106 protein-coding genes and 5 pseudogenes (1 of these 111 only partly in view) are annotated in these 112,617 nt (G+C 72.1%); 62 read left to right on the plus strand and 49 right to left on the minus strand.

Annotation, left to right across the window (positions count from 1 at the left end; genetic code table 11):
• The first annotated feature begins 411 nt into the window (after nt 1–411).
• Together sucC and sucD are read left to right on the plus strand one after the other, a co-directional pair.
• Nucleotides 412–1,590 carry an ADP-forming succinate--CoA ligase subunit beta gene (gene sucC / locus ACIA6T_RS26300; protein WP_399448943.1) on the plus strand — a complete coding sequence of 393 codons (1,179 nt, stop codon included), beginning with the start codon at nt 412–414 and terminating at the stop codon, nt 1,588–1,590.
• Between the two features lie 22 nt (nt 1,591–1,612).
• Nucleotides 1,613–2,497, plus strand: a complete 885-nt coding sequence (sucD, locus tag ACIA6T_RS26305; protein ID WP_030829714.1) for a succinate--CoA ligase subunit alpha — start codon at nt 1,613–1,615, stop codon at nt 2,495–2,497.
• 91 nt (nt 2,498–2,588) lie between these two features.
• Here sucD and ACIA6T_RS26310 read toward each other — a convergent pair whose 3' ends face one another.
• A complete protein-coding gene (locus ACIA6T_RS26310) occupies nt 2,589–3,761 on the minus strand; it encodes a sigma factor-like helix-turn-helix DNA-binding protein (RefSeq protein WP_399448944.1) in 1,173 nt (390 codons plus the stop codon).
• Between the two features lie 96 nt (nt 3,762–3,857).
• On the opposite strand from ACIA6T_RS26310, the gene ACIA6T_RS26315 reads away from it, so the two are divergent.
• On the plus strand, nt 3,858–5,759 hold the full coding sequence (locus ACIA6T_RS26315) for a DUF6350 family protein (protein ID WP_399448945.1): 1,902 nt from the start codon (nt 3,858–3,860) through the stop codon (nt 5,757–5,759).
• 9 nt (nt 5,760–5,768) lie between these two features.
• Here the strand turns inward: ACIA6T_RS26315 and ACIA6T_RS26320 are convergent, their stop codons facing one another.
• Complete coding sequence (locus ACIA6T_RS26320) at nt 5,769–6,545, minus strand: hypothetical protein (RefSeq protein WP_399448946.1); 777 nt, start codon at nt 6,543–6,545, stop codon at nt 5,769–5,771.
• Between the two features lie 374 nt (nt 6,546–6,919).
• Between ACIA6T_RS26320 and purN the strand changes: the two genes are divergently transcribed.
• Together purN and purH are read left to right on the plus strand one after the other, a co-directional pair.
• Nucleotides 6,920–7,558 (plus strand): phosphoribosylglycinamide formyltransferase, encoded by a 639-nt coding sequence (gene purN, locus ACIA6T_RS26325; RefSeq protein ID WP_384706668.1) that lies wholly within the window; start codon nt 6,920–6,922, stop codon nt 7,556–7,558.
• Nucleotides 7,555–9,117, plus strand: a complete 1,563-nt coding sequence (gene purH, locus ACIA6T_RS26330) for a bifunctional phosphoribosylaminoimidazolecarboxamide formyltransferase/IMP cyclohydrolase (RefSeq protein WP_399448947.1) — start codon at nt 7,555–7,557, stop codon at nt 9,115–9,117. The genes purN and purH overlap by 4 nt, the downstream gene beginning before the upstream one ends.
• 42 nt (nt 9,118–9,159) lie before the next feature.
• Here the strand turns inward: purH and ACIA6T_RS26335 are convergent, their stop codons facing one another.
• The 4 genes from ACIA6T_RS26335 to ACIA6T_RS26350 form a co-directional block, all read right to left on the minus strand.
• Nucleotides 9,160–9,909 (minus strand): ALF repeat-containing protein, encoded by a 750-nt coding sequence (locus ACIA6T_RS26335; RefSeq protein ID WP_399448948.1) that lies wholly within the window; start codon nt 9,907–9,909, stop codon nt 9,160–9,162.
• Nucleotides 9,910–10,179: 270 nt separating this feature from the next.
• Nucleotides 10,180–10,731, minus strand: coding sequence for a peptidoglycan-binding protein (locus ACIA6T_RS26340; protein ID WP_399448949.1), 552 nt, complete (start codon nt 10,729–10,731; stop codon nt 10,180–10,182).
• A 101-nt stretch (nt 10,732–10,832) separates the two neighbouring features.
• Nucleotides 10,833–11,240, minus strand: coding sequence for an ATP-binding protein (locus tag ACIA6T_RS26345; protein WP_399448950.1), 408 nt, complete (start codon nt 11,238–11,240; stop codon nt 10,833–10,835).
• Nucleotides 11,237–11,443 (minus strand): hypothetical protein, encoded by a 207-nt coding sequence (locus ACIA6T_RS26350; RefSeq protein WP_399448951.1) that lies wholly within the window; start codon nt 11,441–11,443, stop codon nt 11,237–11,239. Before ACIA6T_RS26350 ends, ACIA6T_RS26345 begins: the two co-directional genes overlap by 4 nt.
• 289 nt (nt 11,444–11,732) lie before the next feature.
• Here ACIA6T_RS26350 and ACIA6T_RS26355 point away from each other — a divergent pair, with 289 nt between their 5' ends.
• Nucleotides 11,733–12,422, plus strand: a complete 690-nt coding sequence (locus ACIA6T_RS26355; protein ID WP_399448952.1) for a DUF5753 domain-containing protein — start codon at nt 11,733–11,735, stop codon at nt 12,420–12,422.
• Nucleotides 12,400–12,603 carry a DUF397 domain-containing protein gene (locus ACIA6T_RS26360; protein ID WP_399448953.1) on the plus strand — a complete coding sequence of 68 codons (204 nt, stop codon included), beginning with the start codon at nt 12,400–12,402 and terminating at the stop codon, nt 12,601–12,603. The genes ACIA6T_RS26355 and ACIA6T_RS26360 overlap by 23 nt, the downstream gene beginning before the upstream one ends.
• Nucleotides 12,604–12,644: 41 nt before the next feature.
• Here ACIA6T_RS26360 and ACIA6T_RS26365 read toward each other — a convergent pair.
• Together ACIA6T_RS26365 and ACIA6T_RS26370 are read right to left on the minus strand one after the other, a co-directional pair.
• A pseudogene (locus tag ACIA6T_RS26365) lies at nt 12,645–13,595 on the minus strand (protein kinase); the annotation flags it as partial.
• Nucleotides 13,592–14,332, minus strand: coding sequence for an FHA domain-containing protein (locus ACIA6T_RS26370; protein ID WP_399448954.1), 741 nt, complete (start codon nt 14,330–14,332; stop codon nt 13,592–13,594). The pseudogene ACIA6T_RS26365 and the gene ACIA6T_RS26370, both read right to left, overlap by 4 nt.
• Nucleotides 14,333–14,791: 459 nt before the next feature.
• On the opposite strand from ACIA6T_RS26370, the gene ACIA6T_RS26375 reads away from it, so the two are divergent.
• Nucleotides 14,792–15,817, plus strand: coding sequence for an ArsR family transcriptional regulator (locus tag ACIA6T_RS26375; protein ID WP_399448955.1), 1,026 nt, complete (start codon nt 14,792–14,794; stop codon nt 15,815–15,817).
• Between the two features lie 103 nt (nt 15,818–15,920).
• On the opposite strand, the gene ACIA6T_RS26380 is transcribed toward ACIA6T_RS26375, so the two are convergent.
• A complete protein-coding gene (locus ACIA6T_RS26380; protein ID WP_399448956.1) occupies nt 15,921–16,496 on the minus strand; it encodes a hypothetical protein in 576 nt (191 codons plus the stop codon).
• A 282-nt stretch (nt 16,497–16,778) separates the two neighbouring features.
• On the opposite strand from ACIA6T_RS26380, the gene ACIA6T_RS26385 reads away from it, so the two are divergent.
• From ACIA6T_RS26385 to ACIA6T_RS26405, 5 genes and pseudogenes are all read left to right on the plus strand, one after another.
• Nucleotides 16,779–17,633: a bifunctional methylenetetrahydrofolate dehydrogenase/methenyltetrahydrofolate cyclohydrolase gene (locus ACIA6T_RS26385; RefSeq protein ID WP_385058804.1), complete on the plus strand. Its 855-nt coding sequence runs from the start codon at nt 16,779–16,781 to the stop codon at nt 17,631–17,633.
• A 100-nt stretch (nt 17,634–17,733) separates the two neighbouring features.
• The gene (locus ACIA6T_RS26390) at nt 17,734–18,174 is read left to right on the plus strand and encodes a DUF3017 domain-containing protein (protein ID WP_399449055.1); all 441 of its coding nucleotides are present in this window, start codon (nt 17,734–17,736) and stop codon (nt 18,172–18,174) included.
• A gap of 636 nt (nt 18,175–18,810) precedes the next feature.
• Nucleotides 18,811–19,974: a DUF2690 domain-containing protein gene (locus ACIA6T_RS26395; RefSeq protein WP_399448957.1), complete on the plus strand. Its 1,164-nt coding sequence runs from the start codon at nt 18,811–18,813 to the stop codon at nt 19,972–19,974.
• 443 nt (nt 19,975–20,417) lie between these two features.
• On the plus strand, nt 20,418–21,407 hold the full coding sequence (locus ACIA6T_RS26400; RefSeq protein WP_385058801.1) for a malate dehydrogenase: 990 nt from the start codon (nt 20,418–20,420) through the stop codon (nt 21,405–21,407).
• A 306-nt stretch (nt 21,408–21,713) separates the two neighbouring features.
• A pseudogene (locus ACIA6T_RS26405) lies at nt 21,714–22,010 on the plus strand (glycine betaine ABC transporter substrate-binding protein); the annotation flags it as partial.
• Nucleotides 22,011–22,019: 9 nt separating this feature from the next.
• On the opposite strand, the gene ACIA6T_RS26410 reads toward ACIA6T_RS26405, so the two are convergent.
• Nucleotides 22,020–22,472 (minus strand): carboxymuconolactone decarboxylase family protein, encoded by a 453-nt coding sequence (locus tag ACIA6T_RS26410; protein WP_399448958.1) that lies wholly within the window; start codon nt 22,470–22,472, stop codon nt 22,020–22,022.
• Nucleotides 22,469–22,969 carry a carboxymuconolactone decarboxylase family protein gene (locus ACIA6T_RS26415; RefSeq protein ID WP_399448959.1) on the minus strand — a complete coding sequence of 167 codons (501 nt, stop codon included), beginning with the start codon at nt 22,967–22,969 and terminating at the stop codon, nt 22,469–22,471. The genes ACIA6T_RS26410 and ACIA6T_RS26415 overlap by 4 nt, the downstream gene beginning before the upstream one ends.
• A gap of 46 nt (nt 22,970–23,015) precedes the next feature.
• Here ACIA6T_RS26415 and ACIA6T_RS26420 point away from each other — a divergent pair, with 46 nt between their 5' ends.
• The 4 genes from ACIA6T_RS26420 to ACIA6T_RS26435 all read left to right on the plus strand — a co-directional run bounded on the left by ACIA6T_RS26420 (nt 23,016) and on the right by ACIA6T_RS26435 (nt 27,828).
• Nucleotides 23,016–24,401 (plus strand): PLP-dependent aminotransferase family protein, encoded by a 1,386-nt coding sequence (locus ACIA6T_RS26420; protein ID WP_399448960.1) that lies wholly within the window; start codon nt 23,016–23,018, stop codon nt 24,399–24,401.
• 157 nt (nt 24,402–24,558) lie between these two features.
• Nucleotides 24,559–24,897 (plus strand): hypothetical protein, encoded by a 339-nt coding sequence (locus ACIA6T_RS26425; RefSeq protein WP_399448961.1) that lies wholly within the window; start codon nt 24,559–24,561, stop codon nt 24,895–24,897.
• Between the two features lie 6 nt (nt 24,898–24,903).
• Entirely contained in the window at nt 24,904–26,088 is a 1,185-nt protein-coding gene (locus tag ACIA6T_RS26430; RefSeq protein WP_399448962.1) for a glutathionylspermidine synthase family protein, read from the plus strand.
• A 294-nt stretch (nt 26,089–26,382) separates the two neighbouring features.
• Nucleotides 26,383–27,828, plus strand: a complete 1,446-nt coding sequence (locus tag ACIA6T_RS26435; RefSeq protein WP_399448963.1) for a glycine hydroxymethyltransferase — start codon at nt 26,383–26,385, stop codon at nt 27,826–27,828.
• 69 nt (nt 27,829–27,897) lie between these two features.
• Here ACIA6T_RS26435 and ACIA6T_RS26440 read toward each other — a convergent pair whose 3' ends face one another.
• The 3 genes from ACIA6T_RS26440 to ACIA6T_RS26450 all read right to left on the minus strand — a co-directional run bounded on the left by ACIA6T_RS26440 (nt 27,898) and on the right by ACIA6T_RS26450 (nt 30,167).
• A complete protein-coding gene (locus ACIA6T_RS26440; protein ID WP_399448964.1) occupies nt 27,898–28,620 on the minus strand; it encodes a hypothetical protein in 723 nt (240 codons plus the stop codon).
• Between the two features lie 135 nt (nt 28,621–28,755).
• Nucleotides 28,756–29,613, minus strand: a complete 858-nt coding sequence (locus ACIA6T_RS26445) for a hypothetical protein (protein WP_399448965.1) — start codon at nt 29,611–29,613, stop codon at nt 28,756–28,758.
• A 5-nt stretch (nt 29,614–29,618) separates the two neighbouring features.
• Nucleotides 29,619–30,167 (minus strand): RNA polymerase sigma factor, encoded by a 549-nt coding sequence (locus ACIA6T_RS26450; RefSeq protein ID WP_399448966.1) that lies wholly within the window; start codon nt 30,165–30,167, stop codon nt 29,619–29,621.
• Between the two features lie 131 nt (nt 30,168–30,298).
• Between ACIA6T_RS26450 and trpS the strand changes: the two genes are divergently transcribed.
• Nucleotides 30,299–31,312 carry a tryptophan--tRNA ligase gene (gene trpS, locus ACIA6T_RS26455; protein WP_385056535.1) on the plus strand — a complete coding sequence of 338 codons (1,014 nt, stop codon included), beginning with the start codon at nt 30,299–30,301 and terminating at the stop codon, nt 31,310–31,312.
• Nucleotides 31,313–31,525: 213 nt separating this feature from the next.
• On the plus strand, nt 31,526–32,104 hold the full coding sequence (locus ACIA6T_RS26460; protein ID WP_399448967.1) for a 2'-5' RNA ligase family protein: 579 nt from the start codon (nt 31,526–31,528) through the stop codon (nt 32,102–32,104).
• A gap of 17 nt (nt 32,105–32,121) precedes the next feature.
• On the opposite strand, the gene ACIA6T_RS26465 is transcribed toward ACIA6T_RS26460, so the two are convergent.
• Together ACIA6T_RS26465 and ACIA6T_RS26470 are read right to left on the minus strand one after the other, a co-directional pair.
• Nucleotides 32,122–32,877, minus strand: coding sequence for a decaprenylphospho-beta-D-erythro-pentofuranosid-2-ulose 2-reductase (locus tag ACIA6T_RS26465; RefSeq protein WP_399448968.1), 756 nt, complete (start codon nt 32,875–32,877; stop codon nt 32,122–32,124).
• Nucleotides 32,878–32,885: 8 nt separating this feature from the next.
• The gene (locus ACIA6T_RS26470; RefSeq protein WP_399448969.1) at nt 32,886–34,256 is read right to left on the minus strand and encodes an FAD-binding protein; all 1,371 of its coding nucleotides are present in this window, start codon (nt 34,254–34,256) and stop codon (nt 32,886–32,888) included.
• Nucleotides 34,257–34,390: 134 nt separating this feature from the next.
• Between ACIA6T_RS26470 and ACIA6T_RS26475 the strand changes: the two genes are divergently transcribed.
• The 3 genes from ACIA6T_RS26475 (at nt 34,391) to ACIA6T_RS26485 (ending at nt 36,908) form a co-directional block, all read left to right on the plus strand.
• Nucleotides 34,391–34,942: a phosphatase PAP2 family protein gene (locus ACIA6T_RS26475; RefSeq protein ID WP_399448970.1), complete on the plus strand. Its 552-nt coding sequence runs from the start codon at nt 34,391–34,393 to the stop codon at nt 34,940–34,942.
• The gene (locus ACIA6T_RS26480) at nt 34,939–35,874 is read left to right on the plus strand and encodes a decaprenyl-phosphate phosphoribosyltransferase (RefSeq protein ID WP_399448971.1); all 936 of its coding nucleotides are present in this window, start codon (nt 34,939–34,941) and stop codon (nt 35,872–35,874) included. The genes ACIA6T_RS26475 and ACIA6T_RS26480 overlap by 4 nt, the downstream gene beginning before the upstream one ends.
• Before the next feature lie 116 nt (nt 35,875–35,990).
• Nucleotides 35,991–36,908, plus strand: coding sequence for a YihY/virulence factor BrkB family protein (locus ACIA6T_RS26485; protein ID WP_399448972.1), 918 nt, complete (start codon nt 35,991–35,993; stop codon nt 36,906–36,908).
• Here the strand turns inward: ACIA6T_RS26485 and ACIA6T_RS26490 are convergent.
• Complete coding sequence (locus ACIA6T_RS26490; protein WP_399448973.1) at nt 36,856–38,145, minus strand: D-alanyl-D-alanine carboxypeptidase family protein; 1,290 nt, start codon at nt 38,143–38,145, stop codon at nt 36,856–36,858. The genes ACIA6T_RS26485 and ACIA6T_RS26490 overlap by 53 nt on opposite strands.
• 91 nt (nt 38,146–38,236) lie before the next feature.
• On the opposite strand from ACIA6T_RS26490, the gene ACIA6T_RS26495 reads away from it, so the two are divergent.
• From ACIA6T_RS26495 to ACIA6T_RS26505, 3 genes and pseudogenes are all read left to right on the plus strand, one after another.
• Entirely contained in the window at nt 38,237–38,485 is a 249-nt protein-coding gene (locus ACIA6T_RS26495) for an SCO4848 family membrane protein (protein WP_030829790.1), read from the plus strand.
• Nucleotides 38,486–38,509: 24 nt separating this feature from the next.
• A complete protein-coding gene (locus tag ACIA6T_RS26500) occupies nt 38,510–39,823 on the plus strand; it encodes a metallophosphoesterase (protein WP_399448974.1) in 1,314 nt (437 codons plus the stop codon).
• Nucleotides 39,824–39,995: 172 nt separating this feature from the next.
• A pseudogene (locus tag ACIA6T_RS26505) lies at nt 39,996–40,199 on the plus strand (isochorismatase family protein); the annotation flags it as partial.
• A gap of 7 nt (nt 40,200–40,206) precedes the next feature.
• On the opposite strand, the gene ACIA6T_RS26510 reads toward ACIA6T_RS26505, so the two are convergent.
• Nucleotides 40,207–41,631, minus strand: coding sequence for a sensor histidine kinase (locus tag ACIA6T_RS26510; protein WP_399448975.1), 1,425 nt, complete (start codon nt 41,629–41,631; stop codon nt 40,207–40,209).
• Nucleotides 41,632–41,702: 71 nt separating this feature from the next.
• Nucleotides 41,703–42,392, minus strand: coding sequence for a response regulator transcription factor (locus ACIA6T_RS26515; protein WP_399448976.1), 690 nt, complete (start codon nt 42,390–42,392; stop codon nt 41,703–41,705).
• A gap of 163 nt (nt 42,393–42,555) precedes the next feature.
• Between ACIA6T_RS26515 and ACIA6T_RS26520 the strand changes: the two are divergent.
• A pseudogene (locus tag ACIA6T_RS26520) lies at nt 42,556–44,972 on the plus strand (MMPL family transporter).
• On the opposite strand, the gene ACIA6T_RS26525 reads toward ACIA6T_RS26520, so the two are convergent.
• The 8 genes from ACIA6T_RS26525 to ACIA6T_RS26560 form a co-directional block, all read right to left on the minus strand.
• Entirely contained in the window at nt 44,965–45,738 is a 774-nt protein-coding gene (locus ACIA6T_RS26525; RefSeq protein ID WP_399448977.1) for a TetR/AcrR family transcriptional regulator, read from the minus strand. The pseudogene ACIA6T_RS26520 and the gene ACIA6T_RS26525 overlap by 8 nt on opposite strands.
• A gap of 31 nt (nt 45,739–45,769) precedes the next feature.
• The gene (locus ACIA6T_RS26530) at nt 45,770–46,273 is read right to left on the minus strand and encodes a thiol-disulfide oxidoreductase DCC family protein (RefSeq protein ID WP_399448979.1); all 504 of its coding nucleotides are present in this window, start codon (nt 46,271–46,273) and stop codon (nt 45,770–45,772) included.
• Nucleotides 46,270–46,677 carry a hypothetical protein gene (locus ACIA6T_RS26535; RefSeq protein WP_399448980.1) on the minus strand — a complete coding sequence of 136 codons (408 nt, stop codon included), beginning with the start codon at nt 46,675–46,677 and terminating at the stop codon, nt 46,270–46,272. Before ACIA6T_RS26535 ends, ACIA6T_RS26530 begins: the two co-directional genes overlap by 4 nt.
• A gap of 164 nt (nt 46,678–46,841) precedes the next feature.
• Nucleotides 46,842–47,621 (minus strand): succinate dehydrogenase iron-sulfur subunit, encoded by a 780-nt coding sequence (locus ACIA6T_RS26540; RefSeq protein WP_361737335.1) that lies wholly within the window; start codon nt 47,619–47,621, stop codon nt 46,842–46,844.
• Nucleotides 47,621–49,375 (minus strand): succinate dehydrogenase flavoprotein subunit, encoded by a 1,755-nt coding sequence (gene sdhA / locus ACIA6T_RS26545; protein WP_399448981.1) that lies wholly within the window; start codon nt 49,373–49,375, stop codon nt 47,621–47,623. The genes ACIA6T_RS26540 and sdhA overlap by 1 nt, the downstream gene beginning before the upstream one ends.
• A 19-nt stretch (nt 49,376–49,394) precedes the next feature.
• Nucleotides 49,395–49,877: a succinate dehydrogenase hydrophobic membrane anchor subunit gene (locus ACIA6T_RS26550; RefSeq protein ID WP_399448982.1), complete on the minus strand. Its 483-nt coding sequence runs from the start codon at nt 49,875–49,877 to the stop codon at nt 49,395–49,397.
• A 5-nt stretch (nt 49,878–49,882) separates the two neighbouring features.
• The gene (sdhC, locus tag ACIA6T_RS26555; protein WP_399448983.1) at nt 49,883–50,263 is read right to left on the minus strand and encodes a succinate dehydrogenase, cytochrome b556 subunit; all 381 of its coding nucleotides are present in this window, start codon (nt 50,261–50,263) and stop codon (nt 49,883–49,885) included.
• A gap of 158 nt (nt 50,264–50,421) precedes the next feature.
• The gene (locus tag ACIA6T_RS26560; protein WP_399449056.1) at nt 50,422–51,057 is read right to left on the minus strand and encodes a 2-oxo-4-hydroxy-4-carboxy-5-ureidoimidazoline decarboxylase; all 636 of its coding nucleotides are present in this window, start codon (nt 51,055–51,057) and stop codon (nt 50,422–50,424) included.
• A gap of 233 nt (nt 51,058–51,290) precedes the next feature.
• Here ACIA6T_RS26560 and ACIA6T_RS26565 point away from each other — a divergent pair, with 233 nt between their 5' ends.
• From ACIA6T_RS26565 to ACIA6T_RS26585, 5 genes are all read left to right on the plus strand, one after another.
• On the plus strand, nt 51,291–52,907 hold the full coding sequence (locus tag ACIA6T_RS26565; protein ID WP_399449057.1) for a glycoside hydrolase family 20 protein: 1,617 nt from the start codon (nt 51,291–51,293) through the stop codon (nt 52,905–52,907).
• A 105-nt stretch (nt 52,908–53,012) separates the two neighbouring features.
• Nucleotides 53,013–53,519, plus strand: coding sequence for a hypothetical protein (locus tag ACIA6T_RS26570; RefSeq protein WP_399448984.1), 507 nt, complete (start codon nt 53,013–53,015; stop codon nt 53,517–53,519).
• Between the two features lie 105 nt (nt 53,520–53,624).
• Nucleotides 53,625–54,182, plus strand: coding sequence for a hypothetical protein (locus tag ACIA6T_RS26575; protein WP_399448985.1), 558 nt, complete (start codon nt 53,625–53,627; stop codon nt 54,180–54,182).
• A 74-nt stretch (nt 54,183–54,256) separates the two neighbouring features.
• Nucleotides 54,257–54,652: a hypothetical protein gene (locus ACIA6T_RS26580; protein WP_399448986.1), complete on the plus strand. Its 396-nt coding sequence runs from the start codon at nt 54,257–54,259 to the stop codon at nt 54,650–54,652.
• Between the two features lie 99 nt (nt 54,653–54,751).
• Nucleotides 54,752–54,883, plus strand: a complete 132-nt coding sequence (locus ACIA6T_RS26585) for a hypothetical protein (protein WP_399448987.1) — start codon at nt 54,752–54,754, stop codon at nt 54,881–54,883.
• 75 nt (nt 54,884–54,958) lie between these two features.
• On the opposite strand, the gene ACIA6T_RS26590 is transcribed toward ACIA6T_RS26585, so the two are convergent.
• Nucleotides 54,959–57,559 (minus strand): FG-GAP-like repeat-containing protein, encoded by a 2,601-nt coding sequence (locus tag ACIA6T_RS26590; protein WP_399449058.1) that lies wholly within the window; start codon nt 57,557–57,559, stop codon nt 54,959–54,961.
• 395 nt (nt 57,560–57,954) lie between these two features.
• On the opposite strand from ACIA6T_RS26590, the gene ACIA6T_RS26595 reads away from it, so the two are divergent.
• From ACIA6T_RS26595 to ACIA6T_RS26615, 5 genes are all read left to right on the plus strand, one after another.
• Nucleotides 57,955–58,386 (plus strand): hypothetical protein, encoded by a 432-nt coding sequence (locus ACIA6T_RS26595; RefSeq protein WP_399448988.1) that lies wholly within the window; start codon nt 57,955–57,957, stop codon nt 58,384–58,386.
• Between the two features lie 364 nt (nt 58,387–58,750).
• On the plus strand, nt 58,751–59,368 hold the full coding sequence (locus ACIA6T_RS26600) for an RNA polymerase sigma factor (RefSeq protein ID WP_399448989.1): 618 nt from the start codon (nt 58,751–58,753) through the stop codon (nt 59,366–59,368).
• Nucleotides 59,369–59,590: 222 nt separating this feature from the next.
• The gene (locus tag ACIA6T_RS26605; RefSeq protein WP_399448990.1) at nt 59,591–60,472 is read left to right on the plus strand and encodes a hypothetical protein; all 882 of its coding nucleotides are present in this window, start codon (nt 59,591–59,593) and stop codon (nt 60,470–60,472) included.
• Between the two features lie 400 nt (nt 60,473–60,872).
• Nucleotides 60,873–61,547 carry an RNA polymerase sigma factor gene (locus ACIA6T_RS26610; protein ID WP_385058532.1) on the plus strand — a complete coding sequence of 225 codons (675 nt, stop codon included), beginning with the start codon at nt 60,873–60,875 and terminating at the stop codon, nt 61,545–61,547.
• Entirely contained in the window at nt 61,547–62,590 is a 1,044-nt protein-coding gene (locus tag ACIA6T_RS26615; protein WP_399448991.1) for a hypothetical protein, read from the plus strand. The genes ACIA6T_RS26610 and ACIA6T_RS26615 overlap by 1 nt, the downstream gene beginning before the upstream one ends.
• A gap of 198 nt (nt 62,591–62,788) precedes the next feature.
• Here ACIA6T_RS26615 and ACIA6T_RS26620 read toward each other — a convergent pair whose 3' ends face one another.
• On the minus strand, nt 62,789–63,640 hold the full coding sequence (locus ACIA6T_RS26620; protein WP_399448992.1) for a L,D-transpeptidase family protein: 852 nt from the start codon (nt 63,638–63,640) through the stop codon (nt 62,789–62,791).
• A gap of 307 nt (nt 63,641–63,947) precedes the next feature.
• Between ACIA6T_RS26620 and ACIA6T_RS26625 the strand changes: the two genes are divergently transcribed.
• Nucleotides 63,948–65,546, plus strand: coding sequence for a methylmalonyl-CoA mutase (locus tag ACIA6T_RS26625; protein WP_399448993.1), 1,599 nt, complete (start codon nt 63,948–63,950; stop codon nt 65,544–65,546).
• Between the two features lie 64 nt (nt 65,547–65,610).
• Nucleotides 65,611–66,264, plus strand: a complete 654-nt coding sequence (gene leuE / locus ACIA6T_RS26630; protein ID WP_399448994.1) for a leucine efflux protein LeuE — start codon at nt 65,611–65,613, stop codon at nt 66,262–66,264.
• 3 nt (nt 66,265–66,267) lie between these two features.
• On the opposite strand, the gene ACIA6T_RS26635 is transcribed toward leuE, so the two are convergent.
• Entirely contained in the window at nt 66,268–67,671 is a 1,404-nt protein-coding gene (locus ACIA6T_RS26635; RefSeq protein ID WP_399448995.1) for an FAD-dependent oxidoreductase, read from the minus strand.
• Nucleotides 67,672–67,743: 72 nt separating this feature from the next.
• Here ACIA6T_RS26635 and ACIA6T_RS26640 point away from each other — a divergent pair, with 72 nt between their 5' ends.
• Complete coding sequence (locus ACIA6T_RS26640; RefSeq protein WP_399448997.1) at nt 67,744–68,394, plus strand: TetR/AcrR family transcriptional regulator C-terminal domain-containing protein; 651 nt, start codon at nt 67,744–67,746, stop codon at nt 68,392–68,394.
• A gap of 2 nt (nt 68,395–68,396) precedes the next feature.
• Here ACIA6T_RS26640 and ACIA6T_RS26645 read toward each other — a convergent pair whose 3' ends face one another.
• The 8 genes from ACIA6T_RS26645 to ACIA6T_RS26680 form a co-directional block, all read right to left on the minus strand.
• A complete protein-coding gene (locus ACIA6T_RS26645; RefSeq protein ID WP_399448999.1) occupies nt 68,397–69,323 on the minus strand; it encodes a class I SAM-dependent methyltransferase in 927 nt (308 codons plus the stop codon).
• A gap of 162 nt (nt 69,324–69,485) precedes the next feature.
• Nucleotides 69,486–70,574 (minus strand): acyltransferase, encoded by a 1,089-nt coding sequence (locus ACIA6T_RS26650; RefSeq protein ID WP_399449000.1) that lies wholly within the window; start codon nt 70,572–70,574, stop codon nt 69,486–69,488.
• Between the two features lie 178 nt (nt 70,575–70,752).
• Nucleotides 70,753–72,108 carry a polysialyltransferase family glycosyltransferase gene (locus ACIA6T_RS26655; RefSeq protein WP_399449001.1) on the minus strand — a complete coding sequence of 452 codons (1,356 nt, stop codon included), beginning with the start codon at nt 72,106–72,108 and terminating at the stop codon, nt 70,753–70,755.
• Between the two features lie 3 nt (nt 72,109–72,111).
• A complete protein-coding gene (locus ACIA6T_RS26660; RefSeq protein WP_399449002.1) occupies nt 72,112–73,077 on the minus strand; it encodes a glycosyltransferase family 2 protein in 966 nt (321 codons plus the stop codon).
• Between the two features lie 44 nt (nt 73,078–73,121).
• Entirely contained in the window at nt 73,122–75,326 is a 2,205-nt protein-coding gene (locus tag ACIA6T_RS26665) for a polysaccharide pyruvyl transferase family protein (RefSeq protein WP_399449003.1), read from the minus strand.
• Entirely contained in the window at nt 75,323–76,579 is a 1,257-nt protein-coding gene (locus ACIA6T_RS26670) for a tetratricopeptide repeat protein (protein WP_399449004.1), read from the minus strand. Before ACIA6T_RS26670 ends, ACIA6T_RS26665 begins: the two co-directional genes overlap by 4 nt.
• Before the next feature lie 121 nt (nt 76,580–76,700).
• Nucleotides 76,701–78,029: a polysialyltransferase family glycosyltransferase gene (locus ACIA6T_RS26675; protein ID WP_399449005.1), complete on the minus strand. Its 1,329-nt coding sequence runs from the start codon at nt 78,027–78,029 to the stop codon at nt 76,701–76,703.
• Nucleotides 78,029–79,015, minus strand: coding sequence for a glycosyltransferase family 2 protein (locus ACIA6T_RS26680; protein ID WP_399449006.1), 987 nt, complete (start codon nt 79,013–79,015; stop codon nt 78,029–78,031). Before ACIA6T_RS26680 ends, ACIA6T_RS26675 begins: the two co-directional genes overlap by 1 nt.
• 199 nt (nt 79,016–79,214) lie before the next feature.
• Here ACIA6T_RS26680 and ACIA6T_RS26685 point away from each other — a divergent pair, with 199 nt between their 5' ends.
• The 14 genes from ACIA6T_RS26685 to ACIA6T_RS26750 all read left to right on the plus strand — a co-directional run bounded on the left by ACIA6T_RS26685 (nt 79,215) and on the right by ACIA6T_RS26750 (nt 95,236).
• A complete protein-coding gene (locus ACIA6T_RS26685) occupies nt 79,215–80,546 on the plus strand; it encodes a DUF6716 putative glycosyltransferase (protein ID WP_399449007.1) in 1,332 nt (443 codons plus the stop codon).
• A gap of 32 nt (nt 80,547–80,578) precedes the next feature.
• Nucleotides 80,579–81,823, plus strand: a complete 1,245-nt coding sequence (locus ACIA6T_RS26690; protein WP_399449008.1) for a cytidylyltransferase domain-containing protein — start codon at nt 80,579–80,581, stop codon at nt 81,821–81,823.
• A gap of 14 nt (nt 81,824–81,837) precedes the next feature.
• Nucleotides 81,838–82,776 (plus strand): N-acetylneuraminate synthase family protein, encoded by a 939-nt coding sequence (locus ACIA6T_RS26695; protein WP_399449009.1) that lies wholly within the window; start codon nt 81,838–81,840, stop codon nt 82,774–82,776.
• Between the two features lie 49 nt (nt 82,777–82,825).
• Nucleotides 82,826–83,890, plus strand: a complete 1,065-nt coding sequence (locus tag ACIA6T_RS26700; protein ID WP_399449010.1) for a hypothetical protein — start codon at nt 82,826–82,828, stop codon at nt 83,888–83,890.
• Nucleotides 83,891–83,948: 58 nt separating this feature from the next.
• A complete protein-coding gene (locus tag ACIA6T_RS26705) occupies nt 83,949–84,212 on the plus strand; it encodes a hypothetical protein (RefSeq protein ID WP_399449011.1) in 264 nt (87 codons plus the stop codon).
• Between the two features lie 99 nt (nt 84,213–84,311).
• Complete coding sequence (locus ACIA6T_RS26710; RefSeq protein ID WP_399449012.1) at nt 84,312–84,716, plus strand: type II toxin-antitoxin system VapC family toxin; 405 nt, start codon at nt 84,312–84,314, stop codon at nt 84,714–84,716.
• A gap of 290 nt (nt 84,717–85,006) precedes the next feature.
• Complete coding sequence (locus ACIA6T_RS26715) at nt 85,007–86,236, plus strand: M20 family metallopeptidase (protein WP_385057302.1); 1,230 nt, start codon at nt 85,007–85,009, stop codon at nt 86,234–86,236.
• Between the two features lie 611 nt (nt 86,237–86,847).
• Nucleotides 86,848–87,897, plus strand: coding sequence for a BMP family protein (locus ACIA6T_RS26720; RefSeq protein ID WP_399449013.1), 1,050 nt, complete (start codon nt 86,848–86,850; stop codon nt 87,895–87,897).
• A 345-nt stretch (nt 87,898–88,242) separates the two neighbouring features.
• Complete coding sequence (locus tag ACIA6T_RS26725) at nt 88,243–89,292, plus strand: BMP family protein (protein ID WP_399449014.1); 1,050 nt, start codon at nt 88,243–88,245, stop codon at nt 89,290–89,292.
• Between the two features lie 201 nt (nt 89,293–89,493).
• Nucleotides 89,494–91,053, plus strand: a complete 1,560-nt coding sequence (locus tag ACIA6T_RS26730; protein WP_399449015.1) for an ABC transporter ATP-binding protein — start codon at nt 89,494–89,496, stop codon at nt 91,051–91,053.
• A complete protein-coding gene (locus ACIA6T_RS26735; protein WP_030871457.1) occupies nt 91,053–92,177 on the plus strand; it encodes an ABC transporter permease in 1,125 nt (374 codons plus the stop codon). Before ACIA6T_RS26730 ends, ACIA6T_RS26735 begins: the two co-directional genes overlap by 1 nt.
• A complete protein-coding gene (locus ACIA6T_RS26740) occupies nt 92,174–93,448 on the plus strand; it encodes an ABC transporter permease (RefSeq protein WP_399449017.1) in 1,275 nt (424 codons plus the stop codon). Before ACIA6T_RS26735 ends, ACIA6T_RS26740 begins: the two co-directional genes overlap by 4 nt.
• On the plus strand, nt 93,445–93,858 hold the full coding sequence (locus tag ACIA6T_RS26745; RefSeq protein ID WP_399449018.1) for a cytidine deaminase: 414 nt from the start codon (nt 93,445–93,447) through the stop codon (nt 93,856–93,858). Before ACIA6T_RS26740 ends, ACIA6T_RS26745 begins: the two co-directional genes overlap by 4 nt.
• A gap of 100 nt (nt 93,859–93,958) precedes the next feature.
• Nucleotides 93,959–95,236: a thymidine phosphorylase gene (locus ACIA6T_RS26750; RefSeq protein ID WP_399449059.1), complete on the plus strand. Its 1,278-nt coding sequence runs from the start codon at nt 93,959–93,961 to the stop codon at nt 95,234–95,236.
• 60 nt (nt 95,237–95,296) lie between these two features.
• Here ACIA6T_RS26750 and ACIA6T_RS26755 read toward each other — a convergent pair whose 3' ends face one another.
• Entirely contained in the window at nt 95,297–96,217 is a 921-nt protein-coding gene (locus ACIA6T_RS26755; protein WP_385057318.1) for an AEC family transporter, read from the minus strand.
• A gap of 126 nt (nt 96,218–96,343) precedes the next feature.
• On the opposite strand from ACIA6T_RS26755, the gene ACIA6T_RS26760 reads away from it, so the two are divergent.
• On the plus strand, nt 96,344–96,742 hold the full coding sequence (locus ACIA6T_RS26760; protein WP_399449019.1) for an STAS domain-containing protein: 399 nt from the start codon (nt 96,344–96,346) through the stop codon (nt 96,740–96,742).
• On the opposite strand, the gene ACIA6T_RS26765 is transcribed toward ACIA6T_RS26760, so the two are convergent.
• Nucleotides 96,626–97,642: a sigma-70 family RNA polymerase sigma factor gene (locus ACIA6T_RS26765; RefSeq protein WP_399449020.1), complete on the minus strand. Its 1,017-nt coding sequence runs from the start codon at nt 97,640–97,642 to the stop codon at nt 96,626–96,628. The two genes, ACIA6T_RS26760 and ACIA6T_RS26765, sit on opposite strands and share 117 nt — an antisense overlap.
• A 295-nt stretch (nt 97,643–97,937) precedes the next feature.
• Entirely contained in the window at nt 97,938–99,230 is a 1,293-nt protein-coding gene (locus ACIA6T_RS26770; RefSeq protein WP_399449021.1) for an MFS transporter, read from the minus strand.
• 63 nt (nt 99,231–99,293) lie between these two features.
• On the opposite strand from ACIA6T_RS26770, the gene ACIA6T_RS26775 reads away from it, so the two are divergent.
• Together ACIA6T_RS26775 and ACIA6T_RS26780 are read left to right on the plus strand one after the other, a co-directional pair.
• Nucleotides 99,294–100,256 (plus strand): LysR substrate-binding domain-containing protein, encoded by a 963-nt coding sequence (locus ACIA6T_RS26775; protein ID WP_399449022.1) that lies wholly within the window; start codon nt 99,294–99,296, stop codon nt 100,254–100,256.
• 114 nt (nt 100,257–100,370) lie between these two features.
• Nucleotides 100,371–100,973 carry a TetR/AcrR family transcriptional regulator gene (locus tag ACIA6T_RS26780; RefSeq protein ID WP_399449023.1) on the plus strand — a complete coding sequence of 201 codons (603 nt, stop codon included), beginning with the start codon at nt 100,371–100,373 and terminating at the stop codon, nt 100,971–100,973.
• 195 nt (nt 100,974–101,168) lie between these two features.
• Here the strand turns inward: ACIA6T_RS26780 and ACIA6T_RS26785 are convergent, their stop codons facing one another.
• Nucleotides 101,169–101,741, minus strand: a complete 573-nt coding sequence (locus ACIA6T_RS26785) for a nuclear transport factor 2 family protein (RefSeq protein WP_399449024.1) — start codon at nt 101,739–101,741, stop codon at nt 101,169–101,171.
• Nucleotides 101,742–101,994: 253 nt separating this feature from the next.
• Here ACIA6T_RS26785 and ACIA6T_RS26790 point away from each other — a divergent pair.
• Nucleotides 101,995–102,315: pseudogene (locus tag ACIA6T_RS26790) on the plus strand (IS5/IS1182 family transposase); the annotation flags it as partial.
• A gap of 559 nt (nt 102,316–102,874) precedes the next feature.
• Here the strand turns inward: ACIA6T_RS26790 and ACIA6T_RS26795 are convergent.
• A complete protein-coding gene (locus ACIA6T_RS26795; RefSeq protein WP_399449025.1) occupies nt 102,875–103,636 on the minus strand; it encodes an alpha/beta hydrolase in 762 nt (253 codons plus the stop codon).
• A gap of 113 nt (nt 103,637–103,749) precedes the next feature.
• On the opposite strand from ACIA6T_RS26795, the gene ACIA6T_RS26800 reads away from it, so the two are divergent.
• Nucleotides 103,750–104,907: an adenosine deaminase gene (locus ACIA6T_RS26800; protein ID WP_399449026.1), complete on the plus strand. Its 1,158-nt coding sequence runs from the start codon at nt 103,750–103,752 to the stop codon at nt 104,905–104,907.
• Nucleotides 104,908–105,045: 138 nt separating this feature from the next.
• Nucleotides 105,046–105,390 carry an ATP-binding protein gene (locus ACIA6T_RS26805; protein ID WP_399449027.1) on the plus strand — a complete coding sequence of 115 codons (345 nt, stop codon included), beginning with the start codon at nt 105,046–105,048 and terminating at the stop codon, nt 105,388–105,390.
• Between the two features lie 88 nt (nt 105,391–105,478).
• Here the strand turns inward: ACIA6T_RS26805 and ACIA6T_RS26810 are convergent, their stop codons facing one another.
• The 5 genes from ACIA6T_RS26810 to afsQ1 all read right to left on the minus strand — a co-directional run bounded on the left by ACIA6T_RS26810 (nt 105,479) and on the right by afsQ1 (nt 109,296).
• Nucleotides 105,479–105,679 (minus strand): PspC domain-containing protein, encoded by a 201-nt coding sequence (locus ACIA6T_RS26810; RefSeq protein WP_399449028.1) that lies wholly within the window; start codon nt 105,677–105,679, stop codon nt 105,479–105,481.
• Nucleotides 105,680–105,738: 59 nt separating this feature from the next.
• Nucleotides 105,739–106,320: a VanZ family protein gene (locus ACIA6T_RS26815; RefSeq protein WP_399449029.1), complete on the minus strand. Its 582-nt coding sequence runs from the start codon at nt 106,318–106,320 to the stop codon at nt 105,739–105,741.
• Between the two features lie 83 nt (nt 106,321–106,403).
• On the minus strand, nt 106,404–107,024 hold the full coding sequence (locus ACIA6T_RS26820; protein WP_399449030.1) for a hypothetical protein: 621 nt from the start codon (nt 107,022–107,024) through the stop codon (nt 106,404–106,406).
• Nucleotides 107,024–108,622, minus strand: a complete 1,599-nt coding sequence (locus ACIA6T_RS26825) for an ATP-binding protein (RefSeq protein WP_399449031.1) — start codon at nt 108,620–108,622, stop codon at nt 107,024–107,026. Before ACIA6T_RS26825 ends, ACIA6T_RS26820 begins: the two co-directional genes overlap by 1 nt.
• The gene (gene afsQ1, locus ACIA6T_RS26830; RefSeq protein ID WP_158075115.1) at nt 108,619–109,296 is read right to left on the minus strand and encodes a two-component system response regulator AfsQ1; all 678 of its coding nucleotides are present in this window, start codon (nt 109,294–109,296) and stop codon (nt 108,619–108,621) included. The genes ACIA6T_RS26825 and afsQ1 overlap by 4 nt, the downstream gene beginning before the upstream one ends.
• A gap of 243 nt (nt 109,297–109,539) precedes the next feature.
• Between afsQ1 and ACIA6T_RS26835 the strand changes: the two genes are divergently transcribed.
• Nucleotides 109,540–110,277 carry a SigE family RNA polymerase sigma factor gene (locus tag ACIA6T_RS26835; protein ID WP_399449032.1) on the plus strand — a complete coding sequence of 246 codons (738 nt, stop codon included), beginning with the start codon at nt 109,540–109,542 and terminating at the stop codon, nt 110,275–110,277.
• Between the two features lie 380 nt (nt 110,278–110,657).
• On the opposite strand, the gene ACIA6T_RS26840 is transcribed toward ACIA6T_RS26835, so the two are convergent.
• A complete protein-coding gene (locus tag ACIA6T_RS26840) occupies nt 110,658–111,305 on the minus strand; it encodes a uridine kinase (RefSeq protein WP_399449033.1) in 648 nt (215 codons plus the stop codon).
• A gap of 127 nt (nt 111,306–111,432) precedes the next feature.
• On the opposite strand from ACIA6T_RS26840, the gene ACIA6T_RS26845 reads away from it, so the two are divergent.
• Together ACIA6T_RS26845 and ACIA6T_RS26850 are read left to right on the plus strand one after the other, a co-directional pair.
• The gene (locus tag ACIA6T_RS26845) at nt 111,433–111,771 is read left to right on the plus strand and encodes a hypothetical protein (protein WP_399449034.1); all 339 of its coding nucleotides are present in this window, start codon (nt 111,433–111,435) and stop codon (nt 111,769–111,771) included.
• Nucleotides 111,772–112,076: 305 nt separating this feature from the next.
• Nucleotides 112,077–112,617: the start of an AIPR family protein gene (locus ACIA6T_RS26850; RefSeq protein WP_399449035.1), read on the plus strand. It continues 1,640 nt past the right edge of the window; 541 of the gene's 2,181 nt are visible here — the first part of the coding sequence; it begins with the start codon at nt 112,077–112,079; its stop codon lies off the right edge, out of view.

Here is a 112,617-nt window from a genome sequence, read left to right on the forward strand (position 1 = left end):
ACTGCCCCGGTACTTCCCACCCCGGTGGTTGGGGCGGGGGGCACCGTGGGGGGGGGGGGCCGGCCCCCCTGGGGGGGGGGGCCCGCCCACCCCGCACCCCGGAGAAACAGGGCGTTCACCGCCCCTCCGGGCTGTTCGAAAGAGCCTCACCGGGCCAACCCCAGCCCGGTGAGGCCCCTCACGCCCGGCACGCCGTGCCAGAGAAGGAGGCATCATGTGACAGGTATCACCGCTCACGTGTGACCCGCGATTTAGAGAGGTCCCCCAAGCGGCGATAACCTGCGAGACGGACATGCCGCGCGCTCGGACACCGTGTGCGCCTCCCTTGTGACACAGCGGACGTCACGTTGCCCTTCGCGGCACGCCCACGCATCCAACGAACCGCGAGATCACTGATAGGGACGGAAGCGCGTGGACCTGTTCGAGTACCAGGCGAGGGACCTCTTCGCCAAGCACGATGTACCGGTGCTGGCCGGTGAAGTCATCGACACGCCTGAGGCGGCCCGCGCAGCCACCGAGCGTCTCGGTGGCAAGTCCGTCGTCAAGGCCCAGGTGAAGGTCGGCGGCCGCGGCAAGGCCGGCGGCGTCAAGCTCGCCGCCACCCCCGACGAGGCGGTCGAGCACGCGACCAACATCCTCGGCATGGACATCAAGGGCCACACGGTCCACAAGGTGATGATCGCCGAGACGGCCCCGGAGATCCTGGAGGAGTACTACGTCTCCTTCCTCCTCGACCGTGCCAACCGCACCTTCCTCTCCATCGCCTCCGTCGAGGGCGGCATGGAGATCGAGGAGGTGGCGGCCACCCGCCCCGAGGCCGTCGCCAAGACGCCGATCGACGCCAACGAGGGTGTGACCCCCGCCAAGGCCCGCGAGATCGTCGAGGCCGCGAACTTCCCGGCCGAGGTCGCCGACAAGGTCGCCGACGTCCTGGTCACCCTGTGGAAGACCTTCGTCGCCGAGGACGCGCTCCTCGTCGAGGTCAACCCGCTGGCCAAGGTCGCCTCCGGTGACGTCATCGCCCTGGACGGCAAGGTCTCCCTGGACGAGAACGCCGAGTTCCGCCAGCCGGAGCACGAGGCCCTCCAGGACAAGGCCTCGGCCAACCCGCTCGAGGCGGCCGCCAAGGAGAAGAACCTCAACTACGTCAAGCTCGACGGTGAGGTCGGCATCATCGGCAACGGCGCGGGTCTCGTCATGAGCACCCTGGACGTCGTCGCCTACGCCGGTGAGGCGCACGGCGGCGTCAAGCCCGCCAACTTCCTCGACATCGGTGGTGGCGCCTCCGCCGCCGTCATGGCGAACGGCCTGGAGATCATCCTCGGCGACCCGGACGTCAAGTCCGTCTTCGTCAACGTCTTCGGCGGCATCACCGCGTGCGACGAGGTCGCCAACGGCATCGTGCAGGCGCTGCAGCTGCTCGCGGACAGGGGCGAGGAAGTCACCAAGCCCCTCGTCGTCCGCCTCGACGGCAACAACGCCGAGCTGGGTCGCAAGATCCTCTCCGACGCCAACCACCCGCTGGTGCAGCGCGTGGACACCATGGACGGCGCGGCCGACAAGGCCGCCGAGCTCGCGGCTGCGAAGTAAGGGAAGAGGGACTAAGACAGCCATGGCTATCTTCCTCAACAAGGACAGCAAGGTCATCGTCCAGGGCATGACCGGTGCCACGGGCATGAAGCACACCAAGCTCATGCTGGCCGACGGCACGAACATCGTCGGTGGCGTGAACCCCCGCAAGGCGGGCACGTCCGTCGACATCGACGGCAACGAGATCCCGGTCTTCGGCACGGTCGCCGAGGCGATGGAGAAGACGGGCGCCAACGTGTCCGTCCTCTTCGTCCCGCCGGCCTTCGCCAAGGCCGCCGTCGTCGAGGCCATCGACGCCGAGATCCCGCTCGCGGTCGTCATCACCGAGGGCATCGCGGTGCACGACTCCGCCGCCTTCTACGCGTACGCCGTGGAGAAGGGCGACAAGACCCGGATCATCGGCCCGAACTGCCCGGGTCTGATCACCCCCGGTCAGTCGAACGCCGGCATCATCCCGGGCGACATCACCAAGCCGGGCCGTATCGGCCTGGTCTCGAAGTCCGGCACGCTGACGTACCAGATGATGTACGAGCTGCGTGACATCGGCTTCTCCTCGGCCGTGGGCATCGGCGGCGACCCGGTCATCGGCACCACGCACATCGACGCGCTCGCCGCGTTCGAGGCCGACCCCGACACCGACCTGATCGTGATGATCGGTGAGATCGGCGGCGACGCCGAGGAGCGGGCCGCGGCGTTCATCAAGGAGAACGTGAAGAAGCCGGTCGTCGGCTACGTCGCGGGCTTCACCGCGCCCGAGGGCAAGACCATGGGCCACGCCGGCGCCATCGTCTCCGGCTCCTCCGGCACGGCCGCCGCGAAGAAGGAGGCCCTCGAGGCCGCCGGCGTCAAGGTCGGCAAGACCCCGACCGAGACGGCGAAGCTGGCGCGCGCGATCCTCGCCGGCTGAGCAGGCGGCGCAGAGCCGCGCCGAGCGACACCGTACGGGTGGGCCCGTTCCCCGCAGTGGGGGACGGGCCCACCGTCGTCTCCGGCCCAGGTCAACGCGCCTGCGGCGCCAGCCGTTCCGGTCCCCCCGGCAGCTCCTCCCGCAGCCGGTCGCGCAGCTCCCGCTCGTCCTCCGAGAGGGGGCCGGGTGCCACCCGCGGCGGAACGCCCCGCACCGTCTCGCCCGGCGGCACCGGTGGCTCGTAGCCGGTCGGGGCCGTGCACAGGGTGAGCGCCGTGGTGCCGATCAGCGCGACCGTGAACGCGACGGCGGCCCGGGTCCAGAACCGGGCCCGGCGCTCGCTGCCGCCGCGCACCACCGGCGGCTCGGCCGCCCGGAGCCGCCCGGTGGAGGCCAGCTCGGCCAGCCGCCGGTGCAGCTCGCCCGGGTCCGACAGTTCCGGGAGCCGGGCGGCGACGGTCTCGCGCGCGTGCGTCAGCCGGCCGGCCGTCGCCCGGGTGCTGGCCTCCGTCTCCGCCGCCGTCTCGGGCAGACCGAGGCCGAGGCCGTCGTACAGCAGGAGCGTGCGGCGGTACGGCGGCGGCAGGCGCAGCAGCGCCTCCAGGAGCGCCCGGTCGTCCTCGTCGGGGGGCGGCGGTTCGGGCTGCCGGTGGCGGCGGCGGTACCGGTGCCACGGGGAGAGCGCCCACTCGTACGCCGCCGCGCGCACCCAGCCGGCCGGGTCCGGGTCCCGGGCCACCTCGGGCCAGCGGTCCCAGGCGAGCTGGAAGGCCCGTTCCACGGACTCGCGGGCGAGTGCGCGGCGGCCGGTGAGCAGATAGGCCTGCCGGACGAGGGCGGGGGCGCAGAAGGAGTACAGGGCGTCGAAGGCCTGAGCGGGCGTCGTCCGCCCCTCGCGGGAGGCGGACGACGGCGGGGGCGCCTGCGCGAACGCGGAGGGTTCCGGCGCGACCGCGCCGAGACGGCCGTCGCCGGCCGGTTCCTCCAAGCACACCGTCACCACCGCCGCGGCCTCCTCCCGCCGAACGGGGACGGACTCCCGGGCCCCGCCGTCGGCGGTCCCTTCCGCCAGGCCGGCCAGCAGCTTCGCGTACGCCTCCCGGTTCCGGCCGCGCGGTGTGCTGCGGCCGGACTCCCACGCGCGCACCGTCTCGGGCCGGACGCCCACACGCTCCGCGAGCTGACGTCGCGTCAGTGAGGCCGCCGCGCGCAGGTGCCGGCGTTCGTCGGGTGAGGGGAGCGGGGTGGCGGGGCTCCGTGTCACTGGGCGCCCCTCCGTCCAGAAAAGTACATAAACGTATATTGAGCGACACAGCCGCGCTTCGCCCGTTACACCGGGAAAGCGCGTGTCGTTGGGAGCATGGCGGACGTGACCCAGATGACCGCTCGCCGTACGACGCCGGCCGCCCTGCTCACCCGCGTGCGCGACCGCTCGCCGGGGCTCGCCTCCGGCCTCCTCGGCGGCGCCCTCGCGGCCGGACTGGGGCTCGCGGTGTTCGCCGTCCTCGTGATCCTGCTGTGGATCAGCTCGCCCTACCCCGACAGCGGGCCCGGCGGTGCCCTGCGCATCGCGGCGGCGCTGTGGCTGCTCGCCCACGGCGCCGAACTGGTCCGCGCCGACACCCTCTCCGGCGTCCCCGCACCCGTGGGCATTTCGCCGCTGCTGCTGCTCGCGCTGCCGGTGTGGCTGCTGCACCGGGCGGCCCGCGACGCGGCGGAGGGCGGCGCGGGCGGCGCCAGGGAGGCCCCGCTGGTCCCCGGCCGTACGGCGTGGGCGGGCGTCCTCCTCGGCTACCTCGCCGTCGGCGCGCCCGCCGCGCTCTACTGCGCGGGCGGCGGGCTGCGGCCGGCGTGGGAGGGGACCGCCGTGTGCGTGCCGCTGGTCGCCGGACTGGCCGCGGGGGCGGGGGTGTGGACGGCGTACGGCCGTCCGAGCGGACCGCTGGAGCGGGTGCTGGGCGCGGTGCTGCCGAGGGGCGCACGCCATCTGGTCCTCGGACCGGACGGCCGTCCCGGAGTCGTGGCGCGGGCGGCGGCGGCCGGGGCGGCGGTGCTGGCCGGCGGCGGGGCGCTGCTGCTCGTGGTGTCGCTGGGACGGCACGGCGGGGAGACCCGGCAGGCGTTCCTGCGGCTGACGGAGGGCTGGTCGGGTTGGCTGGCGGTGCTGCTGCTCTGCGTCACGCTGGCGCCGAACGCCGCGGTGTGGGCGGCGGCGTACGCCCTCGGCCCCGGCTTCCTCCTCGGGACCGGCGCCCAAGTGACCCCGCTGTTCTCCCCGTCCGCCCCGTCGCTGCCGCCGTTCCCGCTGCTCGCGGCGGTGCCGGACGCGGGAGCGGGGACCGCGCCGAACTGGGCGGCGGCGGCGCTGCCGGTGACGGCCGGACTGGTGGCGGGGTGGTTCGTGGGCCGGGGCGCCGCGCGGAGCGGGCCGGCGCCCGCCCCGGCCTGGACCCGTGGCCGGACCGCCGGGGCGGCGGGACTGACGGCCGTGCTGTGCGCGGCCCTGCTGTCCGTGCTCGCCGCGTTCGCGGGCGGGCCGCTGGGAGTGGCCGCGCTCTCCCGGTTCGGCCCGGTGTGGTGGCAGGTGGGAGCCGCGACACTGGCATGGCTCACGCTGGTGGCGGTCCCCACGGCCCTGACGGTACGGGCCTGGCGCCGCCGCCCACCCGGAGACGAGGCGGGGGAACGGCTCCCGGCGTCGGGGTCGTCACGGAACCGCCGGGGCCTGGTGCACCGGCTTCTGGGTCCCGGATCGTCACGGAACCGCCGGGGCTCGGGGAGCCGGTTTCCGGCGTCGGGGTCGTCACGGGACCGCCGGGGCCTGGTGCACCGTCTTCTGGGTCCCGGATCGTCACGGAACCGCCGGGGCTCGGGGAGCCGGTTTCCGGCGTCGGGGTCGTCACGGAACCGCCGGGGCCTGGTGCACCGGCTTCTGGGTCCCGGATCGTCATGGAACCGCCGGGGCTCGGGGAGCCGGTTTCCGGGGGCGGGGTCGTCACGGAATCCCCGGATCCCGGGGAACCGGCTCCCGATGCCCGGTGCGCCGCGGAACCACCGCACCCCGGAGGCGGCGAAGCCGGCGCCGCCCGTACGCGGCGGGCCGGTCCCGCCCCTCCCGCGTGACGACCCCGACGAGCCGTACCTGCTCCACCACACCCGGGAACCCGCGTCCGACCCGTGGGACTGGGACATGCCGTTCGGCGTGCGGGACGCGATCACCGCCCCCGGCGAGGAGGGCCCCACGTCCGGCGCACGGGAGTGAGGACGGGGGTCAGCCGCCGTCCCCCAGGAGGTCGCGCAGCTGCTCCGGGAGGAGATCGCTGCAGGACTGGCGGGCCTCCTGGGTGAGGGCGTCGTTGGTGCAGGTGTAGTAGTCGCTGTAGACCAGCTGGGCCGTGAAGGACGCGGCGACCAGGGCGAGCGCCAGCGATCCCGTGACCAGTCCGCTCACCGCGGCCGTGGTCTGCGGGCGGCCCTTCGGCTCGGGCGCCGGGGTGTCCGGGTCCTGCGCGCGGGGCTTGCCGCGCAGGGCGCTGATGCCCCAGTACAGGGCGAGCGCGCCCAGCAGCAGCGCGACGTACGGCCAGCTGAACAGGCCGAAGAAGAAGGCCCACATGCCGGACAGCAGGGCGAGGCGCGCACGGCGCTGGGCCGGGTCCGTGGGATCCCAGCGCATGCCGGGTCCCTGAGGGCCGCCGCCGCCCTGCCCCTCGGGGCCGCGCGGGCGCTCGCCGAAACCGCCGGGGGAGCGGCCGGGCTGCCGGTCGCTCCAGTTCCGGCCCCAGGAGGGGCGGTCGCCGCCCTCCCCGCCGGACGGGTGCCTCGGCTGCCAGGGCCGGTCGGGAGTCCCCTCCGGCGGCGGCGCGAACGGGTTGCTGTCCTGGGGCTCCCGGGCGCCTTCGTCACCACGGCGCCCGTCGTCCTCGCCCTCACCCCGGGGCGCGTCGGGCGGCGAGGCGGGGCGCTCCCGCAGCAGCACGGCACCCCGCTCCCCTCCCTGGGCGGACTGCTGGGGAAACGTGAGAAGTCGCAGGCTGCGGTCCGGCATCAAGTGAGCGTCTTCCCCTTAATGAAGCACGGCGTGGTCCGGCGTGGCCGCCTCGCACGACGTATTCGACTACGACTGGGCTGGTGAACCGGTGCGTTCCCGTCGGCTCTCCGCTGCCCGGGTCCGTCATCCTGTGAACGCCCGGTGCACGGTTCGCGTTCCCACGCGCCCCGACGTTCCAGGACCGGCTCTTCCCAGACGCTACCTTCCGGCCACGCCCCCGTCCCGTGGGGGCCGCCCGGTGTGCCGGTATCGTTGCTGACGGTCGGCCGCTTCGTAGGCTTCCCCGTATCCGGGGACGCGAAGCATTCGTAGGAATGTACAAAGCGCTGTGCCGCCGACCGTACAGACGCTCCCCGAGAAAGGGCCCCACCGTGGCCGCCAAGCCCGTGGCCGAGCGCGCCAGGCGTCTCGTCGTGCTGGTCTCCGGATCCGGCACCAACCTCCAGGCGCTCCTCGACGAGATCGCCGCCACCGGCGCCGAGGCGTACGGGGCGGAGATCGTGGCCGTCGGCGCCGACCGCGAGGGCATCGAGGGGCTGGCCCGCGCCGAGCGCGCCGGGCTGCCGACCTTCGTGTGCAAGGTCAAGGACCACCCGACCCGTGAGGAGTGGGACGCGGCGCTCGCCGAGGCCGTCGCCGCCCACGAACCCGACCTCGTGGTGTCCGCCGGGTTCATGAAGATCGTGGGGAAGGAGTTCCTCGCGCGTTTCGGCGGGCGGTTCGTCAACACCCACCCCGCCCTGCTGCCCAGTTTCCCCGGAGCCCACGGCGTACGGGACGCGCTCGCGTACGGCGCCAAGGTCACCGGCTGCACCGTCCACTTCGTCGACGACGGCGTCGACACCGGGCCGATCATCGCGCAGGGCGTGGTGGAGGTCCGGGACGAGGACGACGAGAGCGCTCTGCACGAGCGCATCAAGGACGTCGAGCGAAGGCTGCTCGTCGAGGTCGTGGGGCTCCTCGCCCGCAACGGCTACCGCATTGAGGGACGAAAGGTAGTTATCCAGTGACCGCCGAGAGCAACAAGCGGGCCATCCGACGGGCGCTCGTCTCCGTCTACGACAAGACCGGCCTCGAGGACCTCGCGCGCGGCCTGCACGAGGCCGGCGTGGAGCTCGTCTCCACCGGGTCCACCGCCGCGAGGATCGCCGCCGCGGGCGTCCCCGTCACCAAGGTCGAGGAGCTCACCGGCTTCCCCGAGTGCCTGGACGGCCGCGTCAAGACCCTGCACCCGAAGGTCCACGCCGGCATCCTCGCCGACCTGCGCCTGGAGGACCACCAGCGGCAGCTCGCCGAGCTGGGCGTGGAGCCGTTCGACCTCGTCGTCGTGAACCTCTACCCGTTCCGTGAGACCGTCGCCTCGGGCGCGACGCCCGACGAGTGCGTGGAGCAGATCGACATCGGCGGCCCGTCGATGGTGCGCGCCGCCGCCAAGAACCACCCCTCGGTCGCCGTCGTGACCAGCCCCGCCCGCTACGGCGACGTCCTCGCCGCGGTCCAGGACGGCGGCTTCGACCTCACCACCCGCAAGCGGCTCGCCGCGGAGGCCTTCCAGCACACGGCCGCGTACGACGTGGCGGTGGCCTCCTGGTTCGCCTCCGAGTACGCCCCGGTCGACGACTCCCGGTTCCCCGACTTCCTCGGCGCCACCTGGGAGCGCAAGAACATCCTGCGCTACGGCGAGAACCCGCACCAGCCCGCAGCCCTCTACGTCTCGGGCACGGGCGGCCTCGCCGAGGCGGAGCAGCTGCACGGCAAGGAGATGTCGTACAACAACTACACGGACACGGACGCCGCCCTCCGTGCCGCGTACGACCACGACGGGCCGGCCGTCGCGATCATCAAGCACGCCAACCCGTGCGGCATCGCGACCGGCGCGGACGTCGCCGAGGCGCACCGCAAGGCGCACGCCTGCGACCCGCTGTCCGCGTTCGGCGGGGTGATCGCGGTCAACCGCCCGGTGTCCAAGGAGCTGGCCGAGCAGGTCGCGGAGATCTTCACCGAGGTCATCGTCGCGCCGGACTACGAGGAGGGCGCCCTCGACGCCCTCACCAGGAAGAAGAACATCCGGGTGCTGCGCGCCCCCGAGGCCCCGTCCGCCCCGGTCGAGGTCAAGCCGATCGACGGCGGCGCCCTGCTCCAGGTCACCGACCGCCTCCAGGCCGAGGGCGACGACCCGGCCACCTGGACGCTGGCCACCGGCGAGGCCCTGACCGAGGCGGAGCTGGCCGATCTCGCCTTCGCCTGGAAGGCGTGCCGCGCGGTGAAGTCCAACGCGATCCTGCTCGCTAAGGACGGCGCCTCCGTCGGCGTCGGCATGGGCCAGGTCAACCGCGTCGACTCCGCGAAGCTGGCGGTGGAGCGGGCGGGCGCCGAGCGCGCGGCCGGTTCCTACGCCGCCTCGGACGCGTTCTTCCCGTTCCCCGACGGCCTGGAGATCCTCACCGAGGCCGGCGTGAAGGCCGTGGTCCAGCCCGGCGGCTCGGTCCGCGACGAGCTGGTCGTCGAGGCCGCGAAGAAGGCGGGCGTGACGATGTACTTCACGGGCACGCGCCACTTCTTCCACTGACGGCCCGTCCGCCCGTCCACATGGACGGGCGGACGCAGCCCCCTACTTGTCCACCTCGTACTGGCCGACCTCGAGGAAGTGCCGCAGTTCCTCGGGCGTACCGTCGATGACCTCCTCGGCCGCCGCGCGGAGCGCGTCGCTGATGTCCGGGTCGGCCAGCATGCGGGCGACGGCGACACGGTCGTCCTCGGCCTGCGCGAGCCGGTAGCCGGTCTCCAGCCAGGTGCGGAGCTTTTCGGGGGTGGGCGCGTCGAGGAGTTCGTAGATCTCCTGCTTGACGCGCTTTCCGGCGTAGGGCTTGCCGAGGATGGTGAAGACGGCGACCTGGTCGTCCTCGTACTGGGCGAGGCGGTAGCCGGTTTCGAGGAAGGCGCGGGCGGCTTCCGGGGTGCCTGCTTCGAGGGCTTCGGTGGCTTCGCGTATGACGCCCTTGCCGGAGTCGGGCTTGCCGAGGATGGTGAAGACGGCGACCCGGTCGTCCTCGAACTGCGCGAGCCGGTAACCGGTCTTGAGGAACTCACGCATGTCCTCCACGCTGCCGTCGAGGGCCTCGTTCGCCTCCCGCTCGACGCCCCTGCCGGAGTCCGGGTCGGCCAGGACGCGGGCGATGGCGGCGCGCAGCTCCTCCTCCGACATCTCGTCCACCGGCGTACCGGGGTCGTCCGTGGCGGCCGACGCCGTGACGGCGACGGAAGCCTGCGCCGAGCCCGCGGCGAACGCCGGACCGGTGAGAAGGAGGGCCGGCGTAAGCGCAGTGGCGGCCACCGCCAGAACACCGCGGGTCAGTCTCATGCGTGAACCTGCCTGTTCGGTAAGGGCTTTCACGGAAGACGGCGACTGCCGTCCCGAACATCCTTTCACCGCCCCGGACCGGAGATCACTGCCGGATACAGGCAGTCCTGACGCGCCGTCATTGCCGGAACACCCTCGGACCGTGACGTCTGCCGTCGGGGGACACGGCGGGGCCCGGCATCAGCTGATCAGCTGATGCCGGGCCCCGCCGTACTGGATGTCTCCGCCGTCGGACCGTCGGGCCGGGCCGCACAAGGCCGCCCGCCCGGATCAGTCGCAGGTGTTGGAGGTGTAGCTCGTGGTGTGCCACGCGTCGTTGTGGTAGATCCGGTACTTTCCGTCCGTCCGGTAGACGTCGAAGTAGTACCTCGTCCCCTGGTAACGGACGTGCAGGTTCCCGCCCGAGGCCGTACTGCCCCCCAGGTAGCGCAGCTTGCTGTCGGCGTAGCCGAAGGTGTTCGGGCCGACCTTGCCGTCGGCGTCGCTGAACGAGTCGGCGAGTCCCCAACTCACCTGCAGCCGCTTGGTGGCGTGCTGTGTGTTGGACCCGAAGTGGCCGTCGATGTCCGACATGTCGAAGTCGGTGCCGTCCGACTCGTTGGCGCCCTCCGCCAGGAGAATGATCTGCCACAGGCAGGTGGCGTTCGAGCTGCTGTACGAGGACGTGGACAGGATGCCCTCGTCGCCGAAGTCGTCGGTGTACGTATCGGCGCCGCTGACGTATCCGCTGGAGGCCGAGGCGGAGGCGGGCGAGGCGCTCACGGCCAGAGCACCGGCGGCGAGCGCGGCGACGGCGGCGGCGCCCAGGCGAGTGCGTGTCATACGGAGGTGCATGGAGGTTCCTTCCCCGTTGGTCCGGTGGTACTGGTGTTTCGCCGTGACCATGCTGCGCGGGACGGGCGATCGGAGGTACCTGCAAAGTTTCAGGTGTGCGGGGCGGAACCAGCCGTGTATTGGGGCGCTTCTCCCCGCAACTCGCACCACACCGTCTTGTCCGCAGGCGTCAGCCACACTCCCCAGCGCCGTGCGAGCGCGTCGAGCAGCATCAGACCGCGGCCGGTCTCGTCGTCCTCGTCCGGTCTGCGTGCGACGATCCAGGCGTGCGGGTCGGAATCGGTGAGTTCCACGCGGGTACGGCCGTCCGCCGTGCGGATCAGGCGGAGGGTCACCGGCGTGCCCTCGCCGACGTGGTCGATCACGTTGGTCAGCAGCTCGCTGACGCAGAGCTGGACCTCGGGGCAGGACGCGCCGAGGTGTTCGCGGACCGTCCGGCGAACCTCGGGTACCGCCTTGGGGGACGCGAGCAGTTCGAGCGTGAGCGGTTCGGTCACCGGCCGGCCGCCTTGCGCAGGACGGCGGTCAGGGCGCGGGCGGTGGCCGTGTTGCAGTTGCCGAGGGAGATGAGCGGGGGTTCGGCGTACGCGCCTGCGAAGGTCGGCAGGTCCACGGCGAGGGAGGGGAGCGTGATGCCGTGCGCCTTCAGCGCGGTGCGGAGCTGTTCGACACAGGTTTCCGTGTCGTCGTGGTGGTGCATGCCGTGCGCCTTTCTGCGGCCTGTGCGTTCCGTGACGAACCTCTCACAGAGTGGCATCGGGCGGCGTGCGGTGAGAAGGAGTTCAGGTTGCGCACGACAACCGGCAAACGGAGGTGGTGGGTCGTGCCCGCACGCAAGGACCCCGACGCGTCGACGAGCGTCCCCTGCTTCTACGGCGCCGAGTTGCGCTACAAGCGGGAGCAGGCGGGGGCTGACGCTGGAGCAGTTGGCGGAGGGGAGTTTTCGGGGCATCTCGTTCCTCGGCCAGATCGAGCGGGGGGAGCGGCGGATGCCGATCGATCTGGCCAGGCATGTGGACGAACGGCTGGGAACGGACGGATTTTTCCAGCGGCGGTGTGAAGACGCGGCCAAGGCGCGGCAGGCGGGGCACGCTTGGTTCTACGCCGACGTCCCGGACCTGGAGAAGCAGGCGCAGACACTGGAGGAGTGGGCGCCCGGGGGTATTCCGGGGCTTCTGCAGACCGGTGCGTACTATCGGGGCCGGATTCAGTACGGGGATCCGGAAGCGTCACCGGAGGCGGTCGAGGAGCGTGTCCGTGCACGGTTGGCGCGTGCGGAGTTGTGGAAACGCGAGGACCGGCCCACCTGCTGGGGGATTCTGAGTGAGTCGGCCATCCGGCGAACACCGCTTCCCCCAGCGGTGATGGCCGAGCAGGTGGAGCACATCCTCGACGTGGCCCGGTCCACACGGAGTGTTCTTCAGATCGTGCCGGAAACGACCTTCTGGCACCCGCTCGGTCAAGGCATGGCCAAGATCATGACCTTCGCCGACGCCCCGCCGTTGGTGTACACGGAGGGAGATTTCACCAGGCAGATCGTCGACTATCCGGCCCACGTGAAGCAGTACCGTCGTAGATACGATTTGCTCAGGGCCGTCGCGCTGTCACCCGAGGCGTCTCCGAGCTTGATGGACGACGCGGCGAGGACCTACGGAAATGAAGCGCAGCACGGCGATTGACCTGGGCTCTGTCGCTTGGCGCAAGAGCAGCTACAGCAACGACACCGGCGGCGACTGCCTCGAAGTCGCCGACGACCTCCCCGGTCTCACCCCCGTCCGCGATTCCAAGAACCCCCAGGGCCCCGCCCTGCTCTTCGCGGCGGACGCCTGGAACCACTTCATCGCTTCCCTCGCGAACTAGCCTGTCCTGCGCAGGGCGTGCCGAGTGGCTGGGCCTACCGCCACGGGACGCCGCCACCGCCGGGGCTTCCACCGGGGCGACCGGGGCGGGCGCGAGGTGCCCGCGCTCCGCTCCACGCGACGCAGCAGCGCCGCCGTGTCCGCGGTCCGGTCCTCGTGGGAGGGGGCCAGACAGTCCCGTACGATCTCCCGCCAGCCCTCGGGGAGTTCGGGGGAGAGCCGCAGCTCCTCCGCGCCACGGGCGTAGCGCATCGCCGCGTCGGTGCGTGCCTCCGTGGTGCCGCCCGGGAGCGGGAACGAACCCGCGAGGACGACGTGGGCCAGCACGCCGAAGGCCCAGATGTCGGAGGTGGGGTGGATCCGGGTGCCCCGCGCGTCGGTCTCCGGCCAGAGCAGTTCGGGGGCGGTGTAGTCCGGGGTGCCGAACGCGGGGGCGTAGGCGTGGGTGCCCTCCAGTTCGGCGGCCGTGCCGAAGTCGGCGAGCCGTACCGAACCGTTCGCCATCAGCAGGACGTTGGCCGGTTTCAGGTCCCCGTGCACCCAGCCCGCGTGGTGGAGCTGGTGCAGGCCCTCGCAGATCTGGGCCAGCAGGGTGGCTCCGGCCTCCGGGGCCGGGCTCCGGTCCAGTACGGCGTCCAGGGACTCCTCGGCCCGCTCCAGGACCAGGACCGTGGTGCCGTCCAGCTCCGGCCGGCCGGGGTCGTCGACCGTCAGGGTGTCGTACATCCGGATCAGCCGAGGGGAACGGAGCCGGCGCAGCAACCGCACCTCGCGTTCGGCCAGATCGCGCAGGTGGTGCGGTCGGCGGGGGGTGCGGGTGCCGGTCGGGAGGAACTTCAGCGCCGCCCGGCGCGGCAGTCCGCCCTCGTCCGCGGTGTGCCGGACCGCGTGGTAGACCGTGGCGAACGCACCGGACGCGAGCGGTTCGCGCACCTCCCAGGCGCCGAGGCGGTAGCCCTCGGGGACCGGAATCGCGTACGGCCGCCCGGTCACCGCGCCGCCCCGCTCGGGACGGGGGTGAGCACCACGAGGTCGTCCTCGCGGACGAGGTCGAAGCGGAGCGCCAGGGAGGCCAGCGACTCCTTCTTGCCGTGCACGCGGCGTCCGGGCTCGGCCTCGTCGGGGCCGGGACGCAGGCGCAGTTTGACGGCCAGGTAGTCGATGTTCCAGTAGACGGCGGAGCGGGTGACCTTGGGCCAGCCGGGACGCAGCCGCTCCACGATCTCCTCGACCGCGGGCAGCGGGGCACTCGGTTCGCCCCGCAGGCGGCGCTCGCACAGGACGGCCAGCACCGCGAAGTACCGTTTGGTGCGGTCCAGGGCGAACGCCGGCACGGTGGCGGATCCCGCGAGTTCGCGGCGCTCCACGCTGCGGAAGGCGTGCCGCGGTGCCCAGACGTCGAAGGAGAGCAGGTCGCCCGCGGCGGGCAGGGTCACCCGGGAGAACTCGAACGGCACGGGCGCGTCCACACGGCCCGGTGTGACCTTGACGTGCTCACCGGCGCCCTCCGGATTCTCCACCACGTAGGTCTGGTCCTCGCTGAGGTTGCTCAGCAGCCAGAACGTGCGGTGCGCGGTGATCTCCCCGGCGATCCGGGGCACTCCCTCGTGCGCGATGGCGAGGCCGTTCCGCCGCCGGGCCCGGCCGAACTCGATGCGTTCACCCGCGCCCAGTCTTATCTGTTCGTCCCCGATGCCGCTCGACGGCGGCACGACAATGACGCTGTACATGGAGTCGTTCCCCCTTCCCCGATTTCTCGGGGTCGACTTTCCCCAGTCCATTGAAGGAAAGGGTAAGCGATGTCAGGGACGTTCGGCGGTCGAACTTTTCCGGACGTACCCCGGTTCATGCCTTGTGAGCTGGGCTTTTGCGGTGAGTGTCAAATGTGTTGATTGGTTGGCGGCGGACTGCGAGCATGAACCAGGCAGGTGGTTTGTTCTTCACTGCGCAGGCGGCTCTTTTCGTCCTCTACGGAAAGTGAAGAGGGCTTTTCTTTCGGGTGGGGACTGCCGAATTTCGGAGAGCCGCACCCTTCGTCCGGTGAATGCGGGCAAGGACAGCGCGCCCACGTCCCGGCCACATGCCCGTTCAGCCCTCGTTTATCGGATCCTGATCCCGGCTTCCTACGATCGTCCGGCCGACCACCGGTGCGCCGTAGAACAGGATCCGGACTCGACTGGGGGAACGACATGCTCCGCATTCACTTCACCGACGTGGATCTGGCCAGGACCCGGCTCGCCCCCGCTCCCGATCCGCTCTTCGAGGTCGCCGCGAGCCTGCACCGGTTCCAGTCCCGGAAAGGGCGGTGGGCCTACACCGGGTGGTACCGCGGCGCACGGGAACAGATGCGGGAGAAGGGGCTGGAGCGGCTCCTGCGGAGTGTTCTGCTGCCCCTGTACCCGAGGGCCGCGTACTTCCCGGACTTCCTCACCCCGGTCGACGCCGTGAACGGTCTGGACGCGGGACTGGAGTCGATCCTGGCCACGCCCCCGGAACGGGTCGTGGCGGAGATGGGCATCCTCGACCGGACCGTCGGAGCACCCGCGTGGAGCGGACGGCTGGCCGAGTACAAGGCGCGCAAGGAGCTGGTGGGGGCGTTGCGCGCGTACCACGAGACCGTCATCGTCCCCCACCGGGAGCAGGTGCAGGCGCGTATCGAGGCCGAGCGGGCCGTACGCTGCCGGGGGCTGCTCGACGGCGGGGTGGAGGGCATGCTCGCCGGGCTCGGGCCCCTGCTGCGCTGGCGTCCGCCCGTCCTGGAGGTCACCTACCCCCGGCAGACGGCGGACCGGGACCTGTACCTGAACGGCCGTGGGCTCACGCTGGTCCCCTCGTACTTCAACTGGGGCGAGCCGGTCGCCTACGCCGACCCGGGGCTGCCGCCCGTGCTCTGGTACTCGCTGCTGCACGAGCCCGGGGCCCGCTCCCCGAGCGCCGACGACCCCGGGCGGTCCCTGACGAACCTGCTCGGCCGGGCCCGCGCGGTCGCCCTGCACGCCGCGTCCGGCGGCGCCACGACCGGTGAGATCGCCCGCGCCGCCGGGGTATCGGCCTCCGCCGCCAGCAGACACGCCACCGCGCTGCGCGACGCGGGACTCCTCACCACGGTCCGCAACGGCCCGGCCGTGCTGCACACCCTCACCCCCACGGGCGCCTCCGTGCTGCGCGCCGCCCTGCGGAAGGCGAACGAGGACTCCGCGGGCACGCCGGCCTGAGCCGGTGGACCCGGACGCACCAGGGCCGTGTCCCCCTCGTGCGGGTGGGACACGGCCCTTGGTGGCGGTGTGCTCGGGGCGGCCGCCCTCGGCGCGGCCGCCCTCAGTAGCGCGGGCGGTTGAACCAGGCCTTGCCCGCGGCGTTGCCGACGAACACGGCTATCAGGATCGCCAGCACCGTGTGGATCAGACCCACCAGGATGAAGGGGTAGATGCCGAGGACGGCGGTGATGATGCCGAAGATCAGCGCGGTGATACGGACGCCGTTGCCGCCCTTGCCGAACTTGACGGCCAGCACGAGCGCGAACACGCCCCACGCCAGCGCGAACACGGTCAGACCCCAGAGCAGGCCGGACGAGTAGTCGGCGAGCTGCTCGAACGCGGGATCCTCACTCAGCGTCGGGTCGTCCTTGGCGGCCTCCACGCCCGCGGCGCTGATCGCGAACAGCGCCACGCCGATGAGCTGCAGGGCCACGATGACCCACAGCAGCACGCGTGCCGTGCTCACCGTTCCCGGCATGGACGTCGGTACCGGGGCGCCGGAGTAGGCGCCCACCGGCGGCGCCGCCGGGTAGCCGTACCCCTGCTGAGGCTGCTGGGGGTAGCCGTAACCGGGAGCCGGCGGCTGCTGGCCACCCTGCGGGGGCCCATAGGGGTTGTTCGGGTCGCCGAAACTCATGGCGGTTCTTCCTCCGTTGCGCTTCAGGTGCGGGGACGACGCGAGACTCGGCGCGGAGGAAGTTCTACAGATGCGGTCCGTCCCCCCGGTTCTGCCCGCGGCACTGTGTCCTCATCGTTCTTGACCGTTCCTTTCCTTGTCCAGGCGCAGGCCGTATGTGTTGTGCAAGTGCAACATCACGATCTTGACCGGAAACGGGTGATACGTGGTGAGAGGGCGCCGCGGTCGCCCGGTATGCGGGCGGATTGGAACCGGGGCCCGGTCATCCGCGAGGATGGGGGCATGACCGCCCAGATTCTCGATGGCAAGGCCACCGCAGCCGAGATCAAGTCCGATCTGACCGCCCGTGTGGCGGCGCTGAAGGAGAAGGGCGTCACGCCCGGCCTCGGCACGATCCTCGTCGGGGAGGACCCCGGCAGCCAGAAGTACGTCGCCGGGAAGCACCGCGACTGCGCCCAGGTGGGCATCGCCTCCATCCAGCGCGAACTGCCGGACACGGCCACACAGGAGGAGATCGAGGCGGTCGTCCGCGAGCTGAACGAGGACCCCGCCTGCACCGGTTACATCGTCCAGCTTCCGCTGCCCAAGGGCATCGACGAGAACCGCATCCTCGAACTGATGGACCCGGGCAAGGACGCCGACGGCCTCCACCCGATGAACCTCGGCCGTCTCGTCCTCAACGAGCCGGCCCCTCTGCCCTGCACCCCCAACGGCATCATCACCCTGCTGCGCCGCCACGGCGTGGAGATCAAGGGCGCGGAGGTCGTGGTCGTCGGTCGCGGTGTGACCATCGGCCGTCCGATGCCCCTGCTGCTGACCCGGCGCAGCGAGAACGCCACGGTGACCCAGTGCCACACCGGCACGCGTGATCTTTCGGCCCACCTCCGGCGCGCGGACATCATCGTGGCCGCCGCGGGCAGCGCCCATCTGATCCGCCCCGAGGACGTCAAGCCGGGCGCGGCCGTCCTCGACGTCGGCGTCTCCCGCAGTGCCGAGGGCAAGATCCTGGGCGACGTCCACCCGGGCGTGGCCGAGGTGGCCGGCTGGGTCGCCCCGAACCCCGGCGGCGTCGGCCCGATGACCCGGGCCCAGCTGCTGGTCAACGTGGTCGAGGCGGCGGAGCGCAGTGTCGGCTGAGCGGAACGCGCCGGACGTCTCCGAGGAGCGGACCGAGGGGCGGGCCGGGGGACAGACCGAGGAGCGGGCCGGGGGACAGACCGAGGAGCGGGCCGAGGAGATCACGGTCCGTGATCCCGTCAGCGCGCCCGACGCCGAGGGCAGGCCGCGCCGCACCACCCGGCGGTTCCCCCTGTTCACCAGGGACACCGCGCGCCCCGAGGGCGGAGGCAGGGCCGCCCCCGGCGACGCCCCCGCGCCCGCCCGTCAGTGGCCGATCCTCTCCGTGCTGCTCACGGTCGGAGCGGGGCTGTTGCTGACCGCGCTGGACCAGTTCCGGCTGGGCACGCTGCTGGTCGGCGTGGCGCTGGTGGCCGGGGCCGTGCTGCGGTGGCTGGTGCGGGACGTGGGCATGCTCGCGGTGCGTTCCCGTTTCACGGACATCGTGACGTACGGGGGGCTGGGGCTGGTGATCGTGATGCTGGCGCTGATGGTGCAGCCGAAACCGCTGCTGGAGATTCCGTTCCTCAAGGACACGCTGCACTTCACGGTCGACGGTTAGCCCGCGTTCTGTGAGCGGCGGCCCGTCCGCACCCCCGTGAGAGGACGGGCCGCCGCCGGGGAACACGTTCCTGCACCGTGAAGGGCCTGTTCAACGGCTGTCCGGGGGCTGTGGCACGGAAGTGACCGTTTCGGTACGGTCCCGGAATCCCCGTACAGCCCTGCGATGCGGCTGGGGCGGCGGTGTTGGTGCCGGGCGGGGGTGGGTCGCGCTGCCCGGTGCTTGCGGGGTGCCTCCCCCGGAGGGGGTGCCCCCAGCCCACCCGTGCCGCCCCAGCGGCACGACTGCCCGCGGAGGGCGGGGCGTGCGGCTGTCCGCGGATCGCGGAGTGTGTCGATGTATTGACAAGTTTGTCGTTGTGCGCCGAAGTGGGGGGACGGCGGGCTAGCGTGAATGAACGGGGCGGGCCGGATGCCCCGTTCGGCCGAGGGGGGGCGGCCGATGGGACACTGGACCGCGAGTGAGTAGGCGTGCGACGGTGCCTGCCCGCGGCCCCGATGCTCCCGTGCGCCCCCGCCCCGGGAACTGAGACCCTGCCTGGCGGCATCCTCGTGGGTATCCACAACGGGGACTCGGCAAGGGGCACCATGCGCGAGGGAACAACCAGCACCAACCGGGGGGAAGAGGGGGGAAGCAATGCCTCGTTGGAAGGCCTTGCCGGATGAACTCGATCCGCAGATCAGGGAGTTCACGAGCCAGCTCAGGCGGGTCGTGGACCGCAGCGGTCTGAGCGTCGCGTCGGTCTCCGACCGCACGGGCTACAGCAAGACGTCCTGGGAGCGTTATCTGAACGGCCGGCTGCTCGCGCCCAAGGGCGCGATCGTGGCCCTGGCCGAGGTCACCGGGACCAACCCGATGCACCTCACCACCATGTGGGAGCTCGCCGAGCGCGCCTGGAGCCGCTCGGAGATGCGTCACGACATGACGATGGAGGCGATCAGGATCTCGCAGGCGCGCGCCGCGCTCAGCGAGTTCGCCGGTCCGTCCTCCGGCTCGGGCGGCGGATCCGCCCGCAAGGGCGCGTCCGCGGTCCGTCCGGGCGTCGCGGGACCGGCCGGGGTCGCGCCGAGCGTGCCGCCGCAGCCGACCGCCTCGGAGGTGCGCGACGCCACCGGCGGCGCGCGGGACGGTTCGGCCGGGACGAACTCCTGGGGGGTCGCCGCACCGGCCGACTCACCACCGGCGGGCCACCGCGGCTCCGGGCCCGCGGCGGGCGGGCGCACGCCGGGCGCCTCCGGGACGTACGGCGCACCGCCCCCGGGCGCGTCCGGTCAGGGCCACCCGGGCGGACCGGGCCGTTCCGGCGGCAAGCGGCGGACGTCGACGTTCATCGCCGGAGCGGTGGGAGCGCTGGTGGTGGTCGCCGCCGCGTTCTACGTCACCAGCACCGAGGGCGACACGAAGAAGGACGAGACCCGGAAGTCCCCCTCGCCCACCGCCACCGCCAGTGTCGACCTGCCCCCCGGTGTGAAGTGCAGCGGCGACAGTTGCGCGGGCAAGGACGCCGAGGCCATGGGGTGCAGCGGCGACCTGGCGACCACCACGCGGACCGCGGTCGTCGGCGCCACCACGGTGGAGGTCCGCTACAGCGAGACCTGCGCCGCGGCCTGGGGACGCGTCACGCAGGGCGCGCAGGGGGACAAGGTCGAGATCAGCGCGGGCACGTCGAAGCAGGGCGACAGCATCACCGCGGCCGGCGACACGGTCACGTACACCCCGATGGTGCCGGTGAAGGACGCGACGGACGCGAAGGCCTGTGCCGTACTGGCCGCCACCGGTGAGAAGGGCTGCACCGAGTAGTACCCCCGCATGGCTCGGCACGCCAGATGTATGGGCCCGTACGGGTCAATACGAGCCCATACATGTGGGGGAAATGTGGGGACGTGCATGGTGCGGCGAAAGGCGGGCACGCGGAAAGTACCCCCACGGGAGTCCGGCACGGTCGGCCCCCGACGGCGGCCGCCCCGCCCCCACCTCTCCCGGACGGAGCGGCCGCCCTTCCCGTGCCCGTCCGGCTACCCGTGTGTCCGGGTCGTCACTCTGTGGGGCGGGCCACAGGGAGCCCGGCCGTCCGCGCCCGTGGATGCGCGGTAGCCTGACCGCTGGATCTCTCTTGACGCCAAGAGATCGATCATCCGAACCGATGATCGATCATCGTGGTGGACGCCGGTCACGAGCCGGAGCGGGATCCCGCACCCCGGGGCAGGGACCGCCCCACCGCCAGCTGTCATACGGAGAACGCCATGACCCGCACTCCCGTGAACGTCACCGTCACCGGCGCGGCCGGCCAGATCGGTTACGCCCTGCTCTTCCGCATCGCCTCCGGCCAGCTGCTCGGCGCGGACGTGCCGGTCAAGCTGCGCCTGCTGGAGATCACCCCGGCGCTCAAGGCCGCCGAGGGCACGGCCATGGAGCTGGACGACTGCGCGTTCCCGCTCCTCCAGGGCATCGACATCACGGACGACCCGAACGTGGCCTTCGACGGCGCCAACGTCGGCCTCCTCGTGGGCGCCCGCCCGCGGACCAAGGGCATGGAGCGCGGTGACCTCCTGGAGGCCAACGGCGGCATCTTCAAGCCGCAGGGCCAGGCCATCAACGCCCACGCCGCGGACGACATCAAGGTCCTGGTCGTCGGCAACCCGGCCAACACCAACGCCCTGATCGCCCAGGCCGCCGCCCCGGACGTACCCGCCGAGCGGTTCACCGCCATGACCCGCCTGGACCACAACCGCGCGCTGACCCAGCTCTCGAAGAAGACCGGCGTCCCGGTCTCCGAGATCAAGAAGCTGACGATCTGGGGCAACCACTCCGCCACCCAGTACCCCGACATCTTCCACGCCACGGTCGCCGGCAAGAACGCCGCCGAGGTCGTGAACGACGAGAAGTGGCTGGCCGAGGACTTCATCCCGACCGTCGCCAAGCGCGGCGCCGCGATCATCGAGGCCCGTGGCGCCTCGTCGGCCGCCTCCGCCGCCAACGCCGCCATCGACCACGTGTACACCTGGGTCAACGGCACCGCCGACGGCGACTGGGCCTCCATGGGCATCCCGTCGGACGGCTCCTACGGCGTCCCGGAGGGCCTGATCTCCTCCTTCCCGGTCACCGTGAAGGACGGCAAGTACGAGATCGTCCAGGGCCTGGAGATCAACGAGTTCTCCCGCGCCCGCATCGACGCCTCCGTCAAGGAGCTCACGGAGGAGCGCGAGGCGGTCCGCGGCCTCGGCCTCATCTGATCCGACCCGCTCCAGGGTTTCGGGCCCCGCACCGGCTGTGCCGGTACGGGGCCCGCCGCGTTCATCCGGCCGGGGCCGGACCTGTCCGGTGCGGTGACACTCCGCGTCACCGGGCGCGGAACGCGATTCTCCTCCGCGAGCAGGAGGTGCCCCGCCCGGCGCGAACGCCGGGCCCCCTCGCAAGAGACACCTGTGAACATCGGCGACGGTGCCGTGCACATCGACCGGGTCGAGGGCTCGACCTTCGCCATCGGCGAGAACGCGAGCGCCGCCGGCGGTACGGCACCGGGGAGGGGAGTTCCGACGCTGTCCGCGAAGGTGCCGATGACCGAGGTGAAGCCGCCCGCGTACGAGGAGGGCTGCGACGCCGACCCGGCGAAGGCCGCCTGCGCCTACCCGGTCACCCCGCTGCGGAAGTACCTCGACGCGGACTTCGCGCGGCGCGGCGGGGAGGCGGCGGAGCTGCTCAAGAGGTTCACGTGGACGACCGAGGACCAGAACGAGGTCTCCCTGATGATCGCCGAGCAGAAGCTGTCCCCTCGGGAGGCGGCCGGGAAGCGGGTGGACAGCCACGAGTCCACAGGGCAGAAGTGGCTGTCCTGACCTCCTGGTTCACCACTCGGTGGAGCCCGGTGGGATCCGGCGGCCGACCATCAGCCGGTTCCAGCTGTTGATGGCGGTGATCAGCGCGACGAGGTGGGCGAGCCGGGCGGCGTCGAAGTGCCCGGCCGCCCGCTCGTACACCTCGTCGGGCACGAATCCCCCGGTCAGCACCGTGACCGCCTCCGTCAGCTCCAGCGCGGCCCGTTCCCGCGCGTCGAAGACGTCGTCCCCGGCCTCCTCCCAGGCGTCGAGGAGATCGAGCTGCGCCTCGCGCACCGCCCCGTCCTTGCGGGCGAGGGCGAGGTGCATGTCGAGGCAGAACGCGCAGTGGTTGAGCTGCGAGGCACGGATCTGCACCAGCTCGGCCAGTCCGGGATCGCCGAGGCCCTTCCTGGCGGCGGCGCCCACCGCCCGCAGCGCGCTGCGGACACCGGCGTCGAGGCGGGTCGTACGAGCCGTCACGCGTGCTGTCCCGGCGTGTAGTGGCCCGGCGTCATCCGGCAGGTCACACCGAACCGGTTCCAGGCGTTGATCACCGTGATCGCGGCGATCAGCTGCGCCAGCTCGGCCTCCTCGAACTGCTTGGCGGCCCGCTCGTACACCTCGTCGGGCACGAAGCCGTCCGTCAGCACGGTCACGGCCTCGGTCAGCTCGATCGCGGCGAGCTCCTTCTCCGTGTAGAAGTGCCGCGACTCCTCCCACGCGCCGAGCTGGATGATCCGCTCGACGCTCTCGCCCGCCGCGAGCGCGTCCTTGGTGTGCATGTCCAGGCAGAAGGCGCAGTGGTTGAGCTGGGAGGCGCGGATCTTCACCAGCTCGTACAGCTTGGCGTCGAGCCCCTTCCTGGCGGCGGAGTCCAGCCGGATCATCGCCTTGTAGACCTCGGGGGCGTGCCGGGCCCACTCCAGCCGGACGGGGAGCTCGGCGGCGTACTCGGTGTTCGTCTCGGTAGCGGTCATGCCTCGACCCTAGGAGTGAGGCAGCCCAGGAGTATGGTCCACTTCCATGGCAGAACGCCGGGCCACTTTCGGCATCGACCTCCACCTCGAACCGACCGGTCCCGGCCTGCGCCGAGGCCTGACCGACGCCCTCCGCGAGGCCGTCCGCACCGGCCGGCTCGCCCCCGGCACGCGGCTGCCCTCCTCCCGCTCCCTCGCCGCCGACCTGGGCGTCGCCCGCAACACCGTCGCCGACGCCTACACCGACCTGATCGCCGAGGGCTGGCTCACCGCCCGGCAGGGCTCCGGCACCCGGGTCGCCGACCGCACGGTGCCCCGGCCACCCGCCGCACCCCCCGCCCCGGGGCGCGCCCCCGGCCGACTTCCGTACGACCTCGTCCCGGGCACCCCCGACCTCGCCTCCTTCCCCCGCGCCGAATGGCTCAAGGCCGCCCGCCGCGCCCTCGCCACCGCCCCGCACGACGCCCTCGGCTACGGCGACCCGCGCGGCCGTCCCGAACTGCGCACGGCCCTCGCCGACTACCTGGCGCGCGTCCGGGGCGTACGCGCCGACCCCGAACGGATCGTCGTCTGCTCCGGTTTCGCCGGCGGCCTCCGCCTCCTCTGCGAGGTCCTGCGCGCCCGCGGCGCCCGCACCCTCGCCGTGGAGTCCTACGGACTGGACGCCCACTGGGACCTGGCCGCCCGCGCCGGCCTGACCACCACCCCGCTCCCCTTCGACTCCCTCGGCACCCGCGCACAGGACCCGGGCGACGCCGACGCGGTCCTGCTCAGCCCGGCCCACCAGTTCCCGCTGGGCGGCGCTCTCCTGCCCGAGCGCCGCGCCGCCGTCGTCGACTGGGCGCGCCGCACCGGCGGGCTGATCCTGGAGGACGACTACGACGGCGAGTTCCGCTACGACCGCCAGGCCGTCGGCGCGCTCCAGAACCTCGACCCCGACCAGGTGGCCTACCTCGGCACGGCCAGCAAGTCCCTCGCCCCCGGCCTCCGACTGGGCTGGACGGTCCTGCCCCCGTCCCTGCTCCCGGACGCCGTGGCCCACGGCGGCGGCCGCTCCGTGAGCGTCCTCGAACAGCTCACCCTCGCCGAGTTCCTCACCTCCGGCGCCTACGACCGCCACGTCCGCGCCGCCCGTCTGCGCTACCGCCGCCGCCGCGACTGTCTGGTCGAGTCCCTCGCCACCCGGGCCCCCGACGTCCGGATCACCGGCATCGCGGCCGGCCTGCACGCCGTCCTCCGACTCCCGCCCGGCACCGAACGGTCCGTGGTCCAGGCCGCCACCTGGCAGAACCTCGCCGTCCACGGCCTCTCCCGCTTCCGCCACCCCGCCACCGCCACCACGGCGGGCGACGCCCTGGTCGTCGGCTACGCCACCCCACCGGACCACGCCTGGGCCGGCACCCTGGACGCCCTGTGCCGGGCACTGCCCTGACGCACCAAGCCGGCATAAGGCACCAAGGGTCGCAAATGGGTGGCGGGGGAGCGCTGCCGGCGGGGGGGCTCCCGCGCGTGCCGTCCGGGCGGTCTCTAGGCTGTCCGCCGCGAGCCGGGAGAGGTGACCCGGGGGTATGCGAGGGGGAGTGAAGGGCATGGCGGAGACACGGCGGCGGCTGCGGTCCAGCACGGTGGTGCTCGGAGGGATGGGCGTGCTCGCGGCGGCACTGTCGGCGTGCGGGTCCGATCCGGACCGGCGGTGCGTGGACCGGGACAGCTACGACTACATCAACGGCTACAAGATCGTCGCCGACAGGAACTGCAATTCCTCCGGGGCCACCTCCAGTTCGATGGGCACGTCCCGCACCGACGCCGACTGGTACTACGACGCCGACGTCAGCAACGGCTACGCCGACTACGGCACCTTCAGCCGCAGCGAGGCCGTCGACCGGGGCGGCTTCGGCTGCTCGGGCTCCGGCAGCAGCGGCGGCTGACGGACCATGGAACGGCGTACGACCGAGCCCCGCCCCGGCTGGCAGGAGACCGTCGAGGAGCAGGGGCTCATCTATCCGCTCACCCGTTACCCGGACGGCTCCCTGCGCCCCTACTGGGACGAGAGCGCCTACTACGTCTTCGGCCTGGAGGAGATCGAGGCGCTGGAGGAGGTCGTCGGGGAACTGCACGGCATGTGCCTCGCCGCCGCCGAGCACATCGTCACCGCCGACCGCTTCGCCGACCTCGGCATCACCGACCCGCGCATCGCCCGCGTGGTCGCCGAGGCCTGGCACCGACGCGCCGAACTCCCCTCCGTCTACGGCCGCTTCGACCTCCGCTACGACGGCACCGGCCCGGCCAAGCTCCTGGAGTACAACGCCGACACTCCCACCTCCCTGGTGGAGGCCGCCTCCCCCCAGTGGTTCTGGATGGAGGAACGCTTCCCCGGCGCCGACCAGTGGAACTCCCTCCACGAACGCCTCGTCGACGCCTGGAGGAAACAGGCCGCCCTCCTCCCGCCGGGCAGCCCCCTGTACTTCGCCCACTCCTCCGCCGACGAACTCGGCGAGGACCTCATGACCGTCGCCTACCTCAAGGAGACCGCCGAACAGGCCGGCCTCGACACCGACTGGCTCTCCATGGAGGAGATCGGCTGGGACCGCCTCTCCGGCCGCTTCGTCGACAACGGGCTCCGGTTCATCCGCAGCATCTTCAAGCTGTACCCCTGGGAGTGGCTCACCACCGACCGCTTCGCCGGCCACGTCCTCGACACCCTCGACAACGGCGGCGGCACCGGCACCACCCTGTGGATCGAACCCGCCTGGAAGATGCTCCTCAGCAACAAGGCCCTCCTGGCGATCCTCTGGGAGCTCTACCCCGACCACCCCAACCTCCTCCCCGCCCACCTCGACGGCCCACGTGACCTGGCGGACACCACCGGCTGGGTCGCCAAGCCCCTCCTCGGCCGCGAGGGCGCGGGAGTGAGCATCCACGAGCCCGGCTCCGACCCCGTGCTCCGCGACGAACCCTGCTGCTACCAGCAGCTCGCTCCTCTTCCCGACTTCGACGGCAACCACGTGGTCCTGGGCGCCTGGGTGGTGGAGAACGAGTCGGCGGGCCTGGGCATCCGCGAGTCGTCGGGCCTGGTGACGGACGAGTACGCCCGCTTCCTGCCCCACGTGATCTTGTAAGCAGAGGCTCAGGGGCGCGGGGCTGTGGCATATGCGGCTCCGCCGCGTGGGCGCGACCGGCCCCCACGCACGCGCGGGCAGCCGCCGGCGGGAACCACGCGGACGCCATCGCCCGCATGGTGGACGCCGGCGCCAATGCCAGGACGCCGCCCGCTAGGCTGGCGCCGGGCCGTGACTGGCGCGCTGGGATGGGAGCAACCATCGGGAAGCGGCCCCGGACCCTTCGGGTCCGGAAACATGTGCCGTGCGCCTGGGCCGTACCGTGAACGCAGAACGCCACGTCCGGAGGTCCCCATGTCAGCTGAGCCCACCCCCGCCTCCAAGGCCTACCGAGCCGCCCTCGACGTGATCCGCGCCGTCGAGCCGCGCGTCGCCGACGCCATCGGTCAGGAGGTCGCCGACCAGCGCGAGATGCTCAAGCTGATCGCCTCCGAGAACTACGCCTCCCCGGCCACCCTCCTCGCGATGGGCAACTGGTTCAGCGACAAGTACGCCGAAGGCACCGTCGGCCGCCGCTTCTACGCCGGCTGCCGCAACGTCGACACCGTCGAGTCGCTCGCCGCCGAGCACGCCAAGGAGCTCTTCGGCGCCCGCCACGCCTACGTCCAGCCGCACTCCGGCATCGACGCCAACCTGGTCGCCTTCTGGTCGGTACTCGCCGACCGCGTCGAGGCCCCCTTCCTGGAGAAGACCGGCGCCCGCCAGGTCAACGACCTCTCCGAGGCCGACTGGGCCGAGCTCCGCCAGGCCTTCGGCAACCAGCGCATGCTCGGCATGTCCCTGGACGCCGGCGGCCACCTCACCCACGGCTTCCGCCCGAACATCTCCGGCAAGATGTTCGACCAGCGCTCCTACGGCACCGACCCGGCCACCGGCCTCATCGACTACGAGGCCCTGCGCACCTCCGCCCGCGAGTTCAAGCCGCTGATCATCGTCGCCGGCTACTCCGCCTACCCCCGTCTGGTGAACTTCCGGATCATGCGCGAGATCGCCGACGAGGTCGGCGCCACGCTCATGGTCGACATGGCGCACTTCGCCGGTCTCGTCGCCGGCAAGGTCCTCACCGGCGACTTCGACCCGGTCCCGCACGCCCAGATCGTCACCACCACCACCCACAAGTCGCTGCGCGGCCCGCGCGGCGGCATGGTGCTGTGCGACGACTCCCTCAAGGACCAGGTCGACCGCGGCTGCCCGATGGTCCTCGGCGGCCCGCTCCCGCACGTCATGGCCGCCAAGGCCGTCGCCCTCGCCGAGGCCCGGCAGCCCGCCTTCCGGGACTACGCCCAGCGCATCGTCGACAACTCGCGCGCTCTCGCCGAGGGCCTCATGCGCCGCGGCGCCACCCTGGTCACCGGCGGCACCGACAACCACCTCAACCTGATCGACGTCGCCACCTCCTACGGCCTCACCGGCCGCCAGGCCGAGGCCGCCCTGCTCGACTCGGGCATCGTCACCAACCGCAACGCCATCCCCGCCGACCCCAACGGCGCCTGGTACACCTCCGGCATCCGCATCGGTACCCCCGCGCTGACCACGCGCGGCCTGGGCACGGCGGAGATGGACGAGGTCGCGGGTCTGATCGACCGGGTCCTGACGACGACCGAGCCCGGCACCACCAAGTCCGGTGCCCCCTCCAAGGCCGCCCACGTCCTCGACACCAAGGTCGCCGACGAGATCTCCCGCCGCGCCACCGACCTGGTCGCCGGTTTCCCGCTCTACCCGGAGATCGACCTCGGCTGAGGCGGCCCGGCCCTGCTCGACGCGCCCCGCGGCGGTCCGGTCACGTACCGGGCCGTCGCGGGCCCGTCATCAGGCGTCCAGCAGCTCCTGCCGCGGCCCTGGATCCTCCTTCCGCCGGCGGATCAGCGGCCACCGCGTCACATACGGGCGCAGCACCAGGGCCAGCACCGCTCCGGCCACCGCCCCCGGTATCGCCCACCACCAGTCGGTGCCGTCGTCCGTCGTCGGCGCGGCGCGGGTCCCGGAGGCCGCCGCGGCCTGATCCTTTCCGGGCTCGGCCTGCTCCGTCTCCCACGGTGCCGGGTAGATCCCCGGAGCCGATCCGGTGCCTGACCTCTCGCCCATCACATCCAGCGAGTACAGGATCTTGTACAGATCCGTCGGGTCCTCGGCGCGGTGCCAGAGGCCGTCCGGCGATTCGTTGAACCGCGCCGCCGTGTGTATCCACGCGTCCTGGCCCGCATCCGCCATGAAGACCCGGTCCACTCGCCAGGGCGTCACGTCGTGCACCATCCATGTCACATTGATCAGCCGGGGCGAGGCCGAAACGGCCTCCGGCGGCCTCTCACGCGTGCCCTTGCCGACGGGGCCGAGCAGCCGCTCCAGCTCGCCGTACTGCTTGTCGGAGTAGTACACCGAGGCCGTCTCCCCGCTCTCCGGCGAGACCACCAGCACGCTCGTCGGCCCCCCGGCGGACACGGGCGACGCCTCCCACATCATCAGGGCCAGCGCTGTCGCCAACGCGCCCATGACCGCCGTCAGTTGTCGAACCCTGCCCTTCCACCCGCGCATCCGGACCCCCGCTCGGCCGGTCGATCCCCGTGCGGCCCGCCCACGAGCCGCCTGTCACTTCTGGTACACCGCCCGGCCCGCCGGGGTTCCCAGTCGGTCCGCCCCGATTCCGGGACACTCCGGGAAGACCGGCCGCTACCGGCCCGCCTCCTCGACCGCCTCCGCGATCTCCAGCGCCCGCGCCTTCGACACCACCCCCTCCAGCCGCAGCGTCACCCCCTCGACGGCCCCGCCGCCGTACGGCCACAGCAGCGTCGGCCCCGCCGTGCGCTCCTCCCGGGTGAACCGGTGACCGTCCACGTCCACCAGCCAGAAGCTCAACACGTGCGGCCGCGGGAACCACAGGGCCTGGCCGGGAATCTCGCCCTCGTCGCCCTCCCCGCCCAGCGGCAGCCACTCCGGCTGCTCACGCACGCTCTTGACGAAGGTGACGTCCAGGCGGGCCGGGAACTCGTCGAGCCGGATCGTCCGCCCCTGCTCCCGCCAGCACAGACTCACCAGGAACCGCCCCCGCGGCAGCCCGCTCACCGTCACCGCGTCCGGAGCGCCCAGCGCCTTCGGCACCAGCGGCGTGAACCCGGCCCGCCGCTCCGCCTCGCCGAGTGACACCGAGCGCCCGCAGCCCGGCACCTCCGCGCCCGACGAGGGCACCGCCGACGGGTCGTACCGCACCTCGACCCCGCCGAAGCCGAACCAGTCGATCACCGCCGCCCGCACCGGAGGCGTCAACGTCAGCACCGTCAGCAGCCCGCACAGGGCCGCGACCAGCGCCCGCCACCGCGCCCGCGTCCAGCGCCGGGCCGCCCGCAGCCACGCGCCGGTGCCCGTCGGCCCGGCCACCGGAACCGGCAGTTCCTCGGTGAGTATCCGCCCCAGCACCCGCTCGACCATCGACTCCGACCCCGCCACCGGGTCCGCCCCGTCCAGCGACCGTCCCAGCGCCCGCAGCTCCTCCCGCAGGCGCTCGGCATCACCGTCGTACCGCTCATCCACGCCTCTCACCCCCCTTCCCGGGGCCGGAAGTCCGGCAGCAGGCGCTCCAGCTTGCGCAGGGCGCGGTTCAGCCGCGACTTCACCGTGCCCCGGGGCCAGCCCAGGGCCTGGGCGGTCTCCCGCTCGTCCATCTCGAGCAGATAGCGGTAGGTGACGACCAGCCGGTGCTCCTCGCTCAGCTTCTCCAGGGCGGACACCAGCGCCCCGCGGCGCTCCGTCTCCAGCGTCGCGACCGCCGGGTCCGTCGCCTCCGGTATCACCGGCTCCGCCTCCATGAACGCCGCCTCCCGGTCGGCGAGGCCGTTCCGGCGCACGGCGGCGCGCACCGTGTTCCTCGTCTCGTTGGCCACGATCGACAACAGCCACGGCCGGAACGCCATGCCGTCCCGGAACCGGCCCAGCGCGCAGTACGCCTTGACGAAGGCCTGCTGCACCACGTCCTCCGCGTCCGCTCCCGCCCCGAGCGCGGCGGCAGCCCTGAGCGCGATGCCCGTATGGGCCCGCACCAGCTCCGCGTACGCCTCCGGCTCCCCGGCGCGTACGCGTGCGATCACCGCGGCCTCATCGACGATGCGGCCCCCCTCCCGCGTCCTCACGTCTTTGTTACACCGCCGGGGACGGATCGGTTCCCACCTGTTTCCGGTCGGTTCCGGACCGCCTTCCGGGACCTGAGAGAATGGTGGGCATGGCGACTGACCGACCCCGCGTGCTCTCCGGAATCCAGCCCACCGCAGGCTCGTTCCACCTCGGCAACTACCTCGGCGCCGTCCGCCAGTGGGTGGCCCTGCAGGAGACCCACGACGCGTTCTACATGGTCGTCGACCTGCACGCGATCACGGTCCCGCAGGACCCGAAGGAGCTGCGCGCCAACACCCGGCTCGCCGCCGCCCAGCTGCTGGCCGCCGGTCTCGACCCGGACCGCTGCACGCTCTTCGTGCAGAGCCACGTGCCCGAGCACGCCCAGCTCGCCTGGATCATGAACTGCCTCACCGGCTTCGGCGAGGCCTCCCGCATGACCCAGTTCAAGGACAAGTCCGCCAAGCAGGGCGCCGACCGCGCCTCCGTCGGCCTGTTCACGTACCCGGTCCTGCAGGTCGCGGACATCCTGCTCTACCAGGCCAACGAGGTGCCGGTGGGCGAGGACCAGCGCCAGCACATCGAGCTCACGCGCGACCTCGCCGACCGTTTCAACGGCCGGTTCGGCGAGACGTTCACGATGCCGAAGCCGTACATCCTCAAGGAGACGGCGAAGATCTACGACCTCCAGGACCCGACGGTCAAGATGAGCAAGTCGGCGTCCACGCCGAAGGGCCTCATCAACCTCCTGGACGAGCCGAAGGCCACCGCCAAGAAGGTGAAGAGCGCGGTCACCGACACCGACACGGTCATCCGCTACGACGTCGTGGAGAAGCCCGGTGTGAGCAATCTCCTCACGATCTACTCGACCCTCACCGGAGCGGACATCCCCGAACTGGAGGAGAAGTACGCCGGCAAGGGCTACGGTGCGCTCAAGACGGACCTCGCCGAGGTCATGGTCGAGTTCGTGACCCCCTTCAAGGAGCGCACCCAGCAGTACCTGGACGACCCCGAGACGCTGGACTCGATCCTGGCCAAGGGCGCGGAGAAGGCGCGCGCCGTCGCCGCGGAGACCCTCTCCCAGGCGTACGACCGGGTCGGCTTCCTGCCCGCCAAGCACTGAACCACCGCACCGGACGGACACACTGCACCGGCGCTGAACCGGCCCACGGCGGCGATCCGTACCACCGCACAGCGCTGCACATCACTCCGGTTGCGCCTGCCCGCATCCGGGTCGTGGTCGTACAGTCGATAACCGGGTGACCGTTTCCGCGGTCACCCGGTGCTCACCGCAGCTTCACCGCCACGCTTCACCACCACAACGACAGGAGACGACGTGGGGACCGTAACGATCGGCGTGTCGATCGCGGTCCCGGAGCCTCACGGCAGCCGGCTTCAGCAGCTGCGCGCGGGCTTCGGCGACGCCGCGGCTCACGGTATCCCCACGCACGTCACCCTGCTGCCGCCGACCGAGATAGACGACGCCGACCTGCCGGCCGTCGAGGCGCATCTCGGAGAGGTCGCCGCGGCCGGCCGCCCGTTCCCGATGCGGCTGTCCGGCACCGGTTCCTTCCGGCCGCTGTCGCCGGTGGTGTACGTGCGGGTCGTCGACGGCGGCGAGGCCTGCACCTGGCTGCAGAAGCAGGTCCGTGACGCCTCCGGCCCGGTCGCCCGCGAGCTGCAGTTCCCGTACCACCCGCACGTCACCGTGGCGCACGGCATCGAGGAGGCGGCCATGGACCGCGCCTTCGAGGAGCTCGCCGGCTACGAGGCCGAGTGGCCCTGCACCGGCTTCGCGCTCTACGAGCAGGGCGCCGACGGGGTGTGGCGCAAGCTGCGCGAGTTCCCCTTCGGCACCGCGGTGGTGCCCCCGCAGTCCGGGAGCGTGGACCGGGGATCCGTCTCCGCCCGCTGAGCACCCCCGGCCGGTGCTCAGACCGGCAGCCGACGGAACACCCCGCGCGGCAGGTGCCGTAGCGCCGACATCACCATCCGCAGCGTGCCCGGCACCCACACGGTCTCCGCGCGGCGCCGCAGCCCCAGCTCGACGGCCGCCGCGACCGCCTCCGGCGTGGTGGCCAGCGGCGCCTCGGGAAGCCCGGCGGTCATCCGGGTACGGACGAATCCGGGGCGTACGACCATGACGTGCACCCCCGTGCCGTACAGCGCGTCGCCGAGGCCCTGGGTGAAGGCGTCCAGGCCGGCCTTGCTGGAGCCGTAGATGAAGTTCGCGCGGCGGGCCCGCTCGCCCGCGACGGAGGACAGCACCACCAGGGAGCCGTGGCCCTGCGCCTGGAGGGCGCTCGCGCACACCAGGCCCGCCGAGACCGCGCCGGTGTAGTTGGTCTGCGCGACCCGCACCGCGGCCTGCGGGTCCCGTTCGTCGTGGGCCTGGTCGCCCAGGGTGCCGAAGGCGAGCAGCACCATGTCGACGTCGCCCTCGGCGAAGACCTTGCCGAGCGTGTCCTCGTGGGCGGCCGGGTCGAGCGCGTCGAAGGCGACGGTGCGCACCTCGGTGCCGAGGCCGCGCAGTCGGCCGGCGGCCTCGTCCAGGTCGGGGGAGGGGCGGCCGGCCAGCCACACCGTGCGGGTGCGGCGGGCGATCAGCCGCCGCGCGGTGGCCAGCGCGATCTCGGACGTGCCGCCGAGGACGAGCAGGGACTGGGGGAGGCCGAAGGCGTCCTTCATGACAGCTCCTAGCTGGATGTGGCCTGGAGGTGGAGGCGGCGGGCCAGGTCGGAGACGAACACCCCGCGCGGGTCCAGTTCGGCGCGCAGCGCGCGGAAGTCGTCCAGGCGGGGGTACATGGCCGCGAGCAGCTCCGGGCGCAGCCGGGAGTCCTTGGCGAGGTAGACGCGCCCGCCGGCGCCGGCGACCTCCTCGTCGAGTTCGTCGAGGAAGCCGCCGAGGCCGGGCAGGGACGCCGGGATGTCCAGGGCCAGGGTCCAGCCCGGCACCGGGAAGGACAGCCAGCCCGGGTCGGCCTCCCCGAAGCGTTTGAGGACGGCGAGGAAGGACGGGCAGCGGCGCTCGGAGATGCGGCGCACGATCCGGCGCAGGGTGTCCTCCCGGCCGTGCCCGACGACGAACTGGTACTGCACGAAGCCGCCCCGGCCGTAGACGCGGTTCCAGTGCGGTACGCCGTCCAGGGGGTGGAAGAACGCGGGGATGCGCTGGAGCCGCCCCATTCGCGCGCGGGGGGCCTTGCGATACCAGAGCTCGTTGAACAGTCCCACGGTGGTGCGGCTGAGCAGGCCCTCGGGGACGAAGGAGGGGGCGGCCGGGAGGCGGGAGGTGCGGAAGGAGAGGGGCTCCCCGCGCGCGCGGGTGCCCGGTGGCAGTGCGTCCAGGGGGGCGTGGTCGCCGCGCGTGAGCACCGCGCGGCCGGTGGCGGCGCCGCGGGCCAGCAGATCGATCCAGGCGACCGAGTAGCGGTAGCGGTGGTCGGTGTCGGTGAGGCGGGCCATCAGGTCGTCGAGGTCGTTCGCGCGCTCGGTGTCGACGGACATCAGTGAGGTCTCGACCGGCTGGAGCCGGATCGTCGCGGTGAGGATCACCCCGGTCAGGCCCATGCCGCCCGCGGTCGCCTCGAACAGCGGCGTGCCCGGCGCGACCGTACGGACCCGCCCGTCGGCGGTGAGCAGCTCCAGGGAGAGCACATGGCGGGAGAAGGAGCCGGAGACATGGTGGTTCTTGCCGTGGATGTCGGCGCCGACCGCCCCGCCGACGGTCACGTAGCGCGTGCCGGGGGTGACCGGCACGAACCAGCCGAGCGGCAGCAGCACCTCCATCAGCCGGTGCAGGGAGACGCCCGCGTCGCACAGCACGGTGCCGCCGTCGGCGTCGATCGCGTGCACGCGGTCCAGGCCCGTCATGTCGAGCACGGCGCCGCCCGCGTTCTGCGCCGCGTCCCCGTACGCCCGTCCCAGCCCTCGCGCGATGCCCCCGCGGGCCCCGCACTCCCGTACGGCTTGGGCGGCCTCCTCGTACGTCCGTGGGCGGATCAGCCGGGCGGCGGTGGGGGCGGTGCGGCCCCACCCCGTGACGGGAACGGTGTCGGCAGGCATGACGGTGACCGTATCGCCCTTATGTGACTGTTTGGTTTTGAAACGTCATCCCCGTCCCTGAAACGGGTGATTAATGGGATGTCGCTCCTTGGTGACGGGAATTCCGGCCCGCCGGGCGTGAACAGTGGGTCCCCATGGACGAGCTCCACGACTTCCACGACCCCCACGGCCTCCCCCGCCCCCGCGGTCTCCACGGCATGGACCACCGGATCGTCTCGGCGTTCAGGGCGTGCGGCGCGGACCCGCGCGTGGCCGGTGCCGCGCGGGCCCTGTCCCTGGCGGGGGAGCACGGGGCGGTGTGGCTCGTCGCGGGGCTCGCCGGAGCCGTCGTGGACCGCCCCCGGCGCGGCGCCTGGCTGCGCGGCACCGTGCTCACCGCGGGCGCCCACGCCGCCGGCTCGGTCGTGAAACGGGTCGTGCGCCGTCCGCGCCCCGCGCACGTCGAACCCCTGGTCGGCACGGTCGGCCGGCACTCCTTCCCCAGTTCGCACGCCACGTCCGCGGCGGCCGCCGCCGTCGCCTTCGGCGCGCTGGGCGCCCGCGCGGTGCCCCCGCTCGCCGCCGCCGTCTGCGTGTCCCGCCTGGTGGCCGGCGTCCACTACCCGTCGGACGTGGCGGCCGGCGCCGTCCTCGGCGCGCTCACCGCCCGCCTGGGCGCCCGCTGGATGACGGGAGGCCCCGCGTGACCCTCCTGCGCGAGCGCTCCGACCGGCGGCAGACCGCACCGCCCGACAGGGGCGGCCTCCTCAGGGGCCTGCTGCTGACCGCGCGGCCCAAGCAGTGGGTCAAGAACGTCCTGGTGATCGCCGCCCCGGCCGCCGCCGGTGAACTGTTCTCCGTCCGCGCCCTGACCCGGCTCACCCTGGTCTTCGTCCTGTTCACCGCCTGCGCCGCCGCCGTCTACCTCGTCAACGACGCGCGCGACGCCGACGCCGACCGCGCCCACCCCGTCAAGTGCCGCCGCCCGGTCGCCGCCGGGCAGGTCCCCGTGCCGGTCGCCTACGCCGCCGGGATCACCCTCGGCGTCCTCGCGCCCGCCGTCGCGGCCCGGCTGTGCCCCCCGGAGGCCGCCGCGCTGCTGACCGCCTACCTCGCCGTGCAACTGGCTTACTGCGTCAGCCTCAAGCACGTCCTCGTCGTCGACCTCGTCGTCGTCACCACCGGCTTCGTGATGCGCGCGGTGATCGGCGGCCTCGCTCTCGGCATCCCCCTGTCCCGCTGGTTCCTCATCACCACCGGGTTCGGCGCACTGTTCATGGTCGCCGCCAAGCGCTACTCCGAAGCCGTGCAGATGACCGGAAAGGCGGGCGCCACGCGCGCGTTGCTCACCGAGTACACCACCGGCTACCTCCGCTTCGTCTGGCAGCTCGCCGCCGGCGTCGCCGTCCTCGGCTACTGCCTGTGGGCCCTGGAGGAGGGCGGCGTGCCGCACACCAGCGTGCTGCCCTGGCGGCAGCTCTCCGTGGTCGCCTTCGTCCTCGCCGTCCTCCGCTACGCCGTCTTCGCCGACCGCGGGACCGCCGGCGAACCCGAGGACGTGGTGCTGGGCGACCGCGCGCTCGCCGTCATCGGCCTGGTCTGGGCGGCGATGTACGCCCTGGCGGTGGCCGACTGGTGAGGTACCGGACGGTGGGAACCGGCCGGTGAGAGGCCGTCCGCTCCGCCACCGGTCACGGAGGCCCGGTTCCGGGGTACCAGGACATGGGTCTTCCGCGACGGGGGCAGAGTCGGATCATGGACTGGCTGAAAAGGCTTCCGGTCGTCGGGCCGTGGATGGCCCGGCTGATGCTCACGCACGCGTGGCGGTCGTACGAGCGTCTGGACCGGGTGCACTGGGCGCGACTGGCCGCCGCGATGACCTTCAGGAGTTTCGTCGCGCTGTTCCCGCTGCTCACCGTGGCCGCCTCGATCGGCGCCGCCACGCTCAGCCAGGACCAGCAGGACACCCTCCAGGACAGGATCACCGACCAGGTGCCCGGCATCTCCGACCAGCTGGACATCGGGGCCCTGGTGGAGAACGCCGGCACCGTCGGACTCATCGCCGGTGCCGTGCTGCTGTTCACCGGCATCAGCTGGGCCGGTTCCATGCGCGAATGCCTCCGCGCGGTGTGGGAGCTGCCCGACGAGGAGGAGAACCCCCTCCTGCGCAAGGGCAAGGACCTGGGCGTCCTCGTCGGCCTGGGCGGCGCGGTCCTGGTCACCCTGGTCGCCTCCACCGTCGCCTCCGCGATGGTCGGCCGGATCAGCGACGCCATCGGGCTGGAGAAGGGCGGCTGGGGCGGGATCGTCCTGCACGTCGTCGCGTTCGCCGTCGCCGTCGGCGCCGACTTCCTGCTCCTGCTGTACGTCCTCACCCTGCTGCCCGGCGTCGAACCCGCCCGGCGCCGCCTGATCGTCGCCGCGCTCACCGGCGCGGTCGGCTTCGAACTGCTGAAGCTGCTGCTCAGCGGCTATATGCAGGGCGTGGCCACGAAGAGCATGTACGGCGCGTTCGGTGTCCCGGTGGCCCTGCTGCTGTGGATCAACTTCACCTCGAAACTGGTCCTGTTCTGCGCCGCCTGGACGGCGACGCGGAGCAAGCGGCACGAGGACCCCGGGCTCACGGACGCGAGCGGCGGCGCACCAGGTCCGGCAGCGGCCAGCGCCGGTTGACCAGGAAGGCGCCGCCCGCGAGCAGCACGACCACTCCGCCGGCGATGCCCAGCGCGACCCCGACGCCGTCGGTGCCGCCGCCCGACGCGGCACTCGCCACCGGCTTCGAACCGGCCGCGACGGTACCGTCCCCGGCGCCCCCGGCCTCGCCCGGGGAGGCGGACGGGCCCGGCTGGGGACTGGCCTGCGTCGCGCTCCTCGGCCCCACCAGCTCACCCACCGGCTCGACCTTTCCGGCCGCCTCGAAACCCCAGTCGAGGAGCTTCGCGGTCTCCTTGTAGACCTCGTTGCTCACGTTCTTCTGCGGGTTCATCACGGTGACCAGCAGCACCTTGCCGTCCCGCTCGGCGACGCCGGTGAAGGTGGCTCCGGCGTTGGTGGTGTTGCCGTTCTTCACACCGGCTATGCCCTGGTAGACCGGCACGTCGCTGTCCCCGCGCAGCAGACGGTTGGTGTTCTGGATCTCGTACGATCCGCGGACCTTCCTGCCCTTCTTGTTCTTCTTCGTCTCGCCGGGGAACTGCGCCCTGACCGTCGAGGCGTACTCCCGGAAGTCCTTCTTCTGCAGTCCGGAACGGGCGATCAGCGTCAGGTCGTACGCGGACGACACCTGCTTCGGGGCGTCGTAGCCGTCGGGGCTGACCACGTACGTGTCGAGCGCCTGGAGCTCCTCGGCGTGCGCGTTCATCTCCTCGACGGTGTTGTCGACGCCGCCGTTCATCGCCGACAGCACGTGCACGGCGTCGTTGCCGGACATCAGGAAGACGCCGCGCCACAGGTCCTCGACCGTGTACGTCTCGTCCTCCTTCACCCCGACCATGCTGGAGCCCGGACCGACACCTGCCAGGTCGGAGGCCTCCACCTTGTGTTCCGTCGTCTTCGGCCACTTCGGCAGCAGAGTGTCGGCGAACAGCATCTTCAGCGTGCTCGCCGGGGCCAGCCGCCAGTGCGCGTTGTGTGCGGCGAGCACCTCGCCGGACTCGGCGTCGGCGACGATCCAGGAGCGGGCCGACAGGTCCTTCGGCAGCACCGGCACCCCGCTCGCGAGGTTGACCTGAGTTCCCGCCTGGCCGAGCCGGGCGCCGCCCACCTTCGACATGTCCGCCGGGGGCGTGGCCGACGGACTCGTCGACGGCTTGGGGGCCGCGAGCGCGACGGGCGCGGTCAGCGCGGTGGACAGCAGGACGGCGGAGGCGACCAGCAGCGATCGCCGGACGGTGTTCTTGGGTGCGGGCACGACCGGAAACGTACATGCCATATCTGACGGAGTCCCGGGCAGGTCCCCACCCCGGGCAAGGATCCGGACACCGCCCGGTGATACTGGAGCAATGAAGCTCAGCCGCCCCGTCTCCTGGTTCCTGCTCGCCTTCGGGGTGTGGAGCTGGGTCATCTGGGTCACTTTCGTCAAGAACCTGGTCAAGGACAGCAGCGGACTCGCGTTCGAGGACGGGCACCCGACGGCGTACTTCTTCGTTCACCTGACGCTCGCCGTCGTCTCCTTCGTACTGGGGACGGTCATCGGGGGCATCGGGTTGCGCGGACTGCGCGCACTGAGCCGGACGTCACGGACGTCCTGACCGGGAACAGGGGAACTGCGCCTCGTGGCCATCGTCTTCGTACTCATCGCACTGCTGGTCGTGGCCGTCCTGGTGACGGGCAACTGGTACGTGTGGCGGCGCTTGTTCCGGGACACCACGAAGGGTCCGGGCGCGGTGCGCCGCGCGGGCGCCGTGGTGATCGTCGGCGGCTGGGCGCTGACCGTCGGGGCCTTCGTCGCCGGGCGCGGCGGAGCCCCCTTCTGGCTCAAGCAGGTCCTGGCCTGGCCCGGCTACCTGTGGCTGGCCCTGGCCCTGTACCTGCTGCTGGCGGTGCTCGCGGGCGAGCTGGTACGGCCGGTGCTGCGGCGGATCCTGGAGCGACGGGCGCGGGCGTCGGAGGAGGCGGCAGCCGTCCCGGCGGAACCGGAGCCGATACCGGTCGGGCAGGGTGCGGGGCGCGGCCCCGGCGGTGCGACGGGTGCCGAAGCGGCCGGGGACGGCTCGGCGGCCGACGGCGGTGCGTCCGGCCCGCAGGAAGCGCCCTCCGCCGCCCCCTCCCGGCGGCTGTTCGTCTCCCGTGTCGTCGGCGGGGCCGCCGCCGCGGCGGCCGTGGGGACCGTCGGCTACGGGACGTACGGCGTGCTGCGCGGGCCGCGCGTGAAGCGGGTCACCGTGCCGCTCGCCAAGCTTCCCCGCGCGGCGCACGGTTACCGCATCGCGGTGGTCAGCGACATCCACCTCGGGCCGGTGCTCGGGCGGGGCTTCGCGCAGAAGGTCGTCGACACGATCAACTCGACCCAGCCGGACCTGATCGCGGTCGTCGGTGACCTGGTGGACGGGAGCGTGAAGGACCTCGGCCCGGCCGCGGCTCCCCTGGCGCAGCTGAGGGCACGTCACGGGTCGTTCTTCGTCACCGGCAACCACGAGTACTTCTCCGGTGCCGAGCAGTGGGTCGAGGAGGTGCGGCGGCTCGGGCTGAACCCGCTGGAGAACGCCCGTACGGAGCTGCCGCACTTCGATCTGGCGGGGGTCAACGACGTGGCCGGTGAGGACGAGGGGCAGGGCCCGGACTACGCGAAGGCGCTCGGGGACCGGGATCGGGGGCGGGCGTGTGTGTTGCTCGCCCACCAGCCGGTGCAGATCCATGATGCCGTCGACCATGGTGTCGACCTCCAGCTGTCCGGACACACCCATGGTGGGCAGCTGTTCCCCGGCAACCTCGTGGCCGGTCTGGCCAACCCCACGCTGGCGGGGCTCGATCGGTACGGGGACACCCAGTTGTACGTCAGCCGGGGGGCCGGTGCGTGGGGGCCGCCTACGCGGGTGGGCGCGCCGTCGGACATCACGGTGATCGAGTTGGCCTCCAAGCAGGCCTGACGGTGTGTCGGGGCGGGCCGGGGGCGGGTCTTCGCTCACCCGCGCTCGCGTGGTGCCTCCCCCACTCTCGGCTTCGCTCGAGCGGGGGGACCCCCATCGCCCTGGGGTACCTCCCAGGCCCTTCAGACACTGGGGGAGGCACGATTGCCCGCAGTGACGGAGGCGGGTCACCGGGATCGTGGCCGCCGGGCTTTCCACCGCGCACGGCGTCGCCGCGACGGCCGCGACCGCGCCGCGGCTGGGCTACGGCGTCGTCGTGGCCGAGGACGCCACCGCGAGCCCCGACGAGGCGCGGCACCGTGAGGCACTCGACCGGCTGACCGCGCTCGGCGCCCGCACCGCCCGGGTCGCGGACCTCGTGGCCGCCGGGGAGTGACCCGGCCTCATGCCGTGCGGCCCGACGAGGCGGGTGCCGGCTCGTCGTCCGCCGGGCACGTTCCCGGCCGGGCCGGCAGTGTCACGGTCACCGCCAGTCCCTCGCCCGGCGCCGTCCGTACCGTCACCTCACCCCGGTGCGCCCGCACCACGCCCTGCACGATCGCCATGCCGAGACCGCTCCCCGCGCCCCCGCCCGCGCGGAAGAAGCGGTCGAAGACGCGCGCCGCGTCCTCCGCCGCGAGCCCCGGCCCGTCGTCCGCCACGGACAGCCGCACCACCCCGTCCGCGCGGACCACCCCGAGACGCACCGCGACGTCCGCCGGAGTGTGCGTCCGTACATTGCCCAGCAGGTTCCCCAGGACCTGCCGCAGCCCCGACTCGTCCGCGTGCACCAGCACCACACCGTCCGCGTCCACGGTCACCGCCCGCTCCGGCTGCTGCACCCGCAGGTCCTCCGCCGCGTCCCGCACCAGCCGGCACACGTCCACGTTCCGCAGCCGCAGTTCGGGGCTCTGGTCCAGCCGGGCCAGCACCAGCAGCTCGTCGACGAGCCGGCCCATGCGGTCGGACTCCGCCAGCATCCTGTCCCAGGCCCGCCTGCGCTCCGTCGGCTCCCGCAGCATCCCCCGGTCGTAGAGCTGGAGGTAGCCGCGTATCGCGGCCAGCGGCGTCCGCAGCTCGTGCGAGGCGTCCGCGACGAACCGCCGCAGCTGGGCCGCGCTGCGCTCGCGCGTGCGGTACGCCGACTCCACCTGCTGGAGCATCGAGTTGAGGGCGAGCCGCAGCTGCTCCACCTCCAGGATCGGGTCCCGGCTGGAGGGCACCCGCCGGGTCAGGTCGCCCTCCGCGATCGCCGACGAGGTCTCCACCATGTCCTCCAGCGGCCGCATCCGCCGCCGCACACTGAACCTGGTCAGACAGGCCAGCAGCAGCAACAGCAGCGTCCCGATGGCCAGGTCGAGCTTGACGGCCTTGGTGACACCGTCGTGCACCGCCTCGGTGGAGCCGGCGATCAGGATGTACGTGCCGTCCGCGAGCCGGGTGGCGGTGACGCGGTAGGCGGCGCCGCGCACGGTGACGTCATGCGGTTCCGGGTCCTCGACCAGGGCGCGCGCGTCGCCCACCGTGTCCGCCAGATCGTGCTGTGCCTTCGTCGGCTCGAAGCCGAGGATGCCGACGGGCTCGCCCCGGCCGTCCACGGCGGCGAAGATCGAGTCCGGGTCGTCCTCCCGGTTCCAGTCCGGGTCCACCCGGTCGCGGAAGAAGCTCAGCACGCTCAGCGAGTCGATCTGCCGCAGCGTCAGCTCCGAGCCACCCAGCGAGTCACGGGTCCGGGTCAGCTCCGTGTCGATCTGGTCCAGCAGGTAGTAGCGCATGCCCATCACGCTCACCGCGGTGGCCGCCACGATGCCGAGGGCCAGCAGCACCACGTTCGCCAGCGTCAGCGCCCCGCGCAGTGAATGGATACCCCGCCCGGGGCCCGGTTTCCGGATCGGGAGCCTCACGTCAGGCCGTACCCGACCCCGCGCCGGGTGGTGATCACCGGCGGGCCCAGGGCGTCGAGTTTGCGCCGCAGATAGCTGATGTAGGTCTCGACGACGGTCGACTCGGCCGGGGTGTGCTCGTACTGCCAGACGTGGCGCAGCAGTTGCTCCTTCGGCACGATCCGGCCGCCGTTGCGCACCAGGAAGCGCAGCAGCGCGTACTCGGTGGGGGTGAGCTCGACCGAGCGGCCCGCGCGGCGCACCGAGTACGTCGTCTCGTCCAGCTCCAGGTCGCCGTGGCGCAGCGGCGCCCGCTGCGGGAGGACGTCGGTGGGGCGGGTGCGGCGCAGTACGGCGGTGACGCGGGCGACGACCTCGTCGATGTTGAACGGCTTGGTGATGTAGTCGTCGCCGAAGCCGAGCGCGCCGACGACCTCGGCGGGCGCGTCCCGCGCGGTGAGGAACACCAGCGCCAGCTCCGGCCGCCGGGACCGCAGTTCACGGCCGAGGGCGCGGCCGTCGCCGTCCGGGAGCATCACGTCGAGCAGGGCGCAGTCGGGGCGGGTGTGCTCGGTCAGCGCGAGCGCCTCGCGGACCGTGCCCGCGGTCATGACCTCGAAACGGTGGTAGCGCAGGGCGATGGCGAGGACGTCCGCGATGCTCTCCTCGTCCTCCACGACCAGCACGGTGCCGGGAGCTGTCGTCATGTCCCCAGTATCGGCGGAACGGCCTCCGGTCGTACCGGTGTTCGCTTTGGAGTTCCTTGAGAGTCCCGCCCGAGTCGTGTCCCCGCGCGGGTGCCGCCGTCGATCCTGCTGCCCAGGACCTGGGGGACCGACCGAGCGACGAAGGAGCGGAAACGTGGCGGTATTGGCACGCTGGTGCTATCGGCATCGGCTGGTGGTCCTGTTGGTGTGGGTGGGGGCGCTGCTCGGACTGGGGGTCTCGGCGAGCGGCGCGGGCACGAACTACGCGGAGGTCTTCTCGCTTCCGGACACCGACTCCAAGCGGGCGTACGACCTGATGGAGCGGGCGTTCCCGGAACGCGCCGGCGACACCGACACCGTGGTGTGGAAGGTCGACGAGGGCTCCGTGCGGGACGGCTCCGTACGGTCCCGGATCGAGCCGGCGCTGACGGAGATCGGGCGCATGGAGGGCGTCGGCGCCGTCACGAACCCCTACGGCGCCCAGGGCGCGGCGCAGATCAGCGAGGACGGGCGGATCGCCTACGCGCAGGTCACGTTCGCCGAGCAGGCGGACGCCGTGCCGAAGGAACTGGTCCAGGACGTCGTCGACACCGCGCAGGACGCCGCGCGCGACGGGCTCCAGGTGGAGCTGGGCGGCCAGGCCATCACGCGCGTCCAGGAACCGCCGACGGGCACCGCCGAGCTGGTCGGCATCCTGGCCGCCGCGATCGTGCTGTTCGTGGCCTTCGGGTCGCTCTTCGCGATGCTGCTGCCGATCGTGGTCGCCGTCTTCGGCGTCGGCACCGGCATGTTCGGCACCCAGCTGCTCAGCCACGTCACCAACGTCCCCGAACTCGCCACACTGCTGTCCACGCTGATCGGTCTCGGCGTCGGCATCGACTACGCCCTGTTCATCGTCACCCGGCACCGGCGCGGCATCCTGCGCGGCGCCGACCCGGAGGAGGCGGCGGTCACCGCCCTCAACACCTCCGGCCGCGCGGTGCTGTTCGCGGGCGGCACGGTGTGCATCGCGCTCGCCGGGATGCTGGTGACGAACCTGCGGTTCCTGGACGGCGTGGTCATCGGCACCACGCTCACCGTCGTGCTGAGCGTGCTCGCCGCCGTCACCCTGCTGCCCGCGCTGCTCGGCCTGCTCGGCCACCGGGTGCTCAGCCGCCGCCAGCGCCGCAGGCTCGCGGCGAAGGGCCCTCAGACCGAGACGGTGAGCGGTCTCGCCGCGCGCTGGTCCGCGGGCGTCCAGCGTCGCCCGCGGTCCGTGGCCGTCCTCGCCGTGGTCCTGATGGCGGCGCTCGCGGTCCCGCTGCTGTCGCTGCGCCTGGGCACCGTGGACCAGGGCAACGACGACGCTTCCATGACCACCAGGAAGGCCTACGACCTGCTCGCCGAGGGCTTCGGGCCCGGCTTCAACGGCCCGCTGCAGGTGGTCGTGGACGGCGGGCGCCCGACGGCCTGGTGACGGTCCTGGAGCGCACCGAGGGCGTCGCCCAGGTCGCCGCCGTACCGCCCGCGAACGGCGTCACCGTCATCCAGGTCGTCCCCACCACCTCCCCGCAGGCCGAGGAGACGGACCGGCTCATCGACACCCTGCGCGACGACGTCATCCCGGACGCGGGCGTGGAGGCCCATGTCGGCGGGGTGACCGCGGTGTCCAAGGACTTCGCGACGGTGACCGGCGAGCGGCTGCCGCTGTTCATCGGCACGATCATCGGCCTCGGCTTCCTGCTCCTGCTGCTCGCGTTCCGTTCCCTGGTGGTGCCGCTGACGGCCGCCGTGATGAACCTGCTCGCGGCGGCGGCCTCCTTCGGCGTCCTGGTGGCGGTCTTCCAGTGGGGTTACGGCCTGGACCTGCTCGGCCTCGGCCAGGAGGGCCCCATCGCGTCCTTCCTGCCGATCATCATGCTGTCGTTGCTGTTCGGGCTCTCCATGGACTACCAGGTGTTCCTGGTGAGCCGGATGCACGAGGAGTGGGTGCACACCCGGGACAACGCCCGCGCGGTGCGCGTCGGCCTCGCGGAGACCAGCCGCGTCATCAACTCCGCGGCCCTGATCATGGTCTGCGTCTTCCTCGCCTTCGTGCTCAGCGGCGACTACGGCGCCGCCATGGCGGGCGTGGGGCTGGCCGCCGCGGTCGCCCTGGACGCGTTCATCCTGCGCACGGCACTGGTGCCGGCCGTGATGCACCTGCTCGGGAAGTCCAACTGGTGGCTGCCGGCCGGGCTGGAGAAGCGGCTGCCGCACCTGGCGGTGGAACCGAGGGAGGAGGCGACCGTGGCGCCCACGACGCCCTCCGGCGTTCCGGGCGGTCCCTCCTCGGTCGTCCACGGCTTCGTCCGCGCCGCCGACGGCGAACCCGTCGAGGGCGCGGTCGTCACCCTGCTGACCTCCGGGGGACGCCGGCTGGACCGCGTGGTCTCCCTCGCCGACGGCGCGTACATCGTCTCCGTACCGGCCCCGGGCACCTATCTGCTCGCGGTCACGGCGGCCCCGCACGGCTCCCGCGCGGGAGCCGTGACCGTGACCGACGGCCCGTTCGTGCACGACGTGGAACTCACGCCCGGTGAGGTGGACGCCGTCAGCTGACGGTGCCGGGGCGCCCGTCGTCGGCGGGCGCCCCCTTCTCCCTCTCCGCCGGGTTCGGAAGCGCCTTCGTCATGCCGGGCAGGAACTCCGTGAACAGCTCGTGCACCTCGCGCACCAGGGGCCGCAGCACCCGGAAACGGGCCAGGGCGATGCCCCGCGCGGTGATCCGCGCGCCGCGCTCGGCCAGCCGGTAGCTGCGCTCCCGGCCCTCGGTGCGGTCGAAGATCCAGTACAGGACGAGCCCCATCTGGGACAGCCACATCAACTCGGGCAGGATGTCCCGCAGCTCCTCCGGCACCTTGCTCTTCGTCCCGGCGAGCACCGCGCGGTGGACGCTGATCGCCTCCACGCGCGCGTGCTCCGACTCGGGGGAGAAGGGGCTGAGCGGGCTGTCCGGGTCGGCGGCGTTCTTGAAGAACTGCACCGCGAACTCGTGGTACGGCGTGGCGATGTCCAGCCACGCCTTCAGCACGCCCGCGAGCCGGGCCTCCAGGTCGGTCTCCCGGCGCAGGACCTCCCGGACGGCCACCTGGTGCTCGGCGGCGATCCGGTCGTAGAAGCCCTGGATCAGGTGTTCCTTGCCCTCGAAGTAGTAGTACGCGTTGCCGACGGAGACCCCCGCCTCCTTGGCGATGGCCCGCATGGTCGTCTTGTCGTACCCGCGCTCCTGGAACAGCCGCATGGCGGTCTCGAGGATCAGGGCGCGGGTCTGCTCGGACTTGCTGAGGGTGGCGCCGTCGTCGGGGCCGTCGTTCTTCGCGGGCACGGAAGGAGCCTAACGCCAGGGAAGGGCTGTCCTACGGGGCGGTGCAGGTGCCCGCGGCGCAGTTCGGCGGGGTGTAGCTCCAGCCGTCGCGCGGATCGTACGTCCACCCGTCGCCCCGGTGGTACACGCCTCCGCCCCACCCGGTCGTCATCCCGCGCCACTTGGCGGCGGCCAGTACCGCGCCCTTGGCGAGCCGGGCGCCGGCCGGGGTGCTCAGCCGGTGGGCGAGGCGCCGGTACTCGCGCAGTGCCCACAGGGTGACGACCCAGGCGGCGGCGCCCCGGTACACCTGCCCGGCGTCACCGACCACGGTGATCTCCTCCAGGGTGGACCCGTGGTCGAGGCCGGGGTACCGGGCCCGCGCCGCCTCCGAGGCCGCCGGGACCAGCTCCAGGGGTACCAGCTGGGGCTGGCGCACCAGCCAGTCCCGTACGAAGGCGCACAGGGAGCACTCGGCGTCGTACAGCACGGTGAGCCGGCGGACCGGGACGCGCGCGGCGCCCCGGTCCTCGTGTGCGGCCGTCACGCCGCTCACGCCCCGGCCTGAGGGGCTGCCCAGCCCTGCGGCGGCACCGGCGGGATCTGCTCCCGCTCCATCACCCCGCGCCGCCGGATCCTGTTGAGCACGTACACGTTGCCCAGGTGCATCACGCCCAGCACCAGCAGCACCACGCCGAGCTTGGTCGACAGGGCCTCGAAGATGCCGCGCGTGTCGGTGATCGTCTCGTCGTCGCTCAGGTACAGCGCGACGAACCCGAGGTTGACGAGGTAGAAGCCGACCACCAGGAGGTGGTTGACGGCGTCGGCGAGCCTCTCGTTGCCGTGCAGCACGTCGGAGAGGAAGATCCGCCCGTTGCTGCTGAGCGTACGAGCGACCCAGACGGTCAGCCCGATGCTGACCACCAGGTAGATGACGTAGGCGATGACCGTACGGTCCATGTCCCCCAGCCCTTCTTGAACACGTTCAAAACGTTGACGGGAGAGACTCTAGACCCTCTTTTTGAACGTGTTCAACTCAATGGTGGAGTGGGCTGCGTCACGGAACGCCCGAGGGCCCCGTCTCCGGCGGAGACGGGGCCCTCGGGAACGTACGGCGGCGTACCTCAGTAGCGGCGCGTGATCAGCGCACGCTTCACCTCGGCGATCGCCTTCGTGACCTCGATACCGCGCGGGCAGGCGTCCGTGCAGTTGAAGGTGGTGCGGCAGCGCCAGACGCCGTCGCGGTCGTTGAGGATCTCCAGGCGCTGCTCGCCGGCCTCGTCACGCGAGTCGAAGATGAAGCGGTGCGCGTTGACGATGGCCGCCGGGCCGAAGTACTGCCCGTCGTTCCAGAACACCGGGCACGAGGACGTGCACGCGGCGCACAGGATGCACTTCGTCGTGTCGTCGAAGCGCTCGCGGTCCTCGGCGGACTGCAGCCGCTCGCGCGTCGGCTCGTTGGTCTCCTTCGTGATCAGGAAGGGCATCACGTCCCGGTACGCCTGGAAGAACGGCTCCATGTCCACGACCAGGTCCTTCAGGACCGTCAGGCCCTTGATGGCCTCGACCGTGATCGGCTTCTCGGGGTTGATGTCCTTGATCAGCGTCTTGCACGCCAGGCGGTTCTTGCCGTTGATCCGCATGGCGTCGGAGCCGCAGATGCCGTGGGCGCAGGAACGGCGGAAGGTCAGCGTGCCGTCCAGATCCCACTTGATCTTGTGCAGCGCGTCGAGGACACGCTCCTTCGGGTCGATCTCCAGCTGGAAGTCTTCCCAGACCGCCTCGGCCGCGACCTCCGGGTTGAACCGGCGGATCCGCATCGTGACGGTGATGTACGGGGAGTCGGCGAAACCGGGCCCGGGGGAACCGGCCGCGTCCGCCTTGTCCAGAACAGGGGTAGCCATCAGTACTTACGCTCCATCGGCTGGTAGCGGGTCTGGACGACCGGCTTGTAGTCCAGACGGACGGTCTCGGTGCCGTCGGCGCCGACCTCGCGGTACGCCATCGTGTGACGCATGAAGTTGACGTCGTCGCGGTTCGGGTAGTCCTCGCGGTAGTGACCGCCGCGGGACTCCTTGCGGGCCAGCGCGGAGACGGCCATGACCTCGGCCAGGTCGAGCAGGTTGCCCAGCTCGATGGCCTCCAGCAGGTCGGTGTTGAACCGCTTGCCCTTGTCCTGGATGGCGACGTTCTTGTAGCGCTCGCGCAGCTCGGCGATCTTCTCGACCGCCGTCTTGATCGTCTGCTCGGTGCGGAACACCATGACGTTGGCGTCCATGGTCTCCTGCAGCTCACGGCGGATGGTGGCCACCCGCTCGTTGCCGGTGGAGGTCCGAAGCCGCTCGATCCGCTCGACGACGAAGGACTCCGGGTTCTCCGGCAGCTCGACGAAGTCGGCCTTCTGGGAGTAGTCCGCCGCCGCGATACCGGCCCGCTTGCCGAACACGTTGATGTCCAGCAGCGAGTTGGTGCCCAGACGGTTGGCGCCGTGCACGGACACACAGGCGACCTCGCCGGCCGCGTACAGGCCCGGCACGACGGTGGTGTTGTCGATGAGGACCTCACCCTCGACGTTGGTCGGGATGCCGCCCATCGCGTAGTGCGCGGTCGGCTGGATCGGGATCGGGTCCGTGTACGGCTCGATGCCGAGGTACGTCCGCGCGAACTCCGTGATGTCGGGCAGCTTGGCGTCGAGCTGCTCCGGCGGGAGGTGCGTGAGGTCCAGGTAGACGTGGTCGCCCTCGGGACCGCAGCCGCGGCCCTCGCGGATCTCCGTGTAGATGGAGCGCGAGACGACGTCACGGGACGCGAGGTCCTTCATGACCGGCGCGTACTTCTCCATGAAGCGCTCGCCGTCCTTGTTGCGGAGGATGCCGCCCTCACCGCGGGCGCCCTCCGTCAGCAGGATGCCCATGCGCCAGATGCCGGTCGGGTGGAACTGGAAGAACTCCATGTCCTCCAGCGGCAGCCCGCGCCGGTACACGGCCGCCTGACCGTCACCGGTCAGCGTGTGCGCGTTCGACGTCACCTTGAAGAACTTGCCGGTGCCGCCGGAGGCGTAGATCACGGACTTCGCCTGGAAGACGTGGATCTCGCCGGTCGCCAGCTCGTACGCGACCACACCGGCCGACTTCTTGACGCCGTCGACCTCGGTGATGAGCTGGTCCAGGACGTAGAACTCGTTGAAGAACTCCACGCCCTCCTTGACGCAGTTCTGGTACAGCGTCTGGAGGATCATGTGACCGGTGCGGTCGGCCGCGTAGCAGGACCGGCGGACCGGGGCCTCGCCGTGGTTCCGGCTGTGACCGCCGAAGCGGCGCTGGTCGATCGTCCCGTTGGGCGTCCGGTTGAACGGCAGGCCCATTTTCTCCAGGTCGAGGACCGAGTCGATGGCCTCCTTCGCCAGGATCTCGGCGGCGTCCTGGTCGACCAGGTAGTCACCGCCCTTGACCGTGTCGAAGGTGTGCCACTCCCAGTTGTCCTCCTCCACGTTGGCCAGCGCGGCGGCCATGCCGCCCTGCGCGGCGCCCGTGTGGGAGCGGGTGGGGTAGAGCTTCGTCAGGACGGCCGTGCGGCTGCGCTTCGTCGACTCGATGGCCGCGCGCATGCCCGCGCCGCCGGCGCCGACGATGACGGTGTCGTACTTGTGTACCTTCATGAGTTTCGCAGCCCCGTGCCTAGCGGATGTTCGGGTCGAAGGTGAAGATCACCAGCGTGCCCAGCAGGATGGTGAACACCGTGGCGGTGTAGAGCAGGCCCTTGAGCCACAGCCGGGTGTTCGGCCGCTCCGCGTAGTCGTTGATGACCGTACGCAGGCCGTTGGCGCCGTGCAGCATCGCCAGCCACAGCATCAGCAGGTCCCAGACCTGCCAGAACGGCGAGGCCCAGCGGCCGGCCACGAAGGCGAAGCCGATCTTGGAGACGCCGCCGTCGAGGACCAGCTGGATCAGCAGGTGGCCGATGACGAGGACGACCAGGACGACGCCGGACAGGCGCATGAACAGCCAGGCGGCCAGCTCGAAGTTGCCCCGGGTGGACTTCGGGGTCTTCTTCGTCCGCTTGCGCGGGGGCTCGATGACCGGTGCCGGGTTGTCGACGGAGTAGAGCGGGCCGCCCTCGACGGGGCCGATGCCCGAGGCGGTGGTGTCAGTCGTGGACATGGGCGTCAGCTCCCGAACAGTTCACGAGCGGCGTGGCCGAGGACGGGGTAGATCGCCCCGAGCATCAGCACGACCCAGATGGCGACGACGGTCCAGAGCATCTGCTTCTGGTAGCGGGCGCCCTTGACCCAGAAGTCGACGGCGATGACACGCAGGCCGTTGAGCGCGTGGAAGAGGATGGCGGCGACGAGGCCGTACTCCAGCAGCGCGACGATCGGCGTCTTGTACGTGGCCACGACGTCGTCGTAGGCCTCGGGGGACACCCGCACGAGAGCGGTGTCCAGCACGTGAACGAACAGGAAGAAGAAGATGAGGACGCCGGTGACTCGGTGAGCCACCCAGGACCACATTCCTTCCCGGCCGCGGTACAGCGTTCCAGCCGGCACGGAAGTTTCCTCCGGGAGCGGGGTTCGGGGCCGCGCCGGCTTTCCTTGTCGGTCGGGCCCGGCCGGGTACGGTCCACCGGCCCCCAGCATGTTAGCGACGGATGCCCGTGGTGCTTGCAGGGGGCCTGCCGGTGTGATCAAACTGGCACGCTTACGGGCTACCGCGGTGGCATCTGGGGTGAGGTGTCCGGTTGTGTGCCGGGTGCGGTGCCGTCGTGGTCGGTCGCGCCCGCGCGGCGGAGCCGCAGATCGTTGCGGCCCCGCGCCCCCAGGACGCCGGTCAACCGCTCCCGGGCGAGGCGCCGGAGTTGCTCGGCCGCCACGACCCGCTCGTCCTCCGGATCGTTCGCCAATCGTGACCGGATGTCCTCCAGGACCCGGTCCAGGGTCTCCTCCTCGGGGACGTCGTCCAGGCAGATGACGAAGACGTGGCCGAACTTGGTCTCGTACGCCGTGTGGGCCGCGGTCAGGGCCGTGTGGGCGGCGGAGTACGTGTCGTCGGGGAGGGTGGGGCGGGGTTCCGCGGCCAGGGCCTCCGCCAGTTCCCTGGAGGAGAGGTCGTACGTCGCCTCGTCGGAGGCCGCCAGGAGGGACGGCAGGTCGGGGTAGGGGCGGTGGCCGGAGAGGCGCAGGGCCCAGCGGGGGCTGCGCAGGCAGACCAGGAGGGCGCGCTCGGCGTCCTCGGCGGGAGCGGTGTTGAACCGCTCCAGCGCGGGCGGGACGCCGGGCGCGCCGCGGGACTGCCCGGGTATGGCGACTCGGCCGGGGAGGTCGGGGAGACGGTGCGCGGGCAGCGTGGGTCCTCGTGGGCGTCGCGTGTGTGTCGGTGGAAGATGCTGTGAGAGTTGTGACGTCACGTTATCGAGTGAGTCCGAGACGTGTCCGATCGGTACCCCGAATTCACCCGGACGGCAGAGTTTGAGAACGGCTCGTCGACGCCCTTCACCCGTTCGGGTCGTACGTTGGCTGAGTGAGTCAGCACAGGCAGCACGGGCAGCACCGGCAACCCAGGCGGCACCGGCGACGGGTGCCGATCACGGCCGTCGCCGCGGGCGCGCTGGTGGCCGCGTCCGGCGTGGGCCTCGGCCTCTGGGCGGCCTCGGACGGCGACGGCTCGCCCGCGGGCTCGACGGCGGCGTCCTCCGCCGAGACCCCCGCCGGTTCCGACGAGGCCGCCGGGACGACGCCGGACGGGAGCCCGAGCCCGAGTCGCACCTACCCCCTGTCCGAGGCGCCGCGCACCATACCCGCCGTACGCGGCCACACCGCGGAGCGCGGTCCTGGCTGGCGTCCCGCGAAGGACCACCGGGTGGTCGTGGACGACCCCGCGCTGGCCGACGAGGGGCGCCTGATAGCCGGCGAGCTGGGACTGGCGTACGCGGGCGAGAAGGACGACCGGCGGGCCGGGGACCTGCGGCTGGAGCTGAACCGGGACGGGGGCGCGAACCCGGAGTCGTACACGATGACCGTGCGGGGCGGGAGCGTGACGGTGAGCGCCCCCGGCGAGCCGGGCGTGTTCTACGGCACCCGCACGCTCAAGCAGGAGATCAAGGGGGCCGGGACCGCTCCCGAGGGCGTGGTGCGCGACGAGCCCGCCAAGCAGCGGCGCGGGCTGATGCTGGACATCGCGCGCAAGCACTACACCGCCGGCTGGATCGAGGACCGGATCCGCGAGCTGGGCGATCTGAAGTTCAACGAGATCGGCCTGCACTTCTCCGACGACCAGGGCTTCCGCATCGAGTCCGACTCGCACCCGGAGATCGTCTCGGCGGACCACCTCACCAAGGCGCAGGTCAAGAAGATCGTCGACCTCGCGGAGAGCCGTCACATCACCGTCGTCCCCGAGATCGACTCGCCCGGACACCTCGGCGCGGTCATCGCCGCCCATCCGGACCTGCAACTGCGTGACGCGAGCGGCGGCGCGGTGCGCGGCGCGATCGACATCTCCGAGGCCGGGTCCGCCGAGATCGTCGACGACCTGCTGAACGAGTACGCCGGGCTCTTCCCGGGTGGGCAGTGGCACCTGGGCGGCGACGAGTACCAGGCGCTGGTGGTCTCCGACCCCGAGGCGTCGTTCCCGGGCCTCGCCGCCGCCGCGCGGGAGAAGTACGGTTCCGGCGCGACCGTGGAGGACCTGACCACCGGCTGGCTCGACGACCGGGCCGCCACCGTCCGCGCCCACGACCGCACGCCCCGCGCGTGGAACGACGGCTTCTTCCGGGGCGGCTCGGTGCGGGCGGCCGAGGACATCCAGGTCGCCTACTGGACCGGCAAGGAGATCGGCGCCCGACGGCCCGCGGAGTACCTGAGCGAGGGCCGCGAGGTCATCAACTACAACGACGAGTTCCTCTACTACGTGCTCGGGGAGCCCCTGACCTTCGTCTATCCGACGGGGGAGCGGATCTACGAGCAGTGGACGCCGCTGGTGCTGCGCGGCACCACCGCCGTCCCGGAGCGGTACGACGACCGGATCCTCGGCGGGTCCTTCGCCGTCTGGGGCGACATCCCCGGGGCCCAGACCCAGGACCAGGTCGCGGACGGGATCCGGCTGCCGCTGGCGGCGACCGTCCAGAAGCTCTGGGACCCGGACGAGCCGGAGCTGTCGTGGGCGGAGTTCCGGGACCTGGCGGGTGAGCTGGACTGACGGCTCCCCGTTCCGGGGCGGATTGCCGCATACGGCTGCGGACCCCCGTACGACTGTGGTGGTGTTCTGGCGGACCGACCGCGACACCGGGGGGAACACCGGCACATGGGCTACTGGGGGTATTTCGTCGTGGGCCGCGCGGAGCGGCCGCTCGCCGAGCTGGACACGCTGGCCGGTGCGGCCGGGGGGACGACCCTGCGCACCTCGGCGCCCGATGGCTGGCAGGTGTGGGAGTACCCGGGCGGCCAGGGCGACATCGGGAACATGAACGACCTGGCCCGGGAGACCGGCGCGCCCGCGCTGTTCGGATACGTCATGGACAGCGACTGCGTGGTGGTGGAGGCGGCGTCACCGGAGAGCGGGGCGTGGACCACCTGTCTGGCGCGGGCCAACATGGCCGGCCACCTGGAGGGACAGCAGGAGGGGCTCACGCTGGAGGACTACTTCCTGGAACCCTCCGACGCCGCCGGACGGGCCGTCTTCTGGGCCGAGGAGGCGGGGCGCACCGCCTCCGCCGAGGACCTGGCCGAGGTGCTGACCGCCGACCCCGACCCGATGGCCGAAAACCTCTTCTTCCGTCTGCTCGACCGGCTCGGTGTGGTGCCTCTGTGACACTCCGGGCCCGTCGCACGCAGTAAGGGGAAATGCGGGCTCCGTGAGGGATGGGGCACGTGAGGGCCTCTCCGGGGCCCGCGAACATTCCTTGAGGAGGCGTGGATGAGCCTGGTGGAACTGATCGCACAGGCCGACGAGCGCGGACTGGCCGTGAGCGGGTTGGCTTGTTTGGATCGGTGCGTGCCGCTGCTGGGCGGCGGCGACGAGGTGCTGCGGCCGCTGTGGGCGAGCCTCGCGGAGGCCGCGCCCGCCGGTGACTGGGCACAGCGGCTGGAGCAGGCCCGCGGCACGCTGGACGCGGCGGCCGGCGGCGCGGACGAGGCCGTGGCGCTCGCGCACCGGATGCTCGCCGGCGCCCCCGCCGAGCGGTCCGCCGCCGGGCTGCGGGAGTGGGCCGACGACTGCTCCGTCGCCGCGCTGCGGATCCACCGGCTGCTGGACGGCGCCGACGACGACTCCGGCCTCGCCGACGCCCGCCGTGACGGCCGCCCCGACGGCCTGTCACCGCTGCTCGCCGCCGAACTGCGCCGCCAGCTCGCGGTCCTGGAACTCCTCGCCGCCCACGGCCCGGGGGGCCTGCGCGGAGCCCTGGAGGTCTCGACGGAGGGGCGCCGGGTACTGCGCGCCGTGGTGTCCCGCCGCAGCCGCAGGGACGGCTGAACCCCCGCCCCGCACATCAGGGTGACGAAACGCTTCTCCCGGGCGCTTACCAGGATGTGACGACTGCGACGACTGTGACCACACAGCAGGAGACCAGGCCCTCGGCCGCGACCAAGCCGGTCCGCTGGGCGGCGGACGCGGTGGCGGCGATGCGCGAGGGTGCGCGGTTGCGCCTCGACTACTCGGCGCGCAGTCTGTGGAGCGTCGACCGGATGATCGAGGACATACGCCAGGAGGCGGCCCCGTTCGCCGCCGTGGAACTGGTGCTGCGCGGATTCGGCGCCTACGCCGGCGAGGTGATCGCCCGCCAGACCGGCGGCGAGTGGTGGTCCTCCGGCGGCGACCACTGGGTCCGCACCCCCGACGGCCAACTCTGGGACCCCATCGACGAGGCCCGCCGCTGCTACACGGGCGACGGCTCCCTCCGCCTGCTGTGCCGGGACGCCGCCGGCGGGGGATCACACCCGTAGTGCGGTGCCCCGCGGTGTGACGTTCTCGGGCCCGGTGACGCAGTGGCCGGTGAGCCGACCGGCCCCCCGCCGTCGATGACACGGACGGCTGGAGGTCGTATGGCGAAGGAGTTCCGGCGGACGGTCCGCCTGGCGATCGAGAAGGACAACCGGACGGCGCGGCTGCTCGTCGTGGTCCTGGCGGCCGGTGCCGCCGGGCCGGGCGCCTGGCTGGTCACGGCCGGGCGGTAGTCCGCGGCGGACACGGAACGGCCGGGCCCCGCATGGCGCGCGGGGCCCGGCCGTCGTCGTGCCGGTGGTGCGTTCCTACGGCGTCAGTGTCTGCCCGATCCGCACGTCCGCCGCCAGGCCGAGGGTGCCCTTGCCGAAGGCGTACGAGTCGCCGTAGCCGAGGCCCGAGCTGTTGCTCGGCACGTACAGCAGCGCGCCGTCCGACGTGTCCTCGCCCTCGGCGCCGACCGTCAGGTCCGCGCGGCCGTAGCCGGACAGGTCCGTCAGGGACACCGCGGAACCGAACCGGTCACCGGACTCCGTGGCGCCGGGGACCTCGGAGGTGTCCTGGGAGAGGCCGATCGCGCCGGTGCCGGTGAGGCCGGAGGAGCCGCCGCGGAACAGGATCGCCTGGCCGGTGTCCTTGCGGTTGGCGCCGCTGCGGGTGAAGTCCTCGCCGGGTGCGCCGGCCAGGACGTCCGCGTAGCCGTCGCGGTTGAGGTCGCCGGCCGAGACCGAGGTGCCCAGCGCGTCACCGGACTCGTTGCCGCCGGGGACGCCGGAGGTGTTCTGGTGGAGGGTCCTCATGCCGGTGGTGGTGAACCCGGACGACGTGCCGAGGACCATGGTGATCCGCCCGCCCGGCGTCGTACCGCCGGACTCGGCGGCCACCGGCTGGCCGATGACGATGTCGTCGTAGCCGTTGCCGTTGAAGTCGCCCACGGCGAGGGAGCGCCCGCCCTTGACGGAGATGACGCCCGCCTTGGTCAGGCCGGACGCGGAGCCCGCGAAGCGGACGACACGGCTGGTGCCGCCGGTGTCGCGGTAGTTGAGGGCGATGTCCGCGTAGCCGTCCTGGTTGAAGTCGCCGCTCGCGGCGTCCAGGTAGGAGACGGAACCGGTGGAAGCGGTGAGCGTGCCGTACTTGGTGGCGCCGTCGGTGTGCCGGGCGTTCCAGTTGCCGCCCCCGCCGGTGCCGGCCGCGAACACGTCCGCCTTGCCGTCACCGTCGAAGTCGCCGACGGCGACCGTGGTGCCGAGCTTCGCGCCGGTCTGCGTGACGCCCGAGGTGTAGTACGAGAAACCGGTGTCCAGGTCCGGGCCGTACATCACCGCGACGCCGCCGCGGTCGGTGTGGCCGCTGGTGTCGTTCTCCCCCGGGATGCCGATCGCGAGGTCGGCGTACCCGTCGCCGTTGACGTCGCCCCAGGCCGTGGAGGTGCCGAAGCCGTCACCGGACTCGTTGGAGCCGGGGACGCCGGCGCTGCTCTGGGTGATCGTCTTCCTGGCGCCGGTGACCGGGCCGTCCAGCCCGCCGGGGATGACGGTCACGCTGCCGCCGCCCGAGGCCTTCGGGGTGCCGGCGACCAGGTCGGCGAGGCCGTCCCGGTTGTGGTCCGAGGTGGCCAGGGCGTGCGAGATGCCCGGGGTCCCGGCGAGCGAGGCGATCCGGGACAGCTTCGGGTACAGGTTCTTGCCGGGGCAGGCCGTGTTGTTGGTGTCCCGGTGGCCGAAGACCCGCGGCAGGGTGACCGACTCACCCTTGTCGATCTTGTTGCCGGTGACCCCGGCCTCCGTACCGGAGGTCAGCGTGACCTTGCCGGTCGGGTCGATGCCGTACATGCCGAACTTCCAGGCGACGACCCGCGCGATCGAGTCCAGCGCGGCCCGGCTCGGGTGGGCGCTCTCGAAGTTGCCCAGGTACGAGATGCCGAGCGTGTCGGTGTTGAAGCCGACGTCGTGCGCGCCGACCACCGGCAGGTCCATGCCGCCGCTGCGGCCCTCGAAGATCTGCCCGCAGCGGTCGACGACGAAGTTGTAGCCGATGTCGTAGTAGCCGCGGGCGAAGTGCTCCTGCTGGATGGAGCGCATCCGGGCCCGCGAGTCGGCGCAGGAGACGCTGTTGTCGCTGTCGACGCCGGTGTGGTGGATGACGGCGGCCTTGATCTCGGTGCCGTAGCTCGGCGTGCCGTCGTAGTCCGTGGACGCGCCCCACTCGGCCTGCGTGATGACCGGCGGCTTCACGACCGTCGACGGGCGGGGCTCGGGGACGGTGGGCGTCGGCTCGGGGGACGCGGTGTCCGTGGCCGCCGTCTCCGACGGGGTGCCGGCCGGCTCCGCGGACGTCGTGTCCGTGGGGGTGGCCGGCTCCGTGGCGGCCGGCTCCGACGGCGTCCCGGTGGTCTGCGTCGGCGTCGGCTCCGTGGTCACCGGCGCCGTGGTCTCCGCCGTGAACGCGGCCGGCTCCATGCTCGCGACCGTCGGCGCGCCCTCGGGGTCCGTGCCCGGGTCGAGGAGCTTGACGTCCATACCGGCCGGCTGGCCGCCCACCTGGGTGCCGTCGGCGTTCACCACGCGCACCTCGACGCCGTCGGCGTCGTCGGTCCACAGCGACGCCGTGCCGCCGCGGGCCGCCGCCCGCTCGCCCTCCGCGCCGTCGGCCTGGCTCGGTTCGTCCTCCAGCTCCTGCCAGCCGGACCACTTGCCGGTCTCCAGGTCCCGGGTGCGCACCTCGGGCGTGCCCTTGGCGTCCGCCTCCGGGTTGTCCCAGGTCACCAGCACCGCGCTGAAGCGCTCCGTGCCCTGCCGGTCGAGACCCCGGCGGCCCGCTCCCCGGTTCTCCAGCTCCAGCGTGTGGATGCTCGGCTCGCGGGCCTCCTCACGCGGGTCGGCCGGCGCGGACGACGGATCGGCCATCGCGTACGTGACGACACCCGCGCCACTGAGCACGACGGCTCCGACGGTCAGCCAGGCCCGCCGTTTCAGGCTGAGCGGCTTGTACGCATGGGTCCTGCGTGGACTCAACTACCCCACCCCTATGGAAAAAGCACATGGACACCACCTGTCCCACAGGTGGCACTCATCCAGCGCCGAGCGCGGGCCAAACGTCACACGCGGCGTCACCGGACGCGTACGTCCCCCCAGAGGCCTCGCGGACGTACGAAAAGCCGAAAGGTTGTATGCGCCCTGTGGGTTGACTGTGTGGTGATCGCCACGTCCATGACACGTGATGATCACGGCCGGACGACCGCTTGGTTCCCAGGGAGATTCGAACGAGTCCCCCCGTGGCGCGAGTTGAGGGGCGGTGTCGCATGGAGGCGGCGGACGAGTGGATACCGGGTGCGGGACGGATGCGGCCGTACGCGGCGGCCTTCGTCGCCCGCGCGACCGCCCGCGGCCGGCTTCCGCTGGACTACTCCGTGGCCAGCCTGCGCCTGGTCGACGCCCTGGTCGACGGGCTCCGCAAGGGCGGGGCGGACCGCGAGCGGGCGCACGACACGCTGTTCGGCCTCGGCGCCTACGTCGGAGAGGTGCTCGTGCGCCGCGCGGGCGGGGTGTGGGTGGACCTCGACGAGCGGCAGCGCGCGTACTTCGGTCAGCCGGTCGGGGTCCGGATGCCCGACGGCCGGATCTGGAATCCGGTCGGCAAGGTGTACAACCGGTTCGAGGCGGGCGGCCCGCAGGAGTCGCTGGGGACCTTCTACCTGGTGCTGCACGGGCGGGCCCGGGGGACCGCCGCCTGACCGTCGGCACGGAGGAAATCGTCAACCGCGAGGCCGGTCACCGCATCGGACACGGCCACGAGACCTGTCCGGGGCCCGGACGCCCGGCCCCCGCGATGACGCGGCGGATCAAGGGGCTGAAGGGCTGTGTCGCCAACGCCTGGCCGTACGGCCGGGACGGCACCCGTCCGGGCGGCCCCGCCGTCCCTTGACGACGGGCCGGGAGCGGACCGGCGTGCTCGCGTGTGCCGCACGAGGCGTGTGACGAGCTGTGACACTTTCGTGGCGCCGGACGCTGATGACCGTGGGGGTGTGGGCACTGCCGGACGTGCTCACGCCAAGCGATAGCGGTGCGCCACGCGCTCGGTACGGACGAGGACAGTTCTTGGGCCACGGAGGGGAACCCCGCCGCGCACAGGCGTACGACGGGGAACTGGGCGCGGCCGTCGCGCGGGCCCAGAAGGGCGACGAGGCCGCCTTCGCCGTGGCCTACCGGCTCGTACAGCCCGGCCTGCTCGCCTATGCGCGCGGGCTCGTCGGGGACGACGCCGAGGACGTGACGTCGGACGCCTGGCTGGAGATAGCCCGCGACCTGGGGAGGTTCAAGGGCGACGGGGCCGGGTTCCGGGGCTGGACCGCGACCATAGCCCGGCACCGGGCGCTGGACCACCTGCGCCGGCAGCGGGTACGGCCCCGGCCCGCCACGCTGGAACAGGACGTCCTGGACCTGCCCGGACCGCACAGCACCTACGACCAGGCCATGGAGGCCATGTCCACCGAGTACGCCCTCGAACTGGTCGGCGGGCTGCCGCGCGACCAGGCCGAGGCCGTGCTGCTGCGGGTGGTCGTCGGCCTCGACGGTCCCGCCGCCGCCCGCGTCCTCGGCAAGCGGCCGGGCGCGGTACGGACGGCCGCGTACCGGGGGCTGAAACGTCTGGCGAGGCAGCTCGGCGTCGAGAGTGTGACGGATGAGGCCTCGCGGACGCTGGGTGAGTCGACATGAACGTCGGCCGGGACGGCGGACACGGCGGGCGGCGCGACGGCGTCCGACCCGGGCCGGCCGCACCCGGCGGCCCACGACGGCCCCCGAGGGCCACCGGCTGAACAGGCCGGACATGCGGAACGTATCCGTCGGTCCGGGCGGTACCGCTTGTGCGGCAGGTCCGCACGGGCGTGGCGGGCCGGGTACGGGTATCAAGTGGAACGAACAGGAACGGGAACGGACATGGGTGAACGGCAGAACGACGGCGGGCCGGCCGGCCGTCGGCGTGTGCACCCTGAGAGGGGCGCGCCGCCCGGGTCCGGCGGTCCGGATTCCGTCACGGGCGGGCGCCGGGTCGTCGACGCCGCCGACCTGGAGGCGCTGCTCGCCGCCGCGCTGATCCGCCGCGGCGTGGACGCCGGGGCCGAGCAGCGGGCCGTCGCCGCGTTCCTGGCCGCCCGGGAGTCGGGGGCGAACGGTACGCGCACCCGGCGCCGGGACGACTGGCGGACCCGCCGGACCCGGTTCGGCCGCCACTCGCTGAAGGCCACGCTCTCCGTGCTGGTCGCCGGTCTCACCCTGAGCGGGGTCGCGGTCGCCGGAATCGGCGCGGCGGGCTCGTCCACGGACGGCCCGGCGGAGGACGGCAAGGGCACCCGTGCCCCGTCGTCCGGCAGCACCGGCCCGTCCACCGGCGGCTCGGCCGACCCGGGCGCCGGTCCGGGCGAGGGCCGCGACCGGCCGGACCCGGACCGTCCGGGGACCGCCCGGGACACCGAGGCCCACTGCCGCGCCTACGAGCAGGTGCGGGGGAGTGGCGAAGCGCTGGACTCGGCGGCCTGGAAACGGCTGACACAGGCGGCCGGCGGCGCGGCGAACGTCGACGCCTACTGCGCCGGGCGGCTGTCGGGGACCGGGGCCGCGACGCCGTCCGTCAACACCGGGGCGCCGGAGAAGAACGACAACAATTCGGCCGACCGGTCCGGAAACAGCTCCTCGGGCAACGCGAGCGACAACGCCACGCGCGGCGCGGACAACGGCTCCGGAACTGCGGGCAACGGCTCGGGCGGCAGTGCGGGCACCAGCACGGGCAAGCCCGGGAACTCGGACGCCAAGCGCCCGTAACGCACCCCATGTGACCCTTGTGACCAGGGAAAACGCAGAATCCGCGCACCTCGGCGCGCTCGCGCCGCTGCCGCCGGGGCAACGGCCGGAGCCGCCACCCCCCACAGGAGAGGCCCCGGCCGTCGCGCGGCACGGGCCGCGCGGCGACCCGTACTTCCTACAGCGCCATGAGTGCGTTTTCTGTCACACCCCTCCGTGTCACGGGTTAGTTGCATCTTGGACGGACATGGACGGGCAGAGGATTCAGGCCGTAACGTGCCTTTCGCGCCAGGCCGCGCCGGACACATGACCACGAACCGCCCGCGGCCCAGAGGCCGCAACCACTGATTGAGCAACCACGACGGCGAGCAACCCGGTCCGCGAGAGCGGCGCCGGCTTAGGCGCAGAAGGGCGCGCGCGGGTGCTGGGGGACGACGCGGAGCTGACCGCCGCGGTGCGTGCGGCACAGGACGGGGACGAGACCGCGTTCCGGACTGTGTACCGCGTCGTGCACCCGCGGCTGCTGGGATACGTGCGGACATTGGTCGGCGAGTCCGACGCCGAGGACGTGACGTCCGAGGCGTGGCTGCAGATCGCCCGTGACCTGGAGCGCTTCACCGGTGACGCGGACCGGTTCCGCGGCTGGGCCGCCCGTATCGCCCGCAACCGCGCGCTGGACCACATACGCATGCGCGGACGCCGCCCCGCGATCGGCGGCGACGAGACCGAGCTCACCGGGCGGGCCGCCGAGTCCGACACCGCCGGCGAGGCCATCGAGGCACTGGCCACCGACGGCGCGTTCTCCCTCATATCCCGGCTGCCGCAGGACCAGGCCGAGGCCGTCGTGCTGCGCGTGGTCGTGGGCCTCGACGCCAAGTCCGCCGCCGAGACACTGGGCAAACGACCGGGTGCCGTACGGACGGCCGCGCACCGGGGTCTGAGACGTCTGGCCGAGCTGCTCGGCGGCGATCCGGAAGCCCGACCGGAATCCGCCGGGGTGCTCGACGCCCTTCCTCCCCAGAGAGAACCCCGCCGTCGTACGGTGACGTCCGCGAGTGTGACGCAGATGCGAACGCGGACACAGAAGGACATGTGATGGCCGATGAGCAGCACAGGTGGCTGGACCGCGGGACTGCGGAGCGCTTACTGAGCGGAGAGCCCCTGGAAACTGCCGATCCCGCCGCCCGTGACCAGGCCGGACGGCTCGCCGCAACCCTGCGCGCGCTCTCCGCGCCACCCCCGTCGGACGGCGGGGAGCTCCCCGGAGAGGCGGCCGCCCTGGCCGCCTTCCGCAAGGTGCGCGAGGAACGGGAGGGGCGGTCCGAGGCGGCCCACGGTGAGGTCCGGCCGGCCGGAACGCGGCCCTCCGACATCGGAGCGATCCGTATCGGCGTCCCGCACGGTGATCGTTCCGGAACCGCGGACGGACCCCGGCGGGGGCGTCCCCTGAGCCTCGGGCTGGCCGCCGCGCTGGTCGCCGGCATGGCCGGCGGGGTCGCGGTCCTGGCCGGCACCGGAGTCCTCTCCCCGCCCGACGGCTCCCGGTCCGGCCCGGCCGCCTCCGTCACGGCCACCGGCACGCACCCCGAACGCCCCCTGGTGTCCCCTCCGCCGGAGGGCGCCGCACCGGGCGGAGTCACGCCCGAGGGCCGGCGTCCCGGGAACGCCGCCGGTACGGCCGAGGACGGTGTGGGTGCCGCCGGGGACGCCGACGGGTCCCGTGCGCCGGGGAAGCCCGGTGCGGACACCGGTGACGGCGCGGTCCGTTCCGGACGCGGCGGGGAGCAGATCGCCGCGGCCTGTCGCGCGTGGCGCGACGGCGGGGCACTGAACGGCGAGCACGAGCACCTCCTCGAGGAAGCGGCGGGCGGCTCCTCCCGCGTCGGCACGTACTGCGAGGACGTGCTGTCCACGTCGGACACCTCCGGTGCGACCGGTGCCGACGGGGGAGTCCCCAGCGGCGACGGGAACGGCCACGGGAAGGCCAACGGTCAGAGCGATGGCCAGGGCCAAGGGCAAGGTCAGGATCAGGGCAACGGCGCCGACAACGGCAACGGCGGCAACAGCGCCAAGAAGGGCGACAACGGAAACAGCGGCAACGGTGGCGGTAACGGCAACAACGGCAACAAGAACCCGTGACGTCGCCCCTGACCTGCCCTTTTGTTGACCGCTGAACTTTCCTCCCCGGCAGGTGTGACACTTTCGGCCCTCGTGACGCAGTAATGAGTGAGCCGACTGGTCATCGGCTGTCGCACGGAGCCGGGGTTCCCCCCGTACCCGCGGCTCGTGCACCTCGGCGCGGGCGGGACACGTTCCCCCGGTCCCGCCCGCGCCCTCTCACCAGTGCACGACGACCTTGTCGCCGTTCCGGACCTGCCCGTACAGCCGTGCGATCGCCGCCTCGTCCCTTACGTTGACGCAGCCGTGCGAGGCGCCGGCGTATCCCCGCGCGGCGAAGTCGGCCGAGAAGTGCACGGCCTGGCCGCCGCTGAAGAACATGGCGTACGGCATGGGCGAGTCGTAGAGCGTGGACACATGGTGCCGGGACTTCCAGTAGACGTGGAAGACACCCTCACGGGTCGGCGTGTACTCGGAACCGAAGCGCACCGGCATCGTCGACACCGTCCGCCCGTCGATCATCCAGCGCAGGGTGCGGCTGGTCTTGCTGATGCACAGCACCCGGCCGGTCCGGCAGCGCGCGTCGGGCGCGTCGGCCGGCTGGCCGCCCATCAGATACAGCTCCCACGTGCCCGGCTCGTGCGTCATGCCGAGCAGCCGCTGCCAGGTGACGGAGTCGGTCACCCCGGTCCTCGGCAGTCCGCGCTTGCCCTGGAAGCCCCGGACCGCCTCCGCCGTCGGGTCGTCGTACGTCCCCGTCGGCCCGTGGAAGATCCAGGCGACCTGCCGCAGCCGGGCCTGGAGTTCGCGTATGTCGCGCCCGGAGTCACCGGGGGACCACAGCACGCGCGGTGCCGGGGAGGACTTCTCGCCGTCGCCGTCGCCGTCGCCGTCCGGAGTCCGTGACGGTGACGACGGCGTGGACGGCGCCCGGCTCGGCACTTCTGTCCGCACCGGCGACTTGTGCTCCCCGTCCGCCCCGGCGGGCTGCACCGTGCAGCCGGCCGCACCGCCCGCCAGCGCGGCCAGGGCCGTCAGCGCCGCGACGGCCGCGATTCCCTTCCTCCCCATGCCCGTACTACGCACACCAGCCCCCCGTCGTCTCACCGGCCGCGCCCGGCCGTCATCCGAGATGTTCCCCGGACGTGACCGCCGACGAACAAAGGGGCATGGTGGTGAGTGACCGGAAGACGACCGCCGAGGTGGTGCTGTGAGCGGGGTCCCACCGAGGCTGTGAGGAAGGTCCCAGCGTGCGCCCCTCCACCGGGCCGTACGCGCACCGCTACAGTCCGTCGAAGGGTCGGCCTGTGCTGACGAGCAACTGACGGGTACCGGACGAGCGAATCGAGCAACGCTGCTCAGCGGGAGGCATCACACCATGGCGCGCGAGTCGGGCAGTGTCCGGTCCACCGAGAGTGGTCTGCCCATCGAACCGGTCTACGGGCCGGAGGCTCTCAAGGGCTGGGACCCGGCCGGGAAGCTGGGCGAGCCGGGGGCGTACCCCTTCACCCGGGGCGTGTACCCGACGATGTACACGGGCCGGCCCTGGACGATGCGCCAGTACGCCGGTTTCGGCACGGCGACGGAGTCCAACGCCCGCTACAAGCAGCTCATCGCCAACGGCACGATGGGCCTGTCGGTCGCCTTCGACCTGCCCACCCAGATGGGCCACGACTCCGACGCCCCGATCGCGCACGGCGAGGTCGGCAAGGTGGGCGTCGCCATCGACTCGGTGGACGACATGCGGGTCCTGTTCGGCGGCATCCCGCTGGACAAGGTCTCCACGTCGATGACGATCAACGCCCCCGCCGCCCTTCTCCTGCTCCTCTACCAACTGGTCGCCGAGGAGCAGGGCGTCCCGGCCGACAAGCTCACCGGCACGATCCAGAACGACGTGCTGAAGGAGTACATCGCGCGGGGCACGTACATCTTCCCGCCGAAGCCCTCGCTCCGGCTGATCGCCGACATCTTCAAGTACTGCCGGGCCGAGATCCCGAAGTGGAACACGATCTCGATCTCCGGCTACCACATGGCCGAGGCGGGCGCGTCGCCCGCGCAGGAGATCGCGTTCACCCTCGCGGACGGCATCGAGTACGTCCGCACGGCGGTCGCGGCCGGCATGGACGTGGACGACTTCGCCCCGCGCCTGTCCTTCTTCTTCGTGGCCCGTACGACGATCCTGGAGGAGGTCGCCAAGTTCCGCGCGGCCCGCAGGATCTGGGCGCGGGTGATGAAGGAGGAGTTCGGCGCGGAGAACCCCAAGTCCCTGATGCTGCGCTTCCACACGCAGACGGCGGGCGTGCAGCTCACGGCCCAGCAGCCCGAGGTGAACCTGGTCCGCGTCGCCGTCCAGGGCCTGGGCGCGGTGCTCGGCGGCACGCAGTCGCTGCACACCAACTCCTTCGACGAGGCGATCGCGCTCCCGACGGACAAGAGCGCCCGCCTCGCCCTCCGTACGCAGCAGGTCCTCGCCTACGAGACGGACGTGACGGCGACCGTCGACCCCTTCGCCGGTTCCTACGTCGTCGAGAAGATGACCGACGACGTCGAGGCGGCGGCGCTGGAGCTGATGAAGAAGGTCGAGGACCTCGGCGGCGCGGTCAACGCCATCGAGCACGGCTTCCAGAAGAACGAGATCGAGCGCAGCGCCTACCGCATCGCCCAGGAGACCGACTCCGGTGAGCGCGTCGTGGTCGGCGTCAACCGTTTCCAGCTCGACGCGGAGGAGCCGTACGAGCCGCTCCGCGTCGACCCGGCCATCGAGGCCCAGCAGGCCGAACGCCTGGCGAGACTCCGCGCGGAACGCGACCAGCAGGCGGTCGACTCGGCCCTGACCGCCCTGAAGAAGGCGGCGGAGGGCGAGGACAACGTCCTGTACCCGATGAAGGACGCGCTGAAGGCACGGGCGACGGTGGGCGAGGTGTGCAACGCGCTGCGGGAGGTCTGGGGGACCTACGTGCCGAGCGACGCGTTCTGAACGCCCGTTCCCGCCGGCTGGGACCCCTCGGAGGAGTGTCGTACCCCCGTGCGACACTCCTTCCATGTTCGGCGTCATCGACCTCCCCACCTACCTGGCAGGACTGGTCCTCATCGTCCTGCTGCCCGGCCCCAACTCCCTGTACGTCCTCTCCGTCGCCGCCCGCAAGGGCGTCCGCACCGGCTACGCGGCGGCGGCCGGTGTCTTCACCGGGGACGCCGTCCTGATGACGCTGGCGGCGCTCGGCGCGGCCTCGGTGCTCACCACGACGCCGCTGCTGTTCCTGGTGGTGAAGTACGCCGGTGCCGCGTACCTGGCGTGGATGGCGTACGGCATGCTGCGCTCGGCGTGGAGCATGTGGAGGACGCGCGGCGGGACGGCGGACCCGGCCGAGGCGCCCGCCGTCCCGTCCGCCGACGAGCACCCCTACCGCCGCGCCCTGGTCGTGTCGCTGTTCAACCCGAAGGCCATCCTCTTCCTGATCTCCTTCTTCGTGCAGTTCGTCGACCCCGGTTACGCCTATCCCGCGCTCTCCTTCGTCGTCCTCGGCGCCCTGCTCCAGACGGCCAGCTTCCTGTACCTGTCGCTGCTGATATTCGGCGGCACCCGCCTGGCCGACGCGTTCCGGCGCAGGCGGCGGCTGGCGGCCGGTGCCACCTCGGCGGCCGGTGCCCTGTTCCTGGGCTTCGCGGCGAAGCTGTCGCTGGCGAGCGCGTAGGGGTCAGCGTCCGCCGAACCGGGCCAGGTACTCCGGGAGCCCGGCCGGCGTGTCCCCGGCCCAGCCCACATAGCCGTCCGGGCGGACGAGGAACAGTCCCGCCCCGTAGGTCCCGTGCGCCGGGCCGTGCACCAGTCGTACGGCGGCGGGCGGCTCGGGGGCGTCCGTGCCCAGCGCCAGCAGCGTCCAGTGCGGCCCCCGGAACGCGTCGAAGAGGCGTACGCCGCTCACCTCGGCGTCCGGGGCCCGGTCGCCCGCGCGCACCGGGCCGGGTGCCGTCCGGGTCTCCGTGGTGAGCGTCGATGAGGGGTAGCCGAGGTCGAGTTGCCGGGTGGCCCCGCCCCGCCGCGTCTCACCCCGGTGGATGCTGGTGGACAGGCCCAGCATCTGCGCGGCGATCGGGCGCCGCTCCTCCTCGTACGTGTCCAGCAGCGCCGCCTCCGCCCCGTCGCCCAGGACCGCGCCCAGCTTCCAGCCCAGGTTGTAGGCGTCCTGGACGCTGGTGTTGAGGCCCTGGCCGCCGGCCGGGGAGTGCACGTGCGCCGCGTCGCCCGCGAGGAAGACCCGGTCCACCCGGAACCGGTCGGCGAGTGCGGCCCGCGGGCGGAAGTCCGAGGCCCAGCGGACCTCCGTGACGTCCTCGGCGGCGAGATGCGAGCGGGCGGCGACGACCTGTCGTACGCCCTCCGGGGAGAGGTCCACCTCCGTGCCCTCCGCGAACCGGGCGACCAGCTGGAAGTCCTCCGTCCCGGCCAGCGGGCAGATCGCCAGGAGGTCCTCGGGTCCCTCGCCCTGGGGGAAGAAGTGCCAGTTGTCCCGGTCCAGGCCGGTGATCCGCACGTCCGCCACCAGTGTGGGGAACGGATCCACCTCCTCCCCGGTCATGCCGACGCCCACCGCCCGGCGCACCGCGGAACGGCCCCCGTCCGCCGCGACGAGATACCGGGCGCGCACCGGCCCGCCGGAGGCGAAGTGCGCGATCACGCCCTCCGGGTCCTGGACCACGCCGGTGACCTCCCGGCCGAAGGCGACCTTGCCGCCGAGCTCCTCCAGGCGCTCCAGCAGGATCCGCTGGGTGCGCCACTGCGGGACCATCCAGGGCTCGTTGTACGGCGCGTCCTCGCTCGGCTCGGCCGGTTCGGACATGTGGTGTTCGCCGAGTCGTTCGCCGTTCCGCCAGATCATGCCGACCGGGTAGCCGCCGCCCACCGCGTGGATCGCGTCCAGCACGCCCAGGTCGTCGAAGACCTCCATGGTGCGCGGCTGGAACCCCTTGCCGCGCGAGCCGGGGAACAGCTCGTCCGCCCGCTCCACCACCAGCGCGGGGATCCCGCGCCGGGCCAGGTCGATGCCGAGGGTGAGGCCGGTCGGTCCGGCGCCCACGATCAGCACATGGGTGTCGCTCATGATCAAGTCTCCTTAACTTCGTTAAGTGGCCTGCCCTGTGAGCGTGTCCCTAACGGTGTTAAATTGTCAAGCGTGAGTTCGGAACGACGCGCCCCCCTGGACCGCCGACGGGTCGCCGACACGGCGCTGAGACTGCTGAACGAGGTCGGCCTGGACGGCCTGACGCTGCGCGTGATCGCCGGAGAGCTGGACGTCAAGGCGCCCGCCCTCTACTGGCACTTCAAGGACAAGCAGGCGCTGCTCGACGAGATGGCGACGGAGATGTACCGCCGGATGGTCGCCCAGGACTCATCCGCCCCGGACGACACCTGGCAGGAGCGGCTGCTCAAGGCCAACCGGGGCCTGCGCACGGCGCTGCTCGCCTACCGCGACGGCGCGAAGGTGTTCAGTGGCTCGCGCTTCACGGGGATCGACCACGCCGAGCAGATGGAGGACATGCTGCGCCTGCTCACATCCGCCGGTTTCACCCTCGCCCGGGCCACCCTCGCGTTCAATACGACATACCTCTACACCCTCGGGTTCGTCACCGAGGAGCAGGGCGTCCGGCCGCTGCCCGGCGAACGCCGGGAGGGCTTCGACCTCGCGGAACGCGCCCGCATGATGGCCGCCTACCCTCTGGCGGCCCAGGCCGGCAGGGAGATCTTCGAGAACTACGACCGGAACTTCGAGGAGGGCCTCGCCCTGATCATCACGGGAATCGAGGCCCTCCACGGGGTGCGCTGAGGTCAGGAGGCGCGCAGGAAGGCCGAGAGCGAGGCCTTGCCGAGGTAGGTGAAGCGGGTGGTGCCCGTGAGGTGCTTGTCCAGCGCCTCCTTGATGCCGGGCCACTTGGGGTCGCCGAAGTCGTCGAGTACGACGATCCCGCCCGGGGCGGCGATCTCCTCCGCCCATTCGAGATCCTTCGCGACGCCCTCGGCCGAGTGGTCGCCGTCGACGACGATCACGCCGTAGGACCGGTCCGAGACGGCCGCGCGGGTGTCGGGATCCTCGGAGAAGCCCTTCTGGATCCGGGCGGCCACGCCCGCCGGACCGGCCAGGGCGAGGTTGGTGCGCACGGCGGGCTCGTCGACCGGGGTGCCGGAGGGGTCGGAGCGCTGCGGGGTGCCGGGCTGGAGTTGCACACCGGCGAACGGGTCGACGATCGTCACGCTCGGGCTGCGGCCGTCGCGTTCCATCATCCGGATCAGCCCGGTGGAGAACATGCCGTAGAGGGTGCCGATCTCCAGGATCTCGTCGTTCGGCGGGTCGAGCAGCGGGATGGTGCCGAGCTTGCCGCAGATGTTCATGGTGCCGCCCGCGATCCGGCCGGCCCCCAGGGACTCCAGCGCGACCAGCAGCCGGTACGCGGTGGCGACGTTGCGGACGGCGGCGTCCCGGTCCCCGGCCAGCTCCGCCACCTCGGAGTGCAGCCGGTTCAGCGGGCCGGGGCTCACGATCCGGGACAGCCCGCGGCCGGACGGGCCGAGCAGCAGGTCGAGGGTGAGCTGCTGGCGCTTCACCGCCTCGACCGTGTCCCGAAGTTCCCCTCTGCCCGCCGCGTCGGCGGCGGCCGCCGCGCGCAGACGCCGGTCGATGCGCTGGTCGATGAGCTCGGCGACCGGGCGCAGCAGACGCCGGGAAGCGGAACTGGTCAGCAGGGCACGGCTGTTCATGAACCGAAGACCTCAATCCGTCGGGGGCAGGGTGAGAGTGGTGCGGTTCGGGGTGGGGAACAGGCTAGGCGCGGGGCTGTGGTGGGCAGGGGGTGCGGAGTTGAGCGGCGCGCAAACAAGTGGCGAACTCCGCATGGAGCCCACGGAGGCGCGCCGACCGGGTCAGCCGAGCAGCCGCCGCAGGTTCAGTTTCCCCCACAGCAGACTGGTGGCGAACGACAGCGCCATGACCGTGACGACCAGACCGGCCAGCAGCAGCCCCGCCACCGGTCCGCTCAGATCCGGCGACACCAGCGGGGTGACGATCTCCTCGACGAACAGCACGTGCACCATGTACGCGCCGAGTGCGGCGTCGGCCAGCTTCTTCAGCAGCGGCCGCCACTTCTCGGACACCCGGACCCTGCTGATCAGAAGCAGGACGCAGATGCTCATGGCGGCGACGAACAGATGCGCGTTGGGCATCACGTAGTGGATCTGGGTGTTGTACCAGAGGGCGCCCGCCATGGTGAGCGGCAGCACGGCGTACAGCGGCCACCGCTTGCGTACGACCCCGGTGGGGAGGGCGAACAGCAGCGCGCCGCCGACCGCGTACACCAGCGAGTAGGTGCCGAAACCCCACGCCACCGGAGCCATCTCACGGCCCGTCAGCTCGGTGATCGTGGTCAGCGCGCTGGGCAGGACCGCCATGCCGAGCAGCGCCGCTCCCAGCCCGTAGGGCCGCTTCCCCGCCTTGATCAGCATCGCGAAGGCGAGCAGCATGATGATCGGGATGTAGGTGTACATGAACCACAGGTGGTACGCCGGCTGTACGGAGCCGAAGAGGGAGTGCTCCGCCAGCTCGGCCATGGGGCGGTCGTTGCGGTTCCGCAGCCATGCCCAGACCAGGTAGACCGCCGTCCAGGCGAAGAGCGGGACGGTGTTGCGGACGATGCGCTGCCACATGCGGGCGCTGTCACGCGGCGGCGCGCCGACCAGTACGGCCCAGCCGGCTATGGCGAAGTACATCGGGACGGCGAAGGGGTTGATCGCCTCGGCGATGTGACCCGCCCAGTACGAACCGGCACCGTTGTCGGGGTCGTTGCCGGTGGAGCGGATGAACTGGGCACCCACGTGGCCCAGCATGATGGTGGCGGAGCAGACGAGCCGCATCAGATCGATGTCGAAGCGGTGTTCGCGCGCGGGGGCGGCGGTCTGTTCCTGAGCGGGGCCGCCCTGTTGCTGCGGCAGGCGTACGGCGATGTCGTTCGGCACCGCGCAACTGTCGGACGGTGTGGTGTACGGGAGTTGAAGGACGGGTGGCACTGCCGTGACCGGTGCGTCTCGGTTGGCCGCCCGGGGCGGTCGCGCGACCCGGGGCTCGTGGGACGCCTCCCCGGGTCCTCAAGGTACCGGGGAGGCACGATCGTCCGCGGTCACGCGGGACGGCGGGTCACTTCCTGCGAGTGCCCCGGCGTACCGCCCGGCCCACCACGCGCTTCGCGCGACCCGCCTGGACCCTCGCCCGGGCGCGAGGGCTGCTGCCGGGCAGGCGCAGTTCGGCCAGGCGCGATTCGGGGAAGTAGTAGGCGGGGGTGTCCGCCAGGCGGGTGCGCAGCCAGTCCGCGGTCGAGTCGCGCAGGGCCGGGTACGTCTTGGGCTGCATGCAGAAACCGATCGCCCGGACCAGCGGCGACAACGTCTCCGGAGCAGCACCGACGGCCGCCGGGGCCTCCTCGCCCTCCAGGTCGGGCACCAGGTGGTCGACCACGGCCAGCGGGACGCGGTTGCTGTTCGGGTAGGGCCTCAGACGCCGCATCACCAGTGCGGTCCCGACCCGGGCGACGGGCACGTCGTAGTAGGCGGAGGCGGTCACCATCGCCGTCGAGAAGCAGCCGACGACGAGTTCGGGACGGCAGCGTTCGTACAGCGTCTCGGCCAGCAACGGGGCGTCCAGCACGGTGAGCCGTACCCCCGCGTCCGCCGCCGCCTTGCTCAGCGCCGCCGAGTAGCCGGCGGGGGCCGTCGGATGCGGTTTGAAGACGACGGACCGGTGCCCGGCCCGCACGGCCCCGGTGAGCATACGGACGTGCAGGTCCTCCTCCTCCCGGTCGCTCAGGATATTGATCGCCGCCAGGTACTGGCCGAGCAGGACGGCCGTCGGCGCCTCGTCGAGGACGGGCGCCAGCCTCGGGTCGTCCGCCGCCTCCACGGAGATCTCGTCGAGCACGCTCCGGAACGCCCCGTCCGGGACGATCTCGGGCTGCACGCCGTACTCGGACAGCAGCAGCGGCTTCAGACCGGGGATCAGGTCGAGGTGCAGCAGCCGCCGGATGCGGCGCGCGATCGTCAGCGGCAGCTTCTCCCGGGTCGGGCCGTAGCTCATCAGCCCGTCGGCGTACACGTCGACGGCGGCCTCGGAGAAGATCGCGGCCAGCGCGCGGGCCGGATTGACCTGGATCGACTCGACGGCGAGCTCGATCATGTCCCGCTCGTCGATGTCCCACTGCAGCCGGAACGCCCGCTGCCACAGCGTCGTGTCGTTGCCGCGCGGACCCCAAGTGCTCGGGTGGTACGGACTGATCGCCTCGTTCCAGCTGATGACCGAGTCGAACCGGCCGGCTATCGGCCCGTATCCGTGCATCTCGTCCAGGCGCAGCGCCGTCTCCGGCAGGGCGGCGTTGTTGGAGACCAGCAGGATGCGCCGGGCCCCGCCGCGCGGTCCGTACCGGCCCGCGTCCAGCGCCGCGGCGAGGGTGGCCGCTCCGTAGAGGGTCGAGACCTGGAAGATCTGGGTTGTGTGGGGCATGGATCAGGCAGCCTTCCGCCCGTCGCGCAGGCGGCTGAGCAACCTGCTCCGTGTGCTGTCTATGGTCTTGAGGGTCTCCTCCAGCGCCTGCTCGGGCATCCGCTGGAGCGCGGCCCGCGTCTCGCGCCGCAGCCGCTGCGCCGCCGCGGGCTCGTACTCGTTCACCTTGCCGATGTGGAACGCGATCATGGCGCAGTAGGTGCGCACGGCCTTGAGGAGGAACCGGTCGGCCTCCCGGTCCTGCTGCACGTCCCGCAGCAGCGCGTCGTACGCGGGGATGAAGTCCAGCTGACGGTCGTCCTTGATCTGGGTGAGCGAGGTCGCCACGCCCCGCCGGTAGAACACCCCGTGCAGCCCCAGGGACGCGTACGTACGGGCCTTCAGATGCAGCCGCCAGATCCACAACCGGTCCTCGGCCGTGCGGAGTTCGGTCGCGAAGCGCATGCCGCCGTCGGCGAAGAGATGCCGGCGGTAGACCCCCGCCCAGACGAAGGGATAGTCGACCATCGTCTCCATGTCGGCCGGCGCGATACCGTCGCGCGGGTCCATCACCGCGTTGCGGACCTGCGCCGGGGGCCGTCGGATCACCCGCTCGGTGCCGGTGGCCTGGACGTGATCGGTACGGGCGAAGTCGCAGCCCAGTTCCTCCATGGCCCGCACCATTCCGGCGAGATGGCGCGGCCCGTACCAGTCGTCGCCGTCGAGGAACGTGACGAACTCGCCGTCGGCCGCGTCGATGCCGCTGTTGCGCGCCTGCGCGATGCCCGTGTTCGTCTCGTGCCGGATCACCCGCGCGCCCGGGAGCTTCTCCGCCCACTGGTCGATCACCCAGGGCGTGGCGTCCGTGGAGCAGTCGTCGACGAGCAGGAACTCGAAGTCCGGGTGCGCGTTGGCGGCGAGACTGCGCAGGGTGCTCTCGGCGAAGGCCTCCACGTTGTGCATCGGGACGACGACGGACAGTTTCGGCACGTGGTTCTCTCTTTCGGAGCTCGAAGCGGCGGTGGTGCGGTGGCTCATGCCGGGCCGAAGGTCTCCCGGAGCTCGTCCAGGTTCGACCGGGTCGTCTCCCACAGGAGCTTCTGCGCGCCGTGCACGTCCGCCACCGCGGCGGCGTGGTCGTCGAGGAGCGCCGCCGCCCGTTCCGCGAGCCGGGAGCCGAGTTCCCGGTCGTGCACGGACAACCCCCACTCCTCGCGCCCGATGTCGGACAGGAAGTAGGCGAGCTTCGGGTGGGAGACGAGGCTGAGGATCGGGGTGCCGCAGCCGAACGGGATCATCCCCGCGTGCCCGCGCATCCCGATCACCAACCGTGACCGGCGGTACAGCTCACGGATCCCGTCGTTCGTCATGTCGTACAGCTGCTCCACGGGCAGCGCGACGCCATGCTTCCGGCGCAGGTCGTGCACGAACTTCTCGTCGGCGGGCATGTGGGCGGCGTACCGTACGTCGGTCCTGTCCCGCAGGGCCTTCAGCGCGGTGGCCATCTGGGCGAGGAAGTGACCGTAGTCGTGGCCGAAGCGCAGGCCGGCGCGGTCGTACGCGCAGTTGACCAGTACGGTGTCGTCCCGCTCCACCGGGTCGAGCCACCCGGGGACCAGGTACCGGGCCACCGTGGTCGGGCAGGGCTGGTAGCGCACCCGGTCGCGCAGCCCGGCGGGGAGCAGCTCGCGGACCCGCTCGATCGAGCCGTGGTTGCGCAGCCCGAAGAACGCCGACCGCTCGACGAGGACCCGCAGGCTCTCGGCGAACCGGCCGCGCCGGTAGAGCTGCCCGTCGAACACGTTGTAGCCGACCGCGAACACCGCCAGCGGCGCGGTCAGCCGGGTCAGCACGTCGTCCGGGACGTTCCACTGCCAGTGGCTGTTGCCGTTGGGGGAAGTGTCCGGCAGGAACAGCCCGCCGCCGCCCACGATCACCCCGCGCCGCGCGTTCAGTTCCTCCAGCGACGCCTCGTCGACCAGCCGGTGCACCGGCTGCTGGTACCAGCGGCGCGGGCCGGTGTCGGTGTCGAAGCACATGCGCACCGCCTCGGGCAGGACCTTGTCGCCCGCGTTCTCCTGGCCCTCGGCGAACAGGGCCACATGCGCCAGCTGCTCCGTCGCGGGCAACGGCTCCGTCTCCGGTGCCTCCGCGCGGGTACGGACGTACCAGCTGTGGCACCCGGCGTCGGTGGGGTCGGCCTCCAGCCCGTCGCGGGCGTAGGCGTGCGCGTCCGTCTCCCGTCCGCACAGCCACGCCAGACGGGCGAGCTGGGCGAAGGCACGCGGAGCGACATCGGGCGAGGCCGCCGCCAGGAGCAGACGCGCCTCGGCCTCGTCGTAGCGGGACAGCGCCATCAGACAGACGCCGAGCGTCTCCTGGCAGCGCGGCGCGTCCAGCCGGTCGCCGACGACCGGGGCGAGGACGTCGACGGCCTCGTCGTAGCGGCCCTGCCTGCGGTACACGTCGGCGACCGTACGGGCGAGGCCGAGCGAGGGGCGGGCCCGGAGCAGGGGCGGCGCGAGGTGCGCCAGGAGGTCGGGGTGCTTCTCGCCGGGCAGGGCGCAGTAGGCGGCCCGGAACTCCTCGTCGCCCATCTCGAAGCGGCGCCGGGCCTCGGTGGCCGGACCGTACCCGGGCTCGTCGAACGGGCCGGTGAAGTGCAGGACGGCGACCTGCGGGGGCACCGGAGCGTCGTCGTACAGCCGGCGGGTGAGGAAGTCGTACCGCGCGTCGAGCGGAGCCAGGATCTCCTCGGGCACCTGGCCCGTGCCGTCCGCCGCCGTGCCGTCCGCATCGGCGCGCTGCACGACCAGCAGCCCGTCCGGCAGGACCGTGCGCCGCTCCCGCCCCTCCTCGTCGCAGAGCAGCTGCGGCACGGCGCCGACCCCGTGCCGCAGCCGCAGCAGTTCGCCGATGTCGCCCAGCACGACCATGGCCGGGGAGAACGCGACGACGGTGTCGTAGCCCTCCAGCCGGAGGACATCGCCACGGCCGTCCGCCCGGCGCGTCACCACACGCGGGTGCAGCCGGCGCAGCACGTCGAAGGAGGAGTCCGGCAGCCCGGGGTGCAGCACCACGAAGTCCTCGCACACGCCCGGATTGGTGAGCGCCAGGCTGCGCAGCAGCGTGGGCAGGACGGGCAGGCCGTCGGGGCCGGTGTGGACGGCGAAGGCGATCCGGCGTCTGCCGGTGACGGTGCTCCGGTCGTCCGCGGAGGAGGCGGAGGCGTGGGTCATCGCAGGGCGATCCTCATCTTGCTGTCGTCGACGTGCGTCGCGCGGTCCATGACCCACTCGGCCTCGTCCGGCCGCAGCCGGCCGGGCTGGTCGAAGCCGATGAGGTCCAGGCGAGGGCTGACGTCCAGGAAGTCCAGCAGCCGCAGGACGGTGAAGGCGGTGCTGGTCCCCGGGCCCCAGCCTCCTTCGCCCAGCAGCGCCGGGTCACTCAGCGGCCGGCGCAGGGAGGCGTCACCGATGTGCTCCTGCGCCCCGGCCACGAGCCGCTGCCGCGTGGCGCGCCGCCACGCGGCGGCCGGGTCGCCGAACACCAGCCGGATGCCGGCCGGCCGCGTCCAGGCGGGCCCGTCCCACGGGGCGTCACCCCGCAGCGAGACGGCGTGCAGGCCGGTGCGCGCGCCGGTGCCCTCCGCGTGGAGACGGAAGGAGTCGCAGCGCACCACCAGGTCGTAGCGGTCGATCTCGGCGCCCAGCGTGCTCCCGGCGACCTCGGTGGCGTTCGACACCAGGCACACCGTCCGCCCCGCGACCAGGCTGCGCAGCCCACCGACCCCGACCGGTGTGCTCCCGCCGAGCAGCGGGTCGGACATCCCGGGCCGCTCGACGAGCCGCTGGTGGGTGCCGTACAGCGCGAGCAGGCGCCGTACGGCCGGGTCGCCCGTGCCGTGCTCGGCCACCCGCGCCCGTACGTGGGCGGCGAACTCCGGTGCCGTGACCGCGGTGGGCTTCCCGGACAGGTCGCGCAGCGCGCTGCCGGAGCCGGGGAACAGCGCGGCGGCCTCCTCCAGGCACTCCTTCCGGCGCCGCAGCGTGTCGATCCCGCGGGAGACCTCCTCGGCCGCCTCGCCGTCCCGCAGCAGCGCGAGATGGCGTTCGTAGCACTCCAGCGCCTCGTCGCCGCGGCCGAGCCCGTCCAGCGCCCGGCCGCGCAGCCGCCACGCGCCCCTGGACCGCTGCCGGATCCCGGTCGAGGCCTCGGCGACGCCCAGGGCCAGGGCGAGCCCGTCGTCCCCACCGGTCTCCAGCGCGCGCTCGCCGACCTTGAGCAGGGCGTCGAAGGGATCGGCCGACGGGACGTCGAGTGAGCCGGCGAGGACGCCGATCGCCTGGGTGAGGCGGGTCTCCCGGACAGTGGGGCGGCCGTCCCGCGACGCGAGGTACTCACCGCACAGGCGCAGGCTCCGGGCGTACAGGTCCCGCCTGGCGGCCTCCTTCTGCCGTGCCGTGAACAATCCCGCCAGGGGATTCGTCATGCTTCCACCGTCCTCCGATCGGAGGCCGAATGTGCCCCAGTACGGCGGGCCGGCGGTGGCTTCCGGGTGGACGACGGGTGAACAGTCCACTGCGAGCAGTCGGCTCGACGTCCTGGGCTCCTCAGCGGCGTACGGCCTTCCCCAGTGCCCGCGCCCGCCGCACCACCCGGCGCGCGGTGGTGTTGCGGGGCAGGAACGCCAGCCGTTTCGGAATGCCGCCGGGAAGCCCCAGCGAGGTGAGCCGCTTGCGCTTGAACCAGTGCCGGGTGCGCGGGCCGAAGTGCCGTGCGAGGTAGCGCTCGGCGACCGGACGCAGGGGCGGGTGGATCTGCGGCTGCATGGTGAAGCCGAGCGTGGTGACCAGGTCGTTCAGCTCGTCGGCGGGCAGGGTGCCCCCGCCGCCGGGCTCCAGGGCCGGCAGCAGCGCGTCGGCCAGGACCGCCGGGACGCGGTTCCCGTTCTGGTAGGGCGTCAGCCGCTCCAGGGCCCGCTCGGTACCGGTGCGGGCCACTGGCAGGCCGTAGAGCGCGGACGCCGTGAACAGCGCGGTCGAGAAGCAGCCGACGACCAGCGCGGGCCGGGACCTCTCGAACAGCACCTCGGCGGGCACGAGGGCGTCGACGACGGTGAGGTCCACCCCGAGCCGCTCCGCCTCGGCTGCCAGCGCGCGGCCGTGGCGGACCGGCGCGAGGGGGTGCGGCTTGAACACGACGGCGCGGTGGCCGCGTTCGACCGTCCCCCGCAACATCCGCGCATGCAGGTCGTCCTCCTCCCCCACGGAGAGGACGCCGAGCCCGGACAGGCGCTGCCCGACCAGCAGCGCCGCGTCGTCAGGCAGTTCGGGCAGCCCGCCGGCCGCCCCGGACAGTTCACCGACCGCCTGCCGGAAGGCGTCCGCCGGCACCACCCGCGCCGGCACGTCGAACTCGGTCAGCAGCATCGGCGTGAGGCCCGGAACCAGGTCCAGGTGGAGCACCTGCCGCACCCGCGTGCCCACCAGCGGGTCGAGCTTGGCGCGGGTGGGGCCGTAGCCCATCAGCCCGTCGGCGTAGACATGGACCGGGGCCCCGGTGAACACCTGGGCCACCGCGAGGGCGGGGGGAACCGCGACGGACTCCAGGACCAGTTCCACGCGGTCGTCGCCGAGCCCCCACAGCCGCCGCAGATGCCGCTCCAGGAGCGGGACGTCGTCGGAGCGCGGCGTCCAGGCTCCCGGGTGGAAGGGAGTGATGGCCTCGTTCCAGGAGAGCACGTCGTCGAAGTGGTCGCGCAGCGGCGCGAAGCCCGGCATCTCGTTCAGCGCCGGCGCGCTCTCCGGAACCTCGGCGTTGTTGCACACCAGCAGCACCCGCCGCTCCGCCTCCGTGAAGCAGCCGGACTCGATCGCGGCCGCCAGCGTGGCCAGGCCGTACAGCGACGAGGCGCAGAAGAGCTGGGTGGTACGGGACATCACGCGGCCCCCTTCCCCGCGCCGGTCCGGCGCCGCAGCCGCCGCAGCCGGGCGGAACGATCCATGTCCATGGTCTCCAGTACGTCCCCGAGCAGGTCCTGCGGCAGCCGGTCGAGCGCCGCCGCGCTCATCGCCCGCAGCCGCCCGGCCACGGCCGGTTCGAACTTGTCCTCCTCGGCCAGATGATGGGCCATGATCGCGCAGTACTGCCGCACCGCCTTGGGCAGCAGCCGGTCGGCGTCCCGGTCCGCCGCAGTCTCCTCGACGATCAGGTCGAAGGCGCGGATGAAGTCGAGCTGGCGGACATCACCGATGCGGGTGAGGGAGGAGGCGACCCCGCGCCGGTAGAACACGCCCAGCAGGCCGACCACGGCGAACGACTCCGCCTCCCGGTGCAGCTTCCAGGTCCACGGCCGGTCCTCGGCCGTGTGCAGCCCCTCGGTGAAGTGCAGCAGCCCCCGCTCCAGCAGCCGCCGGTGGTAGGCGCCGGCCCAGACGGACACGTAGTCCACCGCGGTCGTCCGGTCCGCGGGCAGGATCGCGTCCCGCGGGTCCAGCACCTCGTCGCGCAGGCCGACCGGGACCCGCTGCACCGACCGGGCCCGGCCGGTCACCCGCACGTGGTCGGTGCGGACGAAGTCACAGCCCAGCCCCTCGACGGCCGCCACCAGTTGGGACAGGTACCCCGGAGCGAACCAGTCGTCGCCGTCCAGGAAGGCCAGGTACTCGCCCCGCGCCGCGTCCAGCCCGGTGTTGCGCGCGGCGGCGATCCCGGCATTCTTGTCATGACGGATGTAGCGCACCTGAGCGACCTCCGAGAGGTCCTCGGCCGCACGCTCGAGAATCGCCGGGGTCTCGTCCTCGGAATGGTCGTCGACCAGAACGAACTCGAAATCCGGCCGGGCGTTCGCGCGAAGACTCCGCACGGTGTCGGGAGCGTATTGCCGAACGTTGCAGAACGGGACGATCACGGAAAGCTTTGGCACCCTCGAAACACTAGGAGGCCCGCCCGGCCGGACACCTTTCCGGCGCCCGTCCAGGGGATGAACTCCATGTGTCCGTACGGTGCATTGCGCCTACGTGTCACGTTCCCGCGGGTCGGTTCGGCTCTCGGTGGGGCGTTGTTAACTTTTCGTTGATTCACGGTTGGGCCATACCTAGAATTCGCTTCCTAGCGTCTTCGACGTGCCAACAAGTGCAACGAAGCCTCTCAGGGTCGCGGTCCTCGCGGATTCCGACACCCGGTGGAAATGGGGCGCGCTCACCGCGAACCGCGTCGCGCCGCGGGACGTCCGCCTCGACGGATTCCTGCTGCGGGGCCGCGCCACCCCCACCGCCCGCCAGCTCGGCGAGGTCGGCGTCACCGCGGACTCGCTCCGCGAGGTCACCGCCGTCGAGTTCCTGCGCGCGATGCGCGAGGAGTCGTACGACCTCCTCGTGCTCGCCCTGGTCGGCGGCGGGGTGCAGGCGATGCTGCACGGACTCAAGCGCGCCTGGGAGGACCGGCCGCGGCGGCCCGTCGTCGTCACCGGATACGTCGGTGTCGTCTACGAGAAGCTCGCCGACGGCCTGCTGCTGCGTCACGGCGCCGACCTGGTGCTCGCCAACTCCCGTCAGGACGCGGACCGTTTCCGCGCCGTGTACGAAGGGGTGGGCGCCGACGCCTCCTCGGTGACCGAGGTCGCGCTGCCGTTCCTCGGCGGGGCCGCCTACGAGGGCGAACACGACCCCTCTGCGAAGCAAGGGCACAGGCCCTACACGGTCGTCTTCGCCGCCCAGCCCTCCGTCCCGGAGAGCCGCAAGGACCGTACGTACCTGCTGGACCGGCTGGTGCGGCACGCCCGCCGGCACCCCGAGCGCGAAGTGCTGCTGAAGCTGCGCTCCAAGCCCGGCGAACACACCACGCACATCGAGGAACTGCCCTACCAGAAGCTCGCCCAGCGGCAGGACCTGCCGCCCAACTTCCGCCTCGTGTACGGGCACATGGGCGAGGTCCTCGACCGGACCGACCTCCTCGTCACGGTCAGCTCCACGGCCGCGCTGGAGTCGCTGCACCGCCGCATCCCCACCGTGGTCCTCACCGACCTCGGCATCCGGGAAGCCCTCGGCAACCACCACTTCGTCGGCTCCGGCTGCCTCGCCTCCTGGGACCAGCTCGACACCGGACACCGTCCGGAGCCCGACGCGGAGTGGGTGGCACGGCAGGGGGTCGCGGTGGGCGGCTCGTACGGGACGGCCTTCGACACGGCCCGCGAACGCATCGCCGAACTGCTCGGCCGGCCCGGCGGACTCCCGCCGCTGACCCCGTACTACACGCCCGTCACCGCGCCCGGCTACCTGCCCGGCCTCCTCGCCCGCCACCACCTCGGCCCGGACGGCACCCCGCTGCCCGGCGCGCCCGCCACCGACAGGGAGCCCGGACCGGTCCGGCAGATCGTGCGCCGGGCGGCGCGCGGCGCCTACCGGCACGGAGTGCAGCGCGTGGCCCCGGTGATCCGCCGGATGGGCGAACTGTGACCGGCCCGACCCCTGCTCAAGGAGCTGATCCCATGTCCAACCCGCCGGCGGTGCGCCGGGTGCTCGCCGTGATCCCCGCGCGCGGCGGCTCCAAGGGCGTACCCGCGAAGAACCTCGCCCCCGTCGGCGGCGTCCCCCTGGTGGCGCGCGCCGTGCGCGAGTGCCGCGCCGCCCGGTACGTCACGGACGTCGTCGTCTCCACCGACGACCAGGCCATCGCGGCCGCCGCCCGGCAGGCCGGCGCCGAGGTCGTGCTGCGGCCCGCCGCCATCGCCGGCGACACCGCCACCTCCGAGGCCGCCGTCCTGCACGCCATGGACACCCACGAGGCCCTGCACGGCGCCCCCGTGGACGTCGTCCTGCTCGTGCAGTGCACCAGCCCCTTCCTGCTCCGCGAGGACATCGACGGAGTGGCCGGCGCGGTCGTCGACCAGGACGCCGACACCGCGGTGACCGTCGCCCCGTTCCACGGCTTCATCTGGCGCGACGCGGCGGACGGGACGACGACCACCGCCGACGCCGACCCGACCGCCGCCGGGGGCCACGGCGTCAACCACGACAAGTCCTTCCGCCCCCGCCGCCAGGACCGCCCCCAGGACCTCCTGGAGACCGGCGCCGCCTACGCCATGGACGCGGCCGGCTTCCGCGAGCACAGGCACCGCTTCTTCGGCCGCACCGAACTCGTCCGCACCGACCCGGCCCGCGTGCTGGAGATAGACGACCCGCACGACCTCGCCCGGGCCCGCGCCCTCGCCCCGCTCTTCGACGCGGAGCGGCCCGGCGCCCTCCCGACCGCCGACGACATCGACGCGGTCGTCCTCGACTTCGACGGCACCCAGACCGACGACCGGGTGCTGATCGACTCCGACGGACGGGAGTTCGTCTCCGTGCACCGCGGGGACGGACTCGGCATCGCGGCCCTGCGCCGCAGCGGCCTGAAGCTGCTCATCCTGTCCACGGAACAGAACCCGGTCGTCGCCGCCCGCGCACGCAAGCTCAGGCTCCCCGTGCTGCACGGCATCGACCGCAAGGACCTCGCACTGAAGCAGTGGTGCGAGGAGCAGGGCATCGCGCCGGAGCGCGTGCTCTACGTCGGCAACGACGTCAATGACCTCCCGTGCTTCGCCCTCGTCGGCTGGCCCGTGGCGGTCGCGAGCGCCCACGACGTCGTACGCGGCGCCGCACGCGCGGTCACCACCCTCCCCGGCGGTGACGGCGCGATCCGAGAGATCGCCGGCTGGATCCTCGGTCCCTCTCTCGACTCCCTCCCCAAGTAAGGAAACCCCGGCTCATGAGCGTCAACTCCCGCATCCGCACCTTCGGTACCCGCGAGGCCGGCCCCGGCCGCCCCGTGTACGTCACCGGCGAGATCGGCATCAACCACAACGGTGACATCGAGAACGCCTTCAAGCTGATCGACGCCGCCGCCGAGGCCGGCTGCGACGCGGTCAAGTTCCAGAAGCGCACCCCCGAGATCTGCACCCCGCGCGACCAGTGGGACATCGAGCGCGACACCCCCTGGGGCCGGATGACGTACATCGACTACCGCCACCGCGTGGAGTTCGGCGAGGACGAGTACCGCCAGATCGACGCCTACTGCAAGAAGAAGGGCATCGACTGGTTCGCCTCCCCGTGGGACACCGAGGCCGTCGCCTTCCTGGAGAAGTTCGACGTCCCCGCCCACAAGGTGGCCTCCGCCTCCCTCACCGACGACGAGCTGCTGCGCGCCCTGCGCGCCACCGGCCGTACGGTCATCCTCTCCACCGGCATGTCCACCCCGAAGCAGATCCGCCACGCGGTCGAGGTCCTGGGCAGCGACAACATCCTCATGTGCCACGCCACGTCGACGTACCCGGCGCAGGCCGAGGAGCTCAACCTCCGCGTCATCAACACCCTCCAGCAGGAGTACCCGAACGTCCCGATCGGCTACTCCGGCCACGAGACCGGTCTGCAGACCACCCTCGCCGCCGTCGCCCTCGGCGCCGTCTTCGTCGAGCGCCACATCACCCTCGACCGCGCCATGTGGGGCTCCGACCAGGCCGCCTCCGTCGAGCCGCAGGGCCTGACCCGCCTGGTCCGCGACATCCGCACCATCGAGGCCTCCCTCGGCGACGGCGTCAAGAAGGTCTACGACTCCGAGCTCGGCCCGATGAAGAAGCTGCGCCGCGTCACCGGCGTGGTCGCCGAGGCGGAGATCGCCACCGCCGCCGGCGAGCCCCTCGCCGTCTGAGCAACCGAACCCACCCATCCCTTACGACGACGGGAACGGTCGTACGTCGATGAGCCCCCGCGCCGGCCGGCCCGGCCCCCACACTCTCGCCTTCGTCGAGAGCCCGGTACAACTGCTCAACGTGCTGGAGTGGGCGCACACGCATGCGCCCGGCGTGGGGCTCACCCTCGTGGTGCTGTCCCCGGTCGACCCCATGACCCGCGGCCAGCTGCGCCGCATGGCGGAGCTGGCCCGCGAGGAGGGCCACGAGGTCCGCTGGGAGGAGGCGCGGGGCGGAGCCGGCGCACCGTTCCAGACGGTCGGCGGTCTGACCGCCCCGCTCCGCCGGGCCACCCGTGTCGTCCTCGGCGACCCCTTCTCCCGCTACGTCCAGCTGCTGCTGACGATCACCCGCGCCCGTGAGGTCGTCGTCGTCGACGACGGCACCGCGACCATGGAGTTCGTCGGCCAGCTGGCCCGCGGCGAACGCCTGGTGCGCTGGCACCGCAAGGGCGGCCGCCCCGGCCCCCGCGAACTCGTCCTCGCCCCCGTGTCCGCCGCCGCCCGGCGCCGGCTCACCCCCGGTGAGAAGCGCACGGTGGAGGTCTTCACCTCCATGCCCATGGAGGACACCCCGCCCGGCGTCACCGTCAGCTCCCACACCTTCACCTGGACCCGGGACCGCTTCGGCCCGCCCCGCGTCACCCGGGGCGCCGACATGGTCGGCACGTCCCTGGTGGAGACCGGCGTGGTGGACGCCGACGCCTACCTGGAGGCCGTACGCGCCCTGGTCGCCACGCACGGCGCCAAGCGCTACTTCGCCCACCGCCGCGAGAGCACGGAGAAACTCCACCGGCTCGCCGTCGAGACGGGACTGGAGATCGTCCGCCCCGAGCTCCCGCTGGAGATCGTCGCCCGGCGCGGCCCCGTCGGCGCCACCGTCCTCAGCTTCCCCTCCACGGTCGTCCACACCCTCCCGCTGGCCCTCGCCGGCACCGGCGTCCGCGTCGTGGTGTGCGACATAGACCCCGCCTGGCTGACCAAGCACGCCTCCCCCCGCGCCCAGGGCTTCCTGGCCAACGTCACCGACACGGCCAGGTCCGCCCACCACCTGCGGACGGCTCCGGCGGTCTGAATCCCCGACACCGGAAGGGAGCGGATGTTCGGGTGCTCGTTCGTGTCGGCGAAACCTGATGTCACCAGGTGAGAGCGCCCGTACGCCGGCCGTGGAGCCGGTTCTCGCCCCGCTGGAGGTCCTGATGAGTGTGTCCGCGTCCGGGGGCTTCAGCCACCCGCGGCCGAGGCCGCGCCTGTCGGTCGAGGAGTTGCTGGCAGCGAAGAACACCCAGCCGATCCGTTCCCTGGACGACCTCGCCGCCGACACCTTCGAGTCGGACGAGGAGTTGGAAGAGTTCCTCGCCTTCACCTACGCCGGGCGCCGTCGCGACGTCGCCTGAGCCCGCCGCGTGCAACCCGTCATCCTCGACACCGACGCCGCCTGAGCCCGCCGCGTGCAACCCGTCATCCTCGACACCGACGCCGCCTGAGCCCGCCGCGTGCAACCCGTCATCCTCGACACCGACGTCGCCTCCCTGCTGCACAAGCGCAAGCTGACCGGAGCACTGGCGACCCGTCTGATCGGCCGTAAACCGCTGATCACCTTCGTGACCTACGGTGAACTCACGAAGTGGATGGAGATCCGTCACTGGGGCACCCGAAGCCGCCAGGAACTCGCCGACTGGCTCGCCGATGTCCCCGTCCTTCCGGGTGACGAAGCCGTCGCCACCACTTGGGGACGACTGTCCGCCGCCGGGATACAGCGTGGCCGGCCCCGCCCCACCAACGACATGTGGATCGCCGCCAGCGCCCTCACCTACGACCTGCCGCCGGCCACTCTCAACCTCAAGGACTACGAGGACTTCCGCCTCCACCACGGCCTTCGCGTGCTCGGTGCCGAATAGCAGCCGTCGCCTGCCGGCATCCGCCGAATGAACCCGCCCGCGTGCCTTCGGCCGATCGTGGTAACCGTGAGGAGTGGACGGGTGCCGGAACCATGTCCCGGATTGTGATCGACCTCATGGACCGGCAGGCCAACGGCCTATACCCTCGCAAAAAGGCGGTGAGTGTACCCACCTCAATACACGGCTATGCGTAGGGCGACCGGATTTTCTCCCCCCAACGGGCTGATTTTTCTTGATCGGGGGTCAGCGGACGGCTCCGGCGCCCTACCCTTCAAAGGGTGAAACCACTGATGTCACTGGAGTCCGAGATCGATCTCCCCGGAGGAGCGGTGCTCCCCGGCGCGCTGCCCGAGGCCCTGCGCGCCGAACTCGTGGCCTTCCGGCGCGACCTGCACATGCACCCGGAACTCGGTCACCAGGAGTTCCGCACCACCGCGGCGATCAAGGAACGCCTCGAGCGGGCCGGTCTGAAGCCGCGCGTCCTCTCCGGCGGCACCGGCGTGATCTGTGACATCGGCACCGACGACGAGGCCGGCACGGACTCGGCGATGCTCGCCCTCCGCGCCGACATCGACGGCCTGCCCATCCCCGACATGAAGGCCGACTGCCCCTACCGCTCCACCGTGCCCGACCGGGCCCACGCCTGCGGCCACGACGTGCACACCACCGTCGTGCTCGGCACCGGTCTGGTCCTCGCCGAACTGCACCGCCAGGGCCTGCTGCCCCGCCCCGTACGGCTGATCTTCCAGCCCGCCGAGGAGGTGCTGCCCGGCGGCGCAGCCGAGGTCGTCGAGGACGGCGGACTCGACGGCGTCGGCCGGATCCTCGCCGTGCACTGCGACCCCCGCGTCGACGCCGGGAAGATCGGACTGCGCGAGGGCGCCATCACCTCCGCCTGCGACCGGCTGGAGATCGCCCTCGACGGACCCGGCGGCCACACCGCCCGCCCGCACCTGACCACCGACCTGGTCACCGCCGCCGCGCGGGTCGTCACCGACGTGCCCGCGCTGGTCGGCCGGCGGGTCGACAGCCGCAGCGGACTCGCCGTGACCTGGGGCCGGGTCGAGTCGGGCCACGCGCCCAACGTCATCCCGCAGCACGCCGAGCTGTCCGGCACCGTGCGCTGCCTGGACCTGGAGACCTGGCGGCAGGCCCCCGACATCGTGGTCGCCGCCATCGACGAGGTGGCCAACCTGCACCGCGCCAAGTCGGAGATCACCTACGTGCGCGGCGTCCCGCCGGTCGTCAACGAGGCCGGCGCCACCGAGCTGCTGCGCGACGCCATGATCGCCCGGCGCGGAGCCGACTCCGTCGAGGGCACCGAACAGAGCCTCGGCGGCGAGGACTTCTCCTGGTACCTGGAGCGCGTCCCCGGCGCCATGGCCCGCCTCGGCGTCCGCCCCCCGGGTGAGCGCACCGTGCGCGACCTGCACCAGGGCGACTTCGACGTGGACGAACACGCCATCACCGTAGGAGTGGAACTCTTCACCGGCGCGGCCCTCCTGGACGCCCTGCGCTAGGCGTTTCAGCCCTTCCGGCACAACCCAGCCCCTCCGGCGTTTGAGGAGCGGGGTCCGGGGCGGAGCCCCGGGGACGGGAAGGGGCGGCGGGGGCGAAACCCCCCCCCCCCCCGGGCCCCCCCCCCCCCCCCCCCCCCCCCCGCCCCCCCCCCCCCCCCCCCCGGGGGGCCCCCCCCCCCCCCGCGGGCGGGGGGGGGGGGGCGGCCCCCCCCCCGCGCCCCCCCCCCCCCCCCGCCGCCGGGGGGGGGCCGCCGCGGCCGGCCCCCCCCCCCCCCCCCGGGACGGGAAGGGGCGGCGGGGGCGAAACCCCCCGCCCGGCCCCCACCCCCCAACCGGCCCCCACCGTCACCTCTCCCACCCACTCCGCTTGCGCACCCCGCACACCAGAGGCAGCGTGGGCCGCGTACACCCGCGCCCCGCGCCCCCCGCACCGATCGCCCGCTTCGACCCCGTACGGCCTCGTACGGCCCCCTGGTTCACAAGGACGTAACCGGCCACCGGCACGAATGGATAACGGCCCCGCTCGACCCCGTTCCCAGGAGTGTCTACGCGCGTTAATGTGCGCCGAACCGAGCGCCCACTGCGGGGCTTTGGAGAATGGGGAACTTCAGATGCGTCGGATATCCAAACTGACCCGCGTCGCGGTGGGGGTCGCCTCGCTCGCACTGGCCGCCACCGCCTGCGGCGGCACCAGCGGTGACAACGGCGACAGCGGAGGCTCCAAGGAAGACCTCGGCCTCGCCATCGCCTACGACATCGGCGGCAAGGGCGACCAGTCCTTCAACGACGCGGCCTTCGCCGGCCTCACCAAGGCCAAGGACGAGTTCGGCTACAAGACCGCCGACGTCGAGCCCACCGAAGGTGAGACCGACGCGGACAAGGAGCAGCGCCTGGCCTCGCTGGCCCGCCAGGGCTACAACCCGGTCATCGGCGTCGGCTTCGCCTACGGCCCCGCGATGAAGGCCGTCGCCGAGAAGTACCCGAAGACCACCTTCGGCATCGTCGACTCCGTCGTCGAGGGCGACAACGTCGCCTCCCTCGTCTTCGCCGAGGAGCAGGCCTCCTACCTCGCCGGTGTCGCCGCAGCCAAGGCCACCAAGACCGGCATCGTCGGCTTCGTGGGCGGTGTGGACATCCCACTGATCCACAAGTTCCAGGCCGGCTACGAGCAGGGCGTGAAGGCCACCGACCCCAAGGTCAAGGTGATCCCGCAGTATCTCACCCAGACCGCGGAGGAGGGCGGCTTCTCCAGCCCCGACAAGGGCAAGGCCGCCGCCGAGGGCCAGATCGAGAAGAAGGCCGACGTCATCTACCAGGCGGCCGGTCTCTCCGGCCAGGGCGTCATCGAGGCCGCCGCCAAGGCGAAGGTCTGGGCGATCGGTGTCGACTCCGACCAGTACCAGCAGGAAGCCCTCGCCGCGTACAAGGACTACATCCTCACCTCCGCCCTCAAGGACGTCGGCGGCGCGGTGTACGCCCTGGCCGAGTCCGTCGAGGACGGCAAGCCGTTGACCGGCACCCAGGTCTTCGACCTCAAGGTGAACGGTGTCGGCCTGTCCGAGAGCAACCCGAAGATGGCCGGGATCGCCGGCCTGACGGACGCCGTGGCCAAGGCCAAGGAAGGCATCATCGACGGCTCCATCCAGGTCAAGACTGAGTAGCCGGACCCGGTGCACACGCACGGAGAGGGCCGGCCCATCGGGCGCCGGCCCTCTCCGTCGTTCCCGCGCCCCTTCGAGGGGCGCGGGCCGTGCCGGTATGCGGCTCCGCCGCGTGGGCGCGAAGAGGGTCCGGGAGCGAAGCCCTCAGGGCGACCGCTCACCCACAGCCACCCCCCGTTCGCGCCCGGCAACACCCTGCCCACCGCTCGGCGCCGTATTGGCCACGGCCGCATAACAAGGTGGACAGAAGGGGTTTTCAGGCAGGTCTACGCGCGTTAATCTGCGGCAAAGCCAGCGCCGCAGCTGAACACGTCCCCGGCGCTTGTACGACTAGGAGCACCACACATGCGCCGGATTTCCCGGATCACGGTCGCAGGCGCAGCGACCGCCTCCCTGGCCCTCGTTCTCTCCGCCTGCGGCGGCACCTCCACCTCTTCGAGCTCGTCCGACTCGAAGGGCGACAAGGGCCTCGCCATCGCGTACGACGTCGGCGGCAAGGGCGACCAGTCCTTCAACGACGCCGCGTACGCGGGTCTGGAGCAGGCGAAGAAGGAGTTCGGCTACGAGACGGCCGACGTCGAGCCCACCGACGGCGAGACCGACGCCGACAAGGAGCAGCGCCTGGTCTCGTTGGCGAAGCAGGGCTACAACCCGGTCGTCGGTGTCGGCTACGCGTACGCCGCCGCCGTGAAGGGTGCCGCGGAGAAGTTCCCGGACACCACCTTCGGCATCGTCGACGACGCCACGATCGAGGCGAAGAACGTCGCCGACCTGGTCTTCTCCGAGGAGCAGGCCTCCTACCTGGCCGGTGTCGCCGCCGCCAGGACCACCAAGACCGACACGGTCGGCTTCGTGGGCGGTGTGAACATCCCGCTGATCCACAAGTTCCGCGCGGGCTTCGAGCAGGGCGTCAAGGACACCGACCCCAAGGTCAAGGTCATCTCGCAGTTCCTGACGCAGACCGCGGAGGAGGGCGGCTTCTCCAGCCCCGACAAGGGCAAGAGCGCCGCCGAGGGCCAGATCGAGAAGAAGGCCGACGTCGTCTACGCGGCCGCCGGCCTGTCCGGCCAGGGCGTCATCGAGGCCGCCGCCGCCAACAAGGTGTGGGCGATCGGTGTCGACTCCGACCAGTACCGGCAGGAAGCCCTCGCCAAGTACAAGGACTCGATCCTTACCTCGGCGATGAAGGACGTCGCCAAGGCCGTGTACAACCTGGCGAAGTCGGTCGAGGACGGCACTCCCACGACCGGTATCGTCAAGGGCGATCTGAAGACGGGTGAGGTGAGCCTGTCGAACTCCAACCCGAAGTTCGCGGACGACGCCGAGCTCCAGGAAGCCATCGAGACGGCCAAGGAGAAGATCATCAGCGGCGAGATCAAGGTCAAGTCGAGCTGAGGCAAGTCACCCCTGAACAACCCGGGGTCGCGTCCGCTCGACGGGGTACGAGGAGCCGGGCTCCTCGTACCCCGTCGGTCAGGTGCGCCACCCCTTTGTATGCCGTAGGGGCGCTACGCGCGTAGACGGCCCCCGTCCCCAGGAGAGTGCGTCATCAACGCGTCCAGCAGCCCTCCGGCCGGAGCGGCGGTCAACGATCCGGTGACCGCCGTCGAACTCGCCGGCATCACCAAGCGCTTCCCCGGCGTCGTCGCCAACCACGACATCCACCTCACGGTCCGCAAGGGCACCGTCCACGCCCTCGTCGGCGAGAACGGCGCCGGCAAGTCGACCCTGATGAAGATCCTCTACGGCATGCAGAAGCCGGACGAGGGCACCATCACGATCCACGGCGAACAGGTGAGCTTCTCCTCGCCCGCCGACGCCATCGTCCGCGGCATCGGCATGGTGCACCAGCACTTCATGCTCGCCGACAACCTCACCGTCCTCGAGAACGTCGTCCTCGGCAGCGAGAAGCTCCACGGCATCGGCGGCAAGGCCCGCCGCAGGATCAAGGAGCTCTCCGACCGCTACGGCCTCGGAGTCCGCCCCGACGTCCTGGTCGAGGAGCTCGGCGTCGCCGCCCGCCAGCGCGTGGAGATCCTCAAGGTCCTCTACCGCGGCGCCACCACCCTGATCCTCGACGAGCCCACCGCCGTCCTCGTGCCGCAGGAGGTCGACGCCCTCTTCGACAACCTGCGCGAGCTGAAGGCCGAGGGCCTGTCGGTCATCTTCATCTCCCACAAGCTGGGCGAGGTCCTCTCCGTCGCCGACGAGATCACCGTCATCCGCCGCGGCACCACGGTCGGCACGGCCGTCCCCGCCGAGACGTCCCCGCGCCAGCTCGCCGAGCTGATGGTGGGCAGCGAGCTGCCCACCCCCGAGACGGCCGAGTCCACGGTCACCGACCGCCCCGTCATCACCGTCGACAAGCTGCGCCTGGCGGCCCCCGGCGGCAAGGCCCTGCTCGACGACATCAGCTTCACCATCCACGCGGGCGAGGTCCTCGGCATCGCCGGCGTGGAGGGCAACGGCCAGACCGAACTGGTCGACGCCCTCATCGGCCTGAAGCACGCCGACGCCGGCGTCATCCGGCTGGCCGACGAGGAGATCACCTCCTGGGCCACCCGCAGGCGCCGCGAACAGGGCATCGGCTACATCCCCGAGGACCGCCACCGCCACGGCCTGCTCCTGGAGGCCCCCCTCTGGGAGAACCGCATCCTCGGCCACGTCACCGAGAAGCCCAACGCCAAGGGCGTCTGGCTCGACCCGAAGGCCGCCCAGGAGGACACCCGCCGGATCGTCACCGAGTACGACGTCCGCACCCCCGGCATCGACGTCACCGCCGCCTCCCTGTCCGGCGGCAACCAGCAGAAGCTGATCGTCGGCCGCGAGATGAGCCACAAGCCGCGCTTCCTGATCGCCGCCCACCCCACCCGCGGTGTGGACGTCGGCGCGCAGGCCGCCATCTGGGACCACATCCGCGAGGCCCGCCGCGAGGGCCTGGCCGTCCTGCTGATCTCCGCCGACCTGGACGAGCTCATCGGCCTGTCCGACACCCTCCGGGTGATCTACGACGGCAAGCTGGTCGCGGACGCCGACCCGGCCACCATCACCCCGGAGGAACTCGGCACCGCCATGACCGGCGCCGCCGAGGGCCACCTGGAGCACGAAGAGACCCCGGCCGACGGCGGCCGGGGTGCGGAAGACGAGGCCCGCTGATGAAGAAGTTCGACAAGGAGCGCGTACTCCTCGCGGTGGCCGGTCCGGTCATCGCGCTCGCCGTGGCCTTCGTGCTCAGCGCGATCGTCCTGATCGCCTCGGGCAAGAACCCGGTCGAACCGTTCGCCCTGATGTTCGAGCAGGCCGGTTTCTCCGACATCCAGGTCCTGATCATCAACCAGGCCTCGATGTACTACATCGCCGCCCTCGCGGTCGCCATCGGCTTCCGCATGAACCTGTTCAACATCGGCGTCGACGGCCAGTACCAGCTCGGCGCCATGATGGCCGCCGTCGTCGGCGCCCACGCCGCCCTCCCGGCGTTCCTCCAGGTCCCGCTGCTGCTGCTGACCGCCGTGCTCACCGGCGCCTTCTGGGCCGGCATCGCCGGTGTCCTCAAGGTCACCCGCGGCGTCAGCGAGGTCGTCGCCACGATCATGCTCAACGCGATCGCCACCTCGCTCATCGTCTACATGTGGAAGCCGGACGTCTTCGGCGTCAAGATCGGCAACAACAGCACCACCGGCGAGATGCACGAGTCCGGCTGGATCCCCGGCATCGACATGGGCGCGGCCGGCGAGATCTACGGCCTGGTGATCCTCGCCGTCCTGCTCGGCATCGGCTACTGGGTCACCCTCAACCGCACCCGCTTCGGCTTCGACCTGCGCGCCTCCGGCGCCTCCGAGTCCGCCGCCTCCGCCAGCGGCGTCGACCCCAGGCGCATGGTCCTCACCGCCATGCTGCTCTCCGGCGCCATCGCCGGCCTCGCGGGCCTGCCGATCCTCCTCGGCGACTCCCACACCTACAACCTCAACTTCCCCACCGGCATCGGCTTCCTCGGCATCGGCATCGCCCTGCTCGGCCGCAACAGCCCGGTCGGCATCGCCTTCGCCGCCCTGCTGTGGGCCTGGCTCGACAAGGCCTCGCCCGAGCTGGACTTCCACGGCTACGACAAGGAGATCGCGGTCATCATGCAGGGCCTGATCGTCCTCTCGGTCGTCGTCTCCTACGAGGCCGTCCGCGAGTGGGGCCTGCGCCGCCAGCAGCGCCGGGTCGGCGCGGAGCTCGCCGCCGGCCACGTCCTGGGCGCCGACAACAACACCACGAAGGAGGTGGCCGGCCGATGACCGCTCCGACCACAGCGACCGACGTCAACCAGCCGTCGCTGGAACACGCACCGCCGACCGGCCGCCGCATGTCGTGGCCCGTACTGCTCCTGGTCATCGCCGGAGCCCTGGCGCTGGTCTCGATCGTCCGCCTCGTCACCGGTGCGGACGGCATCACCAACGTCAGCCAGATGTCCACCGCCCTCCAGCTCGCCGTCCCGATCGGCCTCGCCGGTCTCGGCGGCCTCTGGGCCGAGCGCGCGGGCGTCGTCAACATCGGCCTCGAGGGCATGCTGATCCTCGGCACCTGGTTCGGCGCCTGGGCCGGATTCCAGTGGGGCCCGTGGACCGGCGTCCTCGTCGGCATCATCGGCGGCTGCCTCGGCGGACTGCTGCACGCCGTCGTCACCGTCACCTTCAACGTCAACCACATCGTCTCCGGTGTGGCCATCAACATCCTCGCCCTCGGCGCCACCCGCTACCTCGCCCCGCTCGCCTTCGAGGGCCACCAGGGCGGCTCCGCCAAGCAGTCCCCGGCGGTCGAGTCCCTCGGCCACTTCACCGTGCCGGGACTGTCCGACGCCCTGAGCGACCTCAACGACAAGGGCTGGTTCTTCGTCTCCGACGTCGCCGGCCTGCTCGGCGGACTGGTCACCGACGTCTCCTGGCTGACCCTGATCGCCGTCGCGCTCATCCCCGCCACCTGGTGGATCCTGTGGCGCACGGCCTTCGGCCTGCGCCTGCGCTCCTGCGGTGAGAACCCGATCGCCGCCGAGTCCCTCGGCGTCAACGTCTACAAGTACAAGTACCTCGCCGTGATCATCTCCGGCGGCCTGGCCGGCCTCGGCGGCGTCTTCCTCTCCATCGTGGCCAACCCCTTCTACCTGGAGGGCCAGACCAGCGGCCGCGGCTACATCGGCCTCGCCGCGATGATCTTCGGCAACTGGATGCCCGGCGGCCTCGCCATCGGCGCCGGCCTCTTCGGCTACACCGACAGCCTCAACCTGCGCGGCGGCTCCGCCAACGTGCACGCCCTGCTGCTGCTCGGCGCGCTGCTGCTGGTCATCGGCGCGATCTGGCTGGCCGTCCGCAAGAAGTACGTCAACGCGGTGATCACCCTGGTCATCGGCGCCCTCGTCTGGACCTGGTACGCCACCACCAACGAGGTCCCCAACCAGGTCGTCTCCGCCACGCCGTACGTCATCACCCTCGTCGTCCTCGCGCTCTCCGCGCAGCGGCTGCGCATGCCGAAGGCGGACGGCATGCCGTACCGGAAGGGACAGGGCAAGTGACCTCCTCCGGACCCACCGCGGCCGGCATCGACTGGGAGGCGCTGCGCGCCGTGGCACGGGACGCCATGTCCCACGCCTACGCCCCCTACTCGGGATACCCGGTCGGGGTGGCTGCCCTGGTCGACGACGGACGCACGGTGTCCGGCTGCAACGTCGAGAACGCCTCGTACGGACTCGGCCTGTGCGCCGAGTGCGGACTGGTCTCGGAGCTCCAGCGCACCGGGGGCGGCCGGCTCACCCACTTCACCTGCGTGGACGGCGACGGCGAGATCCTCGTCCCGTGCGGCCGCTGCCGCCAGCTGCTGTACGAGTTCGGCGGCCCCGGTCTGCTCCTGGAGACCCCGGCGGGCATCCTGCCGCTCTCGGAGATGCTGCCCCAGGCCTTCGGCCCCCAGCACCTCACCAAGTAATTCCCGTACGGCCCCTCCGAGCGGCTGTCGACACCCGTCGATACCGTCGACCGGAGGGGCCGCACCCTTCGCACCTCCGGAAGGAACGCCAGCCATGGCCATGGACGCCATCTCCGTCATCCGCACCAAGCGGGACCGCGGCGAACTCAGCGACGAGCAGATCGACTGGGTGATCGACGCGTACACCCGCGGGGAGGTGGCCGACGAGCAGATGTCGGCCCTCGCCATGGCGATTCTCCTCAACGGCATGAACCGCGGCGAGATCGCCCGCTGGACGGCCGCGATGATCGCCTCCGGCGAGCGCATGGACTTCTCGTCCCTGTCCCGCCCCACCGCCGACAAGCACTCCACCGGCGGCGTCGGCGACAAGATCACCCTCCCGCTGGCCCCGCTCGTCGCGGCCTGCGGCGCGGCCGTCCCCCAGCTCTCCGGCCGCGGCCTCGGCCACACCGGCGGCACGCTCGACAAGCTGGAGTCGATCCCCGGCTGGCGCGCGCTGCTCTCCAACGAGGAGATGCTGTCGGTGCTGGACGGCACCGGCGCCGTGATCTGCGCGGCGGGCGACGGACTGGCCCCGGCGGACAAGAAGCTGTACGCCCTCCGGGACGTCACGGGCACGGTCGAGGCGATCCCGCTCATCGCCTCCTCGATCATGTCGAAGAAGATCGCGGAGGGCACCGGCTCCCTGGTCCTGGACGTGAAGGTAGGCACCGGCGCCTTCATGAAGACGATCGACGACGCCCGCGAACTGGCCCGCACCATGGTGGGCCTGGGCACCGACTCCGGCGTGAGGACGGTCGCCCTCCTCACCGACATGTCCACCCCGCTCGGCCTGACCGCCGGCAACGCCCTCGAGGTCCGCGAGTCGGTCGAGGTCCTGGCGGGCGGCGGCCCCGCGGACGTCGTCGAGCTGACCCTCGCCCTGGCCCGCGAGATGCTGGACGCGGCGGGCCTGCGCGACGCCGACCCGGCGAAGGCCCTCGCCGACGGCTCCGCCATGGACGTCTGGCGCCGCATGATCACGGCCCAGGGCGGCGACCCGGACGCGGAACTGCCGGTCGCCCGGGAACAGCACGTCATCAAGGCCCCGTCCTCCGGTGTCCTGACCCGCCTCGACGCCTACGGCATCGGCGTCGCCGCCTGGCGCCTCGGCGCGGGCCGCGCCCGCAAGGAGGACCCGGTCCAGGCGGGCGCGGGCGTCGAACTCCACGCCAGGCCCGGCGACACCGTGACGGAGGGCCAGCCCCTCCTGACCCTCCACACGGACACCCCGGACCGCTTCGACTACGCCCTGAAGTCGATCGAGGGCTCCTACGACATCGAGGCCCCCGGCACGGACTTCTCCGCCACGCCGGTCGTGCTGGAACGTATCGCCTGACCTGCGGTTTCCCTGATCGGATGAACGGGACCGGTGGACCCCCACCGGTCCCGTTCGCCGTCACCCCAGCAGCGCCGCCACCACCACGAGAACCGGCACCGACAGCACCGTCGACACCAGGATCGCCTCCCGGGCCAGCTTCTCGCCCACCCGGTAGCTGCTCGCGTAGGTGAAGAGGTTCTGGGCGGCCGGGAGGGCCGACGTCACCACCACGTCCAGCAGGTGCGCCCCGCGCAGCCCGAAGACCCCGACCGCCAGGGCCCAGGCGGCCAGCGGCTGGCCCACCGCCTTCAGCGCCACGGCGAGCAGGACGGCGCCGCGGTCACCGCCCCGCAGGGGCAGCGTGCTGCCGCGCAGCGAGATGCCGAAGGCGAGCAGTACGGCGGGGACCGCCATGTTGCCGATCAGGGTCACCGGGTCCCAGACCGGCCCCGGTATCTCGACCCCGGCCGCCGACACCGCCACCCCCGCCAGCGACCCCACCGCGATCGGATTGCGCAACGGGGTCAGCAGCCGCCGCCACAGCGGTTGCTTCTCGCCCGCCGTCGACAGGTCGAGGATCGTCAGCGCGACCGGCGTGACCCCGACCAGCTGGAACAGCAGCACCGGCGCCACGAGCGAGGCGTCGCCCAGCACGTACACCGCGATCGGGATGCCCAGGTTGCCGGAGTTGACGTAGCTGGAGCACAGGGCGCCGATGGTGGTGCGGCCCACCCCCCAGCCCCGTACGACACCCACCGCGACGAAGACGCCCGCCACCGCCGCCGTGCTCAGCGCGGTGACCAGGAGGCGGCTGGAGAAGACCACCGACAGATCGGCTTGCGCGAGCGTGGTGAACAGCAGAGCCGGGGACGCCACATGGAACGCCAGCTTCGTCAGGACCTCGCGGCCCTGTGCGCCGAGATGCCCCCGGCGGCCGATGACGTAGCCGACGCCGATGACGACGGCGATCACCAGGAACCCGCTCAGCACCCCCTGCACGGCGGCTCCTCGCGGACGCGAAGGGCAACGGACACCGCGGGCGGGGATGATCTATGGCACATACAGCCAACCCTCCGTGGAGGGCCGCTTCCAGGTCAATGTGATCCTTGCGGCGCCGGCCCCGCGATGAGTTGTGCGCCACCGCCCGGTCTACCGGTCGTGGATGCCATGACACCGCCCGTACTCGTGCTCGACGGCCCTCTCGCCCCGGACGAGGTGAGCGGGCCCTGCGACGCGCTGCGGGCGCTGATGGACGGCGGCGGTGGCGGCGGCTCGGACCGGGTGGTGGTGTGCGATGTCGCCGGGCTGGGGCCGGCCGGTCTCGCCGCCGTGAACCTGCTCGCGCGGCTCCAGCTCACCGCCCGCCGGGCCGGGGGCCGGATACGGCTGCGCGACCCCTCCCCGGCGCTATGCGCGCTGCTCGACCTGGTCGGCCTCCGCTTCGAGACGGAGGGGCAGGTCGAACAGCGGGAACCACCGCTCGGTGTCGAGGAAGCAGTGGAACCCGGTGATCCGGCCGTCTGAGATCTCCAGCACCTGGACCGCCCACGGTGTGAAGCCGCCGGCCTCCGGGTCCGGCTTGTACTGCGCGAACCCCGGCAGCCCGTTGACCTCCACCGGTATCAGCCGCGACCCCGAGCAGGCGGCGCCCAGCGTCGTCATGAAGCCCGTGATGTCCTCGGTGCCGGTCAGCCACAGGTCGAACGGCGGCATCGTCATGACGGCGTCCTCGTGCAGCAGCGCGGTCAGCGCCGACATGTCGTACCCCTCGAACGCCGCGACATAGCGATCGAGCAGCTTCCGCTGCTCCTCGTCCAGCGGGTCGGAGACCGACGCGTCGGCGCCCGGCTGCCGCCGCTCCGCGAGCGTCGCCCGGGCCCGCTGGAGCGCGCTGTTCACCGACGCGACCGACGTGCCCAGCAGTTCGGCGACCTCGCTCGCCTTCCAGGCCAGCACCTCGCGCAGGATCAGCACCGCCCGCTGCCTGGCCGGCAGCTGCTGCAACGCGGCCATGAAGGCGAGCCGCACCGACTCCTTGGCGACCGCCGCCTCCGCCGGGTCGGCGGGCGTGGGCAGCACCCGGGAGTCGGGCATCGGCTCCAGCCACGTGCTGTCCGGGCGGGGCGACAGTGCCGCCTGCGCCAACGGGGTGGAATCGGTCAGATCCATCGGCCTCGCCCGCTTGTTGCCCGCCGTCAGCATGTCCAGGCAGACGTTGGTCGCGATGCGGTACAGCCACGAGCGCAGGCTGGAGCGGCCCTCGAACTTCTCGAAGCTGCGCCAGGCGCGGATCATCGTGTCCTGCACCGCGTCCTCCGCCTCGAAGGAGGAGCCCAGCATCCGGTAGCAGTACCCGGTCAGTTCGACCCGGTACGCCTCCAGCCCGGCGTCCAGGTCGGTCGTCGTCGCGGCGCCGTTCGTCATCGTCCACCCACCCCATGTGGTGTCGTCTTGGTCCACCACTTCGGAAGCTACCGCAGCCCACTGACAACGGCCCGCCGTGCGGATGAACGTGCAGGTCAGGGGGTGGCTGACGCGAAAATGTCCCGCCCCCGCCGCCCCTTCCCGGGGGCGCTGCCCCTGGACCCTCGCTCCTCAAACGCCGGAGAGGCTGAAATTCAGCCTCTCCGGGGGTACCCCCTCCGGGGGAGTTTGAGGAGCGGGGTCCGGGGCGGAGCCCCGGGTTCGGGACGGGAAGGGGCGGCGGGGGCGGGAGAAGTCAGGCCGGACGGACCACGACCGTCCGCTCCGCCCGCGCCGCCGCCCGCGTCCCGGCCAGGGTGATCGCCGCGACCCCGGCCACCGCCACCAGCCCGACCCCCACCGTCCCGCCCCAGCCTCCCGCGTGGAACGCCAGCGCCCCCACCGTGCTCCCCACGCTGGACCCCACGTAGTACGCGGACTGATACAGCGCCGACGCCTGCGCCCGCCCCACCGTCGCCGTCTTCCCGACCGCCGACGACGCCACCGCGTGCCCCGCGAAGAACCCCGCCGTGATCAGCACCAGCCCCAGCAGCACCACCGGCAACGATCCCGCCAGCGACAGCAGCAGCCCCGCCGCGGTCGTCCCGCCACCCGCGTACAGCGCGCCCCGGCGGCCCAGCCGCCCCACCAGCCGCCCCGCCGCCGACGCCGAGACCGTGCCGACCAGGTACACCAGGAAGATCGAGCCCACGATGCCCTGCGGCAGCGAGAACGGCGCCTCGGTCAGCCGGTAGCCGATCACCGTGTAGACACCGCCGAACACCGTCATGAACAGCGCGCCGATCGCGTACAGCCGCCGCAGCAGCGGATCGGCGAGATGCCCGCGGACGGTCCGCACCAGCACACCCGGCCGCAGCGAGCCCGCCCGGAAGTGCCTCGGCGCCGGCAGCAGCAGCCGGAACGCCACCGCGCACGCCACCGCGACCACGCCGATCACCCCGACGGCGACCCGCCAGCCCCACTCCTGCGCCACCCAGCCGGTGATCACCCGGCCGCTCATCCCGCCGACACTGTTACCGGCGACGAACAGCCCGATCGCGGTCACCAGCGCCTTCGGCGTGACCTCCTCCGCGAGATACGCCGTCGCCGACGCCGGCAGCCCGGCCAGCGCCGCACCCTGCAGCGCGCGCAGCGCCACCAGCGCGCCCAGCGACGGTGCGAACGGCACCAGCAGTCCGAGGGTCACCGCGACGGCCAAGGACGCCGTCATGACCGTACGCCGGCCGTAGCGCTCCGACAGCGCGCTCATCGGCAGCACGAACAGCGCCAGCCCACCGGTGGCCGCCGCCACCGTCCAGCTCGCGTCGCCCGCGCTCACCGCGAAGTCGCCGGAGATCAGCGGCAGCAGGGCCTGGGTGGAGTACAGCAGCGCGAAGGTCGCGACGCCCGCGAGGAACAGGGCGAGACTCATCCGGCGGTAACCGGGTCCGCCCGGAGACATCCGGGACTCGGGGACGGGCGGCTGGACGGAGGGAACGGATGCGACGGCGCCCACACTGGTGGACGCCCCGGTACTGGCGGGAGTCATGCCTCGAAACTACGTACGCCCCCGCTCATCCGTCCAATGCATGGAATCGCCATAATCGTTCCCATGGCGCATCAGCAGAGGTCACAGAGGAGACTGTCACAGACCAGTGACACACGAGACACGGACGACATGTCGAGACTGCTCGCACCCCGCCTCGCCCACTTCGCCGGCGTCGCCCGCACCGAGCACGTCACCCGCGCCGCCCAGGAGATGCAGGTCCCGCAGTCCACCCTCTCCCGCGCGATGGTCCGCCTCGAACAGGACCTGGGCGTCGAACTGTTCGCCCGCCACGGCCGCACGGTCTCCCTCACCCCGGCCGGCCGCACCTTCCTCACCTCCGTCGAACGCGCCCTCGCCGAGATCGAGCGCGCCGCCGACGAGGTACGCGCCGACGCCGACCCCGCCACCGGCAAGGTCGCCTTCGGCTTCCTGCACACCATGGGCGCCGAGACCGTACCCGGCCTGCTGCAGGCCTTCCGCGCCGACCACCCGCGCATCCGCTTCAGCCTGGTCCAGAACTACGGCGAGGCCATGCTGGAAGGCCTCCGCGCGGGCGAACTCGACCTGTGCCTGACCTCCCCGGTGCCCGACGCCCCCGACCTGGTCGCCCGCCGCCTCGACGAACAGAAGCTGCGCCTGGTCGTCCCCGCCGACCACCGTCTCGCCGCCCGCCGCCGCGTCCGCCTCGCCGAGGCCGCCGACGAGACCTTCGTGACCCTGGAACCCGGCTACGGCCTCCGCCGCATCACCGACGACCTCTGCGCCCGGGCCGGCTTCAAACCCCGTATCGCCTTCGAGGGCGAGGAAGCCGAAACCCTGCGCGGCCTGGTGGCGGCGGGCCTGGGCGTGGCCCTCCTCCCCCCACCGGCCTTCCCCCGCCCCGGAGTGGTGGAACTGACGGTCACGTCCCCCAGGGCGGCAAGAGAAATCGGCGTGGCCTGGCTGTCCGGCCACCCGGACACACCCCCGGTGGCGGCCTTCAAGAAGTTCCTGCTCTCCAAGAGGGGCACCCTGCTGCCCACTTAGACCATGTAGGACACGGTCCAAGCCCTTCTAACGTTGTTAGGATGGCTGTGCCGTGACGGTGCCGCCGACGCCGGCGGCTCGTACCGAGGACACGCTGGAAGCGAGGTGCCAACGATGCCGACCGGCGCCAGACGGGCCCGCGAACGCGCGAGCACCCGCGAGCGGATCATCGAGGCCGCGTTGCACATCCTCGAGAACGAGGGCGCCACGGCGTTGACGATCCGGCGCATAGCAACCGCCGTCGAATACTCCGCACCCGTCGTCTACCAGCACTTCGCCAACAAGGACGCGCTCGTGCTGGAGCTCGTCGCCCACGGCCACCGCCTGATGATGGCCGAGCTGCGGCAGGCCGCCGAGGAGCCCGACATCGACCGGCGCTTCCTGCTGCTCGCGTCCGAGAGCGTCCGGTTCGCCGGCGAGCACCCGCACCTGTATCAGGTGATGAACGACAACACCGTCGACGCGGATGAGCGCCTGCGCGCGGCGGCCCCCATGATCGGTCTCCTGAGGGAACTCCTCACCACGTGGTCGGACGCCCACGACGTGGTCCTGGCCGATTTCGACGAAGCCTGCGACATCGTCTGGGGCGCGCTGTCCGGCATAGCGTCGCTCGGCCGCATCGGCACCGTCGGCAACGAGCGCGCCCAGCAGCTCGCCCGGAAGGCGATGCACACGCTGCTTCGCGGCTGGCGGGCCGACCTCCCGGTGAACGCGTAGGCACCGGAACGACTCGGGTCCGGTTCGGTTTCCGCGCAACCGGGCCGAGACCGACTGCCGGCCCGTCCGTCGGTGCTGCCCGGCCCCGGTGGAGGTCAACCGCTTGAACCGGACCGGGGCGGGACGACCGCCACCCGCGCCCGCGGCCCCCTCACGCCGGACCCGCCCCGCGGGGGGCGGACCCGGCGGGCGACATCAACTGCCGGGCGGGGTCCAGTCCGCGGGCAGGCCGGACTCGCTCAGGATCTCAGTCCGGTTGTAGTAGTCATTGCTCGACTGGATCAGGTCGCCGCGCAACCGCAGCACGGTCACGAGCGGGACCGCGAACGGACGAGGCGCACCGACGATGTGGCCGGAGAACACCCCCTCGACCACGACCCCGTCCCGCCCGCGGAACCCACCGGTCGCCTCGAACCTGAGATCCTCGATGAGCTGACGAGACCCGGTCTCCCACTCCTCGACCCCCTCGGGACCGCGGAACACCAAGTCGACGGCACGGTCGGTGTAGACCGCGTCCTTGGTGTACAGACGGGCGAGATCGCGGGTGTCGCCCGTCGTCCACGCGGCGGCCCAGCGCCGCCCGATCGCCGGCACCCGGTCCTTCTCGTGCTTCGCCGGGCCCACGGCCTGCCGCGTCCCGGCCTGCGCGGCCTGCGGGCCGGGCGACGCCTCGGAAGAGGCCGCGGGTCCGGCACCGACAGTGCCGGCTATCAGAGCCGCCGCGGCCACTCCGACAGCGAGGCCGGGAACGAGAGTGCGCGTACGCATGTGAGTCTCCTTGCTCCGAGACGGCGCGACACCGGTCCGGATCGCACCGACCTAACGCCGTTAACTTTTCTAACGTCGTTAGAGTAAGGAGTGCCGGACGACGCCGTCAAGGCAGGCCGCACCAGGGCGAGGTGCCAGAACCCGGTGCGGCCACCACTGGTTACCGACAGGGGGTGGTCGGCCAGGGGCATCGGCAGGCAGGGGTCGCCCCTGAGCGGCGGCAACGGCATCCGCTCCATGCCCGCGACCCCGTCTCGTGAAGGGCGCACCGCCCGTCCGGTCCCGCCGGGGTCCTCGTCGACGTAAGCCCGGCAAGCTCCATGCCGGCAAGGGCTACGACCGTCGCCCTCTGCGGCGATGGCTGTCCCGGCGCGGCATCCGGCACCGCGTCGCCCGCAGGGGCGTCGAGACCGCACGGCGGTTCGAGCGACATCACCGGACCATCGAACGGATCATGGCCCGGCTCGCCGGCTGCCGCCGGCTCCACCGCCGCTACGAGCGCGAGGCCGAGCACTTTCTCGCCTTCACGGGCCTTGCCCGCACCCTCGTCCGCTACCGCAGCCTGAGCTCCTGAGCACATCCCGCAGACCCTGCCGCATGCAGGAGTGCGGCCAGTTGACCAGATCCGGGCGGAGCCGGAACGCAACCCTTCTCCGGCGGGAACCCCGCGACGCCGAGTCCCCGCCGGCCTGCGGGGCGTCGAGGCCGAGGACCTCGACATGGTGCTGCTCGATACGGACACCGCGGGATGCGTTTCCACGTGGATCGACGACGGCGGCACCCTCGACGCATACCGCAGGCGCGTTCACCGGACCCGTGTCGCAGACTCGGAGTGAGTGATCCCGCAGATCAGCGACCCGTCAGGCCATCGGTACCACCCGCGCTCGCACCAACTCGCCCCGCTCATGCCGGGCGCCCTCGACACCGGATGGGACGACCTCTCAGGGCGCTTCCGGCGAATCCCGAAGCCGCCCCCGGGCTGGAGCGGGTGGGCCCGGCGGGGTGCCCGGCGTCTCACGAGGCCCCCGGCGCCCGGCGCCCGGCCGAGAGCCGCCGGAAACGCCCCAGGGGCGCGGGGAACCGCGCGACAAGCCACAGAAAACCCGCACGGGCCGGACGGCCCTCCCCCGGTGCTACCGCCGCAAGGACTTCCCGAACCCGGCGGCCAACGGCATCCGCAACCCCAACGGCGGAGGCGCCGCCAAGGCATCCTGCACGGGCCGCGAGAACGCCCGCCCGAACAACACCCCCATCACGAAGTCCTCCGACAGCGCCAGCACTTCGTCCCGGTACTGACTCAACCCGTGCCCGTCCGAATGGACTTCGAACCGGCACACCTCCCGGTTCGCCTTCTTCGCCCGCGCCGCCAGCCGGAACGACAACTCGGGATCGCTGCGCGCGTCATTCGTGCCGTGCACGATCAGCACCCGCCGCCCGGCGAGCTGTCTCACCGGTTCGGGTGGCGCCGCCACATCCTCGTCCGGCAGCCAGGGGGCCAGCGCCAGCACGGAGTTGACGGCCTCGTGGCCTCCCGCGCGGAGCGCGGCCCTGCCGCCCATGCCGAGTCCGGCGAGGCAGACGGGGACGTCTCCGTAGCGCCGTACGGCCTCGTCGGCGGCCCATGCGGCGTCGCGCGCGAGATGCGCCTCGCTGCCGTTCCAGCCCCGGTAGCGGTAGTGGACGACATGGGCGGCGAGGCTCTCGTCGCGGCCCGCGCGGGCGAGACGGCGCCCCAGAGCGCGTACGGAGGCGGCCGCCAGCACGGCGGACGGTCTGCGGCCGGACACCTCCTCGCCGCCGGGGAGCAGCAGCACCACTCCGCCCACCGCCGTCGGCTCCGGGCCGAGCGCCCTCCCCAGCCGGGCCGTACGAACCGGCATCGCTTCCTGTGCCATGACAGAACATTCTCAGAAGTGCGGGTGTACTCCACCCGGCCGTGCGATCACTGTTACGTATCGGCGCCTCCGCCCATCCGGTGATCTACGCGCGTAGGAGTTAGAGTGCGGAAATGACGAGCCAGACCATCGCGAACACCCCGACGACGGAGCAGATCCGCCGGGCGCCCAAGGTTCTGCTGCACGACCACCTCGACGGCGGGCTGCGCCCCGGCACCGTCGTGGACCTGGCCCGCGAGAGCGGGTACCGCCGGCTTCCCGAGACCGATCCCGACAAGCTCGGCCTGTGGTTCAGGGAGGCCGCCGACTCCGGCTCCCTGGAGCGGTACCTGGAGACGTTCTCGCACACCGTCGGCGTCATGCAGACCCGTGGCGCCCTCGTCCGGGTCGCCGCCGAGTGCGCCGAGGACCTCGCCGAGGACGGTGTCGTCTACGCCGAGGTGCGCTACGCGCCCGAGCAGCACCTCGAAGGCGGACTGACCCTCGAAGAGGTCGTCGAGGCGGTCAACGAGGGCTTCCGGGAGGGGGAGCGGCGTGCGCGGGAGAACGGCCGGCGCATCCGGGTCGGCGCCCTGCTCACCGCGATGCGGCACGCCGCCCGCTCCCTGGAGATCGCCGAACTCGCCAACCGCTACCGGGACCTGGGTGTCGTCGGCTTCGACATCGCGGGCGCCGAGGCCGGCTACCCGCCCACCCGGCACCTCGACGCCTTCGAGTACCTGAAGCGGGAGAACAACCACTTCACGATCCACGCCGGCGAGGCGTTCGGGCTGCCGTCCATCTGGCAGGCCCTCCAGTGGTGCGGCGCCGACCGGCTGGGGCACGGGGTGCGCATCATCGACGACATCCGGGTCCGCGACGACGGCACGGTCGAACTCGGCCGGCTGGCCTCCTACGTCCGGGACAAGCGCATCCCGCTGGAACTCTGCCCGAGCTCCAACCTCCAGACCGGGGCCGCCGTCTCGTACGCCGAGCACCCCATCGGCCTGCTGCGCCGACTGCACTTCCGGGCCACGGTGAACACCGACAACCGCTTGATGTCCCACACCACCATGAGCCGGGAATTCGAGCACCTGGTCGACGCATTCGGTTACACGCTCGACGACATGCAGTGGTTCTCCGTCAATGCGATGAAATCCGCGTTCATTCCTTTCGATGAACGACTGGCCATGATCAATGACGTCGTCAAGCCCGGATACGCCGAGCTGAAGTCCGAATGGCTGTTCCGTCAGACGGCCTCCACCAGCGGTTCTCCGGTAACGGAAAGCTGAGATCGGCGTCCGCGGGAAACGTGAACACCGTCGACGTTCACCATCCGTCCGCATTCCGATGTTTGCGGCGGGAGGGGCCCCGTGTTTACGGTCTCAGCACCGCTCACTCCCCGTATCCCATTTCGAGGACGCATTTACATGAAGCAGTCTGCTGCCAAGACCCTCGGTGTCGCCGTGCTGGGTGCCGCCTTCGCCGCCGCCGGTGCCGGCGCCGCCAACGCGGCCCCGGCCGTCCCGGACGCCGCCCCGGCGCTGGACACCGTCAACCGGGCCGTACCGGCGGAGAAGCTGTCCACCGCGCTGCCCGGCTCGGACCGGGCGCTGGCGGCGGGCGAGGAGCTGGCCGGCACCGGCGTGGCGACCGCGCGGCCGGTCGCCCGGCAGGTGGGCCCCGAGGCCCCGACCGGTCTCCTCGGCGGCATGCCGCTGAAGGAGCTGCCCGCCCAGGGCGTCGCCCTCAACGGGATGCCGATCGGCGCCTGATCCCGCCAGGCGGAAACGCGGCGACGGGGCGCGACCCGGAACCGGGTCGCGCCCCGTCGGCGTACTCGCGGGAGGCGGCGCCGCGGAGCTACCAGGCAGCCCTGGCCTTGTCCTCCGACGGCAACAGGATCCACAGCGCCACGTACAGCAGGAACTGCGGGCCCGGAAGCAGGCACGACAGCAGGAAGATCACCCGCATCGTGGTCGCGGAGGTACCGAAGCGCCGGGCCAGCGCGGCGCACACTCCGCCGATCATGCGGTTGTCGGTGGGGCGGACGAGGCGGCTCATCGCGGCTCCTTCGTGAGTGGTGCGAGGCCTCCCGAGCGGCTGCCTCCGTGCACTCCACGTTACGGAGACGAAGGGGGCAAAGCGTCGCTCCATGGGGCGATCCCGACCCTGGGAATCGTCGGGGTCCTACCCTGAGCCGGCTCCTCCGGGAGGAGGGGCGTGACGGAGCGCCGTACCGTCCGGCGGCGCAGCCAGGCGCGGCCCGCCGGCACCACCGCCGCATGCGCGAGCGCCGCGCCCGCCGTGTTCAGGAGCAGCGAGTCGACGTCCACGACCTGGCCCGGCACCGCCGTCTGCAGCATCTCGACGGCCAGTGACACCAGCGCGGTCGCCGCCGTGGTGCGGATCAGCGAACCCAGCCGCGAGACGGCCTGCCGGCCCCCGGCCATCGGCAGCAGCACACCCAGCGGCGCGAGCAGCGCCAGCCCCTCGCAGACCCGGCGGACCCCCGTCGTCCAGCCCAGCGCGAAGTCGCCCCGGATGCCGTCCAGCGGCCGCAGATTGGCGGGCATCACCCAGGGGACGTCCAGGGGGCGCAGCGTGTACCAGGCGACGAACGCGAGATACGCGCCCAGGAGGAGACCCCCTGTCACACGGATACGGGTCGCGGCGGAGCCGCCGATGAGGCCTTGACGCTGCACGCCCCCCTAGACGCGGCCTTCGGCACGATCGGTTCCGGGACGTCACCCGTTCACCGCATGAGGCGTGCGCCACAGCCGCGCGCTCACCCGCCGGTGGCCTCCGAGGACGGCGCTTCCTCCTCGTCCGGACGGGACCGGACCTCGTCCGTGCACTCGTAGCGGCGCGGCCGGGCGTCGTCGGGGCCGCCCAGGATCACCGAGCCGTCGCCCTCGGCCGCCGCCGAGTCGGAGAAGGTGCACACGATCTGCGCGAGCCCGGCGGAGGTGAGGTCCGCGGGCGAGCTGCTCAGCCGCAGCGTGTCCTCGGGATCACCGGGCCGCGGACTGCCCACGGTCATCCCACGCCGTACCCGCGTGCTGTACCCGGTCCGCTGCTCGGCGTCCGACGGCTCCCGCGACAACTCGTCCAGCAGCCCCTGCGCCACCAGCACGCGCCGCGAGTCCGCCGCCCCGTCCGGCACCCGCACCGTCCGGTCGACGGCCACCAGCGACGACCCGCACAGCAGGAACACCTGCACCGGCAGCCCCCGCTCCGCCGGCGTCGACGCCTCCGGCCCGGCCGGGGAGCAGCGCACCCGCGACGGCGCGGGACCGAAGTCGGTCGGCACCTCCGTGGCCCGTATCCCGCACCCGGCGAGCAGCGCCGCGAGCGCCCCCACCGCGAGCAGTCCCCGCGTACGCCGCGGGGTGGTCCGTACGTTCATCAGGCGTCCCCCTCGGCGCCCTCGTCCTCGATGGCGCCGTCCTTCTCCGAAGGGCTCTGCGCGGACACGTCCCGCGGCAGCCGCAGGGTGAACACGGCACCGCCCTCGGGGGAGTTGGCCGCGGTGATCTCGCCACCGTGGATATGGGCGTTCTCCAGCGCGATGGACAGACCCAGCCCACTTCCCTCGGAACGCGGCCGCGAGGCGCTCGCCTTGTAGAAGCGGTCGAAGACGTGCGGCAGGACCTCCTCCGGGATGCCAGGACCGTGGTCCCGCACCTCGATGACCACCGTGCCCCCGTCCCCGGCGCCCTCCGCGCCGTCCTCCCGTACCGAGACCCGTACCGGCGACCCGCCGTGCTTGAGCGCGTTCCCGATCAGGTTCGCCAGGATCACGTCCAGCCGGCGCGGGTCGATCCGGGCGTGGATGCCGCGCTCGGCGTCCAGGTCGACCGCGTCCAGCCAGGCACGCGCGTCGATGCAGGCGGTGATCTGGTCGGACATGTCGACGTCGTCGAGGACCAGCCGGGCGGTGCCCGCGTCGAAGCGGGTCACCTCCATCAGGTTCTCCACCAGGTCGTTCAGCCGCCGGGTCTCGCTCACCACCAGCCGTACCGCGGGCTCGATCATCGGGTCGATGCCGCCGCCCTCGGACTCCAGCTCCTCCTCCAGGACCTCCGTCACCGCCGTGATCGCGGTCAGCGGCGTACGCAGCTCATGGCTCATGTCCGCCACGAACCGCCGGGACGCCTCGTCGCGCCCCGCCATGTCCGCCACCCGCTTCTCCAGCGCCTCGGCCGCCTTGTTGAACGTCCGGGAGAGATCCGCCAGCTCATCGGTGCCCGACACCCGCAGCCGGGTGTCCAGCTTCCCCTCACCGAGCCGCCGCGCGGCGACGCCGAGCCGCTGCACCGGCTTCAGCACCGTCGTGGCCGCCGCGTGCGCGAGCAGCGCGGAACCTATCAGCGCCAGCCCGGTGGCGATCCCCAGCGACCAGGCCAGCGAGTTGAGGTCCTTGGCCTCCGGCTCCAGCGACTTCAGCATGTAGCCGGTCGGCCCGCCGCCGATCACCCGCGTCCCCGCCACCAGGTACGGGGTGCCGCCGTCGACGATCCGCTGCCAGTACAGATGGTGCGGGTACTCGTTGTTCGACGTGATCTCCTGCTGCTCGGTCACCGCCTCGCGCAGCGAGACCGGCACGTCCTGCAGCGAGAAGCCGTTCAGCCCGCCCGAACTGCCGTACACGGTCCGCCCGTCGGGGTTCTCGGCGACCAGCAGCACGGTGAAGCGCTGGCTGCTGTTCGCCATCTGCCCGGCGGTGTGCTGCAGTTCGTCCTGCGTCGGACGCTCGGGCAGCGAGCCCGCCCGGTTGCGCATCTCCTGCTCGAAGTCGCGCAGCACCGCGTCCTGGGTACGGGTCAGCACCGACTCGCGGTTCAGCCAGTACGCGATGCCGGACGCGGACACCGCGGCGGTGAGCGCGACCAGCCCGAACACCACGACCAGCCGCAGCCGCAGGCTGGTGAACCGCAGCCGTGACCAGACTCCCTTGCGCGCCGCGGACCAGCCGCGGGTCTCCCCGTCGTGCTCCTGTGTCACTGAGGCGGATCCAGTCGGTAGCCGACACCGCGCACGGTACGGATCAGGGTCGGGGACGACGGCACGTCCTCGACCTTGGCGCGCAGCCGCTGGACACACGCGTCCACCAGACGCGAGTCGCCCAGGTAGTCGTGCTCCCACACCAGCCGCAGCAACTGCTGCCGGGACAGCGCCTGCCCCGGCCGCCGGCTCAGCTCGAGCAGCAGCCGCAGCTCGGTCGGCGTCAGCTGGAGGTCCTCGCCGTTCTTCGTCACCGTCATCGCCGAACGGTCGATGACCAGGCTGCCGAAGGTCGCCGAGTCGGTGGACTCCCGTTCCCCGCGCCGCAGCACCGCCCGGATCCGGGCGTCCAGCACCCGGCCCTGGACCGGTTTGACGACGTAGTCGTCGGCGCCGGACTCCAGCCCGACCACCACGTCGATGTCGTCGTTGCGCGCGGTCAGCAGGATGATCGGCAACTGGTCCGTGCGCCGGATGCGCCGGCACACCTCGAACCCGTCGATGCCGGGCAGCATCACATCCAGCACGATCAGATCCGGCCGCTGCTCACGCAGCAGCTTCAGACCGTCCTCACCGCTGGCAGCGGTCGCCACCCGGTGACCCTGGCGCGTCAGTGAGAGCTCCAGGGCCGTACGGATGGCGTCGTCGTCCTCGATCAGCAACAGGGAAGGCACAGACCCATTCTGGCCCATGGCGGCCTCCCTGATCGACCCGTGGACGGCAGATGCCCATTGAGCACGCATACGTGCCGCTACGCGCACGGACGCCTGTGAAGGATCTGTGGGCCCACCGTGACCGGCCTCTGTGACACGCCTGTGACAGTCGGCAGACACGGCCATGAAGGTCCCCGGGCAAGCTTTTCGGCACAAGCACAACAGCACGGCAGAACACCGGAAGTCCACGACGGGGGGCGCGAGATGAACACGCTGCACGGCACCAGCACCAGCGCAGTGATCACGCGTCTGCACGACGTGCACCGGGGTTCCGAGAAGTCCGGTGCGGCGGGCATGCGGGGGTGCGCCCGCGGCACCGGGCGTCAGCACACCACGATCATGACGGTGGTTGACGCACCCACGGGGGAGACGGACGGGGGGAACGCGTACGGGGAGGGCTCGGGGGAGCGCCGCTCGCTGTCGGAGGCGGAGTTCACCGCCTACGTCCAGGAGCGCCGTGCCTCCCTGTACGCCACCGCCTACCACCTGACCGGCGACCGCTTCGAGGCCGAGGACCTGCTGCAGAGCGCGCTGTTCTCGACCTACCGGGCGTGGGACCGGATCAGTGACAAGGCGGCGGTCGGCGGATACCTCCGCCGCACCATGACCAACCTGCACATCAGCGCGTGGCGCCGCCGCAAGCTGAACGAGTACCCGACCGAGGAACTGCCGGAGACGGCCGGTGACACGGACGCGATGCGCGGCACCGAGCTGCGCGCCGTGCTGTGGCAGGCGCTGGCCCGGCTGCCCGAGCTCCAGCGCACCATGCTGGTCCTGCGCTACTACGAGGGCCGCACGGACCCGGAGATCGCGGACATCCTCGGCATCAGTGTCGGCACGGTGAAGTCCAGCATCTGGCGGTCGCTCCGCCGGCTGCGCGAGGACGAGGTCCTCAGCTTCGGCCGTGACGAGGAGAACGCCTTCGGGGAGCTTGTCGCCTGAGGGTACGGGGGAGTCACGGGGATGTCGGGGGACGTCGCCGTGACGAGCGGGGGAGCGCGGGGATGTCGGGGGACGTCGCCGTGACGAGTGGGGGGACACGGGGGCGTCGGGGGACGTCGCCGTGACGAGTGGGGGAGCGCGGGGATGTCGGGGGACGTCGCCGTGACGAGTGGGGGAGCGCGGGGATGTCGGGGGACGTCGCCGTGACGAGCGGGGGACCGGAGGGGGAAGCACGAGGGGGTCACGGGGGACCTCTGCGGATCCGGGGGACCAGGAGGGATCCGGGGAGGACACGGGGGATCACGGGGGAGTGCGGAACAGCGGGACTGGAGGGCCGGGGGGCCCGCCCAGTCCCGCCTTTCGTATGTGCGCCGGGGCCGCTAGGCCGCCGTGCTGGTACCCGTCGGCGCCGTACGCCCGGCGACCGCCGCCCTCGCCAGCCGGCCCAGCGCCTCGTCCCGGTCGCAGGCGTACGCGCCCAGCGCCGTCTGACGGGCCACGATCGTCCGCTCCTGCCGCATCAGCCTCCAGCCGCGGCGCAGCAGGAACGGCACCGACTTGCGGCCCTCCTTCAGATCCCGCAGGAACCGCCGCCGGAACGTCCGCACCGGGCCGCGGTTCAGGCACAGCGCGTCGGCCAGCAGACCGAGTTCACGGCAGCGCTCGACGATCTCCGCGGCGAAGATGCCCTCGGCGATGAACAGCGGGGTCCCGCCGATGTCGACGGCCGTCTCACCCGTACGGGCGCTCAGCGAGATGTCGTAGACGGGAACCGGCGTACGACGCGTGCGGCACAGCCGCTCGATCGCGGCGACGGCGGTGTCCGCGTCCCAGGAGCCGGGGTGGTCCCAGTCGATGTCCGTGCTGCCCGCCACGAGGGGGAGGGTCGGGTCGTCGGCCTCCTTGTAGAAGTCGTCGAGGCGCAGCACGGGAAGCCCGGAACGGGCCGCGATGAGGGACTTGCCGGAGCCGGAGGGGCCGCAGAGCAGCACGACTCGCGCGGATATGGACGACTGGGAGGAGCTCACGGGACACCAGTTTGAGGCATCGCCCGCGCGGCGTACGCCCCGCGGTACGGCTTTGAAGCGCGCGTCACACCTCAACTACTCTTCGCGTCGAACCGATCACTCACCGAAGGTGGCAGGTGGCAGAGCGATGGCCCGACACAAGGCGCCCAAGACGCCGACCGTCCGACGCGCCCTGGCCGTTCTCGCCACCGCCTCGGTGGCGCTCGGGGCCGGCGCGGCGACGGCGTCGGCCGCGGACTCCGCCCCGCTCCTCGACGGCGCCGGCCGGGCCGTGGGCACGGTCGCGGACCTCAAGCCCAACCCGCTCGCCGGCACGGGCGTGGACCCGCTCGACAACGGCGTCGGCACCCAGGTCGCCGACTTCCGGCCGGTGGACTCGCGGGAGGTGACCGGGCCGGTCGCCCAGGCGCGGTCGGTCGGCGGCGTTCCGGGGGTCGGACAGGCGACGGACCTGCTGCGGACCTGACCGGTGGGCCTCGGCGCGGCGGAGCGCCGTGTCCCTCCCGGACGGGCGGGGACACGGCGCTCCGGCCGTGTGTGGGCTCAGTAGGCGGAGCCCGACGCGCCAAGGGAACCCGTCGGGTGCCAAGCGGCGCTGATGATCGGCGAGCGCGAGGGCGTCTTTGAAGATGCTTGTGGTCCATCCGCTGCTCGACTTCGGGGCGGAGAGCTTGTTCCGCGAAGGAGGAGGGAACAGTCTGGTCTCCGGGGTAGCCTCGCTCGATATCCGCAAGGCCTGCGGAAGTCGTCGGTGGTGAAAGAGGGGGATTCGTGCCCTACCCGGTCCAGGCTCGGAGGCTGGCCAAGAAGCTGACCGAGCGGTACGACCCGCTGGAAATCGCGGAGGACGTGGCGGGCCACCCCACCGAGAAACAGATGTTCCTCAGTCGAGCGGTGGCTGCCCTCTCCCTGCAGTACGTGGTGGGCATGAGCGCCGAGGATGCGGCAGGCGCGATCACCGACGGTAGCAGGGACGAGGGGTTCGACGCCGTCGCGGTCACAGGCCGGGAAATCTTCGTCGTCCAGGCCAAGTGGAGCGAGAAAGGGACCGCAGGGTTCAAGAATGCTGACGTCGCCGCTGTTGTGGACGGCTTGCGCTTCCTCTTCAACCGGGAATTCGACCAGTTCGGTCCGAAGATGGCCCCGCACGTCGACGCCTTGACCCGAGCGTTGAGGACGCCGCAGCCACGCGTGACTCTCATTCTCGCGCTCGTCAACGGTGACGTCGGAAAAGAGCTGCACGACAACACCCGGAGTCGGTTGGGACGGCAGATACAGGCCCTGCACCCGCGTGATCCGGGCCTTGTCGAGG

The sequence above is a fragment of the Streptomyces sp. NPDC051740 genome (genome assembly GCF_044453165.1).
In the GTDB taxonomy this organism is placed as follows: Bacteria; Actinomycetota; Actinomycetes; order Streptomycetales; family Streptomycetaceae; genus Streptomyces; species Streptomyces atrovirens.

Coding starts and splice junctions, on each gene's coding strand:
- sucD (WP_030829714.1), top strand. CDS start 1,613: ATGGCTATCTTCCTCAACAAGGACAGCAAGGTCATCGTCCAGGGCATG.
- ACIA6T_RS26315 (WP_399448945.1), top strand. CDS start 3,858: ATGGCGGACGTGACCCAGATGACCGCTCGCCGTACGACGCCGGCCGCC.
- ACIA6T_RS26320 (WP_399448946.1), bottom strand. CDS start 6,545: ATGCCGGACCGCAGCCTGCGACTTCTCACGTTTCCCCAGCAGTCCGCC.
- ACIA6T_RS26335 (WP_399448948.1), bottom strand. CDS start 9,909: ATGAGACTGACCCGCGGTGTTCTGGCGGTGGCCGCCACTGCGCTTACG.
- ACIA6T_RS26340 (WP_399448949.1), bottom strand. CDS start 10,731: ATGACACGCACTCGCCTGGGCGCCGCCGCCGTCGCCGCGCTCGCCGCC.
- ACIA6T_RS26350 (WP_399448951.1), bottom strand. CDS start 11,443: ATGCACCACCACGACGACACGGAAACCTGTGTCGAACAGCTCCGCACC.
- ACIA6T_RS26355 (WP_399448952.1), top strand. CDS start 11,733: ATGCCGATCGATCTGGCCAGGCATGTGGACGAACGGCTGGGAACGGAC.
- ACIA6T_RS26360 (WP_399448953.1), top strand. CDS start 12,400: ATGAAGCGCAGCACGGCGATTGACCTGGGCTCTGTCGCTTGGCGCAAG.
- ACIA6T_RS26370 (WP_399448954.1), bottom strand. CDS start 14,332: ATGTACAGCGTCATTGTCGTGCCGCCGTCGAGCGGCATCGGGGACGAA.
- ACIA6T_RS26375 (WP_399448955.1), top strand. CDS start 14,792: ATGCTCCGCATTCACTTCACCGACGTGGATCTGGCCAGGACCCGGCTC.
- ACIA6T_RS26380 (WP_399448956.1), bottom strand. CDS start 16,496: ATGAGTTTCGGCGACCCGAACAACCCCTATGGGCCCCCGCAGGGTGGC.
- ACIA6T_RS26385 (WP_385058804.1), top strand. CDS start 16,779: ATGACCGCCCAGATTCTCGATGGCAAGGCCACCGCAGCCGAGATCAAG.
- ACIA6T_RS26395 (WP_399448957.1), top strand. CDS start 18,811: ATGCCTCGTTGGAAGGCCTTGCCGGATGAACTCGATCCGCAGATCAGG.
- ACIA6T_RS26400 (WP_385058801.1), top strand. CDS start 20,418: ATGACCCGCACTCCCGTGAACGTCACCGTCACCGGCGCGGCCGGCCAG.
- ACIA6T_RS26415 (WP_399448959.1), bottom strand. CDS start 22,969: ATGACCGCTACCGAGACGAACACCGAGTACGCCGCCGAGCTCCCCGTC.
- ACIA6T_RS26420 (WP_399448960.1), top strand. CDS start 23,016: ATGGCAGAACGCCGGGCCACTTTCGGCATCGACCTCCACCTCGAACCG.
- ACIA6T_RS26425 (WP_399448961.1), top strand. CDS start 24,559: ATGGCGGAGACACGGCGGCGGCTGCGGTCCAGCACGGTGGTGCTCGGA.
- ACIA6T_RS26430 (WP_399448962.1), top strand. CDS start 24,904: ATGGAACGGCGTACGACCGAGCCCCGCCCCGGCTGGCAGGAGACCGTC.
- ACIA6T_RS26435 (WP_399448963.1), top strand. CDS start 26,383: ATGTCAGCTGAGCCCACCCCCGCCTCCAAGGCCTACCGAGCCGCCCTC.
- ACIA6T_RS26440 (WP_399448964.1), bottom strand. CDS start 28,620: ATGCGCGGGTGGAAGGGCAGGGTTCGACAACTGACGGCGGTCATGGGC.
- trpS (WP_385056535.1), top strand. CDS start 30,299: ATGGCGACTGACCGACCCCGCGTGCTCTCCGGAATCCAGCCCACCGCA.
- ACIA6T_RS26465 (WP_399448968.1), bottom strand. CDS start 32,877: ATGAAGGACGCCTTCGGCCTCCCCCAGTCCCTGCTCGTCCTCGGCGGC.
- ACIA6T_RS26470 (WP_399448969.1), bottom strand. CDS start 34,256: ATGCCTGCCGACACCGTTCCCGTCACGGGGTGGGGCCGCACCGCCCCC.
- ACIA6T_RS26475 (WP_399448970.1), top strand. CDS start 34,391: ATGGACGAGCTCCACGACTTCCACGACCCCCACGGCCTCCCCCGCCCC.
- ACIA6T_RS26485 (WP_399448972.1), top strand. CDS start 35,991: ATGGACTGGCTGAAAAGGCTTCCGGTCGTCGGGCCGTGGATGGCCCGG.
- ACIA6T_RS26495 (WP_030829790.1), top strand. CDS start 38,237: ATGAAGCTCAGCCGCCCCGTCTCCTGGTTCCTGCTCGCCTTCGGGGTG.
- ACIA6T_RS26515 (WP_399448976.1), bottom strand. CDS start 42,392: ATGACGACAGCTCCCGGCACCGTGCTGGTCGTGGAGGACGAGGAGAGC.
- ACIA6T_RS26535 (WP_399448980.1), bottom strand. CDS start 46,677: ATGGACCGTACGGTCATCGCCTACGTCATCTACCTGGTGGTCAGCATC.
- ACIA6T_RS26540 (WP_361737335.1), bottom strand. CDS start 47,621: ATGGCTACCCCTGTTCTGGACAAGGCGGACGCGGCCGGTTCCCCCGGG.
- sdhA (WP_399448981.1), bottom strand. CDS start 49,375: ATGAAGGTACACAAGTACGACACCGTCATCGTCGGCGCCGGCGGCGCG.
- ACIA6T_RS26550 (WP_399448982.1), bottom strand. CDS start 49,877: ATGTCCACGACTGACACCACCGCCTCGGGCATCGGCCCCGTCGAGGGC.
- ACIA6T_RS26570 (WP_399448984.1), top strand. CDS start 53,013: ATGGGCTACTGGGGGTATTTCGTCGTGGGCCGCGCGGAGCGGCCGCTC.
- ACIA6T_RS26575 (WP_399448985.1), top strand. CDS start 53,625: ATGAGCCTGGTGGAACTGATCGCACAGGCCGACGAGCGCGGACTGGCC.
- ACIA6T_RS26585 (WP_399448987.1), top strand. CDS start 54,752: ATGGCGAAGGAGTTCCGGCGGACGGTCCGCCTGGCGATCGAGAAGGAC.
- ACIA6T_RS26590 (WP_399449058.1), bottom strand. CDS start 57,559: ATGGCCGATCCGTCGTCCGCGCCGGCCGACCCGCGTGAGGAGGCCCGC.
- ACIA6T_RS26595 (WP_399448988.1), top strand. CDS start 57,955: ATGGAGGCGGCGGACGAGTGGATACCGGGTGCGGGACGGATGCGGCCG.
- ACIA6T_RS26605 (WP_399448990.1), top strand. CDS start 59,591: ATGGGTGAACGGCAGAACGACGGCGGGCCGGCCGGCCGTCGGCGTGTG.
- ACIA6T_RS26615 (WP_399448991.1), top strand. CDS start 61,547: ATGGCCGATGAGCAGCACAGGTGGCTGGACCGCGGGACTGCGGAGCGC.
- ACIA6T_RS26620 (WP_399448992.1), bottom strand. CDS start 63,640: ATGGGGAGGAAGGGAATCGCGGCCGTCGCGGCGCTGACGGCCCTGGCC.
- ACIA6T_RS26625 (WP_399448993.1), top strand. CDS start 63,948: ATGGCGCGCGAGTCGGGCAGTGTCCGGTCCACCGAGAGTGGTCTGCCC.
- leuE (WP_399448994.1), top strand. CDS start 65,611: ATGTTCGGCGTCATCGACCTCCCCACCTACCTGGCAGGACTGGTCCTC.
- ACIA6T_RS26635 (WP_399448995.1), bottom strand. CDS start 67,671: ATGAGCGACACCCATGTGCTGATCGTGGGCGCCGGACCGACCGGCCTC.
- ACIA6T_RS26645 (WP_399448999.1), bottom strand. CDS start 69,323: ATGAACAGCCGTGCCCTGCTGACCAGTTCCGCTTCCCGGCGTCTGCTG.
- ACIA6T_RS26655 (WP_399449001.1), bottom strand. CDS start 72,108: ATGCCCCACACAACCCAGATCTTCCAGGTCTCGACCCTCTACGGAGCG.
- ACIA6T_RS26665 (WP_399449003.1), bottom strand. CDS start 75,326: ATGACCCACGCCTCCGCCTCCTCCGCGGACGACCGGAGCACCGTCACC.
- ACIA6T_RS26670 (WP_399449004.1), bottom strand. CDS start 76,579: ATGACGAATCCCCTGGCGGGATTGTTCACGGCACGGCAGAAGGAGGCC.
- ACIA6T_RS26675 (WP_399449005.1), bottom strand. CDS start 78,029: ATGTCCCGTACCACCCAGCTCTTCTGCGCCTCGTCGCTGTACGGCCTG.
- ACIA6T_RS26690 (WP_399449008.1), top strand. CDS start 80,579: ATGTCCAACCCGCCGGCGGTGCGCCGGGTGCTCGCCGTGATCCCCGCG.
- ACIA6T_RS26695 (WP_399449009.1), top strand. CDS start 81,838: ATGAGCGTCAACTCCCGCATCCGCACCTTCGGTACCCGCGAGGCCGGC.
- ACIA6T_RS26700 (WP_399449010.1), top strand. CDS start 82,826: ATGAGCCCCCGCGCCGGCCGGCCCGGCCCCCACACTCTCGCCTTCGTC.
- ACIA6T_RS26705 (WP_399449011.1), top strand. CDS start 83,949: ATGTCACCAGGTGAGAGCGCCCGTACGCCGGCCGTGGAGCCGGTTCTC.
- ACIA6T_RS26715 (WP_385057302.1), top strand. CDS start 85,007: ATGTCACTGGAGTCCGAGATCGATCTCCCCGGAGGAGCGGTGCTCCCC.
- ACIA6T_RS26720 (WP_399449013.1), top strand. CDS start 86,848: ATGCGTCGGATATCCAAACTGACCCGCGTCGCGGTGGGGGTCGCCTCG.
- ACIA6T_RS26725 (WP_399449014.1), top strand. CDS start 88,243: ATGCGCCGGATTTCCCGGATCACGGTCGCAGGCGCAGCGACCGCCTCC.
- ACIA6T_RS26735 (WP_030871457.1), top strand. CDS start 91,053: ATGAAGAAGTTCGACAAGGAGCGCGTACTCCTCGCGGTGGCCGGTCCG.
- ACIA6T_RS26740 (WP_399449017.1), top strand. CDS start 92,174: ATGACCGCTCCGACCACAGCGACCGACGTCAACCAGCCGTCGCTGGAA.
- ACIA6T_RS26750 (WP_399449059.1), top strand. CDS start 93,959: ATGGACGCCATCTCCGTCATCCGCACCAAGCGGGACCGCGGCGAACTC.
- ACIA6T_RS26760 (WP_399449019.1), top strand. CDS start 96,344: ATGAGTTGTGCGCCACCGCCCGGTCTACCGGTCGTGGATGCCATGACA.
- ACIA6T_RS26765 (WP_399449020.1), bottom strand. CDS start 97,642: ATGACGAACGGCGCCGCGACGACGACCGACCTGGACGCCGGGCTGGAG.
- ACIA6T_RS26770 (WP_399449021.1), bottom strand. CDS start 99,230: ATGACTCCCGCCAGTACCGGGGCGTCCACCAGTGTGGGCGCCGTCGCA.
- ACIA6T_RS26775 (WP_399449022.1), top strand. CDS start 99,294: ATGGCGCATCAGCAGAGGTCACAGAGGAGACTGTCACAGACCAGTGAC.
- ACIA6T_RS26780 (WP_399449023.1), top strand. CDS start 100,371: ATGCCGACCGGCGCCAGACGGGCCCGCGAACGCGCGAGCACCCGCGAG.
- ACIA6T_RS26785 (WP_399449024.1), bottom strand. CDS start 101,741: ATGCGTACGCGCACTCTCGTTCCCGGCCTCGCTGTCGGAGTGGCCGCG.
- ACIA6T_RS26795 (WP_399449025.1), bottom strand. CDS start 103,636: ATGGCACAGGAAGCGATGCCGGTTCGTACGGCCCGGCTGGGGAGGGCG.
- ACIA6T_RS26800 (WP_399449026.1), top strand. CDS start 103,750: ATGACGAGCCAGACCATCGCGAACACCCCGACGACGGAGCAGATCCGC.
- ACIA6T_RS26805 (WP_399449027.1), top strand. CDS start 105,046: ATGAAGCAGTCTGCTGCCAAGACCCTCGGTGTCGCCGTGCTGGGTGCC.
- ACIA6T_RS26810 (WP_399449028.1), bottom strand. CDS start 105,679: ATGAGCCGCCTCGTCCGCCCCACCGACAACCGCATGATCGGCGGAGTG.
- ACIA6T_RS26820 (WP_399449030.1), bottom strand. CDS start 107,024: ATGAACGTACGGACCACCCCGCGGCGTACGCGGGGACTGCTCGCGGTG.
- ACIA6T_RS26835 (WP_399449032.1), top strand. CDS start 109,540: ATGAACACGCTGCACGGCACCAGCACCAGCGCAGTGATCACGCGTCTG.
- ACIA6T_RS26845 (WP_399449034.1), top strand. CDS start 111,433: ATGGCCCGACACAAGGCGCCCAAGACGCCGACCGTCCGACGCGCCCTG.